This is a genomic window from Tianweitania populi (assembly GCF_014652875.1).
Taxonomy (GTDB): domain Bacteria; phylum Pseudomonadota; class Alphaproteobacteria; order Rhizobiales; family Rhizobiaceae; genus Tianweitania; species Tianweitania populi.
Genome location: NZ_BMZQ01000002.1, coordinates 1237501 through 1352843 on the forward strand (window position 1 = coordinate 1237501; position 115343 = coordinate 1352843).

A 115343-nucleotide genomic window follows, 5' to 3' on the forward strand; every position below is an offset into this window, starting at 1 on the left:
CGGATCCGTGGATAGCGCTGTTGCAAAGTTTCCATGATGCCCGGCAGGATGGCCAGTGCCATGGACGGGATCAAACCGATCCGTACGACACCTTCCATGCTTTCAGGCGGCGCGATGTCACTGACAAGACGATTGTACCGGTCGACGATGTCGCGCGCACCGGACACAAAGGAGCGGCCTTCATTGGTGAGGCGCACGTCGCGCGTGTCGCGCTCGAAAAGACGGATGCCGAGTTCCTGCTCCATGGCCGAGATCCGGTTGGAGATTGCCGCGGGCGTGATGTTCATGCGGTCGGCGGTGGCGCGGAAGCTGCGAAGTTCCGCGAGCCAAAGAACAGTTTCCAGAAAGCGAATGTTCATTGCATGATCATGTCCCCGCTCCGCCGATCGCTTCGTGCAGGGTTCATCAATTGCCGTTGCCCTTCGGGGCGGATCTCACCCGTGGCTGAGCAATCTACACCCCACCTCTAATATGGCAACGCCGTCATGTCGCCGGTGTCGTTCACCGAACCACCCGAAACCCGGCCGGTGGATCGGATTCCAGGATGGAAAGCGGTGATCAGGAAAGCTTCGCCAGTACCTTGGCACTAGCGCCTGTCATGTCGCCCAGCTTCTGGACTTGGTCGCGCACGCTGGCTTCCCGCTTCTTGCCCGTGTCCTGACGCTTGAGCGCTTCTTCGGATACGGCGCGCACCTCTTGGCGAGGAATAACAAGAACGCCGCTTTCATCGGCCAGAATGGCATCGCCCGGCATCACAACCGCTCCGCCGCAGGAAACCGGAATGTTCATGCCGCCGCCAAGGTCGTAAAGACGGGTGGTGATCGGCGCCAAACCGCGCGACCACATCGGGAAATCCGACTCCTGGATTTCCGTCAGGTCGGTGCACGGTCCATCGACGATGCCAGCGATTGCGCCTGATGCCTTTGCCGCGACCGTCACGCCGCCGCCCCAGCAGGCGTATTTGTCGTCACCAAGACGGTCGACCACGAGGATGTCGCCCGGTCGCAACAAGCCGGTTGCATGGTGCAACAGGGTCGAGTCGGGACCAGCGATCGCCAGTGTCACGGCCGTTCCGACCACCCGACGGCCCGGCAACAAAGGCTGGATCGCCCTATCCATGAAGCCGAACAGCCGCCAATGGCCGACGGTTGCCGTTTCCACTCCGCTCAACAGGTCGAGATCAGCTTGCGGGATCTGTTCCGGCATATCATTAATGACGTACATGATGGCTTCTCCAGACTCTCAAGCGCAGGCCAAGCGGCGATGCTGCGTCATCGGAATGAGCTTGCGCACTCGGCTGATCTCCTTGGGCTCGATGCGGGCGGTGACGAAGCCGACCGGATCGGATGCGCGGGCGATCGTGTGGCCCCACGGGTCGCAAACCAGGGAGTGGCCGTAACACGCGCGCTTTTCACCATTGACGGTGACGCTGCCGGTTTGGCCACAAGCGACGAAATAGGTTTGCGTTTCAATGGCGCGCGCCCGGGCAAGCACTTCCCAGTGATCCTTGCCGGTTTGCAGCGTGAAGGCTGCGGGCAGCACGATCACGTCGCAGCCGGCTTTTTCCAGTTGCAGGAACAGTTCGAAGAAGCGGATGTCGTAGCAGATAGCGCATCCGACCTTGATGCCGTCAATGACGTAGGTGACGATGTCCTCGCCCGGCTTGACCGTGGCGGACTCCTTGTAGGCCGTGCCATCCGGCGCCACGATGTCGAACATGTGGATCTTGCGGTAAGCGGCGACTTCCTTGCCGTCGCGGTCAAATACGAAGCTGGTGTTGTAGATGCGGTTTTCGCCCTCGACCTTTTCCATGATCGTGCCGGCATGGACGAATACCTTGTTTTCCCGCGCAAAATCCTGCGCCATCTTATAAGCGGTGCCGCCGACCGGCTCCGCCAAAGCGAGCTTCTCTTCCGTGGTGGTGCCATAGACCTCGAAATATTCCGGCAACACAATGAGGTCGGGCTGATCGACCTTCAAGGCTTCGGTCATGAGATCACGAGTGATCTTTAGGTTGGCGTCGCGATCCTGCTGCGGATTGGTCTGGATCAGGCTAATCTTCATGATCTTTTCTCCAAAAAGCTGTTGTCACCGACATCAGGCGACGATCTTTTCCTGCTTAAGTGCATTAACGGCCGCCATGATGCCAGCGCGCAGAGTCATGGTTTGGGTTGCGACAATGAGCATCTCGGCGCCTTCTTCCAGCGCGAAACTCCGTTCGGCCGGAGTCCAGGCCGGCATGATCCAGCTCTTGCCCGCGTCGCGCGCTGCCCCTGCCACCCGGCTGAGATCGGCACGGTCCTGATCGTTGAAGGCGTAAGCGCCACGGCCACGAGCCAACGCCAGATCGGACGGGCCAGGAAAAAGGCCGTCTACCGTATCGAGCGCGATGATCTTCTCGACGTCGGCAAGGCTTTCGGCGGTTTCGATCATCGCATAACAGCGGGTCCGCTTGTTTTCAGCTTCAAACGCTTCGCTGCCTGGACGCGCATAACCGAACACCCGGCCGCCGGCGTATGAGCGAGTCCCGAGCAACGGATATTTCGCCGCTTTAGTAACTTCCCGCGCATGCTCAACCCCTAGGATATGTGGCAGGATCACGCCGTCAGCGCCGAAATCTAAAGCTTGCTGAATGGCTTCAGTGGTGGGGGCGATGACCTTTGTCAGAGCGGGGATGCCCAGCGACCGGCTGAATGCCAGAAACTGATCAAGCGTGCCGAGATCAAACGTGCCGTGTTCCAGCTCGATCACGAGCTGCTTCACACCGCATGACTTGGCGATCTCGAGAAAGCCGAAATGCGGCTGCGACATCCACAGCGCGATGTTATCCATTCAAGAAGTCTCCCTTGCAGAAAATCAGCTCTTGCCCACGGTTTTGGACAAACCGAGCGTGCGTTCGATGAGAAAAATGATGAGCAGCGTGGCCGCTACGAGCACCACGGAAACGGCTGCTGTCATCGGGTCCGTTGTGCTTTCCACATAGTCGAAGATCTCGACCGGAAGGGTCCGCATTCGTGGTCCGGTGATGAACAAGGAGATGACGACCTCGTCGAATGACAACAGAAACGACAAAGCAGCGCTGGCAATGAAGCCGGGCATCATCAGCGGCAGCGTGACGCGTCGGAATACGGTCAGGGGCGGCGCGCCGAGCATCGTCGCGGCTTCCTCGACCGAAGGTGGAAGGGTGGAAAACGCCGTCAGCATGATGCGGATCACGTAAGGCGTGGTGACAATAAGGTGGGCGATTACCAGACCGGAATAGGTGCCGAGCAGGCGCGCTTGGACAAATACCAGCAAAATGGCGAGGCCGAGCACGATCGAAGGTAGCAGCAGCGGCGCCGTGAATAGGTTGAGGATGAAGTCGCGACCCGTGAACTCGTGGCGCCGAATAGCGAAGGCTGCGGGAACGCCGGCAAGCAGGCCGAGGATCGTCACTGTGGTGGCGATGCCGAGGCTCGTCCACAGCGCGTCGATAAGGCCCCGATGGTTGAACATCGCAGCGTACCAGCGCAGCCCCCAACTTTGCGGCGGGAAGGTCAGAAAGGTGTCATTGCTGAACGACAGCGGCAGCACGATGAGGATGGGTGCCAGCAGGAAAAGATAAAGGCATGCCACCAGGATCCGGAAAGGCAGGGTCATTCGGCCGATCATGGGGACGATCCTTTCTCAATCGAAGCGCTTGGCGACGCGGGAATAAAGCGCGAGAGCCAGGCCGAAGATGATGAGCACGATGACAGACGTCGCGGCGGCGGATGGCCATTCCAGCTGGATCACCGCCTGATCGTAGATTTCGGTTGCGAGAAGAAAGACGCGGCCGCCTCCAAGCAGCTTCGGCGTGATGAAGGAACTGATCGCCAGCACGAAGCAGAGCAGGCAGCCGAGCGCGATGCCGGGCATAGTCAACGGAAGGATCACGCGCCGGAAACGCGTCCAACCGTTGGCGCCGAGTGAGGCCGCCGCTTCCTCGTAAACGATGTCGAGACGCCCAAACCCGGCGATCAGCGACAATGCCATGTAGGGAATGAGAACCTCGACCATGCCGATGTAGACGCCGAGGAGATTGTTCACGAGGCGGATCGGCGTTTGGATGATGCCGGTCGATGTCAGGATGCCGTTGATCACGCCCTGGTCGCCGAGCAAGACCATCCAGCCGTAGGTGCGCACGACGCTGCTGACGAGGAGCGGCGACACCGTTATCACGAACAGAAGGTTGCGCCATTGCGGCGAAACGCGGTGCAGAAAAAGCGCGATGGGGTAAGAGCAAACAAGCGTCACAAGGGTGACACCGAAGCCAAGCACAAGCGAGTTGGAGATCAGTTCGAAGCTGAACCGGTCGGTGAAAAAGTCGACATAGTTCTCCAGCGTGTAAGTGTCGGTGAGCACACCGCCGCTACGGCTTTTGATGAAGGAAATCATCGCCAAGCGCACGACGGGCAGAACAAAGGCGATCAAATTGATGGCCGCCATGGGCAGTAGCATCAGGACCACAACCAGCGGGATACCGCGCAGCCACGAGGGTGACGCGGAAGGAGCAGTTGCGACACTGCTCATGGCTTGTCCCCGAATACTTGCATGTCCTGCGGCTTCCATTCGCAAAGCAGCTTTTCCCCGGTTCGGAAGCTATGGCCGGCACTGCTGGTGTGAGCCTCGGTCACCAGGATGCTGCCGCCGATATCAATTTCATATTGCACGACATCGCCGATATAGGTGACGCGCAAGACCTTGCCGTGGGCCGCGTTGGTGGCAATGCTGACCAGTGTGCGGTCGCGGCTCGGGCTCAAATGGATGCGATGGGGCCGTATCGCGGCCTTCGCCTTGCCCGATGCCATGCCCTTGGTGTCGCAGGGGTAGGTGGTGCCGCCCAGGCGAACACGGTCAACCGCTTCAATTTCACAGTCCAGCACATTCGCGCGGCCGACAAACTCGGCCACGAACAGGTTTGCAGGGCGTTCGTAGATTTCTTCCGGCGTTCCGAGTTGAGCCAGCTTGCCGCCATGCATCACGCCGACGAGATCACACATGGTCAGCGCTTCGACCTGGTCGTGGGTTACGAACACCGTGGTGATCTGCAGACGCTGCTGGATTTCACGGATTTCCACCCGCATGTCATCGCGCAGCTTGGCGTCCAGGTTGGAAAGTGGCTCGTCGAGGAGGAGAATACGCGGCCGAATAACCAAGGCCCGGGCAAGTGCCACGCGCTGTTGCTGGCCGCCTGACATTTCCTTCGGCTTGCGCTCGCCGTAGCCCGGCAACCGCACCATTTCGAGCGCTTCTTCAACCCGGCCGCGGGCGTCGGAACGCGATACGCCACGCATGTCCAGCCCGAACGCGACATTCTCAGCGACTGTCATGTGCGGAAACAGCGCATAGTTCTGGAACACCAGCCCAATGTCGCGCTTATGCGGCGGCTTGTGCGATATGTCGTCGCCTTCAATCGAGATGGTGCCTGACGTGATATCCTGCAAGCCGGCGATCATGCGTAGCGTGGTGGTCTTGCCGCAGCCGGAAGGACCAAGAAGTCCAAGCAGCTTTCCGCGAGGCAGGTCGATGTCGAGACCGTCAACCGCCAGGTAATCGCCGCCGTAGCGCTTAGTCACGCCCTTGAGCTTGAGAAAGGCCTCGCTGTCCGCGCGAATGGCTCTGGCGTGGACCGTGGCCGGCACGGCCTCGCGCAGTTCTCCAGTTTGCATGTTTTCACCGTTGTGGAATGAGACCGTGGGGTAAGAGCGTCATCCGAACGGCCGCCGGCCGCGGCTGACCGCAGTCGCCGCCGCTTTAAGTCTAGGCATTGGCGGCAAACGAGACGCGGAGGCCATGAGCGGCTGCGTCGTTCACGCTGATCGGCGACTACTTGATTTTAGCGACCGGCCGGAATGATCTGCCGGCGCCAGGGGCGAAGGATATCTTCGCGCAGATCACCGATGCTCATCCAGTCGACATCGATCAGCTTGTCGCGCTGCGCAGGATCCATCAAGGGAATGCGCTCGCGGGTGGCTTCGTCGACTTCGGCCTTTGTGTTAGTCGGCGCATAGAACATGGCGCGGGCAAACGCCGCCTGCGCTTCCGGGCTCAGCGCATAATTCATGAAGGTTTCGGTGGCTTCTCGCTCGGGCGCATTCTCGATCGCGCTGATGACGTTGATTTGCGATGCCGTTCCTTCAACTGGGCCAACCGACTGCAAGCGTCCTTCCGTATGATCGGTGTAGAACTGAGACCGCGCATTGTAGCCGATGGAAACGGATGCCGTGCCATTGGCTACCAACGTGTAAGCGTCGGGCTTCGGCTCCCAAGTCTGAACGCGCGGGGCGAGTTCAACAAGCTTGTCCACGCCCGGATCGATCGTGTCCTTGTAGTTTTCCTCGCCGGCCAGCCGGTTGGCGATGATGGTTAGAAGGATCGCCTGAATATCGCCGCCACCTTGAGCTGGAAGTGCAACCTTGCCGTCCTGCGCCTTGTCCCACAGGGCTTCCCAGCTGGTCGGGGCTGTTGCGAAAGCGTCGCGATTATAGATCAACGACAAGGTGTCGTAGGTGATCGGAACGGCGGCGCCGCCGAGATCCTTGCCGATATCGGCCACGTCCGCATAGTTCGGCAGCTTGGCCGGATCCACATCGGCGATCAGACCTTCTTCCTTCGCGATTTTCGCGACGGAAAGGTCGTAGATCACGGCATTGACCTGTGGTGCGTCGCGTTGCGCCCGCATGTTGCCAAGCGAGGTGGCTGCATTCTGCACGCCATAGAAGGTTACCTTAATATCGGGATGCGCCTTCATGAAAGGCTCGACAACGCTCTTGACGTAGTTCTCCTCGAACGGACCGCGATAGCCCATAACGGTGATGTCGGCGGCGTTGGCAATTTGGCTTCCCCACAGAATCGTTGTCGCAACAAACGCTGCCGAAAGGACTTTCTTCGAGGGTCGGTTCATCAGGATGTTCCCCTTTTTGCCTTGTTGGATTGACGATAGGCAGGGTGGAGAAACGGGTCCAACAACTAAAATCTAACTGCTGTAAGGAAACGCTTTTCAACGCTCGCACGGACCCATCCCATCTAAGCTGATGGCTGCAGGATTGGCCTACGGCGTGAAACACCGCTGCGCCAGGTTTTTGCAAGTTTACTTGCAGTGTTTTTTATATTGCAAAAATACTTGCATTAGCGTAGATTGAGAGCATGGGAGAGTCAGAGTCAGTTTTGGAGAGAGTCAAGGCGGTTGCTGAGGCGCTGACCCGCGCAGAGCAGTTGCTTGTCAAGCAGATCATTTCAAGCCCGCGTGACGTGGCATTGGGCACCGCCAGCGCATTGGCGCAGCAAATCGGTGTCCACGAAGCAACCGCGTCGCGGCTTGCGAAGAAGCTTGGTTATGCGAGCTACGCCAAGTTCAGGACTGCGATCCAAGATGAATTTCTTGTCCGTACCAATCCGGCAACGCGGGTCCGCAACACTCTTGAGAAAACGAGCGAAGCAGGCCTGATCACTGATTTGGTTGCACGCGAGATAGATGCGCTCGCCGGCCTGCAACGATACTTGGATGATGCGACGCTAATGGCCGCGGCCAGGGCTCTGTTGAACGCAGGACGCATCTATGTGTTTGCGCGCGGCAATGCGGAAGCGCTTGCTGTTCTGATCGAGCGCCGTTTGCGCCGCATGGGTTGCGCTACGATCGTGCTGGAGGGCGAGGGTCGAGATCTGGCGGAGCAGGTGCTCGCAATGGATGCAAAGGATGCAATTGTCGCCTTTGCGTTCCGTCGCCAACCTACCCACTACGCAGCTTTGCTCAACCGCGCTCGCGACGTGGGCGCGACGTCGGTCGTCATCTCGGGAAGCGTCGGCCCATCGCTGGTTCCAACGGCGGATCATCTTCTCTTTGCGCCACGGGCTGGATCGCAGGACGCTTTTCAAACCCTGACGGTGCCGATGGCAATCAGTAATGCGCTGGTGCTTGCAATGGCAAAAGAAGAACCGCAGGCATCGTTGCTCTACCTGGAAACCTTGGGTCAATTGATCGACGCGTTCGAGTAGGAGGAGACTGCAAGGCAAATTTCACGCGTACAAAATCTGCAAGTTAATATGCATGTCATATCCGCGCTGCAAAGGAGGTTGCATCGCGGAAGTCGCATTGGGCGACGTTTCTGAGGAGGGAAATTCAATGAACATGAAGCCTTTGTTGCTTTCCGCAGCCCTGGTGGCCCTGACGCTGCCGGCGCTTGCACAAAATGCGCCGGAACTCGACGTCATGAGTGCCGAGGAGCTTTTGCCGTTGGCCAAGGCCGAAGGCACGGTGACCGTTTATGCTTTCACCAGCCGGATCGCAGCCGTGGAAAAAGCGTTCGAGGCCGCTTATCCGGGCATAGACATGGTCAGCCACGACATGTCCTCAACCGAGCAGATCACACGCCTGAAAGCCGAGGCCAGTGCCGGGATCGCGAGTGCCGACGTGGTTTATATCTCGGACGCGCCGGTCGTCTTTAAGGACCTGCTCGAGCCGGGCCTGATTACGCGGTATGTCCCTCCTCGCGTCGCGTCGCTACTGGACGAGAACGAGAAAAGCCCACTTCTGGCGCAGCGCCTGTCGACAAAGGTGCTGATGTATAATGAAGAGGCCAACCCCAGCGGCGCGCCGGTCAAGAACCTCTGGGAACTGACCACCGAGCCCTGGAAGGGGCGGGTGATCATGGTCGATCCGCTTCAACGCGGAGACTACCTGGATCTGATGACGGAACTTGTAGTCCGCTCCGATGATATGGCGCAGGCCTACCAAGCGCAATTCGGCAAGGCGATCACGCTTGACGATGAGATTGAAACGGCGGGCGAGCAGTTCATCGTTGATTTGTTCAAGAATGATCTGATCCTGGTGTCTTCCACGGACGACGTGAATGCTGCGGTCGGCGCGCGCGGTCAGAAGAACCCGCCGGTCGGCTTTACCTCCTATTCCGATCGTCGCGACAATGAAGATGAGGGTTGGGCCTTACAGGTGGTCAACACGGTTGTCCCGGCAAATGGCATCATTTTTCCAGCGGTGCTGGCAATCTCTTCCACTGCCAAGAACGCGGCTGCGGCTCGTCTCGCGATCGATTTCTTGATGGGCGATGACAGTTCAACAGGCGGGGCGGGCTTCAAGCCGTTCTATGTGGCAGGCGACTATGCGACCCGCAGCGATATCGTCAGCCATCCAGACGCAGTGCCCCTGGCTGACTTGAAGGCTTGGTCGATCGACCCGTCGGCAACGGCGAAGATCCGTCAGGACGTCAGCGACCTCGTCCTTTCCCTGCAATAATCTCCCTTATCCAGCTCACGGCGAGAAGGCTGGGAGCTCATAGGACTATTCATGTCGCTGTCAGTTAGCCGCTCTTTCGCGCGGCCTTTCCCACTCAACGGGCACTTTGCGCTCAAGCTCCTGGTTCTAGCGGTTCTCGGCCTGCTGGTTGCCGGTCCGCTTGTGCGCATTCTTCTTGAAACACTTAGCCCCGATGCGATCTCTGCCTGGAGTGACGTAACGACCGGTAGGCTGTCCCGAAACCTTCTATGGGTCCCGCTAACGAACACGCTCATCCTTGGCGTCGGAGTTGCCTGTGGCTGCGTCTTGATTGGCGGCTTCTTGGCTTGGCTCGTGGTGATGACGGATGTTCCGTTCCGGCGCACCATCGGCCTCATGGCGACATTGCCCTTCATGATCCCGAGTTTTGCAACCTCGCTCGCCTGGGGATCGCTGTTTCGCAATTCGCGCGTCGGTGGACAGAGCGGGTTCCTCGAAGGCCTGGGTCTTACCATTCCAGACTGGCTCGCTTGGGGTATGATCCCCACGCTGATCGTGCTGATCGCGCACTACTATTCGCTGGCTTTCACCGTTATCGCGGCAGCCCTTGCGACGGTGAATTCCGATCTGGTTGAAGCCGCGCAGATTGCAGGAGCCAAGCGTCGCCGCATCCTGCTGGGCATCGTGCTGCCGGTCGCGATGCCAGCAGTCGTGGCCGGTGCCTCACTGACTTTTGCCGGTGCCGTTTCGAACTTTGCCGCACCGGCTTTGCTTGGTCTGCCAGTTCGCATGCAGACCATGGCGACCCGCCTTTACGGGCTGATCGAAGTTGGACAGACATCGCGAGGCTATGTCGTGGCTATCCTGCTCATCGCCGTCTCAGCACTGTTTCTGTGGCTCGGCAACAAAGTCCTTTCCGGCCGCCGCTCTTATGCAACCATCACCGGCAAGGGCGGTCGCGCAAAGCGGTTCGATCTCGGAACCGCGCGGCTGCCGTTGTTCATGGTCGCCTTGTTCATTTGCCTGGTCACCACGGTTGTTCCAGTGATCATCCTGATCGCATCGTCGCTGGCGCCATCGTCCTCCGCGCTGTTTTCCAACTGGACGTTGCATTACTGGACCGGACTGTCGAACCCGTCGATCGCGCAAGGTCAACCCGGTATCTGGGAAAGCCCGTTCATCAAGTCGGCCACGAGCCTGACGGTCGGCTTGGGCGTCGCCGTCGCGATCACCAGCAGCATCATCGGTCTTATCGTTGCGTATGTGCTGGCCCGAGATGGAAAAGGGCCCCTTGCAGGATTGATCAACCAGATAAGCTTCCTGCCGCTTCTGGTGCCAGGCATTGCATTTGGCGCCGCCTATATCGCTCTTTTCGGCGCCCCAATTGGACCGTTGCCGGCGCTTTACGGCACGTTCCCGCTGCTTCTCATTGCCGGTACAGCCTATCTGCTGCCGTTTTCGGTGCAAACGGGACGTGCCGTGATCAGCCAGGTGTCCGGCGATCTCGATGAAAGCGCACGGATGACCGGGGCGGGAATGATGCGGCGGCTGGTGGCGATCACTGTGCCACTGGCCAGTCGCGGTCTGGCTGCGGGTGGGTTGATCGTCTTCGTCAAGATCATGCGCGACCTGTCTTTGGTGGTTCTTCTCTTCACGCCAACCACACCGCTGCTTTCGGTGCTTGCTTATCGCTACGCGTCCGAAGGCTTCACCCAATTCGCGAATGCCATCACCGTGGTGATCCTCGTGATCTCGATCGCCGCGACATTGATGGCCAATCAGCTCCAGGCCAAGTCGCAGCCCTGGCTGAAATCATAGGTCCTGTCATGATCCGGATACACAATCTCACCAAATCCTTCGGCGTGTTCAAGGCCGTGGACCACATTTCCCTTGAGGTTCCGCAAGGCTCGTTCCTCGTTCTTGTCGGGCCTTCAGGCTGCGGGAAATCGACCATGCTGCGCATGCTTGCGGGCCTTGAGCGTCCGACCAGCGGCACAGTGCAGTTCGGCTCCAACATCGTGTCGGATGGCGACCGCGGCTGGGTCATCGACCCATCCAGGCGCGATACGGGGCTCGTGTTTCAGTCTTATGCGTTGTGGCCGCATATGACGGTAGCGGGCAATGTCGATTGGCCTCTCAAGGTCGCCAAGATGGGCAAGGCCGAGCGGCAGTCTCGTGTGGCCGAAGTGCTGCGCATGCTTGGTATCGAGGCTCTTTCAGCACGGTATCCCAATGAGATTTCCGGCGGGCAGCAACAGCGCGTCGCCATCGCGCGTATGATTGCGCCGCGTCCGGCTATTCTCCTGTTCGATGAGCCGCTTTCCAACCTTGATGCCAAGCTGCGGGTCGAGATGCGGACGGAACTTCTGCGTGTCCATCGCGCGACCGGAGCGACGTCGGTCTACGTGACCCATGATCAGGTCGAGGCGATGACCATGGCAACTCATGTCGCTGTCTTAAATAATGGCAGGGTCGAGCAGTTCGGATCACCAGAGGAACTGGTGGCCAACCCATCCACGGCCTTCGTTGCGACCTTTGTTGGAACGCCGCCCGCCAATCTTGTGCCCGTCAATACCTTGCCCTCGACGCGCATGGACGGACTGCCGAAGGAAGCCTTAGCAATGTACCGACCCGAGGATCTCCTCGCCGCTGGAGAGGGGTCGGACGACAGTCTCGCTTTCGACTTTGCAGAAGCCAGCCCGGTTGCTGGCCGCACCATGCTGACGGGAACGCGAGGCACGCTGCGCATGACCGCAGTAGTTGACGGCGCGCCGCGCCTGCAGGTGGGGGACAAGGTGCATTTCCGGTTGCCCAACATGCCTGCCGCGCTCTTTGCACAAAGCGGGGAGCGGCTGTCATGAAGCGCCTTCTCCTTGTCCGCCATGGTGAATCCGAGTGGAACGCCGTGCGCCGCTTACAGGGCCAGGCGGATATTCGCCTTTCATCTAAAGGCGAGACACAGGCTGCCGGCCTGGCTTCAACCATTGCTCAGCTTGCGCCGGATCAGGTAATTACGTCAGACCTTTGCCGAGCAAAAAGAACCGCCGAACTGCTAGGTTTCCCAAACGCCGTTTGCGACGCGCGGTTGCGTGAGATCGACGTGGGTGACTGGACCGGGAAGTCTATCGCCGACATCATCGCGGCCGATCCCGACGGTTACCGTGGATGGCGAGCCGGCACCTTTGCACCGCCGGGAGGAGAGGTTTGGCAGACCTTCACCGACCGTACCGCCTTGGCTGTGCGATCCTCCATGAAGACCGCGGATCGGCTTCTCGTGGTATGCCACGGCGGCGTCATTCGAGCGCTCCTGCAAACGCTGCTGCAACTCGAACCGCGCCGGATCATACCGGTCGGACCCGCGAGCCTCACAATCTTGGCGATGAAGCCGAACGAACAGGATATGCGGCTGGAAGTGTTCAACTTCGCTCCGGGCGGTCCTGTCGTGAACGCACCTGACTAGCTGTATGGTTACAGATTGAAGGGAATGCTGTCACAACCATCTAGCTCAGGACTGACTGCAGGAACTCGCGCGTTCGCTCCTCTTTGGGTGCTCCGAAGATCGCGTTAGGCTCGCCTTGCTCACAGATGCGGCCTTTATCGAAGAAGCAGACACGGTCGGACACTTCGCGGGCAAACCGCATCTCATGCGTGACGAGCAGCATGGTGAGGTCGTGTTCGTGGGCGAGGCCGCGGATAACAGAAAGCACCTCGCCGACGAGTTGAGGATCGAGCGCTGAAGTCGGTTCGTCGAACAAGAGCACGCGCGGGCGCATGGCGAGCGCACGGGCGATCGCGACGCGTTGCTGCTGACCGCCGGACAGCTGGGAAGGATAGTGATCCTTCTTATCGGCCAAACCGACCATGGCCAGCAGATCGACGGCGCGGCATTCGGCTTCGCCGCGCGGCAGGCCGAGGACGCGAACGGGTGCTTCCACCACATTACGCAGCACCGTCATATGCGGAAACAGGTTGAAGCTCTGGAACACCATTCCGATATGGCTTCGAATTTGATGTAGGTGCTTCTCCGACGCCTTGAACGGCCCTTTCCCATTCGGCTCGTGGTACGACATGCCGGCAAGTGCCAACCTGCCCTCCTGGAACGGCTCGAGCGTCATCAGGATGCGCAACACGGTCGACTTGCCCGAGCCGGACGGGCCGATCAACGTGACCTTTTCGCCCTTTGCGACCTTGAAGTTGAAGTCGTCGAGAACGGTCAGCGTCCCGAAGCGCTTAGTGACGTTTGAAAATTCGATGATCGGCTGGGAGGGTTTATCGGTCATTTGAGGGGTATCCCTGCCTTGGGAAGTGCGAGTTGCAGACGGTGGAGGGCAGCCGAGCAAACGAGCGTGAGAAGAAGAAAGATAAGGCCGACCATCGTGAGCGGAACCAGATATTCGAAGGTGCGCTCGCTGATCATGTTGGCCAAGCCCATCATCTCGAGCACGGTCACCACCGACAGCACCGGAGTTTCCTTGATCATGGCGACGAGGTAGTTGCCCATGGCGGGCAGGATGCGCGGCACGGCCTGCGGCACGACGATATCGCGGTAAGTCTGCATTCGCGTCATGTTGAGGGCCGTCGCGGCTTCCCATTGCCCGCGCGGAACGGCCTCGATGCCGCCGCGATAGACTTCGGATGTATAGGCCGCATATTGCAGGCCCAGCGCCAATGCGCCGGTCAGAAAAGCGGGAAGGACGATCCCGAAATCCGGCAGCACGTAGTAAAGGAAGAAGAGTTGGACGAGGAGCGGTGTGTCGCGCAGGAACTCGACGACGACAGCGGTTGTCCAGGATATCGCCTTGATCCGGCTGCGGCGCAGCAGCGCGAAAACAAGGCCGAGGACCAATGCGATGGCAAAGCCAGCCGCCGCTGCTTTCAAAGTCACCGTCAGGCCGATCAGGATGATGGGCAGGATCGAGGTGGCATAGGTCAGCCACGTCGTCGTATCCCACTCGTAGCCGTACATCATGGCAGGAGCCTTTTCACGAATGTGCCGCGCGCGGAAAGGCGTTGCCGCGCCTGACCATGCGCTCGATCACGCGCACCACGACCATCAGCATCAGCGACATCGCGAAATAGCAAACCAGCGTCACCGAATAGATGCTTGTGCTATCGAGTGTGATGTTGCGGATCGATTGGGCCGAGAAGGTGAGGTCGGCGATCGAGATCAGCGACACGAGCGACGACAGTTTCAGTGTCTCGATCGTCAGATTGCCGAAGGCCGGCATCATCTCCACCACAGCCTGCGGCAGCGAGATACGGAACAGGGTCTGTAAGCGGTTGAAGTTGAGCGCGCGTGCAGCCTCCATCTGCTGGACCGAGACCGAAGACAGCGCCCCGCGTACGATTTCGGCACCGTAGCCGCCCGCATGGGCTGCCAGCACGAGGATGCCGGTCGTAATCGGATCAAAGCTCAGGCCGACCAGTGGTAGTGCATAATAGAACCAGAACAGCTGCACGAAAAGCGAAGTGCCCCGGAACACTTCGGTATAGCAAAGAGCGACTTTCGAGAGGATCGGCCCGCCTTCGACGCGCAGAATGCCGAATACGAAGGCGAGGATGACGCCAAAGAGAATGGCAGACAGCGTGATCGTCATCGTCACGACCGCGCCTTGCCAAAGCATCGGCAGGTAGGCAGTCCAGTTCATCTGGAGCGCTCCCGTTCATGAGGTCGCAGGAACGCCCGGCCAGAAACCGGGCGCTCAACCGTGCTTACTTGCCTGCGCAGAGGTCGGCGACGGTCTTCTCGGCCGCAGCGGCAATGCTCTGCTCCGACAGGCCGTATTTGCCCAGGATGGTCTTGTACTCGTCCGTCTTGCGGAACGCGACCAGCGCGGCGTTGAACGCGTCGCGCAACTCCTTGTCTTCGGGGCGGAAGGCAAAGCCGCCATAGTTGCGCACCGGCGCATCCTTCACGATGGGATCGCTGAAGGGCGCAACCTGTTCGACAGCGGCCTGATCCTTGGCCAGCGACGAAACGGTCAATTCGGTGGCTGCATAAGCGTCGACGCGGCTTTGGACCGTCGGGATCGCATCGGCATTGGCAGGAATGAAGACGATCTGGTCATCCTTCACGCCAACGGCGCGCAGGAAGTCGACATTGTTCGCACCCGAAACAACTGCGACCTTCAGAGACGGGTCTTTGGCGATATCAGCATATGTCGTCAGCTTCTTCGGGTTGCCCTTCTTTACGAGCAGCCCCTCGCCATAGGACGAGTTCGGCTCGGAGAAGGCGACCTGCTTGCAACGTTCGGCCGAGATGTTCTGCTCGGCGGCAGCGAAGTCGAAGCGCTTGGCCTTGAGACCAGGAATGAGCGTACCGAATGGGGTGACCGTCCAGTTGATCTCTTCAACGCCGATCGACTTGAAGACAGCGGTCGCGACGTCAGGACCGATGCCGGCCGAAGTGCCGTCGGGCTGCATAAAGGAATAAGGGACTTCGTTGGCGGTCGCGGCGCGAATATAGCCTTGTTCCTTTACCTCATCGAGGGTCAAGGCGCTGGCGGAGGTGAGGCCGATGGCCAGTGCCAGGGCGGACAGTCCGGTTATCTTCGAGATTTGCATGTCATTCTCCTCTGGTTGATTGTTGTCGCGGTCCGTTTTCGGATCTCGCAAGGTCAGGCATCTGGGTTGTCAGGGATGCTCCGTGATCGTGGCGATGACGGATAAGCAGTCGCCGGCCTTGATAAGGCCGGGTACGTGGCGGGCTGCGAGAACACCGTCCATGGCGGCCCGGTATTCGGTTGGCGCCAGGCCCGTTCTACCGATCGGATAGACCCGCGCGATAATCTCGCCTGTTTTCACCGGCTGCCCAAGATCAAGGGCGAAGGCGATCAGTCCGTCATCTTCCGCAAAGGTGAAACATTCGCTGGACGGCATATCCAGCCAGCGCGTGTCTTGATGGTCCGGGGTGCCGGCAAGGATGCCGGCATGGCGCAGCACATTCAGTGTTCCCCGCCGGGCAATGTCGATGGAGTTGGCTGTTGCCGTTCCCGCGCCGCCAAGTTCCGTCGTCACGAAGACCTTGCCCATCTCCTCGACAGTGGTGTCGAGCATGCCGACGGCATCGATTTCCAGCATCTTCATCGAAAAGGGCGCGGCGAAGGCTTCAACCGCTGCAAAGCAGCGGGTTTCCTGATCCTTGTCCGGCAAGGCATGGGCTGCCGCATAGGGCAGGAAATCGAGCGTCCTGCCGCCGGAATGGAAGTCGAGAACAATATCGGCCAGCGGGATCAGATGGCGGGTGACATAGTCCGCGATTTTTTCAGTCACCGTGCCGTCGGGCCTGCCCGGAAAGCTGCGATTGAGATTGCCGCGATCGATCGGCGAAGTGCGCGTGCCGGCACGAAAGGCCGGATAGTTGAGCGCTGGAACGATAATGATCCGGCCGCTGACTTGGGCGAGATCGAGCGTGCGGGCCAGTTCGAACAGGGCAGCCGGCCCCTCATACTCGTCGCCGTGATTGCCGCCGGTCAAAAGGGCAGTGGGTCCGCTGCCGTTGGCGACGACGCAGATCGGGATCATGATCGAGCCCCAGGCGCTGTCGTCGCGGCTATGGGGCAGGCGCAGATGTCCATGATGCACGCCCTGCGCATCGAGATCGACGGTGGCGGTCATGGGGGAGGGACGAGGGGCGCTGGTCAGCATGACCTATCCTTTGACGAAGAGCTGGCGCGGGACGTTGGACAGGCATTCCACGCCCGCTTCGGTGATCGCGATGCTTTCCGTGATTTCCAGCCCCATGTCGTCCAGCCAAAGCCCCGTCATGAAATGGAAGGTCATGCCGGGCTTCAGTTCGGTGCGATCACCTGGCCGCAGGCTCATCGTGCGCTCGCCCCAATCCGGGGGATAGGAAAGGCCGATCGGATAACCCGTGCGGTTGTCCTTGATGATCCCGTAGGTCTTCAACACCGCAAAGAAGGCGTTTGCGATATCTTCGCAGGTGTTGCCGGGCTTGGCGGCTGCGAGGCCGGCTTCCATGCCTTCAAGCGTGGCCTTTTCGGCATCGAGAAAGGCCTGCGTCGGCTTGCCCAGGAAGACGGTGCGCGACAGCGGGCAGTGGTAGCGCTTATAGGCCCCGGCGATCTCGAAGAAGGTGCCTTCGCCGCTCCGCATCGGCTTGTCGTCCCAGGTCAAATGCGGGGCGGACGCATCGGCGCCTGAGGGCAGCAGCGGCACGATGGCAGGATAATCACCGCCGAACTCCGCTGTTCCGCGAATACCTGCATCGTAGATTTCGGCCACGAGATCGCATTTGCGCATGCCGGGCTCGATCACGTCGACGATCCGCTTGTGCATCAGCTCGACGATGCGTCCGGCCTTGCGCATATAGTCGAGCTCGGTTGCGCTCTTTACCGCGCGCTGCCAGTTCACCAGGCCTGCCGCATCCTTGAAACGCGCATTGGGAAGATGCGCTTGGAGCGAAGCATAAGCGGCTGCCGAGAAGTAGTAATTGTCCAATTCGACGCCGATGACGAGCTTGTCCCAGCCGCGCTCGCCGATGATCTGCGACAGGTAGTCCATCGGGTGACGCTCGGTGGACTGGACGTAATGGTCGGCATAGCCGACGATGTTGTCATGCGCGAGATAGGCCGTTCGCTTCGCGCCGTTGGCATCCTGCTTGCGTCCGAACCAGACCGGCTCTCCGGTCGGCGGCACCAGAACGCATTGGTGCACGTAAAAGGACCAGCCGTCATAGCCGGTCAGCCAGTGCATGTTCGAGGGGTCGGTGACGATCAAAAGCTCGATCCCCGCCTTATCCATGGCGGTCCGCGTCTTTGAAAGACGCGTCGCATATTCGTCGCGCGTAAAGTTCAGCGTAACACTCACGCTGCATCTCCCATTGTGGTGTCGTTGTCGATCATCTGTCCGCTTCCGGCGTTCTGTGCGCGGGTAAGGGCCAGATTGGCGATGGCGGTGTCCTGAACGCCGGTTCCGGTCAGGTCGGCGAAAGTGATATCGTCTGCGCGACGACGGCCCGTCGCCGTTCCGGCGATGATGGCGCCGAGTTCATCAAAGCTCCGGTCGGGCCTGACGATGCCTGCTTCGATCGCGTGATGCAGTTCGCCTAGCTTGCATGTTTGCGTCAGGCGATCGGCGACATAGATCGCGCGTTCGAAGACGGCCGGGTCGATCTCGTTCTTGTGCTCGGCATCCGACCCCATCGCGGTCAGGTGCTGGCCAGGCTCTAGCCATTCTGCCAACAAGATGGGTTTCTCGGCAGGCGTCGTGGTGACGACGATGTCGGCGCCAGCGACGGCGTCCTTCGCATCGGCCACGGCAGTGACTTCGATCCCGTGTTCCCGCGAAAACGCGTCGGCAAGCCTTTGCGCGTTTTCCGGATCGCGCGCCCAGATACGCGCTTCCTTGATCGGACGCACGAGGGTGAGTGCCTCAAGCTGCAACCGCGCCTGCATGCCGGCACCCAAGATCGCAGCACAGCGAGCGTCAGCGCGTGCGAGATGTCTGGCTGCGACCCCACCGGCGGCCGCAGTGCGCACATCGGTGAGATAACCATTGTCGAGCAGCAGCGCGTCAACAAGGCCGGTGCGGGAGTTAAACAGGATCATCAAGCCGTTCAAGCTTGGAAGGCCGAGTTTGGGATTGTCGAAGAAGCCGGGGCTGACCTTGATGGCAAAACCGTCAAATCCAGGCACATAAGCTGTTTTTACGTCCACTTCGCCACGGAATTCCGGTATGTCGAGACGCAGAACCGGCGGCATCGCGACGGGTTTGGTTGCAAGAGCTGCGAACGCCTGCTCCACGCAATCGACGGCCGAGAGATCGAGCTTGACCACGGCTCGCAGGTCTTTTTCCAGGAGGATGCGGACGCGGCTCATGCGCTGGCACCTTCCATGATCGCCTTGTGGCGAGCAGGGTCGATGTTGCGGCCCGAGACGATGATGGCGGTGGCGCCTTTGAGGCTCACTTTCTCCGAAAGGATGGCGGCGATGCCGACAGCGCCAGCTCCCTCGACAACTTCGTTCTCGGCGCGCTCGGCATGGCGGACACCAGTCGCAATCTCGTCTTCGGTCAGAAGGACGATCTCGTCGAGGAGGTCGCGGCAAAGCGCGAACGTAACGCTATTGGCAAGGCCGATCCCGCCGCCAAGCGAGTCTGCGAGCGTTTCCTCTTCGCGGACGAAAATAGGTTGCCCGGCCGCGAGGGACGCATGCATCGCGGCACCGCGCTCCATGGAAATGCCGACGATGCGGGCTCGCGGCTTGCGCGCCTTCACTGCAACTGCGACACCGCCTGCGAGACCGCCTCCGGAGAGCGGAACGAGCACCGTGTCGAGATCAGGCAGATCCTCGACAAGTTCGAGACCGATCGTGCCTTGCCCGGCTACGACATCGACTGCATCGAAGGGCGGGATCGGCACCAAACCGCGCGTTGCAACAAGTCGTTCAACTTCGTCCTGTGCGTCGTCCTGCGATGTGCCGATTATACAGACTTCAGCACCAAGTGCCTTGATCGCTTCGACCTTGTTGGCGGGAACGAGCGCCGACATGCAGATGGTGGCAGGCACGCCAAGCTCTTTCGCGGCGTAAGCAACAGCCCGCCCATGATTTCCAGTCGATGCAGTGACGAGACCGCGCTGGCGCGAGGCTTGATCGAGAGCCAGGAGCGCATTCATCGCGCCCCGGAGCTTGAAAGCACCGATCGGCTGACGAGTTTCGAGTTTCAGGTAAACTGGCTGTCCGCTCTCCTTCGAAAGGGAGGGCGATTGCACCAGCAGAGTGCGGACCACATGGCTTCTGATCATATCCGCGGCATGTTCGATCGCTGCCAAAGTAACAGGCAGGTTTGTGTTTTCAGCTATGCGGGACAGATTTTCTTGTCTCATGATTGTCATGTTGAGAGCGAAGTAAAATCATGTCAATTGATATAATTGTAATGATTCAATAAAACGTGGTTGCCTATCCTATTGAACCGATGTCGTAGATCGGAGGCAGTTGCTCAAAGGCTTGCTTCACAGTCACAAGCGCCTTCCTCAAGCTGTCCCGGCTAAGCCGGCCGCCGAGGCAGATGCGGATGCCGCCGCCGTGGTTTGGTCCCGCGATGAAGGGTTCGGATGGTGTCACGGCGATGTTTTGATTGGCGAGCGAGCGGACCAATCCGTCTTCTGTCCAGCGTGGCGGTACCTTGAGCCAGGCACAGAGTGCGAGCGGATGGGTTGACGCAATGTGGTCGCCGAGAATCTCGGTGGCGATTGTTTGGCGCGCGGACGCTTCTTCGCGCTGGATTGCAAGCAGCTGACGCGCTGTTCCGTTTTCGACCCAGCGGCTTGCGATCTCGCCCGCCAGATAGGTTCCGCTCCAGCTGGAAACGCGCAGGATGGAAGCGGCCCGTATGGAATAGGCCGGCGGCACGACGAGATAGCCAACACGCAAACCGGTCAGCACCGTTTTCGTGAAACTGGTGATAAAGAAGCCGAGCTCCGGCAGCATTTCCGTTATCGAGGGCAGGGCGTCTTCGATCAGTGCGCGGTAGACTTCGTCCTCGATAACAAAGACGCCATGGCGCTCCGCAATCGCGGCGATGGCCTGCCGCCGCGCCGCGCCCGCAACGTGGCCGGTCGGATTGTTGAGGGTGGGGATGAGCACAAGCGCGCGCACACCGCCAGCGGCACAGGCAGCTTCCAGAGCATCCGGCAACACGCCTTCCGCATCGGTAGGAAGACCCTTCAAACTAAAACCCAGAACGTTGGACAGACCGATGATGCCGTGATCGGTGAGGTTTTCGCACAGCACGACATCGCCGGAGCGGACGACACAACTAAGGGCCAGAAAAATACCGTGCGCGGCGCCATTCGTGACGAGAATACGCTCTGGGCCGGGGGTCACCCCAAGCGGATGCAGCCACGCCTGCGCGGTTTCGCGGTGGCGCATGAGACCGGCGATGGGGCGACAGGGGCGCATAAACGCCGCGACATCGCCTTCGGCCAATTCGCGGAAGATCTCGCGCGAAGCGTTTTCATGCGCGTCGAGATAGGCGGCGCGGATAATGGAAAGATCGAGCACTTCGTTGGGGCTGTGATCGAGCATCATGCGCCCGGCGCGGTCCGTCACCCGCGCCTTGACGAACGTGCCGCGCCCGATCTCGCCACTCAGATAGCCGAGACGTTCGGCTTCCTTATAGGCCAGGCTCACCGTCTGCACGGAAAGGCCAAGCGTGCGGGCAAGATCGCGATGCGTCGGCATGCGGTCCATCGGCTTGAGCACACCGGAGTCGATGTCCGCCATGATCAGTTCGGTCAAGGCCGCATGCTTCGTCCCGCCCTTCTGCTTGACGAAAGCGGGTTGCCACCTCTCCGCCTTGATGGGCGGGGTCGGCCTGGCACCCGATCGGTTAGCGGATTGACTCATGAAATTGTCTCGTTTCTCACAGACGATTTCATGACATTATCCACGCTCAAACGCCAGTTTGAAGCGTCAAATGGGCGGGATAACCGGAATTTACTGCCGGAAAACACCGGTTTGGCGCCCCGGATTCGGCATTTTAGCCGGTATTTCGACCGCTTTTTCCGAAATTTCGGGTCCGTAGACCCGCATTTTCGCCGTCGTGCCGGGCAGGCCGACCAGGTCCGCCCAGCCTCCGAGGGATCAGACTTTCTGACCTTCCTGGACCAGTTCATCCATGACCGACCGCACGGCGCTTTCCGCGATTGCGACGATTTCGTCGATCTCGGCCTTGGTCGTCACCAGCGGTGGCGCAAATCCGAGGATGTCCCCATGCGGCATGGCGCGCGCGATGAGGCCGCGATTGCGCGCGGCTTTCGACACTCGGGCGCCAACCGTCAGGCCGGGCTCAAAGCGCGTCTTCTTCTCGCGATCCGCCACGAACTCGATGGCGCCCATCAGGCCGACGCCGCGCACCTCACCGACGATCGGGAACTGTGCGAATTTGGCTCGAAGCTGCTCCTGGAAATAGCCGCCCACTACGCGAGCATTGCCCGGCAGGTCTTCCTTTTCGACAATGTCGAGGACAGCGTTGGCGGCAGCCGCACCAATTGGATGGCCGGAATAGGTATAGCCGTGTGAGAAGGATCCAACGCGATCGGCACCGTCTTCCATGACCTTGAACACCTTCTCGCCGACAATGGCGCCCGACAGCGGGAAGTAGGCGGAGGTCAGGCCTTTGGCGACCGTGATGAGGTCCGGCTCAATACCGTAATGCTGTGACCCGAACATCGAACCGGTGCGCCCAAAACCGGTAATGACCTCGTCGGCGATGAGTAGGATGTCGTACTTCTTCAGAACGGCCTGGATCTCCTCCCAATAGTTCTCAGGCGGCGGGGTGATGCCACCGGTTCCAAGCACCGGCTCGGCGATAAAGGCGCCGATCGTGTCGGGATCTTCGCGCAGGATCAACGCTTCCAGTTCCGCTGCACGACGCTTGGAAAATTCCACCTCGGTTTCGCCGGCTTCCGCGCCCCAGTAATGATGCGGTGCGCCAGTGTGCAAGATGCCGGCGCGTGGCAGGTCCATATGGTCATGATAGAAGCTCATGCCGGTCATGGAACCGGAAACGACGCTGCAGCCGTGATAGCCGCGTTCGCGCGAGATGATCTTCTTCTTGTTCGGCTTGCCGCGAAGGTTGCTGTAGTACCAGACTAGCTTGGCCTGGGTCTCGTTAGCGTCCGAACCGGACATGCCGTAGAAGACTTTGCTCATGTTGCCAGGCGCCATCTTCACAAGGCGGTCGGAAAGAATGGCAAGCTCATCCGTCGTGTGGGCGGCGTAGGAATGGTAGTAGGCGAGACGATAGGCTTGCTTGGCAATCGCTTCGGCCACTTCGGTGCGGCCATAGCCGACATTGACGCAATAGAGACCGGCGAAACCGTCGATCAGCTCTTTGCCATGCGCGTCCTGGATGCGGATGCCCTTGGCCGTTTCGACAATGGTGGGGTCGCCCATCTTGCCGGACGCGAAATCCTTGAGCTGTGTAAACGGATGCAGGACCGAGTTGCGGTCCATCTCTGCGATCCGGGTGAGGTTGATGGTCATGATCAAGGGTCCTTTCAGGCAGCGAGATTGCCGAAGCAGATGTATTTCGCTTCGAGATATTCGGAGAGGCCGTGGCGCGATCCTTCGCGGCCGAGGCCGGATTGTTTCCAGCCTCCAAAGGGGATCGGTGCGCCGGTGAATTTAGGCGTGTTGACGGCGACCATGCCGTATTCGAGCCGGTCGGTGAGGCGCATCGCGCGGCTGAGATCGTTGGTGTAGACATAGGCTGCAAGGCCCATCTCGGTGGCATTGGCGCGGGCAATGACTTCGCTTTCGTCATCGAAGGCAAGGATTGCGGCGACCGGTCCGAAGGTCTCTTCACGCGCAATCAGCATGTCTTCTGTTACGTCGGCCAGAACGGTCGGGGGAACGAAGTTGCCGCCAAGCGGGCTGTCCTGACCGCCGCAAACGACGCGCGCGCCTGCGGTTAGCGCCTGCGCAATCTGCTGCCGGCACTTTTCCGCCACCGATGGGCGTGTCATCGGGCCAATGTCGACGCCCGGTTCCAACCCGTGGCCGACGCTCAGCTGTCTAGAAGCTGCGGCGAAGGCTTCAACAAAGCCATCATAGATAGCGCGGTGCACGTAAATTCGGTTTGCTGCGAGGCAGTCCTGGCCTGAAGTCGCGAATTTAGCGCCCATGCAGCCCTTTACAGCGGCGGCGAGATCGGTGTCGTCGAAGACGATGAAAGGAGCATGGCCGCCGAGTTCCAGTGACGCTTTCTTGATGGTGGCGGCCGATTGCGTGAGCAGGATGCGGCCGACTTCCGTAGAGCCGGTAAAGGAAAAGGCGCGCACCTGTGTATGCTCAAGCAGGCGCTTGGCCAGCGGTGCGGCTTCCCCGGTCAGGACTTGAAACACGCCAGCTGGCATGCCGGCTTCCTGGCCAAGCTTGGCAAGCGCGAGCGCGGACAGCGGCGTTTCAGGCGCCGGTTTGACGATCATGGTGCAGCCGGCAGCCAATGCCGCGCCCGCCTTGCGAGTGATCATCGCGGTTGGAAAATTCCAAGGCGTGATCGCCACAGCGACCCCGAGCGGCTGCATTTGGACCGACAGACGGCTGCCGGGCAGGTGGCTAGGAATGGTTTCGCCGTAAGCGCGTTCGCCTTCGGCCGCGAACCAATCCAGGAAGTTTGCGGCATAAGAAATTTCGCCAAGCGCTTCCGACAGAGGCTTGCCTTGCTCGGCGGTCATGATGACGGCCAGGTCCTGCGCATGCTGACGCATCAGGTTCGCCCAGCCACGCAGGATCAGGCCGCGTTCGACAGGTAGCCGGTCGCGCCATTCCATGAAGGCATCTTGCGCAACCTCAACGGCTGCATCGGCATCCTCCAGCGTGCAGGCTGCCACGTCCGAAAGATGTTCGCCGTTCGCAGGATCGATCACCGCCAGGGTCTTTTCGCGCGCGACCCATGCTCCGTCCAGAAAGGCGCGGTGCTCGAGCAAATCCGGGCGGGCAAGATTTCGGAAGGCTTGGACAGCAATGCCTTGCATTGAAGGGGCTCCGTGGGTTTACAAGGAGAGTAACTGCAAGCAATCATCGATAGGCTGCGCCAATCTGCCAGTGTACGCAGGAAAACAGCTTCTTCATGCAAAATACGCAGGATATCTGCATGACCAACCTTGATCGCGCCGACCGCGCCTTGCTGGAAGCAGTTCAGAAAAACAATCGGCTAACGTCGGATGAGCTGGCCGAAGTCGCCAACCTGTCTCCGACAGCCTGCCAGAGGCGTTTGAAGCGCTTACGCGAAGAAGGCGTGATCGAAGCCGATGTCGCCATCATCTCGCCGAAGGCAGTCGGTCGCAGCGTTACGATGATCGTCCTCGTTTCACTTGAACGAGAGCGGGCAGACATCGTCGATCGTTTCAAAGCAGCGATACGATCCACAAAGGAGGTGATGGTCGGCTACTACGTGACGGGGGATGCCGACTTCATGCTCGTGGTCACGGCGAGGGACATGGAAGATTATGAAGCGTTCACCCGACGCTTTTTCTATGAGAACCACGATATCAAAGGCTTCAAGACGATGGTGGTGATGGACCGGGTCAAGGCAGGTTTCGTTTTGCCGATCGAAGAGAAATCTTGAAGTGTCGCGCCGCTTATTCGATCCGGCTTGCGGGTTCCGACTGTTTGAAGAAGGCTGCGGCCGCACTTGCTTACGATCTCAAGACATCTCTGCTATCCGTTCATGAACTCGTCCACGCACCAACGGGTTAGCCTGCCATAAATCCAGTTCGGCCGCGCTGCCAGTAACCGGCGGCAAGCGTGGAGTCGCGACCAAGGCCGCGTGCGCTACGCCAGTTTTCGCGGACGGTTCGTGCCAGCGATGTTTCCGCTGCAAACCATCCAAAGGTATCCACATCGTCTGTCCAAGGCTCTGCCTGGATAACCTCGGCCAAGCACTCCGGTTTGGAATGATCGCGCACCAGCCACTCCACCTGGAAGCTCGGTGCGTGGAGATCCTGGATCTCGTCCTTGTTCTCGACTTCCACATAGATCTTGCCCTGCGTGCTCGGCTCCATGGTTTCAAGCATGCGACCAACAGCCGGAAGACCGGTTTCATCGGCGCCGATGATAAAGCGGGATGCAGAACGCAGTGGCCGACCGACCGGACCCAAAACGCCGATCACATCACCGGGCTGACAGTTCTGCGCCCATGACGAGGCGATCCCATGATCGGCATGCATGAGGAAATCGACCTCCATCCATCCGGTGGCAACATGGAGGCGGCGGATCGTATAGGCGCGGGAAATCGGCCGCTGCCCCTCGGTCGGATAAGTCGGTAGCCCGTTGTCGCCGAGCACGGGCCAAGCCGGTGCAGGATTGTCGGCCGTCGCGAACAGCATGCGGATATGCATGCCCCCGAACATGGTGAAGCGATGGAGGTCTTCACCTTCCAGGCGAACGCGCAGCATGCGCGGTGTCACGAAATTTTTGCCGGCCACATGCATCAGGCGAAACTGCTCGACCTTGTTGTCACCGGCCAGATCGCCAGTCCATACGATGCGCGGCTGCTCCGCTTTGGCATAAAGCTCAACGGCAACCGCCATGAGATCCTTGATCCGGGCAAGGCCAGTCCGATCAGGCGCCTGACCGGTCATCACAAGTCTGGTGGAGCTGTGTTCCAGGATCGCGCGGCCAAACGGATAGATGAAGGCGACCGAACCCGGTTCGCGCTCGACCTTCGGCTGATAGCTCGCCAGCCTGTCGATGATGTTATCGAGATAGTCCGGCAGCGCGTGGAGGCTGAGCTCGGCTCGGCTGGTGAGGGTCATTGGAGATCCTTTCACGACGTTGGTTATCAACCGCCGATCCGGCCAGTCAGGGCGAATTTGAAAGATCGGCCCTTGCCCTGCTCGACATCCGATGTCGTGGACCAGGCGCTTTGCGGATCAGTGTAGGCCTTGTCGAAGATGTTATCGACGGCCACATCGAACTTCAGGTTGTCGTTGATCTCCCAGTTGGCAAAGAGATTGACGAGGTCGGCGCGGGGATAGACCGTGGTGCTGGTGCTCAGCGTCCGTGTTACCTCTCCGAGGCTGACATATTGCGCGCCGAAGGTAAGCCGGTCTTCCATTGCCCGGAAGCCGAGCGTGGCAGACACATTGTCGAGCGGCGTGTCGCTGAGTGTCTGGCCCTTATAGATGCCGTCGCGCATCTCGGCATCGACAAAGCTCGCTGCCAGGTTCAGGAAGCCCCAGCCGTAGTCATACACGCCCTCGATTTCGATGCCCTGCAGACGGGCCGAACCGACATTCTCGGATCGCGTGACGCGGCCAGTCGCCACCGTGTTGATGTAATCGTCTACATCGGTATGGAAGACGTTCGCTTTGACGCGCAGGAGATCGCCTGCCGTCACCACGTCGTCATATTGCAGGTTGACGCCCGCTTCCCAGGTTTGTGCCACTTCAGGCTTCAGCAGGAGATTGGGCTCATAGCCGGTACCATGCGCGCCGTTCTGGCGGAACACGTCCTGCATATGGGGCATCCGGTAGCCTTCCGCATAGGTGCCATAAAGCTGGAAACCTTCGATGGGTGTCACTCCGATCGTGACACGCGGCGACCAGCGATCGCCGTCCACGGTCACATCCTGCGATGGCGTCGTGTTTGTCGCCTTTGACGTACCATCGAGGCTGTAGCCATCGTAGCGAAGCGCTGCCGTAACATCGAGCCACTCGGCATAACCTGCTTCCCACTGCAGGAAACCGCCATACACATCCTGCGATCCCTTGCCGAAGTGGTCGGCATCCGAGTCGCCTTCGAGATCATAGTAGTCGAGGCCGTAAGTCAGCGCATGATCCATGCTGAGCGCCTGGAAACGCGAGGTGTTGCGAGCGGCGAAACCGGTGGTCTCGACCTCATAAAAGCGGCTATTGCCGTAGGCGGAGCGTGGCCAGACTTGGAACTGATCGGCTTCCGTGCTGGCATGATAGACATTGGCGCTGAAATCCCAGAAGTCGTTGTTTTCGGGGTTGAAGGTGTAGCTGCCGGTATAGGTGCGCACCTTCGTGTCGGCATCGTAGCGGCTGAGCGTCGCCGATGTGGAGCCGGACGAACCGGTGATGAAGTCGGAATAGTCCTGAACGGTGACGCCAAGCTTCACTTCATGGCCATCGGCCGGCCGCATCGTCACCTTGCCGAAGCCGCTGACGGCTTCTTCACCTGTCCAGCGGACCGTGTCGCCGTTGCCGTCCTTGTAGGCGTCGCTGTCGCGCCAAACGAAGTTGCCGATGACGTCGATATTGTCGTTGAACTTATAGGCACCGGTGGTGCTGGAAAGCTTGCCCTCACCATTGGTCTCGTAGCGGATCTTTTCGCTCAACGCCCAAGTCTCGCCCGAACGCAGGAAGTCGCGAGCGTCCTTGGTCTCGAAGGAGACGACGCCGCCGATCGCGCCCGATCCATAGGCGTTCGAAACCGGTCCGCGGATCACCGTGACCTGCTTTAGCAGTTCAGGCTCGATGTAAAAGGAGCCGGAACCGTGGCCGACGCGCCAATAATCCTGGCGCGCACCATCCAGCGTGACCGCGACGCGTCCATATTGCTGCAGGCCGCGAATGTTGATGGCAGTCGCCGGGTCATCGCCGTTCTGGGTGGCACCGACGCCGGGAACGTTGCGAAAAAGATCAGCCGCCGTGGTCGCTTGGGTCCGGTCGATCTCCTCGCTGGTAACAACGCTGCTGCCTGACGTGGCATCGATCACCGGCTCAAGCTTCATGTTTGCCGTCACGACAACCTGATCGAGGACGGTAACGCCGGCTTTGGGTTGCTGATCCTGCTGTTCGGCTGTTGCCGAAGCTGCAGACAGACCTGCCTGCGACGACTGCGCGAGGGCCTGCGGAGTATGGATAGCGAGCGTGATGACGGAGGCACTGAGAGCCAGACGAATGTGCAACGATGATGGCTTTCTAGCCATTTGGAGCCTCCAACAGCAGGGAAAGATGGCTAGCGGAAGGCTTGCCGGAACGATGCTACGCCCGATAGTAAACTTGACAATATGAGTCAAGTTAAGCGATGAGAATGTTTCTACACGAGGAGTTGAGGCAGATGGTTCGAAGACGAAATGGAATGATTGCGCTTGTTGAGCGGCGCGTTCGATGCGCGCTGGCGGGGGCTGCCGTCGCTGCGATGACCTTTGCCGCACAAGCGCAGGAAGCGGTTGATTATCGCCGTATCGTTTCGCTAGGGCCAGACGTCACGGAGATCGCCATGGCTCTGGAAGCAGCGGATCGGATCATCGCAGTCGATCGTTCCAGCCGTTTTCCCGACGCCGCCAACACCAAGCCCAATCTGGGTTATCGACGCACGCTATCGGCCGAAGGCGTCCTGGCCTTGTCGCCCGACCTCATCCTGGCTGCCGAAGATATTGGCCCGCCGGAAGCGGTCGACGTGCTCAAAGCCACCAACGTGCCTATCGTCTTTGTGCCCGAAGGCAATTCGGAAGCTGGCATCGCGAAGAAGATCGAAGTGATCGCAGTCACACTCGGCCAGGCAGAAGCGGGCCAAGCACTGTCGGAGCGTGTGCGGAATGAATTCAGGCAGGCAGCCGCGCTCGGTGCCGCAATCCCAACAGCCGAGCGGAAGCGCGTCGTATTCTTCCACGGCCTTGTTCGCTTGACAGGCGCCGGATCAGAAACGGCGGCAGATGCGATCATCCAGCTGTCGGGCGGCATCAATCCGCTTGCGGACTACAAGGGCTACAAAGCGGTTTCAGAAGAAAGCCTCCTGCAGGCGCGACCGGAAGTCGTCTTGATGCTGTCGGATGGTAAAGGCGGTCCGACGCCTGAAGAAGTCTTCTCCAATCCATCTCTCGCCGCAACGCCGGCGGGCAAGTCCAAAGCACTGATTACGCTTGACGGACCATACATGCTTGGCTTCGGCCCACGAACGGCGAACGCCATTCGCGGTCTTGCGCATGCGCTTTATGGAGAACGTTGAGGACTTCACTCCCCCGGTGGTGCTCGACTTCGTCAAGCGGACGAAAGAAACATCTGCCTCCGCACGCATTGTGCTGCCCGAGGGCCCGATAGCGTCGGACTGCATTTCTCCGACTTCGGCTACGTCTCTCCAATACGCTCGACGATCCGGCGCATTCGAAACACAATGCTCCGAAGCCAATCTTCGTAATGGCCTTTCACAGGCATGACCCGGATGGGTCGCGGGTGATCAACAGAGCGAGGATACAAGCGCGCTTACTTAACCCAGCCCAGGTAGCAGCTGGATTTCATTCGTTAAGGCGCCGGTTCGCTAGACCCGCCTTTAGCCTGCTGGCGCGAAACGCGAGCGATGCTTTGTGCGAGCATCATCCCCATCCTGAAAATCATGGCGAGCCATACCACGGCATTTGAGCGCGGTTGGTAGCTCCGCTGATCGTCGCGAAGACCTTAGTTTCGAAGGTCAACGGCAACCTTGACGAGGTTGCCAAATTCGAATAGCCTACAAATATCAAAACATCATTTCATTATTTGAAACACTTGGGAGGGTGGTTGATGGGGGGAGCATCGTCGAGCGAGGGCGGCAAATTGCCTGCTGGCACAGGCACGCTCGACATGGCGTTGAAGCTCGTCGAATTTCTTGCCATTCAAAGCGCACCCCAGTCTCTTGCCCAGATCGCCAAGGCGTTCGATGCCTCGAAGGCAACAGTTTATCGTCACCTTGTCACGCTCCAGCGCCACGGCTTTGTGCGGCAGGATGCAGAAACCAGTCGCTATGAGCCTGGGGTCAAGCTCCTGGTATTGGGTGAAGCCGTTCGCGGACGCTTCGACGTCGCGACGGTCGCAAGCGATGATGTCGCCGAACTCGGCAGTCTGACCGGCCAAGCCGTTACCATCTGCCGAATGATCGACGGGAAGCTCGTCGTGCTCGACCTTGTCCATGGGCGCACTGTGATCGAGTTTGGTACGCGGCCTGGAACCGAACTCTCGATTCATTCAACGGCGCACGGCAAGGTCTGGCTGTCGTTCGGCCCGGAGGATTTGCTTGAGCGGGTGGCGAGCCAGTCGATGCATCCCTGGACGCCAACGACGATTACGGATGCTCAAGCGCTTCGGAAAGAAATCGAAATCGTCAGGAAGCGCGGCTGGGCTGTTGCGCCCGACGAGTTGATCACTGCGGTTAACGCTCTGGCGGTGCCGATCTTCAATCACAAAAATCAAATTGCAGGCTCGCTGGCGATCGTGGGGGCAACCCAGTTCATCCCGATTACGCCGAAGCCCGAGCAGATCGAGGCGGTCCTTGCCGCTGGGCGCAGGATCTCCGAACGACTTGGCTGGAGGAATGATCGATGACCTATTCGCTAGCGGTCGATATCGGTGGCACCTTTACGGATATCGTTCTGCGCAATTCCGACGGAAGGCTGATCGTCGACAAGACTTTGACCACCCATGAAGACCTGCTGACCGGTTTCTTCGGCGGCGTGAACTCTGTTCTCGGCCATGCGGGAATTTCATCGCATGCCGTCGATGGCGTTGTTGTGCATGCCACCACGGTGGTGACGAACGCGCTCATCGAACGCAAGGGACCGGCAACCGCTCTCGTGGTCACGGATGGATTTCGCGATGTGCTCTCCATTCGCAACGAGCACCGCTATGATATGTACGATCCACAGATCGAGTTCCCCGAGCCGCTGGTTCCGGAACACCTGACCTTCGGTGTCATCGAGCGGACGCTGGCGGACGGCACCGTGCTTGTCTCGCCATCGAAGGAGGACATCAGCGCGCTGGCGGTACAAATTCGCGAAAGCGGCGCGAAATCAGTCGCCGTATGCTTCCTGAACAGCTTCATCAACGCGCAGAACGAAACTTTGGTCGCCAGCGAACTAGCGCGTCTGCTCAATGACATCTTCATCTGCACATCGTCGGACGTTGCGCCGCAGATCCGCGAATATCCCCGTGCGTCTACCGCAACGGTGAACGCCTACACGATGCCGATTTCGCAGCCTTACCTGCGCCGGCTTAGCGACCGTCTGCGGTCGGAAGGGTTTGCCAACACGCCGCTCATCATGCTGAGTTCAGGCGGTGTCGTCGGCGCGGAAACGGCCGGTCGCAATCCCGTGCGGATGATCGAGAGCGGTCCGGCCGCGGGCGCCTTGGCCGCCTGTCATTATGCCGAAGTGCTCGGGATCGACCGGCTGATGTCGTTTGACATGGGGGGCACCACGGCCAAGGCGTGCTTGATCGAAAACCGCACGCCGCTGATTACCGGCCTGTTCGAGGTCGATCGCCGGTATCGCTTCAAGGACGGCAGCGGATTGCCTGTGACCGTGCCGTCGATCGATCTGATCGAAATCGGTGCCGGCGGCGGCTCGATCGCGCATGTCGATGCGCTTGGGCTGCTGAAGGTGGGGCCGGAAAGCGCAGGCTCCAATCCTGGTCCGGCCTGTTACGGTCGTGGTGGCAGAGAAGCGACCGTAACGGATGCCGATCTCGTGCTTGGCCTTATCGATGCCGGCAATTTCCTCGGCGGCGACATGCAACTCGACAAGGCTGCGACCGAGCAAGCGATGTCGAAGCTCGGTGACAACCTCGGAACCTCGGGCGTGCAGGCCGCGCGTGGCATCTACCGCGTTGTGACCGAAGCGATGGCCTCGGCCGCGCGTTCGCATGCCACCGATCGCGGCGTGGATTATCGCGGCCTGCCGCTCTTTGCTTTTGGTGGCGCAGGCCCGCTGCATGCCTGCGGCGTTGCCGAGCTTCTGCAAAGCTCGTCCGTGATCGTGCCGCCGCGATCGAGCGTGCTGTCCGCCTTCGGCACGTTGGTAACGCCGCTTCGCCTCGATCTCGTTCGCAGCGATCTCGTCCGGCTCGATGATATCGACTGGGAGCGGGTGGAGACGGTAATCGGCGAGCTGGAGATGGAAGGTCGCGCCGCGCTGCTTGAAGCCGGCTGCGCCGCATCCGACATCGAAATCCACGTCGGTGCCGATATGCGCTATTTTGGCCAGCAGCACGAAGTCCCCGTCACGTTTGACGCGGACCCCCGCCAGGCACGTGACACGGCAGCTCTTTCACACCTGTTCGCCGAGGCCTACCGCACGCTCTATGGCGTCAATCCCAACCACGTCCCCGTCGAAATCGTATCCTGGCGCATCACGGTGAACGGGCCGGCGATCCGCTTTCATGCGGCTGGGCAGCCTGGCAGCGCGCCCGGCACACCGAAGACGCATCGCCCGGTCCATGCATGGCAGGACAACGAGATGGTGCCTGTGTTCGACCGCCGGGACCTTGCCGTCGGCCAAGAGGTTCAAGGCCCGCTGATTATCGAGGAACGCGAAACCACCACCGCCATCCCGCCCAACTGGGTTGCGACCATCGATCACATCGGCTGCATCGTGGCCACCCGCTTTTCGCGCGCGAACTGAGGAGGATCGGCCATGGACGGCGTTGAACTCGAAATTCTCTGGTCGAACCTGATCGGCATCGTGACCGAGCGCGCCAAGGCGCTGCAGCGCATCGCCTTTTCGCCGATCGTGCGCGAAGCAGGCGATCTGGCCTGCGCGCTATTTGACCAACGTGGGCGCATGGTGGCGCAAGCCAATACCGGCACTCCCGGTCACATCAACTCGCTCGCCTTCGCTGGCGGTCATCTTGTGAAGGAGTTTGCCGGGCGGTGCGAGCCGGGCGACGTCCTCATCACCAACGACCCCTGGCTCTCGGCCGGCCACTTCTTCGACATCACGATCCTAACGCCGATCTTCAACGGCGACCGATTGATCGCCTATATTGGCTCGACCATTCACCACACGGATATCGGCGGCTATGGCATCGGCGCCGGTGCGCGGGACGTGCATGAAGAAGGGCTGTGGATCCCGCCGCTGAAGCTCTACGAGCGCGGTGTGGCCAACCCCGTTCTTTCAGCCATGATCCGCCGCAACGTGCGCACGCCCGATGCTGTGTTCGGTGATCTCTCGGCACAGGTATCGAGCGGTCGCGCGGCGGCCGAACACCTCATCGCGTTGTGCGAACGGCAGGGTGTCGAAGACATCGAGGGTTTGTCGGACGAGATCATTGCTCGTTCCGAGGAAGCGACGCGCGCTGCCATCCGCAAGCTGAAGCCTGGCACCTATCACGGCGAGTCGAACTTCGATGTGCCCGGTGGCGAAATCATCACGTTGAAGACGGCTGTCACCGTGGATGCGGAAGCGGGCGGCATCCTTGTTGATTTCGAGGGATCGTCGAAGCAGACGTCAACCGGCATCAACGTCGTTCTCAACTACACGCACGCTTATTCGACCTTCGCGATCCGCTCGTGCCTGAATCCTGATCTGCCCAACAACTACGGCAGCCTGGCTCCGATCGAGATCAGAGCTCCAAAGGGCTCCATCATCAACTGCGAATATCCGGCGCCGGTAAATGCGCGCCATGTGGTCGGCATGTATGTGCCCATGCCGATCCTGAAGGCGCTCCACCAGGTGATCCCGAACCAGGTTCTGGCGGAAGGCTCAGGCGCGGTGTGGACGATCCAGATCCAGGGCAAGAACGAGGCTGGCCAGCCTTTCACCTCGTCCATGTTCAACTATTCCGGCGGCATGGGCGCGCGGGCCGAGAAGCCGGGCCCGAGTGCAACCTGTTACCCCACAGGTGTTGCCGCCGTTCCCATCGAGATCCTCGAAGCCTCCATGCCGATCGTCTTCGACAAGAAGGAATTGCGGCGCGGTTCGGGAGGCGACGGGCGTGTGCGCGGTGGCGATGGTCAGTCTATCGGCTTCCACATGCGCACCCAGGAGCCTTGGCTGCTGAACGCCGTGCCAAGCCGCCTTCAAGAAGGACCTGACGGCATTGGCGGCGGTAGCGCGGGTGCCGCCGGCAAATTCCTCGTTAATGGCCAGTCAGTCAGCGAGGCACGCAAACTCACGATGCAGCCGGAGGACCGAGTGCTTTTGGAAACACCGGGCGGCGGAGGCTTCGGCCCGCCCGGCTGAAGGGAAACATCGTCAATCGTCAACTGAACGTGGGAGGAGAATCATGTTCAAGACAGCATTTGGAAGGCAGTTTTTCGCATCTGTCGTTTCAGTGGTTGCGCTTTCAAGCGCAGCTCAGGCCGACGATGTCTTCAAGGTTGGCATTTCAGCCGGCCTGACCGGTTATGCCGCAACAGTCGATCGCGCCTGGAGCGATGGCGTACAGACCGCTGTCGATACCTTGAACGCCAAGGGCGGCATCATGGGTCGAAAGCTCGAAGTCGTTGTCGAAGACAACCGATCAAATCCGCAGGAAGCCGTCACCGTATACCGGAAGATGGTGAGTTCGGACGAGGTGAACCTCTTTGCCAGCGGCTGCGTGTCGGCAGGAAATGCGGCGGCCGCGCCGATGGTGGCCAAGGCTGAAATCCCGATGATCCTCTGCTCGATCCTGCCGAAGGACGCCGCATGGGCGTTTACGACCTTGCCGCCGGCAGGCTTCGAGATCGAAAAGCGGTTCGAATATCTTCGCGACAAGACGGATATCCGCAAGGTCGGCGTGCTGCATGATCCCACGCCCTACGCGCTTCTGCAGAAGGACGTCGCGCAGAAGGTTGCTGCAACATACGGCATCGAGGTCGTATCGGTAGAAGCCTATAAGCAGGACGATGCCGATCTCAGCGTTCAGCTGAGCAAGATGCAGGCGGCGGGTGCCGGCGCGGTTATGAAGATCGGGCTGGGCGGCACGACGCTCACGGCTGCCAAGAACCTGAAGCAGCTCGGCTCCCCCATGCTTCTGTTGACCAGCCTCGAAGACCTCGCCGTCTTCAAGCCGGTTGCCGAGGTTTTGGGCGACAAATTCTTCTTCGTCGCCTCGCCATCACAAGTGTACGAGGTTTATCCAGACGGCGGCCTGAAAACCGCGATCGGAGAATTTCTCGAACCATGGCGTGCCAAGTTCGGCGATCGCGATCCCAACTGGGCGTCGCGCGGCTGGGACAGCATCATGCTTGCGGCAAAGGCGATCGAGGCGGGCCAGTCGTTCGAGGGTTCAGCCATTCGCGACAACCTGGAAAAAATTACCGGTTTCCAGGGCACGACGGGCAGCTACGACATGTCTGCGGAAAAGCATCAGGGGATTTCGACCAATCCATTCGTGGTTGCGCAGATCATCGAAGGCAAAGTCAGGATTGCACAATGAACCCTGCCGCGACCTCTTCCAGCCTGCCGGAAGTGGCTCAGCCTGTTCTCGATGTGCGGAGCTTGAGCGCCTCTTACGGTCATGTGGAGGCGCTCAGGAGTGTGGATATTTCGGTTGGGCGCGGCGAACTCGTCGCCGTGCTCGGTCCAAACGGCGCGGGAAAGTCGACGCTGCTTCGTGCCATCATGGGGCTCATCCCCAATCACGGCGAGGTCCTTTTCCAGGGAAACGCCCTGACCCGCCGCAAACCCGGCGCGGCGGCGACAAAGGGCGTGGTTCTGGTTCCAGAGGGTCGGGGCATCTTCGGCCCGATGACGGTTCTCGAAAACCTCGAACTCGGCGCCTACAGCGTTGGGCGAGACAAGAAGGAAGTGGAGCGCAGGCTAACGAGCGTTTTCGGCTTGTTTCCGCGCTTGAAGGAGCGCTTCAAACAGACTGCGGGCTCGATGTCCGGCGGCGAACAGCAAATGGTGGCGGTGGGTCGCGCCATGATGGCCGATCCCAAGGTGCTGCTTCTCGACGAGCCCTCGCTCGGCCTTGCGCCCCGCGTCACGGGGGAAATCCTCGATACGCTCGGCGCGCTCAGCCAAAGCGGTCTGCCGGTGATCCTGGTTGAGCAGAAAGCGCCGCTCGCCCTTCAACTGGCCTGTCGCGCTTACCTTCTTTCCCTCGGGCGCATCGTCGCCACGATCAATCCCCGCGAGGTGAAATCCCATGACGAGCTCGCCCAGTACTACTTTGCCTGAAGCAAGGAGCGCTGTGCAAACAACGCGACTTCCGCTCGCAACTGCGGCTGTTTGGGCAGTGTCGGCTGCCATAGTCGGCTACGCGCTCATCTTTGGCGGCTATGCGGCGACGATCATTTCCTTTGCCTTGATCTACGCCGTCTTCGTGTCCGGCTTGAATGTCTTCATGGGGCTGACGGCGCAGGTCTCCTTCGGCCAGAGCGCCTTCGCGGCAATCGGCGGTTATAGTTCTGCCGTGCTGACAACGACCTATGCCTGGCCGCCCCTTGCCGGAATGAGCGCCGGGCTGGTCTTTTCGCTGCTGGCCGCCTGGGCCATCGGGTTTCCGACGCTACGGCTCAAGGGCCATTATCTTGCGATGGCGACGCTGGCGATCGGGCTCATCACCTATGAAATCGCTGTTGAATGGGAATCCGTGACGCAGGGCTATCTTGGCATCTCGGGTATCCCCCCGTTGGGGATCGGGCCATTCGAGGCGGTATCCGACCGGCAGATACTCGTCGTCCTGTCCGTTGTCGTGCTGGTGATTGCATTTGCCGTGAAGCGCATTCAGCACTCGCGCTTGGGTCGCTCTTTCGCGGCTGTGGCAGGCAGCGAGGAAGCTGCTGCCACGCTCGGCATCAACGTGGCGCGTACCAAGCTCGTGTCCTTTCTTTTGGCGGCAGGTCTGGCCTCGATTTCCGGATCGCTGTTCGTGCATGTCGTCGGCTATGTCTCACCCGAGGTTTTCGGGCTGCATATGGTCATCCTCGCCTTCTCCATGGTGTATATCGGCGGGCTCGGAACGGTAGCCGGGCCGCTGATCGGAGCCCTGATCGTCAGCATTCTGCCCGAAGTCTTTCGCGGCATGAAGGACAGCCAGGATCTCGCTTACGGCATCGCCTTGATCCTGATCCTGATCTACGCGCCAAAGGGTATTGCCGGTGTGGCCGGGGCCTTCGATGCAAGGAGAGCGGCGTGAGCGCGATCCTTGAAGTGAAGAATGCGACTCGCAGCTTCGGCGGTCTGGTTGCCGTGAACGACGTGTCGTTTTCGGTCCCATCCCGAGGCGTCACGGCAGTGATCGGGCCGAACGGCGCGGGAAAAACGACGCTGTTCAACGTCATTGCCGGTACGATTTCGGCAAATGGTGGCACGATCCTGCTGAATGGCGAGGACGTTACGGACTTCAAGCCCGAAGCCAAGGCGGCCAAAGGGCTTGTGCGGACCTTCCAGCTGGTGAAGCTGTTTCAAGACCTGACAGCCGCCGAGAACGTGAAGGTCGGTTTCCACTTAAAGACCCATGGCGGCCTGTTTGCGGCTCTGTTCCAGCCAGCTTGGGCGCGCGCGGCGGAGCGCAATTCGGAAAAGACGGCTGCTGATCTTCTTGACCTCGTCGGTCTTTCAAAGGTTGCCCAGACCTCCGCTTCCATCCTGCCTTACGGGCAACAGCGTTTGTTGGAGATCGCGCGGGCTTTGGCATGCCAGCCGAGCATCCTGTTGCTCGACGAACCGGCCGCCGGCTTGAATGCGGAGGAAAGCGAGCGGCTTGCCAGAGCCATCCGACGCATTGCCGCTGATGGGACGGCGGTCCTTTTGATCGAACACGACATGAAGCTCGTCATGGATATCGCCGATGACGTCGTCGTTCTCGATTATGGCCGGAAAATCGCCCACGGAACGCCGGATGCGGTCAGAAATGATCCTGCCGTGCTTGCTGCTTATCTCGGCTAGGAGGAACGGGAATGGACAACATCAGCCTCGTCCTGCAGAGCCTGATCAGCGGCATCAGCATCGGCTGCGTTTACGGCCTGATCGGCATAGGCTTTTGCGTCATCTACAATGCCAGCGGCATCGTGAACTTCGCGCAAGGCGCCTTCGTGATGATCGGCGGCATGGCGACCTCTGTGCTGATGACCGATTTTCAGCTGCCTTATGCGGCAGCGGCCATAGGCGCGATCATCATCGCCGGCATCGTTGGCGCGGCGGTGGAGCGTTTGGTCGTGCGGCCGCTATGGAACCGCAACGTTGCGATATTTGTGATGATCCTGGCCACGCTCGCGGCCCAGATCGTCATCGAGCGAATGGCTTACATCCTCGTCGGAGACCAGCCCAAGACTTTGCCGCCCGTCAGCGATCTGCCGCCGATGATGCTTGGCGGCGTTGCTGTGAACATTCAGTCTCTCTGGATCCTGGCAAGTTCGCTGATCATCATCGCAGCGCTGAACGTGTTCTTCAAGACGAGCCGGACGGGCAAGGCGATGCGCGCCGTATCGATCAATGCTGAAGCGGCTGTTCTTCAAGGCATCCCGGTCTCGCGCATGCTGACGCTGGCCTTTGTGATCAGCGCCATGCTGGGTGCGATAGCCGGTATTCTGCTGACGCCGACCCAGTACACCGCCTTCAACGTGGGCGTGCCCTTCGCCATATCCGGCTTCATTGCCGCGATCATCGGCGGCTTCGGCCGCCCGCTCGGTGCGTTCATCGGCGGCATCGCGCTCGGCGTGATCCAGTCCATGGCGATCCTGGAACTGGGTGCTGGCTTCAAGAACGTCGCCGCGTTGTCGCTGCTGCTCCTTTTCCTATTCTTCAGGCCGTCCGGCCTGCTTGGAAGTACGCGCTAATTTTGGGAGGATGTCATGACCATCAAGACGATCGACTGGAACAGCATTCCCTGGACGCCGGTCCGCGAAGGCGTGGATCGCAAGGCATTCGCAGGCGAGGGCGCCACTGTCACGCTGCATCGTCTCAAGCCCGGCCACGAGCCGAAGCCCCATGCGCATGAGAACGAACAGATCGCCTATATCCTGCAAGGCACGATCCGCTTCTTCGTCGGAGACGAGGAGCATCTGCTCGGCCCGGGCGGCCTGTTGGTGGTGCCCCCGAACGTCAGGCATTGGGGCGAGGTCGTCGGTGACGAGGATGTCTTGAACCTCGACGTCTTCACGCCGCGACGGCCGGAATATGCCTAAGGCATAGGTCTGCTTGGCCATTCTGCCTTCTCGTGCGGAAGGCTCGGCATCACCAAACACCGTTATCAAGGTCGGAGATACACTGATGGTATCGATAGTTGGCTGGGGTCATACTGCTTTCGGAAAACATCCGGACAAGTCGCTGGAAGAGCTTATCCGCCTCGTTGGCACAGAGGCTCTGACGCATGCCGCAATCGATCCCGCGGATGTTGACGGCATCTGGATCGGGCACTTCAACGCCGGTATGGTAGCGGATGGCTTTCCGTCATCGCTTGCTCTCGCGATCGATCCTGCGCTGCGGTTTTGCCCGGCGACGCGTGTTGAAAACGCGTGCGCCTCTGGCTCGGCCGCGGTGTTTGCGGCACGCAATGCGATCGAAGCAGGGCAAGCCAAGATCGCACTGGTAATCGGCGTTGAGAAGATGACCCATCTGCCGACGGCGGAAGTTGCGGCAGCACTCGGCCACGCGTCCTATCAGCCGGAAGAAAGCGGCTTCACCTTTCCCCAGGTCTTCGCCCGTTTTGCCCAAGCCTATAATCAACAATATGGCGACCAGACCGGGGTGCTGGCGAAGATCGCTGCAAAGAACCACCAGAACGCCATGGCCAATCCCCTGGCGCAGCTTCACAAACCGCTGACGGTGGAGTTCTGCGCTACGGTCAGCGACAGGAACCCGATCGTCGCCGCTCCCTTGAAAGTCACCGACTGCTCGCTGGTGTCCGACGGCGCAGCGGCGATCGTGCTCGTTTCGGATGACATTGCGCAAAGCATGGCGCGCTCCGTTCGCTTTCGTGCAGCAGCCCAGGTCAGCGATTACCTTCCCATGTCGCAGCGTGACCTGACGGCGTTCGAAGGCCCGCGTGAAGCCATCCGCCGCGCCAAGCTGCAGGCTGGTGTCTCCAACGTCGATCTGCATGTGGCGGAGGTCCACGACTGCTTCACGATCGCCGAGTTGATGATCTACGAGGCCATGGAACTTGCGCCGCGCGGCAGGGGCGAACAGGCGATCAAGGATGGGGTCGTTTACAAAGGTGGGGCACTGCCGGTGAACTTGTCTGGAGGGTTGAAGGCCAAGGGCCATCCGGTAGGCGCGACCGGCGTTTCCATGCATGTGATGGTGGCGCGACAGGTTCTCGGCGAGGCCGATGACATGCAGGTGCCGGATGCCTCCGTCGGGATGGTCTTCAACATGGGCGGCTCGGGCGTCGCCAACTACTGCTCTATCCTGGAAGCAGAGCGGCTCGCATGAACATCGCATCCTGGCTTCAAAGGACCGCGCGGCTGTCAGGCGATCGGCCGGCGATCCTCCTTGGAGAAACGGTGCTTGCCGATTACCGCGCCTTCTTCGACCGCGTCTCGTCTCTGGCGGCATCGCTGCGCGCCGACAACATTGAGCCGGGCGACAGGGTAGCGATCGCGGCAAAGAACTGTCCCGATTATCTGATCGCCATGTTCGCAGCGTGGATCGCCGGCGCCGTCATAGTTCCCGTCAATGCCAAGCTTCATGCCAAGGAGGTAGCCTGGATCCTCGACAATAGCGGGGCAAAGCTGGTTTTCGCCGATCCGGACATGGCAGGCGCACTGCATGGCCATTTCACGGGACCGATCCGGATCCTCGGCAGCGAGTTGGCGGAACGTCCCGGCACGGAAGCCCCGCTGCCGCTTCATTCCTGCCGCGCCGACGCCAATGCCTGGCTGTTCTACACGTCCGGTACGACAGGCCGGCCGAAAGGCGTCCAGATCACCCATGGAATGTTGGCTGCGATGTCGCTCGCTTATCTCAGCGACGTTGATGACATCAGGCCGGAAATGGCTGCTTACTATGCCGCCCCGATGTCGCACGGCGCTGGCCTCTACGCGCCTGTTCATGTGCTGCGAGGTACGCGTCATCTGCTGCCGCACGCCGGACATTTCGATCCTGATAATCTCCTAGACCTTTCGGAGCGTTGCGGACCGACCTCGCTGTTCCTGGCGCCGACCATGGTGCAGCGCCTTAAGGAACAAGCGAAGGCGACAGGGAGGCGTGGTGAGGGCATCGGTACCATCGTTTACGGCGGCGGGCCGATGTACCGAGCCGACATCGAAGACGCCCTATCCTGGTTCGGCCCGAAGTTCGTGCAGATCTTTGGCCAAGGTGAGTGCCCAATGGCTATCACAGCGTTGTCGCGCAAGGATGTTGCCGATCGCTCGCATCCACGATGGCGCGAGCGGCTTGCCAGCGTAGGTCGCGCACAATCGTTCGTGGAAGTCGCCATCGGCACGCATGATGGTGCTTTGCTGCCGACCGGCGAACTCGGTGAAATCATGGTGCGCGGCCTGCCTGTGATGCCGGGCTATTGGCGCAACCCAGAAGCCAATGCGGCTACCCTGCGCGACGGCTGGCTGATGACCGGTGATGTTGGCTATCTCGACGAAGATGGCTACCTCACGCTTCAGGACCGTTCGAAGGATGTGATCATTTCTGGCGGCACCAACATCTATCCGCGCGAAGTCGAGGAAGTCCTGCTGATGCATCCTTCTGTGAAGGAGGTATCGGTCGTAGGCCGCCCGTCGGCGGAGTGGGGCGAGGACGTCGTGGCTTTTATCGTGCTAGCAAACGGTGCCGAGTTCGACCGAGCGGCTCTGGAGCAGCAGTGCTTGGCGGAGATTGCACGCTTCAAGAAGCCGAAGGACTATGTCGTCGTTCAAGAATTGCCGAAAAACAATTATGGGAAGATTCTAAAGACAGCAATACGTGCTTCGCTGGCGAAAATGGACAAATATAGTTTTTAGTGAGCAGATCTAAAAACTCTTTCGGTATCGGTATGACTCGAAAAAATAGCACTTTGAGTAAATCTGATAGCCTGACAATCTTGCGGCATACAGTGCCTCGCTAAACCAGTCGTTGTGCTTCAGTCATCAGCCGCCTGTTGCTGCGAGGGCAATTGCCGCGGCCACGTCGTGGTATCGGTGGGAAAGCATACTTGTACCAACGCGAAGATGATTTCCTGGCAGTACCGTAAACTTCTTGCCGGGTTCAACGGCTAAACCGTGTGCCGCGAGCGTGACGATCGCGAATGGTTCGTTTTCTACCGCCACCCAAGTGCAAAGGCCGCTGCCAGCTGTGCAGACGATGCCGCGAGCTTCCAAGCGTTCACACAAAGCGTCGCGGCGTTTTTGGTAGATCGTCCGCGCCTGTTGGAGAAAAATCGCCGTGGAGGCCTCGCGCAACAGGAAAGCCGCAGCGCCTTGCAGGATGCGGCTCGTCCACGCCGCGCTGAAGCTGCGATAAGACTGGATCTGTTCAACAGTGGACTTCGGTCCTGACAGAACCGCCAATCGCAGATCAGGTCCAAGCGTCTTGGAAAAGGACAGGATGTGGATGACCCGGTCCGGCAAGTCCTTGCCCAGCGATTGCTGCGGAGCCTCCGAAATATCTGCGACACCATCGTCTTCGATGATCAGAATGTCGCTGTTTCGAACCACTTCTACCAGTTGGCCCAGCCGCTCCTTCGTAACCGTGCGACCGGTGACGGAATGCAGGCGCGGCTGGAAGATGAAGGCCACCGGCTTCTGGCGCATCGCGTCTTCGAGCGAAGCAGGAAGCGGGCCGTGTTCGTCGCATCGCACCGGGATGATCCGCGCACCTTGATGCTCGAGAATGTCGAGAAGGCGCATGGCGGTGGGGTCCTCGATCGCAACCGCCGCGCTGGGCGGCACCAGCGCGTGGATTGCCGTGTAGACTGCGTTGTAGCCACCGTTGGTCGCAAGAAAGGCTTGCGCATCATAGGGCCAACTGCGGCGGATCTCCGTTTCCAGTTCCGGCAGGATCAGGATGCGTTCATAGCTGTTGAGGTTGGTTGCCGTTGCACCATGAGCCAGAGCCCGCTCCATCGGCGGCAGCAGGGCCGGGTCGGGGACGGCTAGCCTGAGGTCGAGGACGTCCGCCCCATAGTGGCCCGAATTCGCCAGCCGTTCAGGCTTGGCGACGAAGCGCTCTTCGCTCACCCAGGTTCCGTTGCGACCGCGGCCGGTGATGATCTTCTGGCGTCGAAGCTCGCTCCATGCCTCCGAAATCGTTGCCGGACTGACACCAAGGGAAAAGGCAAGATCCCGGATCGGCGGCAGCTTGGCTCCGACCGGGAGAGCTCCCGTGCGGATCAGCGCGCTGGTTTCGAGCGCGATCCCTCGGGTTGTTCGATCGGTCAGCTTTTCAGCCAGCCATCCCGCCTCGACAGACACGATCCGACTCCCCAATGATTCTATTGTTCAGTAACGTAAATGCGTTTGATCAGTTGTAAATGAACATTTAGGTTTCGCCTCTCGAACCCTGTGACGAGAGTACCCAATATGACACTGCGCATCCGCATCGCACTGCGTGACTGGGATTACATGACGCCGATGATCCTCGGCGATGTCTCGTCCTCGAAGCTCGATATTCAGGTCGATCGCGTCGGTACGCTCGTGTCGCATCTCGGCAAGAGCCCAGAGCATGAAGCCGCCGAGATGTCGTTCAGCCGCTATACCCAGCTGCGCCACGATGGCGACGAGACTGTTGTTGGCATTCCCAACTTCATCATGCGCGGCTTCCGGCACCGCTGCGTCATCACAACCAAGAACAGCGGCCTCACCAGGCTTGGCGATTTGGCCGGCAAGCGCATTGGCGTTACCGGTTGGCGCGACTCTGGCAATACCTGGACCCGTGCAGCGCTGCGCCGCGAGGGCGTCGGGGTTGAAGATGCGATGTGGTATGCTGGCCGTCTCACCGAGGCCCATCCGATTGTCGACCGCCTCGATGGCTTCGGTCGTCCTGGCTTGATCGAGGCCTGCCCTGGCGAGCGCCCGATGGTCGAGCTTCTGCGGGAAGGCGAGCTCGATGCCATTTTCACGCCCTTCATGCCGGAGGGCTATTTCGAGCCGGACTCACCCTTCCGCCAGCTGTTGCCGAATTTCCGCGAGGATGAGCGCCGTTACTTCGATGAGGTCGGCTATGTTCCGGGCATGCACCTTATCGGCGTAAAGGCTGCGATCATTGCCGAACATCCCTGGGCGGTCGCCGAATTGAGTTCTGTGATCGACCAATCGCAACGGGTTTGGGCTGCCAAGCGGCGCAAATATGCCGAAACTACACCCTGGATGTTCGAAGAAATCCTGAATTGCGCAAGGGACTTACCCGAAGGGTGGGATGCCAGTGGCTTTGCGTTCAACCGCCCCATGATCGATGACTTTGCGCATGAACTGCATGTGCAAGGCATCATGAAACGCAGGATGACACCGGAAGAACTCTTTGCCTTCGATGTTGACGGTCAGCCTATCCAGTCGGCCTGACGGCAAGCTGGAAACTTCAATGTCGCAATCGCCAGTTGATAATAAAAGGGGAATAAAGATGTTGCACAAGACACTGATCGCTCTGGCACTGGCCGGCGCCACTTACTCCGGCGCAGCTTGGTCGCAAGACCAGGCTGCCAAGCTCGAAGTCAATCAGGCACTGCATGATAAGCTGCCGGACGAGATCAAGGCAGCAGGCAAGATGACCTCGGTCAACAACGGGTCGTTTCCGCCCTATGAAATCGTAACTGGCACCGAAATGACCGGTGCAAGTGCCGACCTGACCGATGCGCTCGGACAGATCCTCGGCGTGAAGATCGAGCATGCAACGGTGGGCGGGCTTCCCGCCTTGCTGGCAGGCGTAAACTCGGGCCGATACCAGTTCGCATTCGGTCCTGTCGGTGACTTCAAGAGCCGCGAAGAGTCCAACGACTTCGTTGATTGGGTTCAGGAGTTCGTCGTCTTCGCGGTACAGAAGGGCAATCCCAAGGGCATCGTTTCGCTCGATACAGCCTGCGGCCAGCGTGTCGCCGTGATGGCCGGCGGCTCAGCAGAACGCGTTATCCAGACGCAAACTGAAAAGTGTAAGACCGACGGCAAGGAAGCCATCGCAATCCAGTCTTACACCGACCAGCCGAGCTCGATCCTGGCTGTTCGCTCCAAGCGCGCCGATGCCTTCTTTTCCTCGCAAGCGCCGCTAACTTATTTCGTATCGCAGGCGAACGGGCAGATGGAGCTGACGGGCGTCGGCGAAAAAAACGGCTTTGAGGAGCTGTATCAGGGTGCCGTGGTGCCAAAAGGCTCGCCGTTGGGGCCTGTCCTCTTGGAGGCGATGAAGGCTTTGATCGATAACGGCACTTACGGCACCATCATGAAGAAGTGGGGCCTCGAAAACAACATGATCAGGGAGCCGGGCATCAATCTGGGCGGTCAGCTGCCAAAATGAGCGGCTCAACCATCCACAACGCATCGCCTTCGGGCGATGCGGAATTTCGCGATGTGGCACAGGCCCACGCTCCATTTCGAACAGGGCGCCTCGTTCTGTGGCTGATTATCGCGCTGATCGTCGTGAACTTCGGATGGATCGTTGCAAACAACGAAAATTTCGGCTGGCCGGTTGTCGCCCAATATTTCTTCGATCCAACGGTCATCAGCGGCCTTTACGTCAGTCTCGGCCTCACCGTCATCGCCATGGTGCTTGGTGTGATCCTCGGCCTGCTGATCGCTATCGCTCGCTTGTCCAGCGACCGGCTGGCGAGTTCGGCTGCCTCCTTGTTTATCTGGTTCTTCCGGGGCACGCCGCTGCTGGTGCAGCTCATTTTCTGGTACAACATGTCGACGCTGTTTCCGCAGCTGTCGCTTTCCATCCCGTTCGGTCCAACCCTGGCGAGCTGGGACACGAACTCCGTCATCACGCCGATGACGGCGGCCATTATCGGATTGGCGCTGAACGAAGCAGCCTATATGGCCGAGATCATTCGTGGCGGGCTGTTGTCGGTTGATCGCGGCCAGTCTGAAACGGCTGAAGCCTTCGGGATGACGCGGGCACGGGCCTTGCGCCGGATCATCATTCCCCAGGCGATGCGGTCCATCGTGCCGCCGACCGGCAACCAACTGATCAGCATGATCAAGGCAACCTCGCTTGTCAGCGTGATCGCCATGGCTGACCTGCTTTATTCCGTACAGTCGATCTACAACCGCACCTTCGAGATCATCCCGATGCTGTTGGTTGCAGTGCTATGGTACTTGCTGATCACCTCGATCCTCAATGTCGGCCAGAGCTATATCGAAGCCTATTACGGCCGGAGCGACCGGCGCAACGGTGCGGCTGCAAAGCCCATCGCCGCGGCCACAGAGGAGGCAAGCCATTGACGGCCCCTGTCATCCAGAAGCCCTTAGTCCGGGCACGCAAGGTTCATAAGGCCTTCGACAAGCTCGAAGTGCTGAAGGGCATCGATCTCGACATCATGCCGGGTGAAGTCGTGGTTGTGCTTGGGCCTTCCGGATCGGGCAAATCGACCTTCCTTCGCTGTATCAATCACCTCGAAGCCATCAACGGCGGATATATTGAGGTCGATGGCGAGCAGATCGGTTATCGCCTGCGCAACGATCGGCTGGAAAAACTCTCTGACAACGCGATTGCCCGCCAGCGGCGAAAGATCGGCATGGTGTTCCAGCAGTTCAATCTCTACCCGCACATGACCGTGCTGCAGAACATCATCGAGGCACCCGTCGGTGTTCACGGCGAAAGCCGTTCCGACGCAGTGGCGAATGCCAAGCGGCTGCTGGAGCGGGTTGGTTTGTCGGAAAAGGCAGATGCCTATCCTCGCCAACTGTCGGGCGGACAGCAACAGCGGGTGGCGATTGCGCGCGCTTTGGCGATCAAGCCGAAGCTGATGCTGTTCGACGAGCCGACTTCCGCGCTGGATCCTGAACTGGTGGGTGAAGTGCTGGCGACCATGCGCGATTTGTCCAAGCAGGGGCTCACCATGATCGTTGTCACGCACGAGATCAGCTTTGCCCGCGAAGCAGCGGACAGGGTGGTGTTCATGGATGGCGGAAAGATCGTGGAAATGGGTAAGCCGGAGGATGTCATCGGCAATCCCCAGCATCCGCGGACCCAGGCCTTCCTGTCGCGCTTCCTGTAAGCCTCGTTTGCCCGGCTGATACAGCGGGGCTCAATTGCTCCTAGTCTGGATATTCGATGCAATCGCAAGACAATCTTTATGCCCGCTTGTCCGATTTTCACGATGTGGAAGCCGACCTCGCGGAAACGCGACACTATCTGCATGCTCATCCGGAGCTTTCCTTCGAGGAAGCGGAAACTGCGCGTTACGTCGCCGACAAGCTGGAAGGCTGGGGCTATGAGGTCACCCGCAATGTCGGTGGTCATGGCGTGGTCGCCCGGCTGAGCGCCGGCACGGGCACGAAAAGCGTTGCCATTCGCGCGGACATGGATGCGCTACCGATCCAGGAAGATACCGGCGCGGCTTACGCCAGCGCGGTCCCGGGCAAGATGCATGCCTGCGGTCATGACGGCCACACGACCATGCTACTTGGCGCTGCCGAATATCTAGCTCGAACCAAGCGGTTCAACGGCACCATCACGCTGATCTTCCAGCCTGCCGAAGAAGCCGGTCATTTCAGCGGCGCACAGCGCATGATAGCCGACGGGCTGTTCGAGCGCTTCCCGATCGATGCGATCTTTGGCCTGCATAACCATCCCGGCGCGCCTGCGGGCGCCATCCTGACGCGCTCGGGGCCGATGATGGCAGCCGGAGATACGGTAACGATCACCATTACGGGCAAGGGCGGTCATGCGTCGCGCCCACATTTGACGGTGGATCCGGTTCTCGTCGCCTGCAATCTGGTCGTGACGCTGCAGTCGATCGTGTCGCGCAACATCGATCCGACCCAGACCGCCGTTGTGACGGTCAGCACGATTCACGCCGGCGAGGCCTCCAACGTGATCGCGAATACGGCGACAATTTCGATGAGCGTCCGCTCGTTCGACCCCGCCATACGGGCGTTTCTCGAACAGCGCATCCGCAAGCTCACGCAAAGCGTGGCGGATGGCCACGGCGCTACAGCGACGGTCGATTACGAAAACGGCTATCCCGTTGTCGTCAACGCTGAAAAAGAAACCGCCTTCGCCCGCCAGGTAGCCGAAGAATTGATCGGAACCGAAGGTGTCTCGACCTGCCACCTTATCCCCGGCAGCGAGGATTTTGCCTACTTCCTTGAGCACAAACCCGGCAGCTTCCTGCGCTTGGGCAACGGCGAAACTTCCCAGATCCTGCACAGCTCCAAATACGACTTCAACGACGCAAGCTTAACCACAGGTGCTGCTCTTTGGGCGCGTTTGGTAGAGCGTTACCTCGACGCGTAGCATCAGCGACATGCGTTGATCCAAGCAAAGGATGGGCGCCGGATCCGACAAAATTCGAGCATGAACAAAGAAGAGGTTTATGCCGGCATTGATTTGGTTACGGTCCAAAGGCATTAACTGATTGCTTTGAACTGGGGGGCTCCAGCCAATCATAGCGGCCATCTGCAAGCCCGAGTTTTTGAACATCCTCGGGCTTCATTCCTTGAAGTGTCTTGTTCTTGACTGCGCGGCCTTACATGGCGCGATAAGCGTCCACCACCGCCTTGCCATCATCGCCAGCCTTAGAAAGCCAATCCGCTAGCAACCGGTCGCCGACCTTCGTCAGACCTTCTTGAAGGGTAGGCGAGGGCTTCTCAACCTTCATCCCATTTTGCGTCATTTGATCGAGATAGGACTTCGTTTTTTCGGCGGCGAGTTCCCAGCCACGCGTTTCGGCGGCTTGTGCAGCCGTTTTCACGGCCTCCTGCACAGCAGGGTCGAGGGCCTCAAAGGAGGCGGTGTTCACGAAAACGACGTTGCGCGGGATCCACGCCTGCGTGTCGTAATAACGGTCCAACGACTCCCAGATCTTGGAATCGACGCCGGTCGCGCTCGAGGTCATCAGCGCATCGATTGTGCCCGTGGCCAAAGCTTGCGGCAGATCTGCCGACTGAACCGTGACGGGCTGCGCGCCGACAAGCTGGGCGATGCGCGAGGTGCCGGCATTATACGCGCGCCACTTTGTACCCCGCAGGTCCTCGACGCTGGCCAACTCCTTCTTCACGAAGATCCCCTGGGCAGGCCATGGCGTGCTGTAAAGCAGTGTAACGCCTTGTTTGGCTAGCGCTTGACCGATCTTGTCGCGGGATGCCGTCCAGAGTTTCTTCGACTGATCGAGGCTCGTTGCCAGGAATGGTACGACATCGATGCCGAACAAGGGGTTTTCGTTCTCGTGCAGCGACAGGAGCACTTCTCCGGCCTGCGCCTGGCCTGTTTGCACGGCACGCTTGATATCGGGCGCCTTGAACAGGGAGGCGTTGGGGTGGACCGTGATGGTCAGCTCTCCGCCCGACGCCTTGTTCACCTCTTCGGCGAATTGCGACAGGTTCTCGACATGGTAGTTGGACGGCGGATAGGCGGAAGGAAGCACCCACTGGTCAGCTGCGGAAGCGGCTGTGACGGCAAGGCTGAAGGCTGCCGTTGCGAAGCTCAGCTTAGACAACAAGCGATGCATATCTGCGATCCTTTCGAGTTGAGGGTCAGTTGGGGAATGCAAGGCGTGGCAGCAGCATCACGATGTCTGGAAAGACCGTGATGATCGCAACCGTCACAACAAGAAGAAAGAAGAACGGCAGCGATGCTTTCGCCACCGTCAGGCTGTCGCGCCCGCTCATTGTTTGCAGCACGAAGAGGTTAAAACCGACGGGGGGCGAAACCTCGGCCATTTCAACCACGAGAACGAGGAAGATGCCAAACCAAACGAGGTCGAAACCCGCCTGCTGAACCATGGGAAGCACGACCACCGTGGTCAGCACGATCATCGAAAGACCATCCAGGGCGGTGCCTAGCAGGATGTACATCACAAGGAGCACGGCAATCAGCGCGTAGGGCGACAGGTTCAGCCCGTCGACCCAGGTCGCCAGCGCGTTTGGAATGCCGGTATATCCCATGGCGATGGACATGAAGCCGGCGCCCGTCAGGATCAGCATGATCATCGTGGTCAACCGCATGGCACCCATGATGCTGTCATAGAAGGCGCGAGCCGTGAGATTGCGCGACCAGGCAGCGATGGCGAGCGAACCAGCCACGCCCCATGCCGCGCATTCCGTTGCCGACGCCACGCCGGAAAGAAGTGTCGCGAAGACGAGGATGATGAGGAGCGTTACGGGAATGAGGTTCGCCGACTCCTTGAGCTTTTCACGAAAGCTCATCTTCGGCGGTTTGGGCGGCATTTTCTCCGGGTGCAGAAGCGACCATACGGCAATGTAGCCGGAATAAAGCCCCATCACGATCAGGCTGGGCAAGAAGCCGGCGAGAAAGATCTGGATGATCGAGACATTCGCCGCCACCGCATACACGACCATGGTGATCGAGGGCGGGATCAGGATGCCGAGGGTTCCGGCCCCTGCCAGCGAACCGAGGCTCACCATCTCGTCGTAACCGCGCTTCTTCAGTTCGGGCAGCGCGATCTTGGCAACCATGGCGGTAGTGGCCGCCGACGAGCCGGAAATCGAGCCGAACACGCCGCAGCCGATGACATTGACATGCATGAGGCGACCGGGAAGCCAGCCAAGCCACGGGGCGAGCCCGCGAAACAGCTCCTCGGACAGCTTGGTGCGAAACAGGATTTCGCCCATCCAGACGAAGAGCGGCAGGGCTGCCAAGGTCCAGGACGCGCTGTTGCTCCATGCATTCGTGGCAAGCACCGAACCAATCGGTATGCCGCCGGACACGAACTGCATAGTGAGCCAGCCGCAGGCCAGCAGTGCCAAGCCGATCCAAAGGCCGCCGGCCAGAAGGAGAAGCATCGCAACGAGGATGAGGCCGGCGATTTCGACGAGTTGAAGCGCATCCATTCCGATTTACGCTCCGCTCTGGATCGCGCGCTCGATCGCTTCTTCTGCCGTCGCCGGTGGCGGTTTGTCGTAATGGGGAATGCCGCCGCGTGCGACATGGAGCGTTTCATCCAGAAGCGCGATGGCAAACAGGATCAGCCCGCCGCAAAAGCCGAGCTGGGGGATCCAAAGCGGCAGCGCCACGACGCCCTGCGCGAGATCGTTGAACCGCCAGGAAAAGATCGTCATTTCCGTAGCGTACCAGGCGAAATAGAATGCGATCAGCGTACCGAAGATAAGGCAGCCGAGTTCCACGATACGGCGAACGCGTCCCGTCAGCCTGTCGACGAGCAGCCCGACACGAATGATTTCGCCGGACCGGAATGTGTGGGCAATCCCAAGGAACGAGGCCGCGGCCATGCTCCAGGAGGCGAAATCATCGCCGGCCGGGATGTCCAGGCCGACCACGCGGCCAAGCGACAAGCCCATCATCAAAGCAAAGATAGCAAAGATGAACAAAGCCGCGAGCCAGCCCGCACCGAGGTAAAGACCATCAAGGACCTGTCGGACCACGCCGCGTTGGCTCGCGCGGCCATCATGCGACGAGCGCTGCCCTCGCAAGGAAGAGTCCGCCATTTTCGGTGCCCCATCGTTGATCCGCCCACCCAATGAGCAAGATGAGACTATGTCTAAAAACAAGTCAACGTCGCCCGGTGCGACTTTCCCAGCCTGTGTGTAAAGCTGATCGGCGAAGGGTCATGTAATCTGGCTGAGACGCTGTCCGCCTTGAGCATCTCCGTTGGCCCCGGAGCGCAGATCGTGTGGAGATTTTCGCGATTGGGCGGCAGCCGAGCAATTATGCTCTCAATCCGGCCGGCAGATTAGAACTTGGCTGTGTTGATGCATTTAGCTGCGAAATCTAGCTTTGTATCCAGTCGGACCGCCTTTGGGGACGATGCAGATTATCCGGGACTTCCTCAGGAGGCACCGGCTTCATCCGATTGACTTATTCCATTTAGCCGCTGGAGACTTTCATGAAGGCACTTGGCCTTTGGACATTGGGTGTGAGCTTCGCGCGTCACAAAGGGCTTGGCGCGGCGATAGGCATCGCAGCGGCTTTGCTGGCGGGACCGGCGGCTGCGGAGGGCAAGATCAGGATCGCCCAGCAGTTCGGCATTGGCTACCTGATCCTTGACGTCGTGCGCGATCAGAAGCTGATTGAAAAGCACGGCAAGGAAGCTGGCGTCGACATCGCGGTCGAATGGGCCAGCATTTCCGGCGCCACCGCGATGAACGAGGCGCTGTTGGCAGGTAATCTCGACATCGTTTCGGCAGGTGTGCCGCCTGCATTGACCATGTGGGACCGCACCAAGGGCGACGTCAAAATGGTGGCGGCGCTCGGTTCTCTGCCGAACTATGTGCTGACCACCAATCCGGACGTCCATACGCTCAAGGATTTCAGTGACAAGGACCGGATCGCGGTGCCGGCGGCCGGTGTCGGCTTCCAGTCACGGACGCTGCAAATCGAGGCGGCCAAGCTTTTCGGAGCAGAGAATTTTCAGAAGCTCGACGAAATTTCGATCAGCCTGCCGCATCCGGATGCGACCGCAGCGCTGATTTCCGGCGGCACGGAAGTGAACTCGCATTTTTCCTCTGCGCCGTTTTATTATCAGGCGCTGCAAGGCAACAAAGCCGTGCACAAAGTCATCAGCTCCTACGATATCCTGGGCGGTCCGGCGACCTTCAACGTCCTTTATTCCAGCACGGCGTTCCACGACGACAATCCCAAGACCTATGCCGCGTTCTACAGAGCCTTGGGTGAGGCGGCAAAATGGATCAACGCGAACAAGAAAGAGGCTGCGGATACTTTTATTCGCCAGCAACAATCCAAGCTTTCGCCGGAACTGGTTCTCGAAATCATCAACGATCCCGAGAACGATTTTACCATAGTCCCGCAAAACACCTTCATCTATGCGTCGGAGCTTTACAAACTCGGCGTGCTGAAAAGCCAAGCCGCTTCCTGGAAGGACTATTTCTTCTCCGAGGCGCATGGCGAGAACGGCGGCTGACACGATCCAAGTTCAAGCTTCATGATCCAGGCGACTGCTGAGGGCAGGGCGCCTGGATCGTCATATTCGACGATCTCGAAAAGGACGCTATGACTGCACCATCCCGGCACGTCGGCGGAACAAATGGCTTTCCGCTTTCCGCACCCCTTCTATCCGTCGAAAACGTCACGCTGGAATACCAGGTGCCAGGCCGCGTGGTGCGTGCCACACAAAATGTCAGCTTCGATGTCTGGGAGGCTGACCGCTTTATCCTGCTCGGCGCGTCGGGTTGCGGCAAATCCACCCTGTTGAAGGCCGTGGGTGGCTTCATCGCACCGCGTGAAGGGCGCATTCTGCTGGATGGCCATCCGGTTCATGGACCGGGACCGGATCGGGTCGTTGTTTTTCAGGAATTTGACCAACTGCCGCCGTGGAAGACCGTTCGCGAGAACGTCGCCTTTCCCGCGCGAGTGTCTGGCCACCTCGGCCGCAAGGAGGCTGCCGAGCGTGCGGAGCATTTTATCGAAAAAGTCGGCCTGACCCGTTTTGCCGATGCCTATCCCAACACGCTTTCCGGCGGCATGAAGCAGCGTGTGGCGATTGCCCGCGCGCTGGCAATGGAACCGCGTGTGCTGCTGATGGACGAACCCTTTGCGGCCCTGGACGCGCTGACCCGGCGCAAGATGCAGGAAGAGCTTCTGGCGCTCTGGGAAGAGGTGCGCTTCACCCTGCTGTTCGTGACCCATTCCATCGAGGAAGCACTGGTCGTTGGCAATCGGATCGCTCTCCTGTCGCCCCATCCGGGTCGGATGCGGGCCGAGATCAACAGCCATGAATGGGATTTGACCAGCGGCGGAAGCCCTGCGTTCCAGGCGGCCGCGAACCGCATCCACGGCCTTTTGTTTGAAGAAGCCGGAGCTGATGGAGCGAGCCATGAGTGATACTGTGAGCGTCGCTCGAGCAAGCGATACGCGCCTCTCTCCCCCGGTTCGACCCGAATATGAGCGGCCACTCGAGCCGATCGCCGAAGCCACGATAATTAAGGTTTTGCCGCTGCATCAGCGTCTTTGGCAGCACGCTTGGCTGCGCAAGGGCGTGATCCTGATTTGTCTTGCGTTGATCTGGGAGATCGGGGCGCGGATTCAGGGAAATACGCTGCTGTTGCCACCCTTCAGTGCGGCCATGAAGGCTCTCTGGGAGGATGTCTTGAACGGCGTCATTCCGGGCCGGGCAATGAATTCCTTGGAAGTTTTGATCAAGGGCTATGCGGCCGGCGTCGTTCTGGCGTTCGTTTTCACCTCGCTGGCCGTGTCCACCCAGATCGGTCGCGACCTCCTGTCGACGCTCACCTCCATGCTCAATCCGCTGCCCCCGATCGCGCTTCTGCCGCTCGCCTTGCTGTGGTTCGGTCTCGGGCAGGGAAGCCTGGTCTTCGTGCTGGTTCATTCGGTGCTGTGGCCGCTCGCACTGAACATGTATACAGGCTTCACCGGCGTGCCGGAACCATTGCGGATGGCTGGTCGCAACTATGGCCTGCGCGGACTACGTTACGTCTTCCTGATCCTGGTACCGGCCGCCTTGCCATCCATCATTGCGGGACTGAAGATCGGCTGGGCGTTCGCGTGGCGCACCCTGATTGCGGCTGAGCTCGTGTTTGGTGCCTCGTCCGGCAAGGGCGGCCTTGGCTGGTACATCTTCCAGAACCGCAACGAGCTTTACACCGACCGCGTGTTTGCAGGGCTGATCATGGTCATCCTGTTCGGCCTGCTGGTCGAAAACGTTTTGTTCCGCCAGCTGGAAAAGCGAACCGTCACGAAATGGGGCGTGACGCGCTAGCGCTGCGAGAAACGACGATCATGACACAAACAACCAAATATGTGGTCGGTATCACCGATCACATGATCGGGGTTCCCGACATCGAAGCCGACGTGCTGGGCCCTGACGTGGCGATCGACTTCTTTGCCACCACAAACGAAGCCGAGTTCGACCCGGAGCGCCTTGCACGGCTGGATGCCTTGATGGTGTGGGGCGCGAAGATCGGACCACGAAGCGTTGCCCACCTTTCGCGCTGCCGAGGCGTCGTGCGCTACGGCGTCGGCTATGAGAAGATCGATCTGGCGGCGCTGGAAAAGGCCGGCATCCCTTTTGCCAACAATCCGGACTACGGCGTCGAAGAAGTTGCCGATCATGCCATGGCGATGATCCTGTCGCTGCATCGCCGACTTTGGGAACACGATGCGCGCGCCCGCAACTATCGCACGGGATGGCAGGTTCACAGCCTCAAGCCGCTGTCGCGCTCCAATAAGGCCACGGTCGGTGTCGTCGGCGTTGGCCGCATCGGCACGGCGGTCGTCAACCGGCTGAAGCCCTTTGGCTTTCATATTCTGGGCTATGATCCCGGCCAGCCGCCGGGTCACGAAAAGGCGATCGGCTATGAGCGGACGGAAAGCCTGGAGGCTTTGCTTGCCCGGTCGGATATCGTCACGCTTCATTGCCCGGCGAACGCTAAAACCTTCGGCCTGCTGGATGCCGATGGTCTTGCGCGGCTGAAGCCGGGCGCCATTGTCGTCAACACTGCGCGCGGCGAATTGCTGGACGATTTCGATGCGCTGGAGGCGGCACTGCGCAGCGGACATCTGGCTGCCGCTGCGATCGACACGCTGGCCAAGGAACCGCCCGACGACCATCCACTTCTCACCGCATGGCGCGATCGCGAGGACTGGCTGGCCGGGCGCCTAGTTATCACGCCGCACAACGCCTTTTATTCCGATCAGGCCGCCGTGGAGATGCGCCGCAACGCTGCAAACACGGTCAGGATCCTGCTTGATGAAGGTAGGTTGCGAAATCAGGTGAGGGACGGATCATGAGCAAGCCTTCGGAATTCCTCTGGTACATTCCCAACGATACAAAAGCCGGCCATCGCGGCGATGCGTCCGATCCGGATCACAACAGCCTGGACACCTTGACCACTCAGGCGAAGGCGCTGGAAGAGCATGGCTGGAAAGGCGCCTTGATCGGCACCGGTTGGGGACGTCCCGATACGTTCACCCTGGCGACCGCGCTTGTCGCCCGCACCACCAGCTTCGAGCCATTGATTGCGGTTCGGCCCGGCTACTGGAAGCCGGCGAATTTCGCGTCATCCGCCGCAACGCTCGATCATCTGAGCGGCGGGCGCGTGCGCGTCAATGTCGTGTCGGGACCGGATGAACTTGCCGCCTATGGCGACCAGGAAGGCGATCAGGCGCAACGCTATGCGCGTACCAAGGAGTTTATGAGGCTCGTTCGCAGGCTGTGGACAGAAGAAAACGTGACCTTCAACGGCGAGCATTTTCAGGTGGCCAACTCGACCGTCGCGCCGCGGCTTGTCCCGCTGGGCGACCGTCGTCATCCCAAACTGTATTTCGGTGGTGCATCGGAGGCCGCCGAGCGAGTTTCTGCAACCGAAGCCGACGTGCAGTTGTTCTGGGGTGAGCCGCTGGATGGCGTGCGTGAACGCATCGAGCGGCTGAGAACGCTCGGCAGAGCGCTCGATCGTGACCTGCCTCCCCTGGAATTCGGGCTGCGGATCACCACCCTCGTTCGTGACACCACTGAACAGGCCTGGGCCGATGCCGAAGCCAAGGTGGTCAAGATGGCCGAGGGTGCGGCGGGGAGTTGGCAGGATCATCGTCACGGGATTGCGGTGGGACAGCAACGTCTTCTGGATCTCGCTGCCCAAGGCGACGTTCTCGACGACAATCTTTATACGGCTCCCGGCAAATTCGGCGGAGGCGGCGCCGGAACCACCTGGCTTGTTGGTTCCGCCGAAGACGTGGCGCGGTCGCTGCGCAAGTACGAAGATCTCGGCATCTCATACTTTGTGCTCTCGGACACCCCATATCTCGCCGAAATTAAACGCCAGGGGACCCAGTTGTTGCCCCTGCTGACGTAATCGTTTCAGCACATGGTGGGAACGACGCGCCCCGTGGCCTGCATAAGAATCCTTATAACCGCTCGCCCGGGAGGGATAGTCGGCAAGTAGCTTGTGGCCGACCGTCCGCTTTCGGAGATGGAGGGATGGAGTAGCCGCTCCAGACCGAATTTCTGCGTCGCTAAATGGCTTATCCTAGGTGCGCTCAGGCTCTGAGCCCGATTGCTGCGAGAGATGCCGAAGCCCGTAGTTCATTTGACGGCTGACCAGGTAGGTGTAGGCGATGCGGTCTCGCTGCCGCAATGAATCGACCAATTCGGCATGGGTTGCATGCACATCAGTTTTAACCGTCCTTACCGACTTGCCGATCCTCATTATGTCTTCGATGACCGGTCGCAGCATCCTATAGGTGGCAAGCACGGTTCGATTGCCTCCGAGTTCAACGAGAGCATCGTGGAACTCGTAATCGGCGCGCACGAGGTCATCTGGTTCACGCAGTCCAAGAATGCGGTCGTTCACCGCGTCCAGGGCAGCGAGGTCTGCGTCGGAAGCATGCATGATGATGTGCTCGCCGACGCCGGTCTCCACGATGCGTCGAAAGCCCTGTACGTCTCGGAACCCTTCCGCTGACACAAGACCCCGATGGAAAGACAGCAATCTTCGGACGGCTTCGGCGTGACCGTCCGCTACGATGGCACCGCTCTTTGGCCGTGTCTCCACCAGTCCGAACGCTCGAAGCACCACTAAGGCTTCCCGAACTGTATTTCGTGAAGCTCCCAGTGAAGCACAAAGCTCTCGTTCGGTTGGAAAGGGATCACCGACCTGCAGTCCCCGGGTTTCTACCAAGTCTCGGATATCGTCCACGAGGCGGTTAACGACCGAGCGACCATGGGGGAATTCGGGTGTCTTATGGGTAGGTTCTGCCGCATTGCTCATTGTTCAAACTCATATCTGGTTGGGCCAGATCAACGTCGCGTGGTTGGACCAACTTCAACAAGATGCGACCAAAGGCCTTGCAGAAACTCAGACATCAAGATATCTGGTTCGCATCTGGTCCAACCAGACGCGGCTGCAGACACTGGGAGGTTGTCGAGTTGTACCAAAGTTACGCAAAAACTGCTAGAACTTCGAGCCCTTGTTGGACCAAGGTATCACGGTGCTTTGTCGGTCCGTCATTCCTACGCGTCGGGCGGTAGGCGTTTTGTACACATTCAACTTCGCGCCCGTCTTCGAAAACTTCGACCAGCTGCTCATTGGCGCCGTGTTGACCATGCAGCTTACGGTTGGCGGCATCGTCTTTGGCAGCCTGATCGCAGTTCCGGTTGCTGCTGCGAAGATCTATGGCGCCGCACCCCTCCGCTGGCTGGCGAGCGCCTATATCGAAGCGATCCGCAACACGCCGTTCCTTATCCAGATTTTCTTTGTGTATTTCGCCCTGCCGTCCGTGGGCCTGAGGTTCGATCCGAACTCTGCTGCCCTTGTCGCGCTGTCGGTCAATGTCGGAGCTTACTCCGCCGAAATCGTTCGCGCCGGGCTCCTGGCCATCAACCTGGGTCAAATTGAAGCCGGGAAGGCGCTAGGCTTAGGGGGATTCCAGGTATTCCGGTATGTGATCTTCAAGCCCGCAATCCGGGCTATCTATCCGGCACTCACAAGCCAGTTCGTCTATCTGATGCTCACGTCCAGCGTCGTCTCGGTGATCTCGGCCACAGACCTCGCTGCAGCTGGAAACAACATCCAGCTTAACACCTTTGCGGCTTTCGAAGTCTATCTGGTGGTGACGGCGATCTACTTCGCGCTTTCGCTCTTTCTTTCCTTCATCTTCAGCGTGTTCGGTCGCTGGGCTTTTAACTACCCGATGGCGAGGTAGGTCGATGTTCCGCACGTTTGGTTTCGAAGAGTTCTGGTTCATCCTCTTGGCTCTCCGCTGGACGATTGCCCTGACCGCCATTGCATTTGCAGGCGGCATGGTCGGCGGCCTTGTGGTGGCATTGGCCAGAACATCCGCGTTGCCTATGCTTCGTTACCCGGCAGTCGCACTTATCCGTGTGTTCCAAGGCACGCCGCTGTTGATGCAGCTTTTTTTGGTCTTCTTCGGGCTGAACCTGTTCGGCTTCAAGATCGATCCGTGGTTTGCCGCCGCCGCAGCTTTCACGCTGCATGCCAGTGCGTTCCTCGGCGAGATCTGGCGAGGATGCATCGAGGCAGTTCCGCGCGGCCAGTTCGAGGCGAGCTGGGCCTTGGGCCTGGGTTACAAGGATCGCAATGTATCCGTCATCCTGCCCCAGGCAGCGCGCATTGCAGTGGCCCCGACCGTTGGCTTTCTGGTCCAGCTGCTGAAGGGGACCTCCCTGGCGTCGATCATAGGCTTCATCGAGATTACCCGCGCCGGCCAAGTCGTCAACAACATGACATTCCAGCCGATGGTGGTCTTTTCCGTCGTCGCCGCGATGTATTTCGCCCTTTGCTGGCCACTGTCCCTCTTCGCCAAGCGGATGGAGCGGCAGTTTTCCAAAGCATTGGCGAGGTAAACATGGATCTCAAGAGGAGGAGAGAGACTATGAACTTCAAGAAGACCTTTGCGGCCGCCGCGGCGTGCCTTGCCCTGATGATAGGTGTGCAATCCGCGGAAGCCCAAACCGTCGAGGAGCTGAAGCAGCGTGGTGTGGTCAAGATCGGCACTCCGCTGGACTTCCCGCCATTCGGCTCGATCGATCTCAATGGCGAACCTGTGGGATACGACGTCGATGTTGCCAAGGCTTTGGCCGCCAAGCTCGGCGTCAAGATCGAGATCGTCCCGGTCAGTGGTCCCAATCGCATCCCCTACCTGCAGTCCAATCAGATCGACGTCATCGTCTCCTCGATGGGCGTGACGCCGGAGCGCGCCAAGCAGGTTTCATTTACCCAGGCCTATGCCGGCATCGAGCAGGTCGTCTTCGGCGACAAGAACGTCTCAGTTAATGCCCCGGAAGACATGAGCGGAAAGTCCGTCGCGCTTGTTCGCGCCTCGACACAGGACGGCGTGCTCGTGTCCGTTGCGCCATCGGATGTGAACATCCGGCGCTTCGACGATGACGCGACCGTCGTTCAGGCTTTGCTCTCGGGGCAGACGCAGTTGGTCGCTACCTCGTCGATCCAGACCATGCAGATCGACAAACGCGACCCTGGCCGTTTCGACGTCAAGTTCAAGCTGCCGTTCGAGCAGCGTCAGGCCATCGCAATCCGGCCAGGCAACGACCAACTCCTCACCTTCATCAACGACTTGATTACGGAGATGAAAAGCAACGGGGAACTAGAAGCACTTTCCCAGAAGTGGGTCGGATCGCCACTTCCCGCCTTTGTGCTGAACGATCGCCCGTGACAGCGGTGGGAGGAAAGGAATGACTGCTGATCCCATCGTTCGGATGGTCAATGTCGAGAAGTGGTTTGGAGAGTTTCAAGCCCTCCGAAACATCAGCCTCGACGTCCACAAAGGTGAGAAGATCGTCCTTTGCGGACCTTCGGGTTCGGGAAAGTCAACGCTGATCCGGTGCATCAACCAGCTCGAGAAGATCGAACAGGGCAAGATCCGCGTCAACGGCATCGAGCTCACCGAGGGCAAGCAGAACGTAGAGACGATCCGGCAGGAAGTTGGCATGGTGTTTCAGCAGTTCAATCTTTTCCCGCATCTGACGGTACTCGAGAACTGCATGCTCGCCCCCACCAAGGTGCGCAAGGCAAGCAAAGCGGATGCCGCTGCCACCGCAATGCGCTTCTTGGAGCGTGTGAAGATACCTGAGCAGGCCGAAAAATATCCTGCGCAGTTGTCTGGCGGGCAGCAGCAGCGTGTGGCGATCGCCAGGGCGCTCTGCATGTCGCCGAAGATCATGCTGTTCGACGAGCCGACATCGGCGCTGGATCCCGAGATGGTCAACGAGGTTCTCGACACCATGACCGACTTGGCACAGGAGGGCATGACGATGGTTGTCGTCACGCACGAGATGGGCTTCGCCCGCAAGGTCGCTGACCGTGTCATCTTCATGGACCGCGGCGAAATCGTCGAAACCGCGGATCCCGAAACTTTCTTCACTAGCCCGCAGCAGGAGCGGACCAAGACATTCCTGGGTCAGGTCATGCACTAGCGTCGCCTGCACGACCACTTCGCGACTGCTTCAAGGAAACCGCTGGCTCGAGCCTCTGAGCCCGCGGACAGAACCACCACGCCTGGATTTGGATCATCATGGTCCCGGCCTCGTGATCGTAGTTGGACAGCCACCTCACCAGGCTCGCTCTTCGATCGTTCGTCATCGTCAATAAACAGGGGTCTTTGACCAATGCGCAGAAACATCCTTCGAGAAAAGCTTTCGGCAGGTTTGCCCACGGTCGGCACGCATATTCTCTCGACATGGGCGACCGTGGTCGAACTCGCCGGCCAATCCGGCCAGTACGACTACGTCGAATTTACCGGGGAATATGCCCCCTTCACCATGCATGACCTCGACAATCTCGGTCGCGCTTTCGAGCTCGCCAACATGGGCGGCATGCTGAAGATAGAGCAAACCCAATATACCCATCAGGCTATGCGTGCGATTGGCTCGGGTTTCCAAAGCGTCCTGTTCGCTGACATTCGCTCGGTTGAAGATGCCACGGCTGCCGTCGATGCCGTTCGGGCAGAGACTACGATGGCAAGCGGAGCGCGTGGCCGGGGACGTATGGGCGTTGGGATGCGGCGTGATGTCGGTACAATTCTGGAGGGCGGCAAGCCGAGCTACGTGGAAGCGCTCAACGACGTCGTCATCGCGATCATGATTGAGAAAAAGTCCTGTGTGGACGACTTGGACGCCATCTTGTCCGTGCCTGGCATCGACATGGTGCAATTCGGTCCCTCGGACTATTCCATGAGCATTGGCAAGACAGGTCAAACGACGGATCCCGAAGTTGTTGCAGCCGAACGCAAGACCATCGAGACGGCACTCGCAAAGGGGCTACATCCTCGCGTTGAGATCGGCGATGCCAGCCAGGCTGCCCGGTACATCGAGATGGGCGTCAAGCACTTCTGCGTGGGTTGGGACGTTTCCATCCTGGCCAACTACTGGACAGCACAGGGCGCAATCATGCGCGACATGCTGTCTACGGATGCGCCTGTCACGACAGCGACCGCCGCATCGTCCGCCCGGCCGTATTGAGAAACTGCCGACGACACCCCGTATCGCGCGTCCAAGCCCCGGTTTGCTGCGCGCGATCGCCCAGTCCGCACTTCGCTTGAGAGAGGCTGCACGATGAGCGCTACCAAGACGCCCGACGTCCGTCAGGGTACATTCAAGGTCATTATCATCGATCTTGTCGGCCTCAAACTGACCGATGGTTCGAGGCCGGATCATTCTGAGGTGGCCCAATTTGTCGAGCAACACGGTGGGATCTTCCACGAGGGCGGCGTTGCCGAACGCGACTTGCCGAACGATGGCAACATTCACTTTTTCTACCTTCCGCATCTGAGTGAGGCAGACGAAATCTTGGCAGAAACGGGGGCAGGACAGTATGACGCCGTAATCGCCGCCGCGACAGCAATTCCCGCAGCCTCGAAGTTCGCGCTCGGAGGCGTGCGCATCGGCACTGGGACCGGCAACATGGGGTCCGCCTCCTGGGGCGGATCGAACGGCGAAGGTGGTGAGGCGCCGTTGATGAACACGCCCGGCATCAATGCCCGTGCGACTGCCCAGATGGCGTTTAAAGCGCTGTTGCGGGTCTTGCCAGACCTTCCCGTGGAAGCCCTTCACAAACTTGTTGTCGACGGAGCTTTTGACACCGGTAAAGACCTGGTCCGATTTCCGACGGAGAAGCTCGAGGGGAAGCGGTTCGCCATTCTCGGCTTCGGGAATATCGGTCAGGAAGTAGCAGCTCTCGCCAAAGCGTTTGGCATGGATGTCGTGGTCTATGCTCGGCCTCACCACCAGGACAGGATAGGTCGTTCAGGATATCGCTATGCGGCGACACCTTCTGCGGCCGCGAGCGGCGCCGATGTTATCTCGGTGCACTTGGGACTGGGGCGCCTCGATCCGGCCACCAACACCTTCGCCAATGCTGGGCTGATAGACCGTGAGGTGTTGTCGGCGCTCAATGACGGCGCCGTCCTCATCAACTACGACCGCGGCGAGCTCGTGGACGTGCCTGCTCTCGGAAAAGCGTTCTCGGGCGGAAAACTCCGTCACGCCGCGATAGACGCCGACATATTCAAGGGTCCAGACGGCCCGAATGGGCCCATGGTGCCTTATCTGTCTCTCTTGCCGGAGCACGGCGAAAAACTGGCGCTGCTGCCGCATGCCGCCGCAGATACCGATCATCCCACTCGCGTTGCCGGTGCCGAGCAGGCCATCAACCAGATCATGGATGCCATCAGGAACCGAAAGGTTGCCAATCTCAAGGGGGATCTTCCAAACGGCTACGTGGAACAGGGTGCTCCCTCCGGCTCTGGAGATGCGCCGTTGGTTGCTCGACTGCAAGACATCAGCGCCGCGCTCGCCGGCCTTGTCCATGCACTGGCCACGCAATCAGATCCCGAACATCAATCGCGCATCGTCGAAGAGCACCGCGCTCTCATCGAATGCCTCGACTTGGAACGGTACGCAGCAGTCTCCGCGCATCCGGCCGCCTGAATCTTGCACGCCGCCCGGCAAACATGCCGGACAGGAGGAATCTATGAAGCGTTCGACTATCAACTCCGTCATCTCCGACACCGCCGCGTTTGCTGCGGCACATAAGCGCTCGCTCCCATCGTGGGCATATTGGAAACTGGAAGAGTACGAAGTAAACCGAGAAGTTTCGCGCTATTTGAACGCTCGGCAGATGGGTTGGGACGTGACTGACTTTGGCGGCGGAGACTTCGCCGCTCGAGGTCTTACCCTGTTATGTCTGCGAAACGGGATCCTGGGCGATCCCAACGAACGGACCTATGCCGAAAAGCTGCTCTTCGTCGACGAGATGCAGGAGGCGCCGTTCCATTTCCACAAATTCAAGCTTGAAGACATCATTAATGCTGGCGGCGGCAACCTTATGATCGAGTTCTTCCATCCGGAAGACGAAACGGCACCCGTCAGGGTTCAAGCGGACGGACACATAATCGACCTGCGGCCACGAGAACCGTTGAAGCTGAAACCCGGGCAAAGCGTCACTGTCGACCGAGGCGTCCACCACCGGTTCTATGGGGAAAAGGGTGCGGGCCCCTGCCTGGTCTGGGAGGTCAGTGCGGTAAACGACGATCTGACCGACAACTACTTCCTGGAGGCGCCAGACCGTTTTGCCAGTGTCGATGAAGATGTCGCGATCGCCACGCCGCTATGGAACGAAATCCCGACGCAACCCTGATCTAGGGTCGAGGTGAGCATCCTGTCATGAAGCACAAGCCGTTCCTCACCGCATTGTTCAAGCAGGCTGTGGCCGCAGCGGATCCTGGCGCAGCGATCACGGCGAGCCTGCCGCCGCTGCCAATCGGGAGGACAGTGGTAGTAGGGGCTGGCAAGGCTGTTCTTCCTATGTACCGATGCCTGCAAGAGGTGTGGCAAGGCAGCCTCGAAGGCATCCTCGTCACCGGTGAGAGCCAGGGCATGCAGCGAGACAACATCACCATCCTCAAGGGAAGCCACCCGCTCCCCGACGCCCATGGGCTCGCTGCATCAAGGCAGATCCAGGATCTGGTCGCTTCCCTTACTGACCAGGATCTGGTGATCGCGCTGGTCTCAGGCGGCGGGTCGGCCATGCTGCCCGCGCCAGCAGGCGAACTCACACTTGAGGACGAGATTGCGGTAAACCAAGCACTGTTGGCTTCGGGTGCGCCAATCTCGGCGATGAACACGGTCCGAAAACATATTTCGACGATCAAAGGTGGCCGGCTGGCCGCATCCACCCAGGCACGGGTGCACACGCTGGTTGTCTCTGACATTCCCGGCGATGTCGCCAGTCAGGTGGCATCGGGTCCCACATTGCCCGATGCATCTACCCGCCAGGACGCAATGGACATCATCGCCCGCTACAGCCTGGAACTGCCAGAGCAGGTGATGCGACACATCAAGAACCCACTTGCCGATGCGCCCATCCCCGGCGATCCGGTTTTCGAACGCAATACCTATGCACTTGTCGCGTCAGGCCGCTTGTCCCTTCAGGCCGCGCTGAGGCACGCCGAGGAACAGGGGATCAACGCGACACTCATCGCTGACGATCTGCAAGGAGAGGCATCTGAAGTCGGCCGTTCACACGCCGTGTTGACGCGTGAGATTAGAAGTAAGAGCCTGTCGGTATCAGCACCTATGGTCCTGCTGTCAGGTGGGGAAACGACCGTCACGATGCGCGGCAAGGGTAGGGGTGGGCGCAACACCGAGTTCTTGCTGTCGTGGGCGATCGGTGTAGAGGGGATGCCCTCTGTGACGGCGCTTGCAGCAGACACAGACGGTCGCGACGGATCCGAGAACAATGCAGGTGCATTCGCTGATGGAACCACTGTCCAACGCTTGCGCGGCCTAGGTTTAGATGCCGAACGGTTGCTTGATCAAAACGACAGTTATTCTGCCTTCGATGCGCTAGGGGATCTCTTCCTGACTGGACCCACGGGTACGAACGTGAACGATTTTCGTGCAGTTATTATCGAATAGATCATCAGCTGGCAGCCTCTGCAGCGAGTTTATCTTGGTTCGGCAAGCCACAGGCTTTTAAGGTGGTGGCCCGTGCGCCAGACATCAACCGCGGTCTCGTCGCAGCCCGCCTCGACGGGATCTCGAACCGCACTAAATTCCTCATCAAGAACGGCGCCGAGCAGAAAGCATTCGTCCCTGTACTCGCCACGCTCGGCACTGGCGAGCTTGACCGTCGCCCGAAGAACAATGGCTTCAAGGTTCCGGCCCTTCCAGTTCACCACGCCGTAATCCTGGATTGCCACCTGGAGATCACGCGGTTCCCAGCCGCTGGACTGCAGGTCGCTCTTCCATCCTGTAAATGAAGGAAAGACCTGTTTGACGTCGATTGCCGACGGTTCGCTGCGCTTTGCAGGCTCCTGAAGAACGACCTCTCGCAGGCCTCCCGTAAACCGGTTTATGGCAGCCGTAGCAGCGGCCCTGTTGGAAGACTGAAGTTCGAACTGCCTCGCAGTGCGTGTCTCCTGTTCCTCGCGGAGGCGTTGAGCTTCGATCCTTTGCTCTTCCTCAAGAGCTACCCGCCTAGCTTCAGCCGCGCGAACTGCTTCTTCACGCGCCAGCTTTAGAGCGCTCTCTGCTGCCGTCAATTCACTTTGCTCCAGCCAGACGGGTGCATAGGAGAACGGGATGCCGTCGCGCTCCAGCGCATCGACGACCATTTTCAGCGAGGCCCTGCTGCCGTAGAAAACCTCGCACTGGCCTTTGCGCAGGAATTCGTAGCCGACGTCGAGACTCTCGATCCTGACGCGATCCTCGAATGGAGGAGCGAGCCCAGCAAACTCGGCAAGCTCGCGGAGCTTGCCTTCGTGCAGTTCTCGCTCCTGTTCAATCACGGCGCAGATCGTATTAGCCCGCCCGTCCAAGAAAATGCTGCCATAGCCCTCCCGCGATCCTTGCTGCACATCGCGGGCAAGGCCTGCGACAAACGCGTCGTCACGGTCCAGCCGCGCCTTTAGTTCAGCAAACTGAATGGGCTCGAACGGCTTTACGACACCACGTTCAAGAGCGTCGAGAATCCCCATGGCCAGGCTTGTCTGCGCTTCGCTGAACTTCCGCTTTTGAATAAGCAGAAGGTCAGCTTCCTTGAGGGTTTCCGCGCTGCAGGCGGTACCGCTGACCGCCACCGACTTCCCACCCAAAGGCGCCACAGCGGCACGTAGCACGCGATCGAGGGAAGCTGTACGATCCATACCCAGCAGGCAGACCGCAGCTGTTCCTTTCGTAAGCGAGTAGTTTCCGGTGAGGGTCCTCAGCAGCGACGGCGCAGTCGGGCTGGCGTTGTACAGCACGGCGACATCGTCCAGGGAGCCTTCAAGGAGAACCTTGTTGGCGTTTGTGACCGTTACTGGCGCTCTTGCCGCAGAAGACGGACCCTTGTCTTCGTTCGACGGAACTCTCAGCTCGTTCAGATCTGCCTCAAGATTGCGCGATGTAATCAACGAACGCACACCATCGCGAGCTTCTGAAAGCGCATCCAGGTCGTTCGAGCCAAGCACGGCATCGACGGCCTTCAGCTCGCCGACGACATCCGGCAGCTTGGGCGACGTGAGATGGGTCGACGCCCAACGAGACAGGAGATCCTTGGTTGTTTTCAAGTCAGCAAGGATCGACAGCACCTCTGCGTTGCGCGCTTCGGCGCGCTCCTTCTTCCGCACCTCCGCAAATGGAGGAAAGCCTGGAACATCCGAAAGCAGGCTGGCAAATCGCGCAGTCGAGGCTTCGAGCGAAGCTGCGCCACCTGACTTGATCTCTGCCGAAAGGGTAGACGCCCGATCCGCTATTTCCACGATGTTGGGTATATCGCGATTAAGTTTTAAAAAGCCCTCGGCATCGGAAAGCATGACCTCAGCAGAAGCTCGCGCAGCCTTGAGCTTGGCTGCCTCCGCCTTCGCGAAGGACGCCTTGTCAGAATAGCCTCCTTGTAGAGCTGTGCGGTACTCGCCGATCGTATCAAAACCGGATGACTGGAAGCTCTCGTACTCTGCCTTGGATCGGGCTCCAATTCTTTGTGCAGCCTTCATCTGGTAGGCGGAGACAAAGCCCCCTTGTTGAGCCTGCAGGTACTCATCGTTGTTGCTGAAGCCTCCTTGGCTCGCAGCTTCGTAGTCACGCTGAGTTGAGAAGCCGAGGGTCTTTGCCTGCCGGAAGATAACTTCCGTAGGGAAGCCGCCCTTCCGTGCTTCGGTAAAGGATTGCGCATCATCGAAGCCAGATGAATTTGCCATTCGGCGTTCTTCTTCGCTTCTGAAGCCATCGCCTGCATTGCGTTCGATCTCGGCCAAGCTGACGTCTGTCAGAAGGTCGCCCGGAGGCGTTCCAAAAGCTGCCAAATACCGACGGAATGCCGTCACGGTTGAAGGGCCGATCAGTCCATCGACGGGACCGTTATAGAAAGAGAGGCGGCTCATGGAGGCCTGCAGGCGCCGCACCGAAGAGAGATAGGTTTGCTGATTCATCAGGTCGAGCGACGAATTGGGTTCGTAGCTATGCCAGACAACGTTCTGGAGGCTGTCGCCTTTCGACAGGAAAGCATCGTCCGGGATGAGGCGCAGACCAATGAGAGCTTCAAGATTCGCCTTGGCCTTGTCTGCCTTTAAAGTCCCGGCCAAGATAGCGAACACACCGTTGCGGCTTTCCACAACCAGAAGCGGACCGAGGGTTCGACCGTAGGACATTGCCAGACCGATCGCTTCACTCGCCGTGGGACGGCTGGAGATGATCAACCAGAGGGTTGAGCTTTCAGGAGGTCTAAGGGCGACCGAGTGAAGATAAGAGCGATCGATAGGCAAAGATGCCCGCGCTTGTGGTCCAACGTTTCCGCTGTAAGCATGAGAGGTACAGGTTAACGTCGCCGCTGTGACGGCGACCGTCGAAACGAGTCTTAGCCTAAGACGCACCACACAACTCCGTACAGGACAACAGCGACTACTTCAAACATCTGACTTCTGAGAAGTCTATTGTGGATCGACTTGCTTGATGCCTTTGATCAAATACCCTGAAGATGTTGCAAAATTGCATCGAGTTGGTCAGGATTGCCTTGCAGCTAAAAGCCTACAAATTTTTTGGTGAATAGATGGCCGAAGGCGGACTGGCCGCTTAGGTTAACTTCAGGGCAGCAGCGAACATGGCGAACCCGATGTCGCCTGCTAGAGAAAACGGCTCGTAAACATCTTTGGTTGTTGTAGGCTTAGTTAGCTTTATTAGTTTTGGCATATATAAGATCAGTTCGAGCCTTGCCTTCTTGGTAGCTTCACGGGTTAATCTTTAACACCGTGCCATCTTTCTCTGCCGATGCGCCGACCCTACTGCCTGTCATACTTGGCGCAGCATTCGACATTTGAGCCTACCAGCCCAGCCCAGCCGAGATCTTACGGGCGGCGTCTTTCAACAGCAGGATGAAGCGGTCGACATCGCTCCTTTGTGTGCGGAAGGCTGGAGCACCTACGTTGACAGCCGCGATCACCGACCCATCAAAAGCTAAGACGGGTACGGAGACGGAAACAAGCTGTTCGCTGACTTCCCCGTAACTGACACAAAATCCCTGATTTCGGATCTTATCCAATTCCGCGATCAGCTTAGCGCGGTCAGTGATGGTTCGCTTAGTTAACCGAGGAAGCACTTCCGGGATCATCTGCGTCTGAACTTGTGGATGTAGGAAGGCGAGCAGAACTTTATAGGAGCCCGCGCTCAAAGGCCGACGCCGTCCGATCATGGCCTGCACCCGCAAGTCCCGCATCGGTTCGAACTTTGCGATGCAGAGGGACTCGCCGTTGTCGATAATACGAAGCTGTGTCGTTTCATTTGCCTTTTGGCCAACCTCTTCCAGAATCGGGTTAGCGATGCGCACCAGATCGACCTGCGTCGATGCCGCGGTCCCGATGACAATTGCAGTCGTGCCGAGACGATAAGTCCCCTCATCGCTCTTCCTCACCAAACCGCGCCGTTCCAGTGTGCGTAACATCCGCAAAATTCTTGGCTTGGTCTCACCTAAGGAGCGAGCAATCTCCGTAAGTCGGACATCCGGAGTTTGGGCTACGCTCAACAAGACATCGAGACATACGTTAACTGATTGAAGAACATCCCTTTCCGGTGCTTTCTCAAGGGGCATGATGTTTCTCTCAGTCGACTTAGATCAGGGTCGAGAAGGTTGCTGCAAGGCGGTTACGGTGTACGTAACACTCAGGATTCTGGTTTGACAGCCTTCTTTTCAGCCGGTTACCAATTCCCCCCATGAGCGGACGGGAACCCGCTTTATCCGATCTACTGAGGTCGGAACGAACCTAGAACCGGGATGGAACCAATGACCGCCAAAGTCTTACAGCGGGCAGCGATCGCGCTGCTCGGCACGATCGCTATTCCTGCAATGGCTTCTGCACAGGAGACGCCATTGACGATCGGCATGTCGACGACACCTACGACGCTCGACCCGCATGAGGATAGTTCCGCGCCAAACAATGCCACGTCGCGCCACATCTGGGACAGCCTGATCAATCTTACGGGCAAATCCAGCAATGAGCCGGAACTCGCCACCGAGTGGAAGGCCGTCGACGATACCCATTGGGAATTCAAGCTGCGCGAGGGCGTCAAATTCCATGATGGCAGCGACTTCAATGCCGATGATGTCGTCGCCTCGCTTCTTCGTGCCCGCGACAAGCCAAGCCAAGGTTTTGCGTCCTATACCCGCAACATCACCAATGTGACGGCCAAAGATCCGCTGACGATCGTCATCGAAACCAAGGTGCCCGATCCGCTTCTGCTGAACTCCGTCAGCCGCATCCGCATCATTAGCGCAGATTGCAAGGACGCTTCGGTTCAAGACTTCGACAATGGCAAATGCGCCATCGGAACCGGCGCTTATTCTTTCGTGTCGTACCAGCCGGGCAGCAACCTGACAGTCAAGCGCAACGACAGCTACTTCGCTGGCCCATCGCATTGGTCTAACGTCACCTTGCGCTTCCTGCCGGACGACGGCGCACGTTTGGCTTCACTCTTGTCCAACGAAATCGACATTATCGAAACCCTCCCGGCAGATGGTATGGAGCGTGTTGCATCGAGCGGCAATTTGCAGATCATCAATGGACAGTCGTCCCGATTTGCGTATCTCGGCATGGATGTCAGTCGCGACGTTGCTGCTTTCGCGACCGCAGCAGATGGCTCACCGCTCGACAAGAATCCGCTCAAGGACGTGCGGGTCCGCAAGGCCCTGCTGATGTCGATCAACCGTGATGCGATCGTTGAGCGCATCATGCAAAAGAACGGCACGGTCGCCGACCAGTTCGTTGCTGAAGGTTATGCCGGGCATTCGGACAAGGTTGAGAAGGTCGCCTACGATCCTGCTGCAGCCAAGGCGCTTCTCGCAGAAGCAGGCTATCCTGAAGGGTTCAGCCTGACGCTGCATGGTCCGGCCGGACGCTACGTCAAGGATGCCGAGATTTTGCAGGCTGTCGGCCAGATGTTCACGCGGATCGGCATCAAGTCCAAGGTCGAGGTGCTGCCTTGGGCGATGTATTCCGACAAGTACTCCAGTGGCGACTTCAGCTTCTTCTTCGGTGCCTGGGGCGTCAACACTGGCGAGACAACGAACCCGACGGTCGCCCTTGTTGCCACACGCGATGAGAAGAAGGGCACTGGTCGGTACAATGGCGGTGGCATTTCCGATCCGAAGATCGATGAAGTCCTCGCCAAGGCAAGCTCCACCCTCGACGAAGCGGAACGCAAGCCATTACTGGAAGAGCTGTCCACACAGACGTTCAACAGCCTCTGGCTCCTTCCCATGCACTACGAGAACGTCGTTCTCGGTGCAAAGAAGAGCGTGTCCTACACCCCGCGCGGTGACAAATACACGCTCGCCTACGAAGTCCAGCCCGCGAAGTAAGCGTTGTGGAAGGGCTGGATTTATGCAGCCCTTCCATCTTCCCAGGAGATATTATGCAGGAACTCGGAACGGGCGAGGCGATTGCCCGCGCGAAGGCCGTCTATGACTATGGCCATACGGCAATCTTCGCGTCCAAGAGCGATCCGCGGCTTCACTTGGCCCTTTATATTCCGCCAACGGCCGCCGAAGGCCGCAAGCTCGATCTGCTGGTTGCGGTGCATGGAACCAGCCGAACGTCGGCCTTCGATTTCCTGAACGGCTTCGCCGAATTCGGCCTTTACAACGACTGCGCCATTCTAGCTCCCATTTTTCCGGTCGGAGTCTTCGGCGATGGCGCCCGCTCAGGCTACAAGTTCCTGGAAGAAGGGGACATCCGGTACGATCAGGCTGTGATCGCCATGGTCGAGGAGATGGCTGAGAAGTACGGACAAAACTGGTCGACCTTCGCCATGTTCGGCTTTTCGGGCGGTGGACATTTCACGCATCGTTTCGCGATCCTGCATCCAGAAAAGCTGTGGGCTGCCTCCGTCGGGGCACCCGGTTCGGTCACGCTGCTTGATCCGACCCGCGATTGGTGGGTGGGCGTGCGCGATCTGGAAGCCCGTTTCGGTAAACCGTTCAAGCCTGAGGAGCTGGCCAAGATCCCGGTCCAGATGGTTGTAGGGGATGCCGACCTGGAAAACTGGGAAATTACCCATAAGCCAGGAGGCCGCTACTACATGGAAGGCGCCAACGATGCAGGGCAGACTCGGCCGGAACGCCTTTCAGCGCTTGCTCAGTCATTCCGTGAGGCAGGCGTTCAGGTCACCCTAGATGTCGTGAAGGGCGTATCCCACGACCGTATCAAGGTGCTCGGTCACGTCAAAGCCTTCTTAACGAAAGTGCTGAGCGAGCGGCGCCAGAAATGAAGAACGCAACGATTGTCGCTCCCCAACCGGAGGCGGTTGAAGCCGGAGCCGAGGTTCTCGAGCGTGGAGGCAACGCCGTTGACGCAGCTCTCGCCTGTGCCTTCGTTCAAGGCGTGGTCGATCCGCAGATGGCAGGCATCGGCGGCTTTGGCTCGATGCACGTCTATATGCCCAAGAAGGGCGTACACGAGATCCTGGAGTTTTACGCCCGTGCGCCATTGAAGGCGACACCGGACATGTGGCTGGACAAGATCAAGCATCAAAGCCGAGATGGCTTTGGCTATGTCCTCGAAGACAATATTTCGGACATCGGCTATCTCGCCGTCTGCACGCCGGGATCGCTCAAGGGCTACGAGACCGCGCTGAGGGATTACGGCACGTTCGATTGGGCTGATCTGATCAACCCTGCCGTCCGGCTCGCGCGGGACGGCTTCATGATCCGCAACCACATGCATTGGTACTGGTCAAAAGATCAGTCCAACGACGGCTTCGCCAATACGCTGGACAAGCTGCGCTTTTCTGAAACGGGACGGCGCGTTTATTTCCACGAGGATGGCTCGCTTCGCGATGTCGGCGACCTGCTCGTCAACAAGGATATGGCCGACACGCTGGAGCGGATCGCCAGAAGCGGCGGATCCGACATTTTCTACCATGGCGAGCTGGCTGAACAGATCGCCGCCGACTTCAAGGCGAATGGCGGGTTGATCGGGTCGGAGGATCTGGCGAAGTACGAACTGTCCCGCGTCGCGCCGATCTGGGGCCAGTATCGCGGCAACCGGATCGCCACATCGCCGCCTCCCGGATCAGGTTTCCCGATGCTGGAGTTCCTCCACATCATGGCGGAATTCGACGTCGGCTCGATGCAGCATGGCAGCGCAGAACACCTGCGCATTCTGTTTGAAGCCATGAAACGCATGACGATCGACAAGGACGCGCATATGGGCGACCCTGCCTATGTCGATGTTCCCTACGAGACGCTGTTGTCCAGGGACCATGCGCAGGCGCATGCCAAAGCGATCAAGGCTGGAGAGATCGCCAACGTCGACCGTCTCGACCGTTCGCAGCGCGATACCACGCACATCTCGGTCATCGACAAGGACGGCAATGCCGTTGCGATGACCCATACGCTGGGCAGCCCATCCGGAGCCATCACCAACGGTCTCGGCTTCATGTATAACGGGACGATGAGCCGCTTCAATCCGGTGCCTGGAAAGGCCGGCTCGATTGCACCGGGCAAGCGGCGTCCAAGCTCCGCCGCGCCCACCATCGTCTTCAAGGACGACAAGCCATCCGTCGTCATCGGCGCGCCGGGAGGCAGCTATATCGCTCCGGCCGTGGCGCAATGCCTGATGAACATGATCGACTTCGACATGCCGGTCCTTGAAGCGGTATCGGCACCAAGGATCGTCGGCGTTTCGAACACGATGGATATCTGCAACCGTATCCGCCATTCCGTCGAAGCTGAACTGGTCGCACAAGGTTATAAGATCGCGCGGTCACCGCAGACCTACGCTTTTGCGGCGGTTCACGCCATCAAGATCGAAAACGGCCTGTCCACCGGCGCGGCCGATCCGCAGCGCGATGGAATGGCGATCTCCGTCGCCTGAGAGAGGTTCCATGGTCACATCCATCATCCGGCGGTTGATCCAGGCGCTGTTCGTCATTCTGGCGATGACGATTATCGTCTTTATCGGCGTCAACGTGATCGGCAATCCCGTCGACATTCTCATCAATCCGGATGCCAATCAGGCCGAGCGGGCGCGTGTTATCGCGCATTATGGCCTCGATCAGCCGATCTGGAAGCAGTACCTGATGTTCCTCCAGGGACTGTTGCATGGCGATTTTGGCGACAGCTTTGTTTATGGACGACCAGCGCTTGGGCTCATCCTTGAGCGCATGCCGGCAACCCTGGAATTGGCGATCACCGCCTTGGGCATCGCCCTTGTTGTCGGCCTGCCGCTGGGCCTCTACGCCGGGCTCTACCCTAAACGCGTTTCCTCGAAGCTGATCATGTCGGCCTCGATCCTGGGTTTTTCGCTCCCCACCTTCTGGGTGGGCTTGATGCTGATCATGGTGTTTTCGGTTGAGCTGGGCTGGTTGCCGACGAACGGCCGTGGCCCGACCATGGAACTGCTGGGCACGCAGTGGTCCTTCCTGACCGGAGAAGGTTTGCGGCATCTTCTGCTGCCAGCCTTCAATCTTGCCTTGTTCAAGACCTCCCTCATTCTCAGACTGACCCGCGCTGGCGTGCAGGAGGTTCTGCCGCAGGATTACATCAAGTTCGCTCGAGCAAAGGGTGTGCGCGAAGGCCGGATCATCGGGGTACATGTTTTGAAGAACCTGATGATCCCCGTGGTCACCATTATCGGTCTGGAATTCGGCTCTCTGATCGCCTTCTCGGTTGTTACCGAAAGCATCTTTGCATGGCCCGGCATGGGCAAGCTGATTATCGACTCCATCAACCTGCTCGATCGCCCGGTGATCGTCGCCTACCTCATGATGATGGTCGTGCTGTTCGTCGTCCTCAACTTCATCATCGACATCTGCTACACCATCCTGGATCCGCGGGTCCGGCTGGACGCAAAGGCCTAACCCATGTCGGAATCCAACGTACAGGATCAAACCGTCCCCGCTGCGACCCCAGAGCCGGGTCGGCTAACCAAGGGCGTCTCCGAATTCTTCAAGTCCCCGGCGGCGGTAATCGGCTTCGGCACGCTGATCGTGATCTGCGGTCTGGCGGTCTTCGCGCCCTGGATTTCGCCGCAGAACCCATACGACCTGATGCAACTCGACATCATGGATGGACGGTTGGCCCCGGGGTCGGAATCGATGACCGGGATGGTGTATTATCTGGGCACCGACAGTCAGGGTCGCGATATCCTTTCCGGCATGCTTTACGGCTTGCGGACATCGCTGATGGTTGGTGTTCTGTCTGCCTTTGCAGCCGCCATCATCGGCACGACCGCGGGCTTGTTCGCGGCCTATATGGGCCGACGCACCGAAACCGTGATCATGCGGCTCGTCGACCTGCAGTTGTCCTTTCCCACTATCCTGATGGCGCTGATGATGCTGGCTATTCTCGGCAAGGGCGTGATCAACGTGGTCATCGCGCTCATCATCGCGGAATGGGCGACCTATGCCCGCACCGTTCGAAGCACGGCCCTTGTCGAGCGTGAGAAGGAATATGTCGAAGCCGCGCGCATGCTGCGCCTTCCAGGCTGGCGCATTCTCTTCAAGCATCTTCTGCCGAATTGTCTGGCGCCGGTGATCGTCATCGCGACGATGCAGGTGGCTCGCGCGATCGGTCTGGAAGCAACGCTGTCGTTCCTCGGTCTCGGCGCGTCGGTGACCGAGCCGTCGCTCGGCATGCTGATCTCCACCGGATATCAGTATCTCCTGACCGGCCTCTACTGGATCAGTTTCTTTCCAGGCATCGCACTGCTGGTCACAATTGTGTCGATCAACCTTGTCGGTGACCGTCTCCGCGATGTTCTGAACCCAAGGAACGCTTCATGAGTGCGTTGCTGCAGGTAAGCAATTTGGTCACAGAGTTCGGAGGGGGCGGTGGTCATCCTGGCCTGAAAGCCGTCAACGACGTTTCCTTCACGGTGTCACGCGGCAAGGTTCTCGGCCTGGTTGGTGAATCGGGATCCGGCAAAACCGTGACGGGCTTCTCCATTCTGCGCCTTCTCGAAAGGCCCGGCCGCATTGCAGGGGGACGCATCCTCTTCGACGGAACGGACATCGCGAGCTGTTCTGAAGAAGAGATGCGGCAGCTGCGCGGCAAGCGCATTGCGATGGTGTTTCAGGACCCGATGATGACGCTGAACCCGGTTCTCACCATCGGCACGCAGATGGTTGAAGCCGTTCAGGCGCATGACAAGGTTTCCAAGGAAGTTGCGCGTCAACGATCACGCGACGCCCTAGGGCTGGTCGGCATTCCGAGCCCGGAAGAACGGCTGTCGTCTTATCCGCACCAGTTTTCCGGTGGCATGCGGCAGCGTGTGGCAATTGCGATCGCGCTGCTGCACCAGCCAGACCTGATCATCGCGGACGAGCCGACAACAGCGCTGGACGTAACGATCCAGAGCCAGATCATCTACGAGTTTCAGAGGCTCGCGGAAGAGTCCAACACCGCCGTAGTCTGGATCACGCATGATCTGGCCATCGTGTCCCGCCTGGCCGATGACATCGCCGTCATGTATGCCGGCCGCCTCGTCGAAACCGGCCCAGTGGGCAAGGTGCTGACCGATCCTCGTCACCCCTATACGGCCGGACTGATCGCATCCGTTCCGTCGCAAAACCGGCGTGGCGAACCGCTGCATCAAATCAGGGGCATGACGCCGCCGATCAACCGTCTGCCGGAAGGCTGCAGTTTTCGGACCCGATGCGATCGGGCAACTGAAGCGTGCCGGATCATGCCGGGCCTCATTCCCGAAGAGGATCGCTCGTTCCGCTGCATCCATCCCGTTATGAAAGAGGTCGCATGATGCCGGCGACGCAGACGCCCCTGATCGAGGCGCGCAACATCTCGCAGCGCTTCGGCCCTAAGCCAGATCTGGCCGCCAAGATTGCGCTCAAGCTAAAGCTTGCGAAACCGGCGCCGGTGGTCCACGCGCTCGATGATGTCAGCTTGACCATCCGCAGCGGCGAGGTCGTGGGTCTGGTTGGCGAAAGCGGCTGCGGAAAGTCGACCTTGGGTCGTGTCATTGCGGGCATCACGTCACCCACCGAAGGCGACGTCTTGTGGAAGGGCGTCAAGCAAGACGCCATGTCGGCCTCCCAACGGCGCGACTTCGGCCTTGCCACGCAAATGATTTTCCAGAACCCAATGGCCGCGCTGAACCCGCGCATGACGGTCGAGGAACTCATCTGGGAAGCGCCGAAAACGCACCGGCTCGCACGCTCGGGCGAGCGCAACACCTACGTCGACAAGTATTTGACATTGGCGGGCTTCAACCCGGAAACGAAGAAGCGATATCCGCACCAGTTTTCAGGCGGTCAGCGCCAACGCGTCAACATCGCGCGGGCCCTTGCCGTGCAGCCGAAGTTCCTCGTCTGCGACGAAAGCGTTGCTGCGCTCGACGTGTCGATCCAGGCGCAGGTCATCAACCTGTTCATGGAACTGCGTGATAAGCTCGACCTGACCTATCTCTTCGTCAGCCACGATCTAGGCGTCGTGGAACATATCTCCGACCGCGTCGCGATCATGTATCTGGGCCGTATCGTGGAAGAAGCTCCTGTTGATGAGATCTTTCGACGTCCCAACCACCCCTATACGAAGGCGCTTTTGGCTGAAATTCCGCGCATCGAGCCGGGAAAGCATCGCTTCAAGCCCGTGAAAGGCGAATTGCCAAGCCCGCTCAATCCACCGAGCGGCTGCCACTTCCATCCCCGATGCCCGTTTGCCATGGAGCGTTGCCGAGCGGAAGTTCCGTTGAAACAGGAAGTGGCGCCGGGGCATCTATCGGCTTGTCACCTCAACGACGCATAACGCACCTTGGCCGCAAGCCAGTGGAAGAGGCTACGTGAGTGCCTTGCAACCATGCTCGGCTGACGGTCCAGCATCATGCGATGCGGTCGCTGAATCGTATCTGGATTTTGTCGACAGCGGACAGGCAGGTTTTGGTTTGCATTGGCGAATAGCAGCCGCTCCGTTACGCTACCCCACGACAGCCGCTTAATCGAAGGCGCCCGTTTGTGGGCTGGAGCAAGTTGAATACATCGCCGTCACAGAGCTCCCTCGTTATGGGTGAGAATTAGACATCCCTCCTAATTGCAGCGCAGACTTACGCTTGCGCAACCATCTCTGGGTACTGCTTCACAGAAATCGGGCTTCAAGTGACGGTGATCACTCTACGAAAGCGAGGCTCTCTGAAGAAGGCCGATCCGCGCCGGCTGCTCTCCCTATCGACGAAATTACGTCCAGCGCGGACAGGATGTTCTGCTCGAAGGTTAGCGACCTTCACGCAGAGCCTTGCTTGTCTCTGGGCTGGCATGCACTTACAAAATGCTAGCAAGCGGCGTGGCTTTCAGGCTGTTGGATCTTCCTGTCGCGATGCTTGAAGCACGGCGCACGGTCAGGAAGGCGAGGGTTGCCGTCCACTGGGCCAACGCGGCGTATAGCCTGCGTGATCGCAACGTTCTCCCACCGCGAGGCAAGCCGGGCTACGAACGTTCCGATCGCTGGGCCTGGCTTGGTTGTCGGCGTTTATACGTCATTGCAGGCAAGCAAGTATGGCGATGCGCGGCCGCAGGGCGTCATTCAAGTAAATGCGGAACGGGCATCGCGAACAGGAAACCATAGTCCGTTCTTCATCGCTGCAAGTTTGCGCGTTGAACGTTGAGCCGCCGCAGCCGTCGCAGCCGCCGTAGATTTACTCCGCACCTACGCTGGCCTACGGCTGATACGTTGCTGACCGAGCTGCATTTAGTGGCCCGGAGTGAGCGGAATGAGCCTCCGACGGACAGCATCTGGAAACCAGCATCGCACCATAGTTCAGGATACGCGTCCCCTCGCGGTAATCGGCCAAGTTTCGTATGCACCGTCAGGCATGCGTACGCATAGCTCGTCCAGCATGTTGGACACGACGCATGCGTGGTTGGGAATGATTTCCACCTCGTCTCCGATACAGAGCGACATTGTCCCTTCGCTCACCAATCGCCCGTGTTCTTCGGACAGCTGGTCTATCTTGATGCCGGGATGGCCGACTACGGTGCCGTGTCCGTCCATCCCGAGGAGGTCCGAGGTAAGAACCTTGCTCCCAGCATCGATGATCGCACGCCGCGGCGTCGGTCTCGACACCACTGTCGCAATTACGCGGAGCGCGCAGTCCTGTTCGGTTGCAACTCCCCGTGAGACAAGTGAACGGTCGTTGTACACGTACGTCCCGGGGCGGTATTCGGTAATGGTGCCACCGCTTGCGGCATTCCAGAGATCGGGCGTTCCACCGGAACTCACGACAGGAACGCTCAGCCCCGTCTCTTCGATGAACGCCTTCGCAGTGGCAAGAAATTCCGTTGCGCGAGCAGCTTGCCCGGCTGCCGGATATGTCATTAACCCTCCGAACGACAGGCCGGGCGAGTTTGCGATCCCGAGGGCGAGGTCTCTGGCGCTGTCCGGGGACTGAACGCCGCAGCGGCAGGCTCCGGTGTCACATTCAACAAGTACGGCAAGCCTATCCGGCTCAGCCGCGAACGCTGACGAAAGCCCGCGCACGACGGCGATGTCATCGGCAACCGTCGACAGCCGAATCCTTCGCGCCAGACGGCGCAGCCGCTCCAGCTTGGCAGGACCTACCGCAGGATAAGACAGGAACACGTCCGTGACGGCGGCGCCGGCATCGAGCAAGGCCTCGACCTCGCCGATCTTCTGGCAGGTGATGCCGACTGCTCCGGCCTCCATTTGTGCGGATGCCAGACGACCGAGTTTATGGGTCTTGATGTGCGGGCGAACAGCCAGGCCCTTTGATTGCAGATGGGCCTGAGCACGCTCGATGTTGCGCTGCGCAACCGCAAGGTCGAGCAACGCGTACGGCGTTTCTATTGGTGCCTTCACGCTGCCCCGCACAATCTTGTTGACATCGACGTCTCCAGGCATCCAGATAGCGCAATCCGTTATTGCGGTCAAATGTCCAATATAATGGACAATGGGAACATGGAGAGCGGGAATGGGAATGAAGCAGATCATCGTTGGCCTGATGGCCGCTGTGTCGGTCGCGTCTGCCGTTGAGCAAGCCTCGGCGGCGAAGCTCGAAGACGTGCTTGCACGAGGGAAGCTCGTCGTCGGCACCGGGTCGACCAACGCGCCGTGGCACTTCAAGGATGCGAGCGACACGCTCCAGGGCTTTGACGTAGACGTAGCCAAGATCGTCGCGAAGGCGCTCTTCGGCGACGTAGAGAAAGTGGAGTTCGTAAATCAGTCCTCTGACGCGCGCATTCCGAACATTACGACGGGCAAGGTGGACATGACATGCCAGTTCATGACCGTCACCGGCGAGCGCGCGCAGCAGGTGAACTTCACCATTCCTTACTACCGCGAAGGCGTTGGACTGATGCTGAAGGAGGGTGGCCAGTACGCTGACTACGCCGCCCTGAAGGCGGCTGGCTCGTCGGTTACCATCGCGGTCCTGCAGAACGTCTACGCCGAGGAACTTGTCCATAAGGCTCTGCCCGAGGCGACGGTTGACCAGTACGATGCACAGGATCTGCTTTATCAGGCCCTGCAGTCCGGCCGCGCGGATGCAGCCGCGACAGACCAGAGCTCGATCGCGTGGTACGTGACGCAGAACCCGGGACAGTACAAGGACGGCGGATACGGCTGGAGCCCTCAGAGCTATGCCTGCGCCGTGGCGAAGGGTGATCAGGACTGGCTGAACTTCGTCAATACGGCGTTGCATGAGGCGATGACGGGCGTGGAGTTCGATGCCTACGCCGCGTCATACAAGAAGTGGTTCGGCAAGGACCTCGCTCCGCCTGCGATCGGTTTCCCGGTCGAGTTCAAGTAAGCGACGAGCACTCCGTCAAGGCGCCGGAAGACCGACAGCGTCCCGGCGCCTCCGCCAGCAGTCCCGCACTGTCGCGCACCAGGATCCGCAATGGGTTATACCCTTAATTTTGCCGCCGTGTGGCGCAACTTCGACGACCTGCTTTGGGGTCTCGGCTTGAGCCTCTTGCTGGCCGCCGTAGCCATTGGACTGGGCTGTGTTCTCGGGCTGGTTCTAGCCTTCGGCCGCGTCAGCCGCTCGCGCCTGCTTTCTGGCTTGGCAGGGCTCTATGTGACGGTCTTCCGCAACCTGCCGCTGCTCGTACTTGTGCTGTTCTCCTTCTTCGCCCTGCCGCAGATGGGGCTGAGGCTCTCCAAGCAGTCATCCTTCGTGCTCGCGCTAGCGCTTTATTCTGCCGCCTACCTCGCAGAAGTCTTCCGCGGCGGTTTGCTCGGAGTGCCGCAGGGATTGCGCGAAGCCGGGCTTGCCATAGGCCTCACGCAAACGCAGATCAGGCGGAGCATTGTCTTGCCGATCATGCTGCGCTCCGTGTTGCCTGGGCTCGGCAGCACGTTCATCGGATTGTTCAAGGACACTTCGCTTGCTGCGGCGATCGCAGTGCCGGAGCTTACGTTCGAAGCGAGGAAGATCAACGTCGAGACGTTCCGGGTCATCGAAACGTGGATTGTCGCAAGCGGCCTCTATGTCGTCACGTGCTCGATCCTTGCTGCTCTTCTTCGTCAAGTCGAAGCCAAGCTCGCTATATCGAGGTAGCCGTGAATCCACCCGCCACCTTTTCCGAACTCGTGTGGCTCGCGCGCTGGCCTTTGCTTTATGGGCTGGGCACGACCGTGGCCATTTCCCTGCTCGCCATCATCGGCGGGACGGTGCTTGGCACGCTTCTCGGGCTCGTACTGACCTACGGCAGTCGGGCATCCCGATTCGGCGCGCGCCTTTACACCGATTTCGTCCGCGGCACCCCGGTGCTGGTGCTGGTGCTGGCCAGCTTCTACATTCTTGGTGTCGCCGGCCTAGACCTCTCAGCGTTCCAGGCGGGCGTTCTGGCGCTTACCGTGTTCTGTTCCTCCCATGTGGGCGAGGTGACGCGCGGCGCCCTGCAGTCGATCCACAAGGGCCAGGGCGAAGCTGCGAAGGCCATTGGCCTGACCTTCTCTCAGTCCTTCCGCCATGTACTGGGACCCCAGGCCCTCAGGCTGGCTCTTCCGGCCTTGATCAACACCGCCGTGGAGATGGTGAAGGCTTCGACGCTGCTGTCGGTCATAGGCGTGGCGGAACTGTTGCTGCGCACTCAAGAAGTGATCTCACGGACGTTCCAGAGCCTCGAGTTCTACCTGCTCGCCGGGTTTCTGTACTTTGCCGTCAATTATGCCATCGAACGCCTCGGCCGCTATGTCGAGCGTCGAACGAGCCTCGCCTGAAGGATCGCCCGTTCATGCACGGAAATCTGCTGGAAATCCATGGTCTGCACAAGCGCTACGGCTCTGTCGAGGTTCTTAAAGGCGTCGACTGCAACGTGGCGCATGGTGAGGTCATTTCGATCATCGGGTCGTCGGGATCGGGCAAGACGACCATGCTCAGATGCGTGAACATGCTCGAGGAGTTCGAGGGAGGAACGATCCGCATCGATGGAGAGGAGATCGGATACGCGACAGCAGGCGGGGAACGCCGGCGCAAGCCCGAGAAGGAGATAGCGCGTCAGCGCGCGTTGACCGGAATGGCCTTCCAGCAGTTCAACCTGTTCCCGCATATGACAGCATTGCAGAACGTCACGCTGGGCCTGCGACTGGTCAAGAAAATGAGCAGGGAAGAGTCGCAGGCGCTCGGAGAGACCTGGCTTGACCGCGTTGGCCTGCTGTCGCGCAAGGACCACTATCCCTCGGGCCTGTCGGGCGGGCAGCAGCAGCGCGTGGCGATCGCGCGGGCTATTGCGATGAGCCCGCGGCTGATGCTGTTCGACGAGGTGACTTCGGCCCTTGATCCCGAGCTTGTAGCCGAGGTCCTGCAAGTGGTGCGCAGCCTCGCGGACGACGGGATGACAATGCTCCTTGTCACCCACGAGATGCGTTTCGCTTACGAGGTGTCAAGCCGCGTCATCTTCATGAACCAAGGAAGGATTGGCGAGGAAGGCAACCCCAAGATGATGTTTGCGTCTCCCAAGACCGAGCGCCTCGCCGAGTTCCTCAAATCTTCCCGCTTCGACTGACTTCAACAGGAAAATACAGCATGTCCCTTACCCGATACGGCGCCGGTGAATCCGGAGCTGGAAAACAAGCCCTTCCATTCGCCCGGGCAGTCGAGGCCGATGGCTGGCTCTTCGTATCCGGCCAGGTGGCGATGGAGAAAGGGGAGATCGTGGACGGTGGCATCGTCGCCCAAACGCATAAGACGATGGAGAACCTGATCGCGATCCTGCACGAGGCCGGATACGGCATTGAAGATGTGGTTCGTGTCGGCGTATGGCTGGACGATCCGCGTGACTTCTGGAGCTTTAACGGCGTTTATGCCGAATACTTCAACGGACATCCCCCGGCTCGTGCCTGCGTTCAGTCATCCATGATGGTCGACTGCAAGGTCGAGATCGACTGCGTCGCCTACAAGAAGAAGTAACGAGAAACGCCGCGCCATGGACAAGCTGGTCGGGAACAACGGCAAGGCGCCGGGGGCTACGCGTTCGCGCGGTCTCGAACGCGCCTTCGACATCATGGACGCGCTGGCCAGCGCCCGGCGACCTCTTCGTGCCAATGAAATAGCGACGTTTCTCGGCGCGCCGCGGTCTTCGGTCTACGAACTGACGTCGCTTCTGCTGGGTCGCGGCATTCTGGAGGATGCCGGTGACGGACGGCTTTTCCTTGGCGAGAAGCTCTATCTGCTCGGATCGGCCTATGCCGCCGTTTCGGGCCGGGGCGCGGCCGTGGAGGCGGCGCTTAAGCGTGTGGTAAGCGAAACCAGCGAGACCGCGCAGTTCTGTCGCCTCGACGGCAACCGCTATTATGTCGGTGCTATGCGCGAGGGATCGCGTCCCTTCCGGATCTCCACCACGATCGGCGAACGCGTGCCGCTGACCTGGACCGCCTCGGGACGGCTTCTGGTCGACCATCTGACAGCGGACGAAATCCTGGCATTCCTCGACAAGGGTGACTTCGCGCTGCCGGACGAAACGCCGATCGACCGGAAGCGCTTCTTGTCGGAGGTGGAGGGCGCACGTGTCGCCGGCCATTTCACGTTCGACAGCGCCCTCGACAGTTACACGCACTGCTTTGCCGTGCCCGTCCGAAGACAGGACGGCCAAACCATGGCAACGCTCTGCATCGTTGCGCCGCGCGAAGATGCACGGCGCAATCATGCGGCCTATCTCGAAACCTTGAAGGGCGCAGCGGCCGCCCTTGTTCCTCACTTCACTGACGCTGTTTGATTTGGCACGCGAATCTCCAGCGCTTCGCCTGCTCCGGAAACCGATACCTTCTTTCCATACAAGGGAAGTCGCGGGGCGATGACGTTGTTGCCGCCCTACGGGCGGTATAATCCGACAGGTCTGCGACATTGCTCTTACCGGAAGTGGCGGCAAAGCTCTTGCATTAATGCATCGAAATTTCGGCGTACTAATTGTCGGGCTTGAACATGGTGGCGGGCCGCAACCCGCCTGATCGAACCGGTCGAGGCTGGCAAGAACGACAGCGCCTTGGCTGGTGCGGTGCTGCAAAATACTCGGTTGCGAGATCTAATTCTAAGTCATTAAGGCTACGCTGGCTGGTGTACTGGCCAAGCAGCTTCTGCCGCGCCCGCGAAGCGTATGATACCGCGATCGCGGTCCCGCAAAGGCGGATCGCAAAGATGGCGGAAGTCCACCGCCGGTCGCTCGACGCACGCTTCCCTGAACTCGCGGGCGTGCCTTTCGAATACAGCTGGACCGGCCGAATCTGCCTCAGCCGCAACCATGTGCCGGCCTTCGGCGAAATCGAGGAAGGCCTCTACTCGGCCTGTTGCGAGAACGGGCTTGGAACCGTCAAGAGCACGCTTGCCGGCGTGATGGCGGCCGAGCTCGCGACGAACAGACGGACCCAGCAACTTATAGAATTCATGGATCACCCCGAGCCTTCACGGCTCCCGCCAGAGCCATTCGCTACGGTTGGTATCAATTCGGTGATCCGCATGCAGGAATTGCGCGCAGGCCGCGAAGGATGATCGGGCTAAGCGCAATTTGAAGGACATACCGCGTCCGTCCTTCAAACATAAAAGGGAACAAAAACAGGAGCGTGGAATGAAAACTTTTTGGAAGTCGCTTTGTGCGGCGGCAATGGTCGGTATGGCGATCCTGCCCGTACAGGCACAGGAAAAGTCGGTCACGATGGGGACCCTGTCCTGGGAAGATCTGACGCCGATCACCGGCATCACCAAGAAGGTTCTGGAAGACAAGGGCTACAGTGTTAAGGTCGTCGAATTCGCCGAATGGGGCATCGCTTATGCCGCACTGAGCAAGGGCGACATCCAGATCCTTGCATCCCAGACCGACTATGTCGCGCAGGACTACTGGAACAAGAACAAGAACCGGCTGGAAAAGATCTCCCCGGTGTCACACGGCCTGTTCCAGGGCGTGGCTGTCCCGAAATATGTGACCATCGACTCGATGGATCAGTTGAACGACAATGCCGACAAGCTCGGCGGCAAGATTGTCGGCATCGAGCCGGGTTCGGGCCTCATGCGTGACACAACAAACGCAGTCAAGGACTACGACCTCAAGCTGCAGCTCGTGGAAGGCAGCACCGCGGCGATGACAGCGGCTCTGAAGTCGGCGATCGATCGTCAGGAGTGGATCGCGGTTACGATCTGGGAGCCATCCTGGATGATGCAGAAATTCGACGTAAAGTTCCTGAACGATCCGAAGGGCGTTTTCCCGCCCCCACAGAGCTACTACTGGATCGGCCAGAAGGGCTTTTCGGCGGAAAATCCGGGTGCGCGTGAAGCGATCGCCAGCGTTTACGTGCCGCTTGCCGACATCACGGCCATCAACGGTGAGGTCAGTGACGGCAAGACCATGGACCAAGCCGTAGCAAGCTGGATCGAAGCCCATGCCGACCTGATTAAGCGTTGGGAGAACATCAAGAGCGAATAAGTTTTTAACGGGCCGCTGGTCGGCGGCCCGTTTTCTTAAGCGATCGAAAATGAAGCCGGCATCAAGCCAGCCTGGGGGACCGCGATGAACACAGTAACTGATCCATCAAACGAAATTCTGGTCGACTGCAAGTCGGTCTGGAAGATCTTTGGTTCCCGCGCGCCCGCTGCCGTGAAAGCCATTTCCGAGCGCGGACTTTCCAAGAAGCAGGTGCTGGACGAATTCAACTGCGTGGTCGGCGTTGCCGATGCCAGCCTGCAGGTCCGTCGCGGCGAGATCTTCTGCGTCATGGGTCTTTCCGGGAGTGGAAAGTCGACGCTGATCCGCCTGCTCAATCGCCTGATCGAGCCAAGCATGGGCGGAATTGTCGTCAAGGGCCGTGACATCGCCAAGCTGAACGCAGCCCAACTCAGGGATATGCGCGCGCGCCATATCGGCATGGTCTTCCAGAGCGTCGCCCTTCTGCCGCATCGTACCGTACTGGAAAACGCTGCCTTCGGTCTCGAAGTCCGTGGTGTCGGCAAGGAAGAACGCCACCAGACTGCGCGTGCTGCGCTCGACAAGGTCGGCTTGACCGACTGGACGTCACGCTACCCATCCGAACTATCGGGCGGCATGCAGCAGCGCGTCGGTCTTGCTCGCGCACTCGCTGCCGATCCCGAGATCATCCTGATGGACGAGCCCTTCAGCGCGCTCGACCCTTTGATCCGTCGCCAGCTTCAGGATGAATTCCGGCAGCTCACCAAGTCGCTAGGCAAGTCAGCCGTCTTCATCACGCATGATCTCGAAGAGGCCATCCGCATCGGTGATCGGATCGTCATCATGAAAGACGGCGTCATCGTTCAGGTCGGCACGGCGGAGGATATTGTGACCAATCCGGCCGACGACTATGTGTCCGACTTCGTCGCCGGCATTTCGCGCATTCATCTCGTCAAGGCGCATACCGTGATGCGGCCAGTCGCCGAGTATAGCGCGGCGCATCCCCACGTGGATGTTGGCAGCCTTCTGCGCGCGTCTCCGGAAGCGGATATTGGAAATCTGATCGACCTGACCATGCAGTCGGACCGCGATGCGATCGCGGTTGTCGATAACGACGCGATCGTTGGGGTCGTGACGACGCGCGGGCTCTTGCGCAGCGTGGCCGGACATCCGGCAAGCCAAGCAACTGCAGCTTAGGCGAGGGCGGGCATGGACATCTCGGTCATAGCCGACACCTTCGACGTTTGGACGGATGACGCGCTGAGTTGGATCAGCGACCATGGAGAATGGCTGTTCGAGTTCGTGCGCATGGTGCTCGAGACCACCTATGACGGTGTTCTCTGGCTGCTGCAGGTTCCGCCGTTCTATGTCATCGCGGTCCTTGCCGCTCTGATCGCATGGCGGCAGATCAACCTTCTAGCGGGCGTTGCAATCGGCGTTGCGCTGGCTTTCTGCAGTTTCATGGGTCTTTGGGAAGAGACCATGAGCACGCTGGCTCTCGTCATCACAGCCACGGTGCTTGCTCTGCTGGTTGGAATTCCGGTTGGCATTGTGGCGGGCTTCGTCAGGACCTTCGACCGGTTTCTCGATGCAGTACTCGACCTGGTTCAAACCCTTCCGCCTTATATCTATTTGCTTCCGGCGATCGCCCTTCTTGGATACAGTCCGGCAACCGCTTTGGTCGCGACCTTCATCGTTGCCGTGCCGCCAGCGGTTCGTTTGACATCGCTTGGTATTCGCATGACACCCAACGAATTCATCGAGTTGGGGCAGGCAAGCGGCCTCACACCTTGGCAGATGTTCACGAAGATCAGGATGCCTTTTGCTGTTCCCAGCGTCATGGCGGGCATCAACCAGAGCCTGATGATGGCGTTCGGTATGGTGGTCATTGCTGGCATCGTAGGCTCGGGCGGACTGGGCGCCACGATCTACGGTGCAATCCGTACCCTCGATATCGCCGTGTCGATCAATGCCGCGATCGCCATCGTCATCTTGACGATGATCCTCGACCGCTTGACGCAAAGCGCTGGTAGGCGGGAAAGGGAGACCGGCCGATGAACCTGGAAGATCTGCGCTTTTCGCCGGGCACCTATCTTGCTCCTGCGGTTGATTGGCTTAACACTAACTTGCATCCGCTTTTTCGCGGTATCTCGACGGTTGTTGAGGCTGTCCTGTCCGGCATCGAAGCAGCCTTGGTTCTGTTGCCACCCTACGGCGTGATCCTGATCGTGCTCGTGCTGGTTTACTTCGCCGTCAACATCCGGGTGGCTCTTGTTGCCGGCGTAGCCTTGGCATTCTGTTACCTTTCGGGTTTGTGGGTTGCGTCGATGCAGACGCTGGCGCTTGTGACCGTTGCGGTCGCGATATCCGTCCTGATCGCTTTTCCGCTGGGCATCCTGGCCTCGCGCTACCGCAAGGTAGAACAAGCCATTCGGCCGGTTCTCGACGTCATGCAGACGGTGCCACCTTGGGTCTATCTGATACCGGCTGTGATGATCTTCAGCCTGGGCCGCGTTCCCGCGATCATCGCGACCATTGTGTACGGTGTGCCTCCCATGTTGCGGCTAACCACGCTCGCCTTCAACCAGGTGCCAAAGGACCTGCTTGAACTCGGACGCGCGACCGGTGCATCGCCGCGCTCGATCCTGTTCAAGATCGAGATACCGTCGGCCACGCCGACGCTGACCGTTGGCTTGAACCAGTGCATTCTTTTGTCGCTTGCGATGGTTGTTCTGGCGGGCTTGGTTGGTGCCGGCGGTCTCGGTGCCGAAGTGACCCGTGGTCTCACCCGGATGGAGATGGGGCTGGGACTGCGTGCCGGTCTGGCAATCGTTGCCGTCGCTATTTTGTTGGACGGGGTATCGCGCGGCGCTCTTCAGGGACGATCAAGCAAAGTCGTTCGTAACGCGTAAGCTCTCAACAAGGCTGACCCTTCCTATGCGCCGTAGCTTTTTCTGCATCGACTCGCACACTTGCGGCAATCCGGTCCGGTTGATTGCGGGCGGGGGGCCGATCCTGCCTCATCTTCCCATCGCAGAACGCCGCGAACTGTTTATCCGCGACCATGATTGGATCCGTCGCGCCCTTATGTTCGAACCGCGCGGGCATGACATCATGTCCGGTGCGATCATCTATCCCGCTCATCGGGAGGATTGCGATTTCGCGGTGATCTTCGTGGAAGTCAGCGGCTGTTTGCCGATGTGCGGCGCCGGCACGATCGGCCTGGTGACTGCCGCGATCGAGGAGGGGCTCGTGACGCCGCGTGTTCCTGGACAGCTATCCATCGAAACGCCGGCGGGCCGTGTCGATATCCGGTACGAGAAGCCCGGCGAGTTCGTGGACTCCGTGCGCATGTTCAATGTCGACAGCTACCTGCACGCTGCCGACGTGCGCGTCGATGTTCCCGGCGTTGGCCCCCTCGTGGTCGACATTGCTTATGGCGGCAATTTCTACGCCGTCATCGAACCGCAGGAAAACTGGAAGGGTCTCGATGCCGGTTCGGCCAGCGACATCGTCGAACTGAGCCGCGCCCTTCGTGACGCGCTGGAGCCCATCTGCAATCCCGTTCACCCCGACGATGACCGTATCATCGGCGTTCACCATGCCATCTGGTGTGACGCACCGAAAAGCGGCGATGCGGATGGCCGCGGTGCTGTGTTCTACGGCGACAAGGCCATCGATCGCTCGCCCGGCGGCACCGGCACCTCCGCGCGCATGGCGCAACTGCACGGAAAAGGGCGCTTGAAGGTCGGGGACACGTGGCGGCAGGAAAGCCTGATCGGCACGATCTTCGAAGGCAGGGTCGAGGCCGACGCGCAGATTGGCCCGTTCCAGGGCATCAAGCCGAGTGTGAGTGGCTGGGCCCGCATCATCGGACACAACACCATCTTCGTCGATGACCGGGATCCGCTCGCACATGGATTCCAGATCACTTAGGCGGGACAAGAAGGTGAAAGTAACGCGCTTGGGCCGTTCGAAGTTTCGGTGACTTCGAACATCGCAAAACGCGTCCCTTGAAGGCATTGAGCGCCATTCTGCGAGACGACGAGGTTATGCAGCAGGGCACAAGCCAGAACATCCTGATGCGTCCGTTCAACAATTTCAGCGCTCGCTTCGTGGAAATGGTCAAATACTGCCGCGTTATCCTCGTTGTACCGATCCTCTCTGCTTTGGCTGAGACTGTCGGCAGCCTGTTTCCGGACCTCGCAGGAGACGCGGCCCTGGAGGAAGAAAGCCTCGTTTTGCGAGACAAGGGCGCTAGCTGCCGGGCCGTCACGCTACGCGGCGCCATGGCCGTGATGACTGGACAGTGCCGGACAGAATGCTGGACAAGAATGGAACAAGCCAATCTATCGAGCTACGCGCCTTGATCTGAGCGAGAAACCTGAAGACTTATGAAGAGTCGTGGCCGCGAGTGAAAATGACGATACGCTTCGCCTTCATCCTGATCCACGAATTTACGATGTCTCCGTTCTCGCTCTTTGTCGACACGCTGCGGCTTGCAGGCGACGAGGCGGATCGGAGCAGGCGCATCGCGTTTGACTGGCAGATCCTTGGCACGCGGGGACTGCCCATCCGGTCAAGCTGCGGCTTCGACATCCTGCCAACGGTTGAATCGTCTCATGCCGGCAACTTCGACTATATTGTCGTAGTGGGAGGTTTGCTGGGAAGAGCCAAGTCGCTCGGTCGGGAGCAGATCGCGTTCCTCCAGCAAGCAGCTGGTGCAGGAAAGCCGATCATCGGGCTTTGCACGGCATCTTTCGCACTCGCAGAGCACGGCTTTCTGGATGGGTACAGGGCTTGCGTCAGCTGGCTTCACCTTGCCGAGTTTCAGGCAGCCTATCCCGCGGTCCAGGCAACGGCCGATCGGCTGTTTCTGGCCGACAGGGATCGGACGACCTGTGCAGGAGGAGCAGGAGCCGCGGACCTCGCCGCAGCGCTCGTCGTCAAGACGCTGGGAGAACGCAACGCTGAAAAGGCAGCCGATATCCTGCTTCTTGACCGCATCCGGACACATCGAGACCTGCAGCCAAGCAAGAACCTTTTTGGAGAGGTTGCGAACTTCAAGGTCCGCCAAGCACTCTTGCTCATGCAGAATTCGTGTTCTGAGCCTCTGCCGGTCAGCGAGATAGCGTCGCGCACGAACTGTTCGCCCCGTCAGCTGGAGCGCCTTTTTTCAGCGCACCTGAAGATCAGTCCCGGCCACGCCTATATGACCCTGCGCGTAGAACGCGCCAAGGCTCTGCTCGCTAAGACGGAAATGCCGATTTCGGAAATTGCCTATCAATGCGGCTTCGTGAACTCAGGCCATTTTGCGCGTGCGTTTCGGGAGCATGCAGGAACACCCCCGTCCAAGTTTGCGTCGCGCTGGACGGGACACAGTAGATAGGCCGACACCCGTCAGGATCGGCTTCTCAAGTGTCGCGGCCAGGTTTAGGCATTACCAGGCATTCTGATGGTACCCGGATGGACACCCACCATACAGACCGACCCGCAGGACGCTTAGCCATGGATCAGGAAGTCACCCTTGGCGAAGTCATCATGGTTGTGAGAGTGTGACGGGTCAGGTCGGGCTCAGGATTCAAGCGCCGCGTCATGGATCACGGCAGAGCGATCGCGGGGCTTCTAACGGAGTAGCCGCCTGTTTGGTGGCTGCTCGCGCTGACATCAATCCTCCCCGTCGCGAGACCCGTCAATCTGAAGCCCATGCAACGATGCATTTGATCTCGACAAAGAGGTCCCGGTCTTTTCAATCAACGTCTCGGGCCTCCTGCCCGGATCTGTCAGGACCATGTTCATGCTTCACAAGCTTGATGCTACCAGGCGTCCCCTTCAGCATAAATGAACGCCAGTCCAGTTCACCCCGCAAAGACCTTGGAACAAGTTGCCGCTGCCGCATCATTGTCACCCGCCAAGCAACAGAAGCCGCCTCGCCAGCATAGGCACGCTATGGACCGATGTCTCCGCCATCCTGAAACCGTCTCCAATCCATTCGCATGCAGGGTCGGCTACAGCGCTGTTGAAGGCGTGCTGCCCCCACATGCTGCCCTCTTGGGTAGCCGACGTGACGCTGTGCTTTTAGAAAGCCTTGTTTTGTGCGGATTTGCCGGAGGACGGTTGTCTGACTTAGGCTACAAAAACGTGTAGGGGAGAGAAGGCTTCGACACGAAGGCAGTGCGGCAGATCATACGCCTGCGTAAGCAGGACCAGGCCGAGCGCGAGGAAGCCGAGGCTCTGCTTGATCTTTATATGAATGCACTTGGGATGGCCTAGCTTTCGCTGCCTAGGAGTTCTTCAGCCCCGCAGGCTCAAGCCTCGCGGGGCTTCTTGTTTTCATGCGTTGGCTTCGTCGGAGCATAAAAAGCTCACGGCGCGGCGGAAGCCGTTTCAGGATTGGTAACCATGTTCAGGCACACCTGCCTTCATGGCCCAAATCATGTCCTTTCCTCTTTATCGCCGTGAGGCACTCGTTCGCGAGATTGCCGATCGCCTGCAAACACTTCATGGCCCGCATGCCAATGCTTATTGGCGTGAAAGGGTCGCAATGGTCGCTGCCGCGCTCAGGGAAGCGGGTGTCGGACAGGACAAGGTTCGTGCGGAAATCCTGGGCCTCCAAGACGCAGTTCAGATCCGTATCCGCGGCGAGGCCGCTTCCTATTACGGCGAATAGCGATAGCGCTGGTCGTTTCAGGCGAACGGCACAGGGTGCGGATATTGGCGGCTGCACCATTCGCAAGAAATCAGGCTTGTCGGGCTGAAGTCGCTCGAAGATGAGCAGGCCGGGCCATCGACGGATGCGTGCTTCGCGCATCGTGTCGATCACCCGGCCCAGACCTGTGCAGGTCAACACAGCAGCGTCTTGCGCTACTCCGCTAATGCTTCTTTTCGCTTCCTCAGCACCGCTGGCGACAGCATCGCGATCAGCATCAATGCGACCACGCCCAGCAACACAGCGCTGATCGGACGCGTCAGGAAAACGGATGGGTCGCCATCTGACAGTTGCATGGCGCGGCGGAAGTTTTCTTCCAACTGCGGGCCGAGCACGAGCCCGAGAAGAAGCGGGGCGGGTTCAACGCCGACCTTGATGAAGAAGTAGCCGAGCACCGCGCATCCCAACATGAGCCAGACATTGAAGGCGCTGTTTGAGATGCCGTAGGTGCCGATGCAGCAGAACAGGACGATCGCCGGGAACAACAGGCGATAGGGGATCTTCAGCATCGATACCCAAAGGCCGACCAGCGGCAGGTTGATGACGAGAAGCATCAGGTTGCCGGTCCACATGCTGGCGATGACGCCCCATACCAGTTCCGGCTGCTCGGTCATGACCTGAGGACCGGGCTGGATGCCCTGCATCATCAGCGCGCCGATCATCAAAGCCATCAGCGCATTGGCGGGGATGCCGAGCGTCAGCAGCGGAATGAAGCTGGTTTGCGCACCGGCATTGTTGGCCGCTTCCGGCCCCGCCACGCCTTCGATCGCACCTTTGCCGAAGCGCGAGGGATCCTTCGCCAGCTTCTTTTCGAGCGCGTAAGAGCTGAAGGGAGGCAAAGCGGCACCTCCGCCCGGCAGAACGCCGAGAGCCGAGCCGAGGAAGGTGCCCCGAACCATGGCCGGGAAAGCTGCCTTCAGGTCTGCTCTCGAGGGGATGAGGTCGTGCAGCTTCTGGCTGACCACGCGCTGCACGCTTGGCCGCTCCAGATTGGCGATGATCTCGGCCAGACCGAACATGCCCATGGCAACCGGAACGAAGTCGAGCCCGTCGGCCAGGGATGGAACGCCAAAGGTCATCCGCGCGGCACCGGAATTCACGTCGATGCCGATGACGCCGAGAAGCAGGCCGAGGAAGACCATGGCGAGCGACTTCATCACCGACCCATGGGCGAGCACCACGGCTGCGATTAGCCCGAGAACCAGGAGGCTGAAATATTCGACGGCCGTGAAGCGCATCGCGAGATCGGCCAGGGGCAGGCTGAGCACGGCGATAATGATGGTGGCCACGGTGCCGGCGAAAAACGATGAAATGGCGGCGATCGCCAGCGCTGGACCGGCGCGGCCCTGCTTGGCCATTTCATGGCCGTCGAGACAGGTCACGACCGACGAGGTTTCGCCCGGCACGTTGACGAGAATGGCGGTCGTGGAGCCGCCATACTGCGCACCGTAAAAGATGCCGGCCAGCATGATCAGCGAGGAGGCAGGCTCAAGCCCGAAGGTGAACGGCAGGAGCAGGGCGATGGTGGGGATCGGGCCGATGCCCGGCAAGACGCCGATGGCCGTGCCGATCACGACGCCGATCAGGCAGTAAAGGAGGTTGTTGAACTGCAGGGCCGTCGACAGGCCGAGCAGGAGATTGTCGAACAATTCCATGACAGACTACCAGGGCCAAAGCGGCACCGGCAGCGCCAGTACCTTGATGAAGAGAAGGATCGCCGCCGCGCTCATGAACAGCGCAAACACGATTACCTCGAAGAACCTGCTTTCTCGGCTCGCCCATGCTGCGACGATGATGGTGGCAAGCGAAGCAAGGCCCAGACCAAGCCCTTCCACCACCAGCGCGAACAAAGCGACCGCGATCCCGATCAGCGTGATCGGGCGCCACTGCATCGGTTCAATGCCCGCATGCGATCGCGTCAGACCCTTGACCGTGAAGAACAGGCCAAAGGCCAGAAGGATCAGCGCGATGGCCCAAGGGAAATATCCTGGGCCCATTTCAGCGGCCGTTCCGATGGGGAGGTTCCATGTCGCGGCGAAGGTGCCGGCCGCGACAAGAACCAGGAAGGCGCCGAAACCAAGATCGGGCCCGCCTAAACGCAGGTTTGTCAAAGGCTGAGGCCTCAGTTCGGCTTGATACCCGAGGCGGTCACGATGCCACCCCAGTTCTTGATGTTGGTATCGAGCCAAGCTTTGACATCATCCGGCGCGCCGGGACGAACCATGCCGCCTTGTTCCGCGATCTTTTCCTGGATTTCCGGCATGGCCAGGATCTTGTTCAATTCGGAGTTCAGGCGTGCGACGGTCTCAGGCGGCGTGTTGCCGGTGGTGAGAAGACCCTGCCAGGTTCCTGCGTCGTTCAGCGGCAGCTTGGCTTCCTTGAAGGTCTCGACCTCAGGCAGCGCCTGCATGCGCTTTTCACCGGTCACTGCGATGCCCGTCAGCTGCTTGTTGTTGACGAAGGGAAGCGTCGCAGTTGAGCCGTTGATGATGACGTTGCTTTCTCCGGACACGACCGCGCGGGACGCTGCTGCACCGCCCTTATAGGGCACGTTCTTCCATTCGATGCCGAGATCGCGGGCAAGGGCGACGGCGGTTATGTGGTTGAGCGCGCCGACGCCTGAGTTGGCGACGGCAAGCTTACCGGGATTGGCCTTTGCATAGGCGACGAGTTCCGGCACGGTCTTGGCAGGCACCGAAGGGTTCACCGCCAGCACGTAAGGGCCGAACATGACCATGCCGACGGGCGCAAGGTCCTTCTGCACGTCATAGGTCAGGTCGGTGAAGAGGCTTGGTGCCACCGCCAGCGAGCCGATATCCATGAGCAGGAGCGTGTGTCCGTCCGCTTTGGCTTTGGCGACGGAATCCGCACCGATATTGCCGGCAGCACCCGGCTTGTTTTCGACAACCACGGGCTGGCCGATAGCTTCAGAAAGCTTCGGGCTGATCAGGCGCGCCAGGATGTCGGACGTGCCGCCGGGAGCGAAAGGCACCACGATACGGACGGGCCGTTCGAATTCCTGTGCCCGGACAACGGATGGAACGGATACAGCAGCGAGCGCAGCAACGGCGGCGATCGCCTTCATCAGACGAAAGTTCATTGGGGTCTCCTCCACAAGACGGAAAGGTTGCGCCCTCCGCGCAATGTCTTTCCGGCGCGTACCTTCACGCGCTTGGTAAGCAACTTAAGGATATTTCTTCCTGTAGCGAGTTGTTTTCTGGATGGATCAATGCAAATTCAGCATCGATGTTCGAGCTGTCCCAACTCCGCTGCTTCGTGGCTGTTGCCGAAGAACTTCACTTCGGGCGCGCTGCGGAGCGTTTGAACCTGACGCAGCCGCCGCTCAGCCGACAGATCCAGGCGCTGGAAACGAGCCTGGGTGTCAAGCTGTTCGATCGCACCAGCCGGTCGGTTCGGTTGACGCGGACGGGGCAGAGTTTTCTATCGGAAGCGCGCGATCTTCTGCGGCAGGCCGAGGGCGCGGCGCTCGCTGCGCGTCGTACTGCCTGTGGAGACGCCGGCACGTTGACGCTCGGCTTTACCGCGGCGTCCGGCTACGAGTTCCTGCCGCGCTTGATCCAGCGCTTTCGCGCCGAAGCACCGGATATCGACCTGATCCTGAAGGAAATGGTGTCGGCACAACAGATCGACTCGCTGGTGGCTGGGCGCATCGATGTCGGCCTTGTTCGGCCCGGATTCAACCGGCGCGAGTTCGGATCGATCTGCATCGTCAGGGAAGCGCTGCTGCTCGCTGTTCCCGTCGGCCATCCCCTTGCCAGCGCCCCGGAGATCAGCATCCAGGATCTGGATGGTCAGCCCTTCGTGACCTATTCGCCCTACGAGGCCCGTTATTTCTACGATCTTGTTGCGGCGGTGTTCGCTAAGGCAGGCATCAACCCGTTTTATGTCCAGCATATCAGCCAGATCCACTCGATCATGGGCTTGGTGAAGGCTGGGATTGGTTTGGCGCTTGTGCCTCAAGCGGCCGCAAACCTGCGCTTCGAAGGCGTCACCCTGCTTCCCGTTCCCATTGACCCACCCAGACCCGTGGAACTGCATGCCATCTGGCGCGCGTCAAACACGGACATGGCGCTGGAAACACTGCGGCGAACGTTGAAGCAGATGAACGGCTGAGCACGACTGCAAGCGGTCAGCTTATGCAGGCTCGCATGTCGCTTCAAAGGAGAAGCCCGATCGCATGATTAGGTGGCTGCGACCGGGCTGGAGCTGGGCAAAAACGCTACGCTGTCCAGCAGCATCAATGTGCCTGAACAGGGTGAAGGCTTTGTGAACAAAGGCGATGTCGGCACGATAATCCGATGGGGAAAGCGGCCGACATGCAAGAAAGGCCTCGATCGGCAGAACGATCGAGGCCTCATAGGCGGCTAAATCTTGCCCGAGGTTCTCAGGCGGCCTGTTTGCGCTGATATTTGCCGATCAGTGCCTGCAACATCGCTTCTTCCTCGGATGTCAGATCCGAAAGCGGCGCACGCACCTTGCCGGCCTTGAAGCCCTGCAAACGGACACCCGCCTTGATAGCGGCGACGGCATAGCCCTTGCGGCGGTTGCGGATCGCCATGAAGGGATAAAAGAAGTCGTTGAGAATGCGCTCGCAATCGGCGCGCTCGCCAGCGCGAAGGTGTTTGTAGAACTCAACCGCGAGGCCTGGCACGAAGTTGAAGACCGCCGACGAATAGGTGGTGAAACCTGCACCAAGATAGGCTTCGGCGAACAGCTCGGCCGTCGGCATGCCGCCGAGATAGGTCAGGCGATCGCCCATTTTCGCGGTAACCTGGCGAACAAGACCGATATCTCCCGAACCATCCTTGAAGCCGACAAGGTTGGGGCAGGTGTCGCACAGCCTTGCCAGCGTGTCGGCTTGTAGGATGGAGTTGTCGCGGTTGTAGACCATGACGCCAATCCCGACCGACTGGCAGACGCGCTTCACATGTTCGAAGAGCCCTTCCTGCGGCGCGTCGATGAGGTAATGCGGCAAAAGGAGGATGCCGTCTGCGCCAGCCTTTTCGGCCGACTGCGCGATCTGAATGGCGAGTTCCGTGCCGTAGCCGCAGCCCGACACGATGGCGGTGTCGCCTGCTGCTTCCTTGGCAGCGGACACAATCGCCGGAATCTCGTCAGGACGAAGCGAGAAGAACTCCCCCGTTCCGCCGGCTGCGAAGAGCACAGGGGCGTCGAAGCCGGAAAGCCATTCAACATGCTGCTTGTAGCTGTCGGCAGCGAAACGGCCTTCGGCATCGAAATGCGTGACGGGAAAGGAAAGAAGTCCCGATCCGAGCTTCTGCTTGATCTCTTGAGGTTCCATGACACTGCCTCTTGTTGATGTCGAGCCGCAGATAGCCCAGTCACATGATAGGTGTCAACAACTTGTATTATAAGTTTGCGCGACTGCGTCGAAGCATGGCGCGGTAACGTGCCTGGCTTCCTTTCAGATGGCGGTGCATGGCGTCCCGCGCGCCAGCTTCGTCGCCGGTCAGGATCGCTTCGATGATCTGGCTGTGCTCGTTGTGGAGGTGGGCGATGTAGTCGCCGCCGGCCGTATCCGTTGCCTGAAGGGCGGCGCGGGGAATGACACCGCTGCCGACCATCGATAGGAACTCGCGGAAGCGGGGATTGTTGGTGGCGTCCGCAATCGCCAGATGCAGAGCAAAGTCGGCTTCAGACGTTGCCTCGCCAGCTTCGAGCTGCGCCAACACCCGATTGTGGCATCCGATAATGGCTTCTTCCTGCTGCGGAGATCGGCGCACGGCCGCCAATCCTGCGGCTTCCACTTCCACTCCGGTCCTCAATTCGAGCACCTCGACCACGGACGATATGCGCTCATAATCGAGGTTCTGAAACGGCAGCGTATCAGGCACGGGTATTTCCCGCACGAACACGCCGGCGCCTTGCCGCGCTTCCACGAGACCGTCCGCCCGAAGGGCTGCGATCGCTTCACGGATAACCGTGCGACTGACGCCGAACGCTTCCGTCAGCTTGGCTTCGCTCGGCAGCTTTTCACCGGTGGCGAAGTTCCCGGCCTGGATGGATTGCCTGAGCTCCGAGCTGACTTTCGCGACGAGATTGCCTGCAGAGCGCTGCTTGCTTTTGTCGGGCTCCATGGATGCGTCTTTCTCATTGTCTTGCCGCGCGTATGCGCCAAGAGAAAGCAGAGCCGGAAGTTATAAGTCAAGTTTGGCTATGGGATCGAAGGTCAGCTTGAACATGTCGGATGGCTTCTCGCCGCATGGGTTGAAGCCCAGCGATCTACGCCACTGTTTCCGCCTGGATCACCACCACCTGCGTACCGACATCGACGCGGTTGTAGAGGTCGATCACGTCGTGGTTGAGCATGCGGATGCAGCCGCTCGACATGGCGTGGCCGATCGATTTCGGCTGGTTGGTGCCGTGGATGCGGAACATCGTGTCGCGGCCCTGGCGATAAAGATACATCGCGCGGGCGCCGAGCGGGTTGTTGGGGCCACCCGGCATGCCGCCGGCATATTGCTTATAGCGCTCTTCGCGGCGGATCATGTTGGCCGTTGGGGTCCAACTGGGCCACTTCGCCTTGCGTCCGACCGTTGCACCACCGCTCAAGGCGAGGCCGGCGCGGCCGACGCTGATGGCGTAGCGGATGGCGCGGCCTTCACCCAGGATGAAGTAGAGGCGGCGTGCGGGCGTATCGACGACAACGGAGCCGGGCTTCAGCTTGGTGGGATAGTCGACGTCCTGCCGATGCAGTTCGGCCGGAAACACGTCGAGCGGCATCGCCGCCAGTGGGAATTCCTCGTCGGGAACGGCCGCATAGCTCAGGACTGGCGGCGGCACCTGCGATGTCGCACAGCCCGCGAGCAAGGAAGAGACTCCCAGAAGGAAGCTGCGGCGGGAAAGGGACATCGTGGCGCTCCGCGGATTGTCAAAGACACAATCCGCGATAGACGCTTTATGGTTAATGAAGCCTTAGCAGGCCTCGCAGGCCTCTGAGTTGGCGGGCACGAAGTTCAGGGCTACGCCGTTGATGCAGTAGCGCAGATAGGTTGGCGGCGGACCGTCTTCGAAGACGTGTCCAAGATGGCTGCCGCAGCGCGCGCAATGGCATTCGGTTCGCACCATGCCGTATGAGCGATCGACCGTGGTTTCGACGGAGCCTTCGACCGGATCGTTGAAGCTCGGCCAGCCGGTGCCGCTTTCAAACTTGAGCTTGGATTCAAACAGCGGCTGGTCGCAGCCGGCACATTCGAAGGTGCCGGAGCGCTTCTCGTAAAGCAGCGCGCAGCTGCCGGGACGCTCCGTGCCGTGGCCGCGCATGACGGCATATTGTTCAGGCGTCAGCCGCTCGCGCCATTCGGCATCGGTGCGGGTGACGGGGTAGGCGGTTGTTGCGGTGTCCATGATCGGGATCCCTTGTTCGGGACCTTATGTAGGAAGCCGCGCCGCAGGGGGCCAGAGGTCGGTCCCTGCTCAATGCTTGCGCGACAACGCCTTTGTGGCTGCTTCCAGCCCGGTCAGGGTCAGCGGAAACATACGATCGCCGAAGATCTCGCGGATCATGCTGATCGAGTGCGTGTAGGGCCAAAGCCGCTCGGCACCGGGGTTGAGCCAGATCGTGCTTGGCCATTGCTGCAGCGCGCGTTGCAGCCAGACAGCGCCGGCTTCCGTGTTCCAGTGCTCCACCGAGCCGCCGGGATGCGCGATCTCGTAGGGGCTCATGGAGGCATCGCCGACAAAGATCGCTTTATAGTCGGGACCATAGCGATGCAGCACGTCGAACGTCGGGATGACCTCCGCATGACGGCGGCGATTGTCCTTCCACACGCCCTCATAAAGGCAGTTGTGGAAGTAGAAATATTCCAGCTGGCGGAACTCGGCGCGAGCGGCGGAAAACAGCTCCTCGACGATTCTGATGTGACCGTCCATCGATCCGCCGACATCGAAAAACATCAGCAGCTTCACGGCATTGCGGCGTTCGGGACGGGTTTGCACGTCGAGATAGCCGTGTTCGGCCGTGGCATGGATCGTGCCGGGCAGGTCGAGTTCTTCGGCCGCCCCTTCTCGCACCCAGCGGCGCAAACGCTTCAGAGCGACCTTGATGTTGCGGGTGCCGAGTTCGACGGAATCATCGAAGTTGCGAAACTCGCGCTTGTCCCAGACCTTCACGGCGCGGCGATGCCGGCTTTCATCCTGGCCGATCCGCACGCCTTCAGGGTTGTAGCCATAGGCGCCGAAGGGCGACGTGCCGGCCGTGCCGATCCACTTCGAGCCGCCCTGATGCCGGCCTTTCTGTTCCTCAAGACGCTGTTTCAGCGTTTCCATCAGCTTGTCAAAGCCACCTAGGGCCTCGACCAGCTTCTTTTCCTCGTCGGTCAGATGCTTTTCAGCCAGGCGCCGCAGCCATTCCTCGGGAAGGCTGGCGGCATCAATCCCGCCTTCGCCGGTGACGGCATCCAGGCCTTTGAAGACATGGGCAAAGACTTGGTCGAAGCGGTCGATGTGGCGTTCGTCTTTCACCAGCGCTGCGCGGGCGAGATAATAAAAACCCTCGACGTCATACTCGACGAGACCGGCCTCCAACCCTTCGAGCAGGCTCAGATATTCGCGAAGCGAAACCGGAACGCGCGCGGCCTTGAGCTCGAGGAAGAAGGGGATGAACATCGCTTGCCGCCGTTATTCGATCCGGTAGCGAAGGAAGCCGGTATTCTTGGCGACGCGGTCGTAGAGCTGCCGTGCCGTGGCATTGGACTCGTGAGTGAGCCAGTACACGTTCGTCACGCCATCTTCGGCTGCAATGCGCTTCACGGCCTCGATCAGCACGCGCCCCAAGCCCGTGCCGCGGCGTTCGGGATCGACATAGAGGTCTTGCAGATAGCAGTTATTGGCGACCGCCCAGGTGGTGCGGTGGTACATGAAATGCACCAGCCCCATCGGCTTGGTGTGGGTCACCGCAAGCAAACACTTCGGCTCGAACTCGCCCGGCGTGTGCAACCGTTTCCATGTCTCGACATACACCTCTTCCGGCACCTTCGCCTCGTAGAAGTCGAGATAGTCAGTCCAGAGCCGGCGCCAGTCCGCTTCGTCATCCAGCGTGGGCGGGCGAACTTCCATACCTTCCATAGCCGAAACTCCTCAGCCTTGCCGCCGGGCCATGAAGGCCAGGCGTTCAAACAGATGCACGTCCTGCTCGTTCTTCAACAAGGCGCCATGCAGTTTCGGCAGTGCGTGTCTGGGATCGGCGCGCAGGTCTTCGGGTTCGATATCGTCCGCCACTAGCAGGCGGATCCAGTCGAGCGCTTCGGACGTCGACGGCTTCTTCTTCAGACCGGGTACGTCGCGAATTTCGTAAAAGCGGGTCAGCGCGGCGCGGACCAGATTCTGCTTGATGCCGGGGTAATGGACATCAACAATCTTCTGCAGCGTTTCGGCTTCCGGAAAGCGGATGTAGTGGAAGAAGCAGCGGCGGAGAAAGGCGTCCGGCAGCTCCTTTTCGTTGTTCGATGTGATGATGACGATCGGGCGGATGGCAGCGCGGATCGTTTCGCCGGTCTCATAGACATAGAACTCGTTTCGATCGAGCTCCTGCAGGAGATCGTTGGGAAACTCGATGTCGGCCTTGTCGATCTCGTCGATCAGGAGCACGACCTTCTTACCGGCCGCAAACGCATCCCACAGCTTGCCGCGACGGATGTAGTTGGCGATGTCGTTGAAGCGCGGATTGCCCAACTGGCTGTCGCGCAGCCGCGACACGGCGTCATATTCATAAAGGCCCTGCTGCGCCTTGGTGGTGGATTTCACGTTCCATTCGATGAAGTCCAGCCCCAGCGCCGCAGCCACCTGCCGGGCCAGTTCGGTCTTGCCGGTGCCAGGCTCGCCTTTCACCAGAAGCGGGCGCTCCAAAGCGATGGCGGCGTTGACTGCGACCATCAGATCCTTGTCGGCAACATAGGCCGCGGTGCCTTCAAAACGCATGAAGCTTGGTTCTCCCGACAGGGTGCGGTCAGACCGCGTTCTCCTGGCATATGTGCCTGCGCAAAGACCGACGGCAAGGCGCTTCCTGGCTGAACCTGTTGCGCCAGTGTTCGTTTGTTCATGTCAACAGGACCAAACCGACATGACCGATCCGCAGCAACGCCGCCTTTTCAGCATCCTCGTCGCGATCTTTGCCCTGATTCCGGTTGCGGCCGGCTTGGCGGGTCTTCTGCTCGGACCGCGCTTTCTGGGGGTACAGGCGCCGTGGCCGGCCGACCTTGGCAGTCATTTCCGCTTTCTATCCGGCATTTTCCTGGCCATGGGCGTCGTCTGGTGGAGCTGCCTGGCTGATCTCCAGAACACGAGGGGACGCTTCCGTTTGCTGGCTTTGCTGACGATCTGCGGCGGGCTTGCGCGGCTTGTTTCGCTGTTTGTCGACGGCCAGCCTTCGCTCGGTCATCTCGGCGGGCTTGTCATGGAGCTCAGCGTCGTTCCCTTGCTGACGCTGTGGCACTTCAGGCTTTTCGGACGCTGAGGCCTCTGGTCAAGCGCGGTTTGCAGGACTATCTGTGGTGTCGGCGTTCTGGGCTTCCCGACAGAAGTAACATATTCTCGGGGCCTTATTGATCTCTAGGGAGCTGTCCCTGTTTAGACCCGTGGGTTTGGACACACGGCGCCCACCTACTATGTAGGTTCCCGGGATCGATCTCTTCATCGGTCGTTCTGGATCGCCACTTTCATCGGAATTTTTCGGAAAAACTCTCCGGTTTCTCGCCGAAACAGGCCGATTTCTTCCGCTATTTTGATCGCTTTTTCCGGTTTTCCTCGCCATAACCGGTCGATGGACACGGCTGTCTTCAAGAAAACCCTCCGCTCGGAAACGCTCAGACGTCGCGACGCCCTGTCGCCGGATTTCCGGGCCAAGGCTGCTCATGAGATGGCTGAACGCGTCGACGAGTTCGGCATTGCCAAAGGCACGGTGGTGTCCGGCTTCTGGCCGATGCGCACCGAGGTCGACGTGCATCCGTTGATGGCTGCTTTGGCGGAAAGTGGCGCACGGATTTGTCTCCCGGCGATCCTCGACAAGACCACCATCGTGTTTCGCGAGTATTTTCCCGATGGCGAAATGATCGACATGGGCTTCGGCACGATGGGGCCATCGGAAACGGCCGCAGTGCTCGACCCGACCGTGATGCTGGTGCCCCTGGTTGCCTTCGACGGGCGAGGGCACCGCATCGGCTATGGCGCGGGCTATTATGATCGCGCGATCGCCGGCCTGCATGCCAAGGGTATTCTGCCGCGCTTGATCGGGGTGGCGTTCGACTGCCAGCAGGTGGAGTTCGTGCCGGATGAGCCGCATGATGTGCGGCTAGCGGAAATGCTGACAGAGAGCGGCTTGCGCCCATTCGAGCCGGGCTGATAGGACACGTCTCAAAGCTGGCTGATCAATGCGCCGGCGGAGGTTTGTGGTGCGACTTCTCTTCCTCGGCGACATGGTAGGCAAATCCGGACGGACGGCAGTGTGGGAGCGGTTGCCGGGCCTGATTGCCGACCTCAAGCTCGACTTCACCATCGTCAATGGCGAGAACGCGGCCGGCGGCTTCGGCATCACCGAAGATATTTTCCACGAGACGATCAAGGCCGGCGCCGATGTGGTGACCACCGGCAACCATGTCTGGGATCAGCGCGAGGCACTTGGCTTTGCCGCGCGCGAAGACCGCTTCCTGCGCCCGGCCAACTTTCCCAAAGGCACGCCGGGCAAGGGCGCCGGGCTCTACATCGCCAAGAATGGCGCACGCGTCATGGTGTCGAACATCATGGGCCGCATCTTCATGCATCCCGAGTTGGACGATCCGTTTCAGGCCGGCGAGCGCGAGTTGGCGGCTTGTCCACTGGGCGAACAGGCGGATGCGGTGGTGTTCGACTTTCATGCCGAGGCGACCAGCGAGAAGGTCTGCTTCGGCCACTTCGTGGACGGCCGCGCCAGCCTGGTTATCGGCACGCATACGCATCAGCCGACGGGTGACCATCAGATCCTGAATGGCGGCACGGGCTATATGTCGGATGCCGGCATGTGCGGCGATTATGACTCATCGCTTGGAATGGACAAGGAAGAGCCGTTGAACCGCTTTCTATCCAAAGTGCCGAAGGGCCGCATGGAAGCCGCTAGTGGACCGGCGACGATCTGCGGCGTCGGCGTGCAGATTTCCGACCGCACCGGACTGGCGGAAAAGATCGCGCCGCTGCGGCTTGGACCGCGCCTGGAAGAAACGATCCCGGCCTTCTGGCAATAGCGCGCGCAGCGATGACAGGCCTGTGATAACGGGAATGTCAGAAGTGATCGTGTTGTAGAAGCCGAAATTGACCCTACGTCTTGCCGACTTTTACCGGCAAAGAGAGGGATTTTCAGGCCGTGGCCGAGTATTTCGGGTTTATCAACGATCCAACAGCATGGGTCGCGCTGGCGACGCTGGTCGTCATGGAGATCGTGCTGGGGATCGACAATCTGATCTTCATCTCGATCCTCACCAACAAGCTCCCGCCTGAAAAGCAGCAGTTTGCGCGCCGCCTCGGCATCGGTGCAGCGCTGGTGCTGCGTCTCGGCCTGCTTTTCACCATCTCCATCATCGTTCAGCTGACCGAGCCGGTTTTCACCGCCTTCGATATCGCCTTCTCCTGGAAGGACCTCATCCTGATCGCCGGTGGCCTGTTCCTTGTCTGGAAGGCGACCAAGGAAATCCACCATACGGTGGATGTCGAAGACGATAAGGGCAACATGGTCGGCAACACCGTTCAGTTGACGGTGGGCTCGGCGATCGTTCAGATCCTCGTGCTGGATCTCGTGTTTTCGGTCGACTCGATCATCACGGCCGTCGGCATGACCGACCACATCGCGATCATGTTCATCGCCGTCATCGCGGCCGTGACCGTGATGCTTGTGGCAGCCGAGCCGCTGTCGCGCTTCATCGCCAAGAACCCGACCATCGTCATGCTGGCGCTGTCGTTCCTCCTGATGATCGGCATGACGCTGATCGCCGAAGGTTTCCACTTCCATGTGCCCAAGGGCTACATCTATGCCGCTATGGGCTTCTCGGCGGCGGTGGAAGCGCTCAACATGTTTGCGCGGCGACGCAAGACGCGGGTCAAGACGACCAGCCTGCACTAAGCTGTATCTATCAAAAAAGGCCCGCTTCGGCGGGCCTTTTTCTTATTCGGCGGCCTGGAAGGCGTCCGCTCCGCGTTCGAACTGGAGGCGTGCGAGCTTGGCATAAACGCCGTTCTTCTGCACCAGCGTGTGATGCGTGCCTTCCTCGACGATGCGGCCGCCATCCAGCACCAGAATGCGATCGGCCTTGAGGATGGTCGCCAGGCGATGCGCGATCACCAGCGTGGTACGGCCCTTCATCAGGCGTTCCAGTGCCGTCTGCACCAGCGTTTCGCTTTCGGCATCGAGCGCGGAGGTGGCTTCGTCGAGCAGCAGGATCGGCGCGTCGCGCAGAATGGCGCGGGCAATGCCGATGCGCTGACGCTGGCCGCCCGACAGCATGATGCCCCGTTCGCCGACCTGCGTATCGTAACCGTGTTCGAGATTGCCGATGAAGGTGTCGGCCAGGGCATCCCGCGCGGCTGCTTCGATCGCTTCGCGGCTGGCGCCCGGTTTGCCGAAGGCGATGTTGTCACCGGCCGTATCGGCGAAGATCGCGACATCTTGCGGCACCACGGCCATGCGGGCGCGTAGATCGAGCGGATCGGCTCTGATCAACGGAACGCCGTCGATGGTGATCGACCCTTCCAGCGGATCGTAGAAGCGCATCAGCAGCGAGAAGATCGTGCTTTTGCCGGAGCCCGAAGGGCCGACGATCGCGACCGTTTCACCCGGCCGGACCGCAAAGGACAGGTCGGTCAGGGTCGGCATGTCGGGGCGCGCCGGATAGGCAAAGGACACCTGCCGGAACTCGATGGCGCCGAGCGGCTTGGCGGGCAGGGCCTGCGGCTGGGCCGGCGTGGTGACTTGCGGCACTTCGTCGAGGATGTCGCTCATGCGCTCGGCGGCACCGGCGGCCTGGCTGATCTCGCCCCAGACTTCAGACAGCGAGCCGAGCGCGCCGGCGGCAAGCACCGCATAAAGCAGGAACTGGCTCAGCGTGCCGGCGGTCATCGCGCCGGTCAGCACATCGCGCGAGCCGAACCAGAGAACGGCGACGACGGACGAGAAAATGAAGAAAATCGCGAAAAAGGTCAGGATCGAGCGCGCCAGGATCGACGAGCGCGCCGCCTCAAAAGCGCGATCCACCGCAGCACCGAAGCGGCCGACGACCATGCCCTCATTGGTGAAGGCCTGCAGCGTGCGCACGGCCGAGATCTGCTCGCCGGCATAGGCGCTGGCCTCCGCGAGCATGTCTTGCGCATGACGCGACTTGGCGCGCACATTGCGGCCAAAGCCCACCAGGATCAGCACGATCACCGGAATGGCGCCAAGCACCATCAAGGATAGTTTCGGGCTGGTGACTACCATCATCACCACGCCGCCGATTGCCATGATGGCGTTGCGCAGGGCCTGCGAGGCGGTGGAGCCGACCACGGACTTGATCTGCGTGGCATCGGCCGTCAGCCGCGACACGATTTCGCCGGATCGGGCCGTGTCGAAGAAAGCGGAAGACAGCGTCGTGACATGGGCAAACACATCGCGGCGCAGATCGGCCACGACGCGCTCGCCGATCGTGATGACGAAATAATAACGCAGCGCGGAAGCGGCCGCGAGCACGGCCGCGATGCCGATCAGCATGCCGAAGTAGCCCTGGATCATGCCGGCTTCCACGCCGTTGAAGCCGTGATCGATCATGCGGCGCACCGCGATTGGCAGGGTCAGCGTTGTGACCGCCGCGATGATCAACGAGACGATGGCGCCCCCCACCAGGCCGCGGTAACGCTTCAGATAGGGAAGCAGGCGCGACAGGGGAGCAAGTGAGCGGCGGCGAGCGTCGTGCGACGGCTCTTGAGCGGCCATTTTCAACTCCTGGCTTAACCGACTGAGCGCATGCGGGCCGGCCTTGTGCTTGGTCGGAGGCTGATGTATAGGCTCGCCGACCCTTTATGAAGCCGTAGCGGTCATTCGCTGCGGCTTCAAGTTTTCCAGACCGGGTGACATCGCCGCAGGGCCGAAGCGAGCTTCTCGCATCAGGCTCGGCGCAAGCCCAGTAGAACCAGGACAAGCGCCATGAAAGACAGCATTCACCCCGATTACCACACGATCAAGGTCGTGATGACAGACGGCACCGAGTACCAGACCAAGTCGACCTGGGGCGCAGCCGGCGACACGATGAACCTCGACATCGACCCGACCACCCATCCGGCCTGGACGGGGGGCACGCAGACCCTGCTCGATCGCGGTGGCCGTTTGTCGAAGTTCAAGAAGCGCTACGAAGGCCTCGGCATCTAATCTGCCGGCCTGCTTGGACGTTGAGAACGCCGTTGCTCACGCAGCGGCGTTTTTGTTTGTGGGCATGTGGTGCTCCCTTCGAGGCTCGCCTGGATGTGGCGGAGCTTCGTTCTGGATGCTTGTGCGGGCTCGCACCTCAGGATGAGGACGGTCGGCGCGAGGATTGTCTGGCTGGGTGGGCTCGACGGTGGCTTGAGCGATTGGGACGAGGCGTCGCTTGGCAGAATCGGTCTGCTGTCGCGCTAAGCTCCTGCCTGTCGAGCGGCGCAAAGCCTCATCCTGATGTGCCAGCAGGCAGGTGAGGGCGGCACCACCGGTTCTCATCCTGAGGCGCGACCGCAGGGAGCCTCGAAGGACGCACTTCGTTCCATGCAGGCACGTTCGCGCCTGCCCCTGCCGCTTCGTCATCCTCGGGCTTGACCCGAGGATCCATGCCGCAATCGTGGAAGGTATACAGGTCCTATACAGGCAAAGCGGACCTGCAAGGGCATGGATCCTCGGGTCTGCGCCTCCGCTTGCGCTCCGGCTCCGCCCAAGGATGACGAAGCGGGATGGTGGTGCGCCCTTCGAGGCTCGCCTGGATGTGGCGGAGGTTCGTTCTGGACACTTGTGCGGGCTCGCACCTCAGGATGAGGACGGTCGGTGGAGCGCTGGCTGAGGTCGAGCCTCCGACTGGATGCCGCCTACGCCTCAAGCGCGCGCTGCACGATTGCCGTGTCCGTATGCTGGATGAAGCGCGCCAGCTTGTTGTCGCGGACCGTCCAGACATGGACGAAAGGCGCGCGGAAGCTCTTGCCGGTGTTGCTGTAGCGGCCGCTGTAGTGGCCGAGCGCAACCACCGTGTCGCCTTCGGCGACAGTGCTGTCGGGCACCGCCTGGTAGCCTTCCCACTCGGTCATGAGCTTGGCGAAGACGGACTGGACCACCGCATCATGCCCGACAAAGGTGCCGGCATAGGGATAGCCTTCGGCTTCGGTCCACTCGATGTCGGAGGCCATGGTGGAAAGAACCGCAGGCAGGTCTCCCGCCGCGAAGCCGGCATAGAGTTTCTGCACCAGAGCGCGGTTCTGCTCGATATTGCTCATTGAACGTCCTCCCCCAAGGGAACCACCATGACAGCGCCGTGGCAGGACCGCAACGGGTTTGCAGCCGCATGAGCAAAGATCAAGCTGGCGATGGCACTCAGGAAGGAGGCTCTACCGGTCTGAGTGCCCCAGCCCACGCTCCGGCCAGACGATATCGCGCACGCGCTGCTTCAGCACCTTGGCTTCGGGGAAGCCGGCGTCGCGTTTGCGCTCCCAGATCAGTTCGGGCTCGGTGCCATGGGTCTGGCAGTGGATTTCGAAGATGCCGCCGGTGCCGGGTACGAGCGCGACTTCGCCGAGATCTGCGCCGAAGGTGGAGAGCAGTTCCTGGGCAAGCCAGGCTGCACGCAGGAGCCATTGGCACTGCGTGCAGTAGGTGATGGTGATGCGGGGCAGGGTGGCCACGCTTGAACCTCAGGCCGCGCTGAGCTTGGCCATGGTGGCCTCGTCGACTTCGAAGTTGACGTAAACATTCTGCACGTCGTCGTCGTCTTCGAGCGTGTTGACGAGCTTCAGGATCGACTGGGCGCGATCCTCGTCCACCGGCACGTTGTTCTGCGGCTTCCAGATGGTCTTGACGGATTCCGCCTCGCCGAGCGTGCTTTCCAGCGCCGACGAGACTTCGCCCAGATCGCCGAAGGCGCACAGGATGGTGTGGCCTTCCTCGTCGCTCGTGACATCTTCCGCGCCGGCTTCGATGGCGGCTTCCATGACCTTGTCGGCGTCGCCGACCTTGGCGGGATAGGTGATCTCGCCGGTGCGGTCCCACATGAAGGACACGGAATTGGTTTCGCCTAGAGCGCCGCCCGCCTTGGTGAAGGCTGCGCGGACGTTTGCCGCGGTGCGGTTGCGGTTGTCGGTGAGCGCTTCCACGATCAGCGCCACGCCGCCCGGGCCGTAGCCCTCGTAGCGCACTTCTTCGTAGTTCTCGGCATCGCCGCCCGACGCCTTGGCGATGGCGCGGGCGATATTGTCCTTGGGCATGGACACGGCCTTGGCGTTCTGGATGGCCAGACGCAGGCGCGGGTTCATGTCGGGATCAGGCAAGCCAGCCTTTGCGGCCACCGTGATTTCGCGGGCGAGCTTCGAGAACATCTTGGATCGAACCGCGTCCTGGCGGCCCTTGCGATGCATGATGTTCTTGAATTGTGAATGGCCGGCCATAGTACCCCTGTCGCGTCGATGATCAGAATTGGCGGTTAATGGAATTAAACCGGTCTATAGAAGGGTTTGCCGACAAAATCCAGCGCGCGAACTAGCCGTAGCGCTGTTCCAGATGGCGCTTGAAGTGGGTGGCGTCGAGGGCTGAGCCGGTGGCGCGCTGCATCAGCTCGGGCGTCGACCAGCGCGAGCCTTGGCTCCAGATGTTCTCGCGGCGCCAGTCGTTGACGCGCTCGAAGCGGCCTGCGGCGAGATCGTTTTCGATGTCGGGCATGGCTATCGCGATCGTCGCCCATTGCTGCGCCGCCGTCATGGCGCCGAGGGAATAGGACGGGAAATAGCCGAGCATGCCGGCCGGCCAATGCACGTCCTGCATCGGGCCGTCGCCGGGTGAATCGATGGTGGACAGGCCGAGCGTGTCTTGCATCCGGGCGTCCCAGGCTTCCGGGATGTCCCGGGTTTGCAGGCGGCCGGCAACGAGATCCTGCTCCATCTCGAAGCGCAGGATGATATGCAGGGGATAGGTGACCTCGTCGGCATCGACGCGGATCAAACCGCGCTCGACATGGTGGACATGGGGCAGGATGTCGTCGATCGACCAGTCTTCGCCGAGGTGCTTTTCCACCACCGGCAGCGCCCAGTGCCAGAAAGCGGGATTGCGGCCAAGCTGCTTTTCCACGAAGAGGCTCTGGCTTTCATGCACGGCCATGCCGCGCGCCTTTCCAAGCGGCCAGTGCGCCCAGGCTTTCGGCAGGTTCTGCTCGTAAAGCGCGTGTCCGGTTTCGTGCAGCACGCCCATCAGGGACGACAGAAATTCGGTGGTCTTGTAGCGCGTGGTGATGCGCACATCGGTCGGCACGCCGCCGCAGAAGGGGTGGTGCGAGACCGACAGGCTGCCATGGGTGAGGTCGAAGCCGACCGCCTGCATCATGGCCAGCCCAAGTTCGCGCTGGCGTTCGATGGGGTAGGAGCCGGACAGCGCCTTCAACGGGTGCTTGGCGCGCTTCTCTTCCTGTACTGACAAGGCGCGCGGCACGAAGTCGACGAGGAAGGTTTTCAGATCGTCGAACACGGGCGCGATTGTCGCGGCGCGGGTGCCGGGGTCATATTGCTCCAGCAGCGCATCGTAAGGATCGAGCTTGAGGACGTCGGCGCGCATGGCGGCTTCCTCGCGCACCAGCTGGATCACGCCATCCAGTGCCGGCTCGAACGACTTCCAGTCGTTCTTGGCGCGCAGATCGCGCCACAGCTGCTCGGAGCGCATGCGGGTGCGCATCTGCTTTTCCACGAACTCGGCGGGCAAACAGGTGAGGTTGATATATTGCCGCTTGAACTCGCGGACGGCGGCCTTTTGCTCGTCGTCGAGGTCTTCGCGTTCGGCGGCGTCGATCCAGTCGGCGATTTCGGGAGCGGAAGCCTGGCGATGCTGCATGCCGGCAAGGGCTGCCATGCTTTCGGCCCGCGCTTCACCGCCGCCGACCGCCATCGACACGGCCTCATCGACGCCGAGGATCGAAAGGGCGTGGCTGAAAGCTTCGAGGCGGCGGTTGAGGTCGTCGAGTTTGTGGAAGGACATGTGGTGATACCATCCTCGGGCTGTGTGATGATCTGCTGTAGCGCACAACACGGCGTGATTGAACCGGCCTCGTCTTTCGTCGCACTTGCCGTCAGGGGAGGTGGCGTTCATGCTGTGTTTCTTAACAACTGAAAAGGGAGGAGTTTCAGTGGTGGGATTGAACAGACGCAGTGCGCTTGGCTTGGCGCTGGCGGCCGGCCTGGCTTTCTGTAGCCTCGCGCAGGCGCAGGAGTTTCCGTCGCAGACGATCACGCTGGTGGTGCCGTTTGCGGCCGGCGGCTCGACCGATCTGGTTGCGCGCGTGATCGCCGAGAAGATGTCGGGCGAACTCGGGCAAAACGTCATCGTGGAAAATGTCGGCGGCGCCGGCGGCAATCTCGGTGCCGACCGTGTCGCGCGCGCGGAACCCGACGGCTACACGATCCTGATGGGCACGGTGGCGACGCATGCGCTGAACCCGCTGATCCTGAAAACCAAGCCCTATGATCCCGTGACCGACTTCACGCCGGTTTCGCTGCTGGTGCTGGTGCCCAACGTGCTGGCGGTGAACCCGCAGCTGCCGGTCAACACGGTGCAAGAGCTGATCGACCTCCTGAAATCGAAACCCGGCGAGTATTCCTATGCTTCATCGGGCAACGGCACGCCGCTGCATCTGTCGGGCGAGCTGTTCAAGAGCATGACTGGCGTGGATATGCAGCACGTGCCCTACAAGGGCTCCGGCCCGGCGCTGACCGATGTGCTGGCCAATCAGGTGCCGATCATCTTCGACAACCTGCCATCGTCATCCGGCCATATGAAGAGCGGCACGCTGAAGGCGCTGGGCGTCACCACGGTGGAGCGCGCGGCCTCCTTCCCCGACGTGCCGACCATCGCCGAAACCGTGCCGGGCTACGAGACCTATTCGTGGAACGCGCTGTTTGCGCCTAAGGACACGCCGCCGGACGTCGTCGCCAAGCTCAACGCCGCCGCCAACAAGGCGCTGACCGACGAGACCGTCAAAGCTCGCATGAAAGACTTCAGCGCCACCATCGTCGGGTCAACGCCGGAAGAATTGGGCGCGCATGTGAAGGCGGAACTGGCGAAGTGGGAGCCGATTGTGAAGGCGGCGAACGTGTCGCTGGATTGAGGATGAGGGAGGGGCGGGCTGCCGCGGAGGTGGCCCGCTGGTTGGGCTTGAAACGACCTTAACTGTCGATCAGCCAAAAATGTGGAGGTATCGGCAAGCGATAGTGTCTACAAGCAGCTAAGAACAACACAACAAGTCCGGATTTTACCGCGCTAATCTCGTTTATGTCTGTGCAGTTCTGAATGGCGGCGTTGATGGTTTCAGCTACCTCTTCAAAGCCTTGCTGAGGTGACAAATCCGTAACGCACACGCCATGATAGGTCTCTCCCCGCCATATGTGTACGTCGGTTTCTTCGTCTGGAAGCCAAGCTTGATGTGTGCAGTTTGGTAAAAACTTGCCGAGGCGCTCTACGAATGCCTTCTTCTCGTCAACGGTTGCCACACGCTCCAGCCAAACGAACAGATAGGGATAGAGTACGCTCCCACTACACGCTTCTGCGCGGTAGGAACCTTCAGCGCTAATAGGATGATTCAGAAGGTCCGAGTAGTCGCGGAAGCAAGTAGGATAGTGTGAGTTGATAACCAAAGCTAGGGTCGTCTGCTGCGCGATCGATCCGAGCCATGGTAAGAAGCGTGGCGTTGAGCCTGTAATTTGAGCAAGATACATAACCAACGCTATTTCGATCATATGATCGTCTTTAAAGGGTGAGTTCAGTGTTGGATTCGAGTTGACCAGCTGAACTATTGTGTCGAGTACCCGATGGGTACTATCCGTTAATGCATTAGCGAACTCCGGCTCTTCAACGGTAAAGGTTTGGGAGAGCATCGCTGTCCAGCAGCCACGAATAGCCAAGCGCCCAAGAAGTTCGAACAAAGCCAGATTTACATCTACCGCTTCTCGCGAACGAACAGATGTGGAAAGAGCATGAAGAGAGTTGCTGTGTCCGAAAGCTGTTTTTGTTAAATACCGTTCTGAACATGCCAGATATAATTTGATAAATTGATCAAAAAGGACACTTAAGTCTTGGTCATGTTTATTTGGTCGGCGTCTGCGCGGCTGAGCGCGTACCATGTTCCAGCATAACAGCACTCCCAACTCAGATACCGTGTAGATGCTCTCGAGATTGTCTGCCTCGATGGCCCAGGTGGTAACGGCATTAAGGCAAATGTAGGCCTGTCTTAGGCGAAAAAGTTGAATGCTGGGCTCTAGACCATCTTCCAAGATTTCGCTCAAAAATGCGCGAGAGTAATCGTAGCAAGCGCTTGGCTCGTTTACCATTGCAATCGCTTTTTGGAAGTTTCTTCGCGGAGCTTCTTCCAGCAACTCGCGCGCAAGCAAGCTGCGCATCATGAGATCTGCCAAGCGATCTCCGTTCCATTCCTGATACTTGACCCTGTCACTTTCGTTCTGAGTTGAGTAACCGGCCCAATTCATGAGGACGGTCTCATCAAGCTCGCCGCCGCAACATAAAATTATTCGAACGGGGAGTCCTGCATGTTCGGCCGCCACATTCGTCCGGAGGTAGACATCACGTATCTCGTTAAGTTCCGGACGTACTGCCTGTACCCCGCTGTCCCAATCGCGCCTTGTGATGTTCCCCGCCTTTATACAGAAAAGGTATAGGCAGCGCTCGTCGTCCTCGCCTCTAATTTTACCGACAGCGGCAATGTCCACCCCGTTCTGGCGCGTACCAATCATGGGCGTATTCAGTACCCGCAGTCCGATTTCCGCCAGCAGATTTGGAAGTACGGACTTGTCCAAGTCACCCCGCTCTTTGAGCGATGCGAGGTACTCTTTAAGAATTATCCTCATGACGGCTTCCGTGTCTTCGCACGGAACATGAAGATCATTGCGTTGAATCCCACAGGATCCACAACCATCAGACGAGGCAACTCAATGCTATGTGAAAACTCCGAAAGCGGAGATATATTCGGATGCTTTTTACCTTCTGCGCCGTGGATGATCGAGAAGCTCTTTCGCCCATAAAGCAACGTTTGGCGGGTCGCTAGTCGTGCAAAAATGGACTGTTCATGCGCATGCTTCTGAATATCGCGATTGCGATC

At 59.8% G+C, this 115343-nt stretch carries 110 protein-coding genes, 1 other RNA gene and 2 pseudogenes (2 of these 113 only partly in view); 67 read left to right on the forward strand and 46 right to left on the reverse strand.

The annotated features are described in order from the left end of the window. The 8 genes from IE166_RS15280 to IE166_RS15315 all read right to left on the reverse strand — a co-directional run. Window positions 1–359, reverse strand: partial view of a LysR family transcriptional regulator gene (locus IE166_RS15280; protein ID WP_189505326.1) — the 5' portion only. The gene continues 559 nt to the left of window position 1, outside the view; the window shows 359 of its 918 coding nt (coding positions 1–359); the start codon lies at window positions 357–359; its stop codon lies off the left edge, out of view. 199 nt (window positions 360–558) lie between these two features. Next, window positions 559–1224: an RraA family protein gene (locus tag IE166_RS15285; protein WP_189505327.1), complete on the reverse strand. Its 666-nt coding sequence runs from the start codon at window positions 1222–1224 to the stop codon at window positions 559–561. Between the two features lie 18 nt (window positions 1225–1242). Continuing rightward, window positions 1243–2064 (reverse strand): carbon-nitrogen hydrolase family protein, encoded by an 822-nt coding sequence (locus tag IE166_RS15290; protein ID WP_189505329.1) that lies wholly within the window; start codon window positions 2062–2064, stop codon window positions 1243–1245. Between the two features lie 33 nt (window positions 2065–2097). After that, window positions 2098–2832: an HpcH/HpaI aldolase family protein gene (locus IE166_RS15295; protein ID WP_189505331.1), complete on the reverse strand. Its 735-nt coding sequence runs from the start codon at window positions 2830–2832 to the stop codon at window positions 2098–2100. Between the two features lie 24 nt (window positions 2833–2856). Continuing rightward, window positions 2857–3651 (reverse strand): ABC transporter permease, encoded by a 795-nt coding sequence (locus IE166_RS15300; protein ID WP_189505333.1) that lies wholly within the window; start codon window positions 3649–3651, stop codon window positions 2857–2859. Window positions 3652–3666: 15 nt separating this feature from the next. Continuing rightward, complete coding sequence (locus tag IE166_RS15305) at window positions 3667–4551, reverse strand: ABC transporter permease (protein ID WP_189505335.1); 885 nt, start codon at window positions 4549–4551, stop codon at window positions 3667–3669. Beyond that, window positions 4548–5690 (reverse strand): ABC transporter ATP-binding protein, encoded by a 1143-nt coding sequence (locus IE166_RS15310; protein ID WP_189505337.1) that lies wholly within the window; start codon window positions 5688–5690, stop codon window positions 4548–4550. The genes IE166_RS15305 and IE166_RS15310 overlap by 4 nt, the downstream gene beginning before the upstream one ends. Window positions 5691–5857: 167 nt before the next feature. Continuing rightward, on the reverse strand, window positions 5858–6925 hold the full coding sequence (locus IE166_RS15315) for an extracellular solute-binding protein (protein ID WP_189505339.1): 1068 nt from the start codon (window positions 6923–6925) through the stop codon (window positions 5858–5860). A gap of 263 nt (window positions 6926–7188) precedes the next feature. Here IE166_RS15315 and IE166_RS15320 point away from each other — a divergent pair, with 263 nt between their 5' ends. The 5 genes from IE166_RS15320 (at window position 7189) to IE166_RS15340 (ending at window position 12710) form a co-directional block, all read left to right on the forward strand. Beyond that, window positions 7189–8016 carry a MurR/RpiR family transcriptional regulator gene (locus IE166_RS15320; protein ID WP_244641488.1) on the forward strand — a complete coding sequence of 276 codons (828 nt, stop codon included), beginning with the start codon at window positions 7189–7191 and terminating at the stop codon, window positions 8014–8016. A gap of 133 nt (window positions 8017–8149) precedes the next feature. After that, the gene (locus IE166_RS15325; protein ID WP_385966146.1) at window positions 8150–9271 is read left to right on the forward strand and encodes an ABC transporter substrate-binding protein; all 1122 of its coding nucleotides are present in this window, start codon (window positions 8150–8152) and stop codon (window positions 9269–9271) included. Between the two features lie 51 nt (window positions 9272–9322). Continuing rightward, window positions 9323–11068 carry an ABC transporter permease gene (locus tag IE166_RS15330; protein ID WP_189505345.1) on the forward strand — a complete coding sequence of 582 codons (1746 nt, stop codon included), beginning with the start codon at window positions 9323–9325 and terminating at the stop codon, window positions 11066–11068. A gap of 8 nt (window positions 11069–11076) precedes the next feature. After that, complete coding sequence (locus IE166_RS15335; RefSeq protein WP_189505347.1) at window positions 11077–12111, forward strand: ABC transporter ATP-binding protein; 1035 nt, start codon at window positions 11077–11079, stop codon at window positions 12109–12111. After that, the gene (locus tag IE166_RS15340; protein ID WP_189505349.1) at window positions 12108–12710 is read left to right on the forward strand and encodes a histidine phosphatase family protein; all 603 of its coding nucleotides are present in this window, start codon (window positions 12108–12110) and stop codon (window positions 12708–12710) included. Before IE166_RS15335 ends, IE166_RS15340 begins: the two co-directional genes overlap by 4 nt. A gap of 40 nt (window positions 12711–12750) precedes the next feature. Here the strand turns inward: IE166_RS15340 and ehuA are convergent, their stop codons facing one another. From ehuA to IE166_RS15395, 11 genes are all read right to left on the reverse strand, one after another. Further along, a complete protein-coding gene (ehuA, locus tag IE166_RS15345; protein WP_189505351.1) occupies window positions 12751–13530 on the reverse strand; it encodes an ectoine/hydroxyectoine ABC transporter ATP-binding protein EhuA in 780 nt (259 codons plus the stop codon). Further along, window positions 13527–14219, reverse strand: a complete 693-nt coding sequence (ehuD, locus tag IE166_RS15350; RefSeq protein ID WP_189505353.1) for an ectoine/hydroxyectoine ABC transporter permease subunit EhuD — start codon at window positions 14217–14219, stop codon at window positions 13527–13529. Before ehuD ends, ehuA begins: the two co-directional genes overlap by 4 nt. A 13-nt stretch (window positions 14220–14232) precedes the next feature. Next, window positions 14233–14898 (reverse strand): ectoine/hydroxyectoine ABC transporter permease subunit EhuC, encoded by a 666-nt coding sequence (gene ehuC, locus IE166_RS15355; RefSeq protein ID WP_189505355.1) that lies wholly within the window; start codon window positions 14896–14898, stop codon window positions 14233–14235. Window positions 14899–14962: 64 nt separating this feature from the next. Next, the gene (gene ehuB, locus IE166_RS15360) at window positions 14963–15814 is read right to left on the reverse strand and encodes an ectoine/hydroxyectoine ABC transporter substrate-binding protein EhuB (protein WP_189505357.1); all 852 of its coding nucleotides are present in this window, start codon (window positions 15812–15814) and stop codon (window positions 14963–14965) included. A gap of 69 nt (window positions 15815–15883) precedes the next feature. After that, the gene (gene doeB, locus IE166_RS15365; RefSeq protein WP_189505359.1) at window positions 15884–16897 is read right to left on the reverse strand and encodes a N(2)-acetyl-L-2,4-diaminobutanoate deacetylase DoeB; all 1014 of its coding nucleotides are present in this window, start codon (window positions 16895–16897) and stop codon (window positions 15884–15886) included. Window positions 16898–16900: 3 nt separating this feature from the next. Beyond that, complete coding sequence (gene doeA, locus IE166_RS15370) at window positions 16901–18079, reverse strand: ectoine hydrolase DoeA (RefSeq protein WP_189505361.1); 1179 nt, start codon at window positions 18077–18079, stop codon at window positions 16901–16903. After that, a complete protein-coding gene (eutC, locus tag IE166_RS15375) occupies window positions 18076–19089 on the reverse strand; it encodes an ectoine utilization protein EutC (protein ID WP_189505363.1) in 1014 nt (337 codons plus the stop codon). The genes doeA and eutC overlap by 4 nt, the downstream gene beginning before the upstream one ends. Continuing rightward, window positions 19086–20105: a hydroxyectoine utilization dehydratase EutB gene (eutB, locus tag IE166_RS15380; protein WP_189505365.1), complete on the reverse strand. Its 1020-nt coding sequence runs from the start codon at window positions 20103–20105 to the stop codon at window positions 19086–19088. The genes eutC and eutB overlap by 4 nt, the downstream gene beginning before the upstream one ends. A 64-nt stretch (window positions 20106–20169) precedes the next feature. Then, window positions 20170–21618, reverse strand: coding sequence for a MocR-like ectoine utilization transcription factor EhuR (gene ehuR / locus IE166_RS15385; protein WP_189505367.1), 1449 nt, complete (start codon window positions 21616–21618; stop codon window positions 20170–20172). Between the two features lie 237 nt (window positions 21619–21855). Further along, window positions 21856–23259, reverse strand: coding sequence for an aspartate aminotransferase family protein (locus IE166_RS15390; protein ID WP_189505369.1), 1404 nt, complete (start codon window positions 23257–23259; stop codon window positions 21856–21858). Between the two features lie 14 nt (window positions 23260–23273). Further along, window positions 23274–24752, reverse strand: coding sequence for an NAD-dependent succinate-semialdehyde dehydrogenase (locus IE166_RS15395; RefSeq protein WP_189505371.1), 1479 nt, complete (start codon window positions 24750–24752; stop codon window positions 23274–23276). Between the two features lie 119 nt (window positions 24753–24871). Here IE166_RS15395 and IE166_RS15400 point away from each other — a divergent pair, with 119 nt between their 5' ends. After that, window positions 24872–25345 (forward strand): Lrp/AsnC family transcriptional regulator, encoded by a 474-nt coding sequence (locus IE166_RS15400; RefSeq protein WP_189505373.1) that lies wholly within the window; start codon window positions 24872–24874, stop codon window positions 25343–25345. Window positions 25346–25472: 127 nt separating this feature from the next. Here IE166_RS15400 and IE166_RS15405 read toward each other — a convergent pair whose 3' ends face one another. Beyond that, the gene (locus tag IE166_RS15405) at window positions 25473–26534 is read right to left on the reverse strand and encodes a siderophore-interacting protein (RefSeq protein WP_189505375.1); all 1062 of its coding nucleotides are present in this window, start codon (window positions 26532–26534) and stop codon (window positions 25473–25475) included. A 26-nt stretch (window positions 26535–26560) separates the two neighbouring features. Further along, window positions 26561–28675 carry a TonB-dependent hemoglobin/transferrin/lactoferrin family receptor gene (locus IE166_RS15410; protein WP_189505376.1) on the reverse strand — a complete coding sequence of 705 codons (2115 nt, stop codon included), beginning with the start codon at window positions 28673–28675 and terminating at the stop codon, window positions 26561–26563. Window positions 28676–28827: 152 nt separating this feature from the next. Here IE166_RS15410 and IE166_RS15415 point away from each other — a divergent pair, with 152 nt between their 5' ends. The 12 genes from IE166_RS15415 to IE166_RS15470 all read left to right on the forward strand — a co-directional run bounded on the left by IE166_RS15415 (window position 28828) and on the right by IE166_RS15470 (window position 42327). Continuing rightward, complete coding sequence (locus IE166_RS15415) at window positions 28828–29697, forward strand: heme/hemin ABC transporter substrate-binding protein (RefSeq protein ID WP_189505378.1); 870 nt, start codon at window positions 28828–28830, stop codon at window positions 29695–29697. Window positions 29698–30248: 551 nt separating this feature from the next. After that, window positions 30249–31046 (forward strand): IclR family transcriptional regulator, encoded by a 798-nt coding sequence (locus tag IE166_RS15420; protein WP_189505380.1) that lies wholly within the window; start codon window positions 30249–30251, stop codon window positions 31044–31046. Continuing rightward, window positions 31043–33118 carry a hydantoinase/oxoprolinase family protein gene (locus IE166_RS15425; RefSeq protein WP_189505382.1) on the forward strand — a complete coding sequence of 692 codons (2076 nt, stop codon included), beginning with the start codon at window positions 31043–31045 and terminating at the stop codon, window positions 33116–33118. The genes IE166_RS15420 and IE166_RS15425 overlap by 4 nt, the downstream gene beginning before the upstream one ends. Before the next feature lie 12 nt (window positions 33119–33130). Continuing rightward, entirely contained in the window at window positions 33131–34678 is a 1548-nt protein-coding gene (locus IE166_RS15430; protein ID WP_189505384.1) for a hydantoinase B/oxoprolinase family protein, read from the forward strand. A 43-nt stretch (window positions 34679–34721) separates the two neighbouring features. Then, the gene (locus IE166_RS15435) at window positions 34722–35858 is read left to right on the forward strand and encodes an ABC transporter substrate-binding protein (RefSeq protein WP_189505386.1); all 1137 of its coding nucleotides are present in this window, start codon (window positions 34722–34724) and stop codon (window positions 35856–35858) included. Next, window positions 35855–36604 carry an ABC transporter ATP-binding protein gene (locus IE166_RS15440; protein WP_189505388.1) on the forward strand — a complete coding sequence of 250 codons (750 nt, stop codon included), beginning with the start codon at window positions 35855–35857 and terminating at the stop codon, window positions 36602–36604. Before IE166_RS15435 ends, IE166_RS15440 begins: the two co-directional genes overlap by 4 nt. Window positions 36605–36662: 58 nt before the next feature. Further along, window positions 36663–37565 carry a branched-chain amino acid ABC transporter permease gene (locus IE166_RS15445; protein ID WP_189505390.1) on the forward strand — a complete coding sequence of 301 codons (903 nt, stop codon included), beginning with the start codon at window positions 36663–36665 and terminating at the stop codon, window positions 37563–37565. Continuing rightward, on the forward strand, window positions 37562–38317 hold the full coding sequence (locus IE166_RS15450) for an ABC transporter ATP-binding protein (RefSeq protein ID WP_210312973.1): 756 nt from the start codon (window positions 37562–37564) through the stop codon (window positions 38315–38317). The genes IE166_RS15445 and IE166_RS15450 overlap by 4 nt, the downstream gene beginning before the upstream one ends. Before the next feature lie 11 nt (window positions 38318–38328). Next, a complete protein-coding gene (locus IE166_RS15455) occupies window positions 38329–39207 on the forward strand; it encodes a branched-chain amino acid ABC transporter permease (protein WP_189505392.1) in 879 nt (292 codons plus the stop codon). A 15-nt stretch (window positions 39208–39222) separates the two neighbouring features. Continuing rightward, a complete protein-coding gene (locus tag IE166_RS15460; protein ID WP_189505394.1) occupies window positions 39223–39555 on the forward strand; it encodes a cupin domain-containing protein in 333 nt (110 codons plus the stop codon). A gap of 82 nt (window positions 39556–39637) precedes the next feature. After that, a complete protein-coding gene (locus tag IE166_RS15465; protein WP_210312981.1) occupies window positions 39638–40804 on the forward strand; it encodes an acetyl-CoA acetyltransferase in 1167 nt (388 codons plus the stop codon). Continuing rightward, on the forward strand, window positions 40801–42327 hold the full coding sequence (locus IE166_RS15470; RefSeq protein ID WP_189505398.1) for an AMP-binding protein: 1527 nt from the start codon (window positions 40801–40803) through the stop codon (window positions 42325–42327). Before IE166_RS15465 ends, IE166_RS15470 begins: the two co-directional genes overlap by 4 nt. 126 nt (window positions 42328–42453) lie before the next feature. Here the strand turns inward: IE166_RS15470 and IE166_RS15475 are convergent, their stop codons facing one another. Continuing rightward, window positions 42454–43776, reverse strand: coding sequence for an aminotransferase-like domain-containing protein (locus IE166_RS15475; RefSeq protein WP_189505400.1), 1323 nt, complete (start codon window positions 43774–43776; stop codon window positions 42454–42456). A gap of 108 nt (window positions 43777–43884) precedes the next feature. Between IE166_RS15475 and IE166_RS15480 the strand changes: the two genes are divergently transcribed. The 5 genes from IE166_RS15480 to IE166_RS15500 are packed head-to-tail and all read left to right on the forward strand — an operon-like array spanning window position 43885 to window position 48751. Continuing rightward, entirely contained in the window at window positions 43885–44862 is a 978-nt protein-coding gene (locus IE166_RS15480) for an ABC transporter substrate-binding protein (protein ID WP_189505402.1), read from the forward strand. A gap of 58 nt (window positions 44863–44920) precedes the next feature. After that, window positions 44921–45808 (forward strand): ABC transporter substrate-binding protein, encoded by an 888-nt coding sequence (locus tag IE166_RS15485; RefSeq protein ID WP_189505404.1) that lies wholly within the window; start codon window positions 44921–44923, stop codon window positions 45806–45808. After that, a complete protein-coding gene (locus IE166_RS15490) occupies window positions 45805–46734 on the forward strand; it encodes an amino acid ABC transporter permease (protein ID WP_189505406.1) in 930 nt (309 codons plus the stop codon). Before IE166_RS15485 ends, IE166_RS15490 begins: the two co-directional genes overlap by 4 nt. After that, window positions 46731–47510 (forward strand): amino acid ABC transporter ATP-binding protein, encoded by a 780-nt coding sequence (locus IE166_RS15495; RefSeq protein WP_280514878.1) that lies wholly within the window; start codon window positions 46731–46733, stop codon window positions 47508–47510. Before IE166_RS15490 ends, IE166_RS15495 begins: the two co-directional genes overlap by 4 nt. 56 nt (window positions 47511–47566) lie before the next feature. Then, a complete protein-coding gene (locus tag IE166_RS15500; protein ID WP_189505408.1) occupies window positions 47567–48751 on the forward strand; it encodes a M20 aminoacylase family protein in 1185 nt (394 codons plus the stop codon). Between the two features lie 232 nt (window positions 48752–48983). Here IE166_RS15500 and IE166_RS15505 read toward each other — a convergent pair whose 3' ends face one another. From IE166_RS15505 to IE166_RS15515, 3 genes are read right to left on the reverse strand one after another with little or no spacing between them, the layout of a single operon-like run. After that, on the reverse strand, window positions 48984–49964 hold the full coding sequence (locus tag IE166_RS15505) for a TRAP transporter substrate-binding protein (RefSeq protein WP_210312974.1): 981 nt from the start codon (window positions 49962–49964) through the stop codon (window positions 48984–48986). Between the two features lie 25 nt (window positions 49965–49989). Continuing rightward, complete coding sequence (locus tag IE166_RS15510; RefSeq protein ID WP_189505410.1) at window positions 49990–51306, reverse strand: TRAP transporter large permease; 1317 nt, start codon at window positions 51304–51306, stop codon at window positions 49990–49992. Between the two features lie 6 nt (window positions 51307–51312). After that, a complete protein-coding gene (locus IE166_RS15515) occupies window positions 51313–51921 on the reverse strand; it encodes a TRAP transporter small permease (protein ID WP_189505411.1) in 609 nt (202 codons plus the stop codon). A 398-nt stretch (window positions 51922–52319) separates the two neighbouring features. On the opposite strand from IE166_RS15515, the gene IE166_RS15520 reads away from it, so the two are divergent. From IE166_RS15520 to IE166_RS15540, 5 genes are all read left to right on the forward strand, one after another. Further along, window positions 52320–53354, forward strand: coding sequence for an ABC transporter substrate-binding protein (locus tag IE166_RS15520; RefSeq protein ID WP_189505413.1), 1035 nt, complete (start codon window positions 52320–52322; stop codon window positions 53352–53354). A gap of 89 nt (window positions 53355–53443) precedes the next feature. Then, on the forward strand, window positions 53444–54274 hold the full coding sequence (locus IE166_RS15525) for an ABC transporter ATP-binding protein (RefSeq protein ID WP_189505414.1): 831 nt from the start codon (window positions 53444–53446) through the stop codon (window positions 54272–54274). Further along, window positions 54267–55169 (forward strand): ABC transporter permease, encoded by a 903-nt coding sequence (locus IE166_RS15530; protein WP_189505416.1) that lies wholly within the window; start codon window positions 54267–54269, stop codon window positions 55167–55169. The genes IE166_RS15525 and IE166_RS15530 overlap by 8 nt, the downstream gene beginning before the upstream one ends. Window positions 55170–55189: 20 nt before the next feature. Continuing rightward, a complete protein-coding gene (locus IE166_RS15535) occupies window positions 55190–56200 on the forward strand; it encodes a C-terminal binding protein (RefSeq protein WP_189505419.1) in 1011 nt (336 codons plus the stop codon). Continuing rightward, window positions 56197–57264 (forward strand): LLM class flavin-dependent oxidoreductase, encoded by a 1068-nt coding sequence (locus IE166_RS15540; RefSeq protein WP_189505421.1) that lies wholly within the window; start codon window positions 56197–56199, stop codon window positions 57262–57264. Before IE166_RS15535 ends, IE166_RS15540 begins: the two co-directional genes overlap by 4 nt. 174 nt (window positions 57265–57438) lie before the next feature. Here the strand turns inward: IE166_RS15540 and IE166_RS15545 are convergent, their stop codons facing one another. Continuing rightward, window positions 57439–58179: a FadR/GntR family transcriptional regulator gene (locus tag IE166_RS15545; RefSeq protein ID WP_189505422.1), complete on the reverse strand. Its 741-nt coding sequence runs from the start codon at window positions 58177–58179 to the stop codon at window positions 57439–57441. Window positions 58180–58444: 265 nt separating this feature from the next. Here IE166_RS15545 and IE166_RS15550 point away from each other — a divergent pair, with 265 nt between their 5' ends. The 8 genes from IE166_RS15550 to IE166_RS15585 all read left to right on the forward strand — a co-directional run bounded on the left by IE166_RS15550 (window position 58445) and on the right by IE166_RS15585 (window position 65864). Beyond that, on the forward strand, window positions 58445–59113 hold the full coding sequence (locus tag IE166_RS15550) for an amino acid ABC transporter permease (RefSeq protein ID WP_189505424.1): 669 nt from the start codon (window positions 58445–58447) through the stop codon (window positions 59111–59113). 4 nt (window positions 59114–59117) lie between these two features. Continuing rightward, complete coding sequence (locus IE166_RS15555) at window positions 59118–59774, forward strand: amino acid ABC transporter permease (protein ID WP_189505426.1); 657 nt, start codon at window positions 59118–59120, stop codon at window positions 59772–59774. Between the two features lie 29 nt (window positions 59775–59803). Next, window positions 59804–60604: a transporter substrate-binding domain-containing protein gene (locus IE166_RS15560; protein WP_189505428.1), complete on the forward strand. Its 801-nt coding sequence runs from the start codon at window positions 59804–59806 to the stop codon at window positions 60602–60604. A gap of 19 nt (window positions 60605–60623) precedes the next feature. After that, window positions 60624–61364 carry an amino acid ABC transporter ATP-binding protein gene (locus tag IE166_RS15565; RefSeq protein ID WP_189505430.1) on the forward strand — a complete coding sequence of 247 codons (741 nt, stop codon included), beginning with the start codon at window positions 60624–60626 and terminating at the stop codon, window positions 61362–61364. Window positions 61365–61556: 192 nt separating this feature from the next. After that, window positions 61557–62408, forward strand: coding sequence for an HpcH/HpaI aldolase family protein (locus IE166_RS15570; protein WP_189505432.1), 852 nt, complete (start codon window positions 61557–61559; stop codon window positions 62406–62408). A gap of 93 nt (window positions 62409–62501) precedes the next feature. Then, complete coding sequence (locus IE166_RS15575; RefSeq protein WP_189505434.1) at window positions 62502–63875, forward strand: NAD(P)-dependent oxidoreductase; 1374 nt, start codon at window positions 62502–62504, stop codon at window positions 63873–63875. 43 nt (window positions 63876–63918) lie between these two features. Further along, window positions 63919–64584 (forward strand): D-lyxose/D-mannose family sugar isomerase, encoded by a 666-nt coding sequence (locus tag IE166_RS15580; protein WP_189505436.1) that lies wholly within the window; start codon window positions 63919–63921, stop codon window positions 64582–64584. A 26-nt stretch (window positions 64585–64610) separates the two neighbouring features. Next, window positions 64611–65864 carry a glycerate kinase type-2 family protein gene (locus IE166_RS15585; protein WP_189505438.1) on the forward strand — a complete coding sequence of 418 codons (1254 nt, stop codon included), beginning with the start codon at window positions 64611–64613 and terminating at the stop codon, window positions 65862–65864. Window positions 65865–65893: 29 nt separating this feature from the next. Here IE166_RS15585 and IE166_RS15590 read toward each other — a convergent pair whose 3' ends face one another. Both IE166_RS15590 and IE166_RS15595 read right to left on the reverse strand, forming a co-directional pair. Then, window positions 65894–68626, reverse strand: coding sequence for a peptidoglycan-binding domain-containing protein (locus IE166_RS15590; RefSeq protein WP_189505440.1), 2733 nt, complete (start codon window positions 68624–68626; stop codon window positions 65894–65896). Between the two features lie 620 nt (window positions 68627–69246). Further along, window positions 69247–70011, reverse strand: coding sequence for an IclR family transcriptional regulator (locus tag IE166_RS15595; protein ID WP_189505442.1), 765 nt, complete (start codon window positions 70009–70011; stop codon window positions 69247–69249). A 192-nt stretch (window positions 70012–70203) separates the two neighbouring features. Between IE166_RS15595 and IE166_RS15600 the strand changes: the two genes are divergently transcribed. Genes IE166_RS15600 through IE166_RS15630 form a run of 7 tightly spaced genes read left to right on the forward strand, consistent with a single transcriptional unit; the run spans window position 70204 to window position 78180 of the window. Next, window positions 70204–71778: an ABC transporter substrate-binding protein gene (locus IE166_RS15600; protein ID WP_189505444.1), complete on the forward strand. Its 1575-nt coding sequence runs from the start codon at window positions 70204–70206 to the stop codon at window positions 71776–71778. Window positions 71779–71831: 53 nt separating this feature from the next. Continuing rightward, complete coding sequence (locus IE166_RS15605) at window positions 71832–72686, forward strand: alpha/beta hydrolase (RefSeq protein WP_189505446.1); 855 nt, start codon at window positions 71832–71834, stop codon at window positions 72684–72686. Further along, window positions 72683–74293 (forward strand): gamma-glutamyltransferase, encoded by a 1611-nt coding sequence (gene ggt, locus IE166_RS15610; RefSeq protein ID WP_189505447.1) that lies wholly within the window; start codon window positions 72683–72685, stop codon window positions 74291–74293. Before IE166_RS15605 ends, ggt begins: the two co-directional genes overlap by 4 nt. Window positions 74294–74303: 10 nt before the next feature. Then, window positions 74304–75278, forward strand: a complete 975-nt coding sequence (locus IE166_RS15615; protein WP_189505449.1) for an ABC transporter permease — start codon at window positions 74304–74306, stop codon at window positions 75276–75278. A gap of 3 nt (window positions 75279–75281) precedes the next feature. Beyond that, window positions 75282–76202 (forward strand): ABC transporter permease, encoded by a 921-nt coding sequence (locus IE166_RS15620; RefSeq protein WP_189505452.1) that lies wholly within the window; start codon window positions 75282–75284, stop codon window positions 76200–76202. Then, window positions 76199–77176, forward strand: coding sequence for an ABC transporter ATP-binding protein (locus tag IE166_RS15625; RefSeq protein ID WP_189505454.1), 978 nt, complete (start codon window positions 76199–76201; stop codon window positions 77174–77176). Before IE166_RS15620 ends, IE166_RS15625 begins: the two co-directional genes overlap by 4 nt. Further along, window positions 77176–78180 (forward strand): ABC transporter ATP-binding protein, encoded by a 1005-nt coding sequence (locus IE166_RS15630; RefSeq protein WP_189506047.1) that lies wholly within the window; start codon window positions 77176–77178, stop codon window positions 78178–78180. The genes IE166_RS15625 and IE166_RS15630 overlap by 1 nt, the downstream gene beginning before the upstream one ends. 1005 nt (window positions 78181–79185) lie before the next feature. On the opposite strand, the gene IE166_RS15635 is transcribed toward IE166_RS15630, so the two are convergent. Next, entirely contained in the window at window positions 79186–80244 is a 1059-nt protein-coding gene (locus IE166_RS15635; protein ID WP_189506049.1) for an alanine racemase, read from the reverse strand. Window positions 80245–80386: 142 nt separating this feature from the next. Between IE166_RS15635 and IE166_RS15640 the strand changes: the two genes are divergently transcribed. The 16 genes and pseudogenes from IE166_RS15640 (at window position 80387) to IE166_RS15715 (ending at window position 92952) form a co-directional block, all read left to right on the forward strand. Next, entirely contained in the window at window positions 80387–81193 is an 807-nt protein-coding gene (locus IE166_RS15640; protein ID WP_244641534.1) for a transporter substrate-binding domain-containing protein, read from the forward strand. Between the two features lie 90 nt (window positions 81194–81283). Further along, window positions 81284–81946 carry an amino acid ABC transporter permease gene (locus IE166_RS15645; RefSeq protein WP_189505458.1) on the forward strand — a complete coding sequence of 221 codons (663 nt, stop codon included), beginning with the start codon at window positions 81284–81286 and terminating at the stop codon, window positions 81944–81946. Between the two features lie 2 nt (window positions 81947–81948). Further along, on the forward strand, window positions 81949–82611 hold the full coding sequence (locus IE166_RS15650; RefSeq protein WP_189505460.1) for an amino acid ABC transporter permease: 663 nt from the start codon (window positions 81949–81951) through the stop codon (window positions 82609–82611). A 14-nt stretch (window positions 82612–82625) separates the two neighbouring features. Continuing rightward, entirely contained in the window at window positions 82626–83396 is a 771-nt protein-coding gene (locus tag IE166_RS15655; protein WP_189505462.1) for an amino acid ABC transporter ATP-binding protein, read from the forward strand. Between the two features lie 20 nt (window positions 83397–83416). Beyond that, window positions 83417–83800, forward strand: coding sequence for a RidA family protein (locus tag IE166_RS15660; RefSeq protein ID WP_189505464.1), 384 nt, complete (start codon window positions 83417–83419; stop codon window positions 83798–83800). 16 nt (window positions 83801–83816) lie between these two features. Then, window positions 83817–84605: an IclR family transcriptional regulator gene (locus IE166_RS15665; protein ID WP_189505466.1), complete on the forward strand. Its 789-nt coding sequence runs from the start codon at window positions 83817–83819 to the stop codon at window positions 84603–84605. A gap of 407 nt (window positions 84606–85012) precedes the next feature. Continuing rightward, a pseudogene (locus IE166_RS15670) lies at window positions 85013–85375 on the forward strand (FAD-dependent oxidoreductase); the annotation flags it as partial. A 76-nt stretch (window positions 85376–85451) separates the two neighbouring features. Beyond that, entirely contained in the window at window positions 85452–86303 is an 852-nt protein-coding gene (locus tag IE166_RS15675) for a glycine betaine ABC transporter substrate-binding protein (RefSeq protein ID WP_189505467.1), read from the forward strand. Between the two features lie 84 nt (window positions 86304–86387). Beyond that, on the forward strand, window positions 86388–87479 hold the full coding sequence (locus IE166_RS15680; RefSeq protein ID WP_189505469.1) for a quaternary amine ABC transporter ATP-binding protein: 1092 nt from the start codon (window positions 86388–86390) through the stop codon (window positions 87477–87479). Window positions 87480–87491: 12 nt separating this feature from the next. After that, window positions 87492–88340, forward strand: a complete 849-nt coding sequence (locus IE166_RS15685; protein ID WP_189505471.1) for an ABC transporter permease — start codon at window positions 87492–87494, stop codon at window positions 88338–88340. Further along, window positions 88337–89194 carry an ABC transporter permease gene (locus tag IE166_RS15690; protein WP_189505473.1) on the forward strand — a complete coding sequence of 286 codons (858 nt, stop codon included), beginning with the start codon at window positions 88337–88339 and terminating at the stop codon, window positions 89192–89194. The genes IE166_RS15685 and IE166_RS15690 overlap by 4 nt, the downstream gene beginning before the upstream one ends. 25 nt (window positions 89195–89219) lie before the next feature. Continuing rightward, a complete protein-coding gene (locus tag IE166_RS15695; RefSeq protein ID WP_189505475.1) occupies window positions 89220–90218 on the forward strand; it encodes a 4-hydroxyproline epimerase in 999 nt (332 codons plus the stop codon). An 86-nt stretch (window positions 90219–90304) separates the two neighbouring features. After that, a complete protein-coding gene (locus IE166_RS15700; RefSeq protein WP_189505477.1) occupies window positions 90305–90652 on the forward strand; it encodes a hypothetical protein in 348 nt (115 codons plus the stop codon). A gap of 50 nt (window positions 90653–90702) precedes the next feature. Then, complete coding sequence (locus IE166_RS15705) at window positions 90703–91671, forward strand: GlxA family transcriptional regulator (RefSeq protein ID WP_189505479.1); 969 nt, start codon at window positions 90703–90705, stop codon at window positions 91669–91671. Window positions 91672–92438: 767 nt separating this feature from the next. Further along, window positions 92439–92555, forward strand: a pseudogene (locus IE166_RS15710) (DUF2312 domain-containing protein); the annotation flags it as partial. 163 nt (window positions 92556–92718) lie between these two features. Further along, window positions 92719–92952 carry a DUF6074 family protein gene (locus IE166_RS15715; protein WP_189505483.1) on the forward strand — a complete coding sequence of 78 codons (234 nt, stop codon included), beginning with the start codon at window positions 92719–92721 and terminating at the stop codon, window positions 92950–92952. A 194-nt stretch (window positions 92953–93146) separates the two neighbouring features. Here the strand turns inward: IE166_RS15715 and IE166_RS15720 are convergent, their stop codons facing one another. From IE166_RS15720 to IE166_RS15730, 3 genes are read right to left on the reverse strand one after another with little or no spacing between them, the layout of a single operon-like run. Next, window positions 93147–94646 carry a tripartite tricarboxylate transporter permease gene (locus IE166_RS15720; protein ID WP_189505485.1) on the reverse strand — a complete coding sequence of 500 codons (1500 nt, stop codon included), beginning with the start codon at window positions 94644–94646 and terminating at the stop codon, window positions 93147–93149. A gap of 6 nt (window positions 94647–94652) precedes the next feature. Continuing rightward, window positions 94653–95102 (reverse strand): tripartite tricarboxylate transporter TctB family protein, encoded by a 450-nt coding sequence (locus IE166_RS15725; RefSeq protein WP_244641490.1) that lies wholly within the window; start codon window positions 95100–95102, stop codon window positions 94653–94655. An 11-nt stretch (window positions 95103–95113) separates the two neighbouring features. Then, a complete protein-coding gene (locus tag IE166_RS15730; protein WP_189505487.1) occupies window positions 95114–96091 on the reverse strand; it encodes a Bug family tripartite tricarboxylate transporter substrate binding protein in 978 nt (325 codons plus the stop codon). A gap of 146 nt (window positions 96092–96237) precedes the next feature. Between IE166_RS15730 and IE166_RS15735 the strand changes: the two genes are divergently transcribed. Continuing rightward, window positions 96238–97125, forward strand: a complete 888-nt coding sequence (locus IE166_RS15735; protein WP_189505490.1) for a LysR substrate-binding domain-containing protein — start codon at window positions 96238–96240, stop codon at window positions 97123–97125. A 271-nt stretch (window positions 97126–97396) separates the two neighbouring features. Here IE166_RS15735 and kdgD read toward each other — a convergent pair whose 3' ends face one another. The 7 genes from kdgD to IE166_RS15770 all read right to left on the reverse strand — a co-directional run bounded on the left by kdgD (window position 97397) and on the right by IE166_RS15770 (window position 102951). Further along, entirely contained in the window at window positions 97397–98314 is a 918-nt protein-coding gene (gene kdgD, locus IE166_RS15740; protein WP_189505491.1) for a 5-dehydro-4-deoxyglucarate dehydratase, read from the reverse strand. Between the two features lie 67 nt (window positions 98315–98381). Continuing rightward, a complete protein-coding gene (locus tag IE166_RS15745; RefSeq protein ID WP_189505493.1) occupies window positions 98382–99110 on the reverse strand; it encodes a FadR/GntR family transcriptional regulator in 729 nt (242 codons plus the stop codon). Between the two features lie 145 nt (window positions 99111–99255). Further along, entirely contained in the window at window positions 99256–99885 is a 630-nt protein-coding gene (locus IE166_RS15750; protein ID WP_189505494.1) for a L,D-transpeptidase, read from the reverse strand. A 63-nt stretch (window positions 99886–99948) separates the two neighbouring features. After that, a complete protein-coding gene (msrB, locus tag IE166_RS15755) occupies window positions 99949–100380 on the reverse strand; it encodes a peptide-methionine (R)-S-oxide reductase MsrB (RefSeq protein WP_189505495.1) in 432 nt (143 codons plus the stop codon). Window positions 100381–100449: 69 nt separating this feature from the next. Next, window positions 100450–101640, reverse strand: a complete 1191-nt coding sequence (locus IE166_RS15760; protein ID WP_189505496.1) for a vWA domain-containing protein — start codon at window positions 101638–101640, stop codon at window positions 100450–100452. Window positions 101641–101652: 12 nt separating this feature from the next. Beyond that, a complete protein-coding gene (locus tag IE166_RS15765; protein WP_189505497.1) occupies window positions 101653–102099 on the reverse strand; it encodes a GNAT family N-acetyltransferase in 447 nt (148 codons plus the stop codon). 12 nt (window positions 102100–102111) lie between these two features. After that, a complete protein-coding gene (locus IE166_RS15770) occupies window positions 102112–102951 on the reverse strand; it encodes an AAA family ATPase (protein ID WP_189505498.1) in 840 nt (279 codons plus the stop codon). A gap of 142 nt (window positions 102952–103093) precedes the next feature. Between IE166_RS15770 and IE166_RS15775 the strand changes: the two genes are divergently transcribed. From IE166_RS15775 to IE166_RS15795, 5 genes are all read left to right on the forward strand, one after another. After that, window positions 103094–103486 (forward strand): DUF4345 domain-containing protein, encoded by a 393-nt coding sequence (locus IE166_RS15775; RefSeq protein ID WP_189505499.1) that lies wholly within the window; start codon window positions 103094–103096, stop codon window positions 103484–103486. Window positions 103487–103528: 42 nt separating this feature from the next. After that, window positions 103529–103685: non-coding RNA, 6S RNA (ssrS, locus tag IE166_RS15780), on the forward strand. A 107-nt stretch (window positions 103686–103792) separates the two neighbouring features. After that, on the forward strand, window positions 103793–104371 hold the full coding sequence (locus tag IE166_RS15785; protein WP_189505501.1) for a 5-formyltetrahydrofolate cyclo-ligase: 579 nt from the start codon (window positions 103793–103795) through the stop codon (window positions 104369–104371). Between the two features lie 49 nt (window positions 104372–104420). Beyond that, window positions 104421–105245 (forward strand): TIGR00282 family metallophosphoesterase, encoded by an 825-nt coding sequence (locus IE166_RS15790; RefSeq protein ID WP_189505503.1) that lies wholly within the window; start codon window positions 104421–104423, stop codon window positions 105243–105245. A gap of 119 nt (window positions 105246–105364) precedes the next feature. Next, window positions 105365–106117 carry a TerC family protein gene (locus tag IE166_RS15795; protein ID WP_385966141.1) on the forward strand — a complete coding sequence of 251 codons (753 nt, stop codon included), beginning with the start codon at window positions 105365–105367 and terminating at the stop codon, window positions 106115–106117. Between the two features lie 42 nt (window positions 106118–106159). Here the strand turns inward: IE166_RS15795 and IE166_RS15800 are convergent, their stop codons facing one another. Next, on the reverse strand, window positions 106160–107959 hold the full coding sequence (locus IE166_RS15800; RefSeq protein WP_189505514.1) for an ABC transporter transmembrane domain-containing protein: 1800 nt from the start codon (window positions 107957–107959) through the stop codon (window positions 106160–106162). 210 nt (window positions 107960–108169) lie between these two features. Between IE166_RS15800 and rpmE the strand changes: the two genes are divergently transcribed. Next, window positions 108170–108391: a 50S ribosomal protein L31 gene (gene rpmE / locus IE166_RS15805; RefSeq protein WP_189505516.1), complete on the forward strand. Its 222-nt coding sequence runs from the start codon at window positions 108170–108172 to the stop codon at window positions 108389–108391. 683 nt (window positions 108392–109074) lie between these two features. Here the strand turns inward: rpmE and IE166_RS15810 are convergent. From IE166_RS15810 to IE166_RS15825, 4 genes are all read right to left on the reverse strand, one after another. After that, window positions 109075–109476, reverse strand: coding sequence for a nuclear transport factor 2 family protein (locus IE166_RS15810; RefSeq protein ID WP_189505518.1), 402 nt, complete (start codon window positions 109474–109476; stop codon window positions 109075–109077). 111 nt (window positions 109477–109587) lie between these two features. Next, complete coding sequence (locus IE166_RS15815) at window positions 109588–109881, reverse strand: SelT/SelW/SelH family protein (protein WP_189505520.1); 294 nt, start codon at window positions 109879–109881, stop codon at window positions 109588–109590. 9 nt (window positions 109882–109890) lie between these two features. Next, window positions 109891–110640 (reverse strand): YebC/PmpR family DNA-binding transcriptional regulator, encoded by a 750-nt coding sequence (locus IE166_RS15820; RefSeq protein ID WP_189505522.1) that lies wholly within the window; start codon window positions 110638–110640, stop codon window positions 109891–109893. 91 nt (window positions 110641–110731) lie between these two features. Next, complete coding sequence (locus IE166_RS15825) at window positions 110732–112213, reverse strand: carboxypeptidase M32 (protein WP_189505524.1); 1482 nt, start codon at window positions 112211–112213, stop codon at window positions 110732–110734. Window positions 112214–112322: 109 nt separating this feature from the next. On the opposite strand from IE166_RS15825, the gene IE166_RS15830 reads away from it, so the two are divergent. Next, entirely contained in the window at window positions 112323–113339 is a 1017-nt protein-coding gene (locus tag IE166_RS15830; protein WP_189505526.1) for a Bug family tripartite tricarboxylate transporter substrate binding protein, read from the forward strand. A gap of 58 nt (window positions 113340–113397) precedes the next feature. Here IE166_RS15830 and IE166_RS15835 read toward each other — a convergent pair whose 3' ends face one another. Both IE166_RS15835 and IE166_RS15840 read right to left on the reverse strand, forming a co-directional pair. Further along, window positions 113398–115092, reverse strand: coding sequence for a hypothetical protein (locus IE166_RS15835; RefSeq protein WP_189505528.1), 1695 nt, complete (start codon window positions 115090–115092; stop codon window positions 113398–113400). Next, window positions 115089–115343 carry the final stretch of a hypothetical protein gene (locus IE166_RS15840; RefSeq protein ID WP_189505530.1) on the reverse strand. The gene runs 1467 nt beyond the window's last position, so the window shows 255 of its 1722 coding nt (coding positions 1468–1722); the start codon falls outside the window, past its right edge; the stop codon is at window positions 115089–115091. Before IE166_RS15840 ends, IE166_RS15835 begins: the two co-directional genes overlap by 4 nt.

Coding starts and splice junctions, on each gene's coding strand:
- IE166_RS15735 (WP_189505490.1), top strand. CDS start 96,238: ATGTTCGAGCTGTCCCAACTCCGCTGCTTCGTGGCTGTTGCCGAAGAA.
- IE166_RS15410 (WP_189505376.1), bottom strand. CDS start 28,675: ATGGCTAGAAAGCCATCATCGTTGCACATTCGTCTGGCTCTCAGTGCC.
- IE166_RS15395 (WP_189505371.1), bottom strand. CDS start 24,752: ATGCAAGGCATTGCTGTCCAAGCCTTCCGAAATCTTGCCCGCCCGGAT.
- IE166_RS15335 (WP_189505347.1), top strand. CDS start 11,077: ATGATCCGGATACACAATCTCACCAAATCCTTCGGCGTGTTCAAGGCC.
- IE166_RS15765 (WP_189505497.1), bottom strand. CDS start 102,099: ATGGAAGGTATGGAAGTTCGCCCGCCCACGCTGGATGACGAAGCGGAC.
- IE166_RS15625 (WP_189505454.1), top strand. CDS start 76,199: ATGAGTGCGTTGCTGCAGGTAAGCAATTTGGTCACAGAGTTCGGAGGG.
- IE166_RS15690 (WP_189505473.1), top strand. CDS start 88,337: ATGAACCTGGAAGATCTGCGCTTTTCGCCGGGCACCTATCTTGCTCCT.
- IE166_RS15435 (WP_189505386.1), top strand. CDS start 34,722: ATGTTCAAGACAGCATTTGGAAGGCAGTTTTTCGCATCTGTCGTTTCA.
- ehuD (WP_189505353.1), bottom strand. CDS start 14,219: ATGATGTACGGCTACGAGTGGGATACGACGACGTGGCTGACCTATGCC.
- IE166_RS15460 (WP_189505394.1), top strand. CDS start 39,223: ATGACCATCAAGACGATCGACTGGAACAGCATTCCCTGGACGCCGGTC.
- IE166_RS15425 (WP_189505382.1), top strand. CDS start 31,043: ATGACCTATTCGCTAGCGGTCGATATCGGTGGCACCTTTACGGATATC.
- IE166_RS15660 (WP_189505464.1), top strand. CDS start 83,417: ATGTCCCTTACCCGATACGGCGCCGGTGAATCCGGAGCTGGAAAACAA.
- msrB (WP_189505495.1), bottom strand. CDS start 100,380: ATGGACACCGCAACAACCGCCTACCCCGTCACCCGCACCGATGCCGAA.
- IE166_RS15545 (WP_189505422.1), bottom strand. CDS start 58,179: ATGAGCAATGCGGCAGAACCTACCCATAAGACACCCGAATTCCCCCAT.
- IE166_RS15630 (WP_189506047.1), top strand. CDS start 77,176: ATGCCGGCGACGCAGACGCCCCTGATCGAGGCGCGCAACATCTCGCAG.
- IE166_RS15490 (WP_189505406.1), top strand. CDS start 45,805: ATGAGCGGCTCAACCATCCACAACGCATCGCCTTCGGGCGATGCGGAA.
- IE166_RS15750 (WP_189505494.1), bottom strand. CDS start 99,885: ATGTCCCTTTCCCGCCGCAGCTTCCTTCTGGGAGTCTCTTCCTTGCTC.
- IE166_RS15720 (WP_189505485.1), bottom strand. CDS start 94,646: ATGGAATTGTTCGACAATCTCCTGCTCGGCCTGTCGACGGCCCTGCAG.
- ehuB (WP_189505357.1), bottom strand. CDS start 15,814: ATGCAAATCTCGAAGATAACCGGACTGTCCGCCCTGGCACTGGCCATC.
- IE166_RS15595 (WP_189505442.1), bottom strand. CDS start 70,011: ATGCCCCTTGAGAAAGCACCGGAAAGGGATGTTCTTCAATCAGTTAAC.
- IE166_RS15405 (WP_189505375.1), bottom strand. CDS start 26,534: ATGACCCTCACCAGCCGAGCCGAGCTCAGCCTCCACGCGCTGCCGGAC.
- eutB (WP_189505365.1), bottom strand. CDS start 20,105: ATGACAATCATGAGACAAGAAAATCTGTCCCGCATAGCTGAAAACACA.
- IE166_RS15285 (WP_189505327.1), bottom strand. CDS start 1,224: ATGTACGTCATTAATGATATGCCGGAACAGATCCCGCAAGCTGATCTC.
- IE166_RS15580 (WP_189505436.1), top strand. CDS start 63,919: ATGAAGCGTTCGACTATCAACTCCGTCATCTCCGACACCGCCGCGTTT.
- IE166_RS15600 (WP_189505444.1), top strand. CDS start 70,204: ATGACCGCCAAAGTCTTACAGCGGGCAGCGATCGCGCTGCTCGGCACG.
- IE166_RS15810 (WP_189505518.1), bottom strand. CDS start 109,476: ATGAGCAATATCGAGCAGAACCGCGCTCTGGTGCAGAAACTCTATGCC.
- IE166_RS15310 (WP_189505337.1), bottom strand. CDS start 5,690: ATGCAAACTGGAGAACTGCGCGAGGCCGTGCCGGCCACGGTCCACGCC.
- IE166_RS15535 (WP_189505419.1), top strand. CDS start 55,190: ATGACACAAACAACCAAATATGTGGTCGGTATCACCGATCACATGATC.
- kdgD (WP_189505491.1), bottom strand. CDS start 98,314: ATGGAACCTCAAGAGATCAAGCAGAAGCTCGGATCGGGACTTCTTTCC.
- IE166_RS15415 (WP_189505378.1), top strand. CDS start 28,828: ATGATTGCGCTTGTTGAGCGGCGCGTTCGATGCGCGCTGGCGGGGGCT.
- IE166_RS15575 (WP_189505434.1), top strand. CDS start 62,502: ATGAGCGCTACCAAGACGCCCGACGTCCGTCAGGGTACATTCAAGGTC.
- IE166_RS15560 (WP_189505428.1), top strand. CDS start 59,804: ATGAACTTCAAGAAGACCTTTGCGGCCGCCGCGGCGTGCCTTGCCCTG.
- IE166_RS15705 (WP_189505479.1), top strand. CDS start 90,703: ATGACGATACGCTTCGCCTTCATCCTGATCCACGAATTTACGATGTCT.
- IE166_RS15685 (WP_189505471.1), top strand. CDS start 87,492: ATGGACATCTCGGTCATAGCCGACACCTTCGACGTTTGGACGGATGAC.
- IE166_RS15615 (WP_189505449.1), top strand. CDS start 74,304: ATGGTCACATCCATCATCCGGCGGTTGATCCAGGCGCTGTTCGTCATT.
- IE166_RS15555 (WP_189505426.1), top strand. CDS start 59,118: ATGTTCCGCACGTTTGGTTTCGAAGAGTTCTGGTTCATCCTCTTGGCT.
- IE166_RS15570 (WP_189505432.1), top strand. CDS start 61,557: ATGCGCAGAAACATCCTTCGAGAAAAGCTTTCGGCAGGTTTGCCCACG.
- IE166_RS15505 (WP_210312974.1), bottom strand. CDS start 49,964: ATGCATCGCTTGTTGTCTAAGCTGAGCTTCGCAACGGCAGCCTTCAGC.
- IE166_RS15675 (WP_189505467.1), top strand. CDS start 85,452: ATGAAAACTTTTTGGAAGTCGCTTTGTGCGGCGGCAATGGTCGGTATG.
- IE166_RS15760 (WP_189505496.1), bottom strand. CDS start 101,640: ATGTTCATCCCCTTCTTCCTCGAGCTCAAGGCCGCGCGCGTTCCGGTT.
- IE166_RS15485 (WP_189505404.1), top strand. CDS start 44,921: ATGTTGCACAAGACACTGATCGCTCTGGCACTGGCCGGCGCCACTTAC.
- IE166_RS15800 (WP_189505514.1), bottom strand. CDS start 107,959: ATGGCCGCTCAAGAGCCGTCGCACGACGCTCGCCGCCGCTCACTTGCT.
- IE166_RS15300 (WP_189505333.1), bottom strand. CDS start 3,651: ATGATCGGCCGAATGACCCTGCCTTTCCGGATCCTGGTGGCATGCCTT.
- IE166_RS15715 (WP_189505483.1), top strand. CDS start 92,719: ATGTCCTTTCCTCTTTATCGCCGTGAGGCACTCGTTCGCGAGATTGCC.
- IE166_RS15605 (WP_189505446.1), top strand. CDS start 71,832: ATGCAGGAACTCGGAACGGGCGAGGCGATTGCCCGCGCGAAGGCCGTC.
- IE166_RS15540 (WP_189505421.1), top strand. CDS start 56,197: ATGAGCAAGCCTTCGGAATTCCTCTGGTACATTCCCAACGATACAAAA.
- IE166_RS15520 (WP_189505413.1), top strand. CDS start 52,320: ATGAAGGCACTTGGCCTTTGGACATTGGGTGTGAGCTTCGCGCGTCAC.
- IE166_RS15620 (WP_189505452.1), top strand. CDS start 75,282: ATGTCGGAATCCAACGTACAGGATCAAACCGTCCCCGCTGCGACCCCA.
- IE166_RS15680 (WP_189505469.1), top strand. CDS start 86,388: ATGAACACAGTAACTGATCCATCAAACGAAATTCTGGTCGACTGCAAG.
- IE166_RS15305 (WP_189505335.1), bottom strand. CDS start 4,551: ATGAGCAGTGTCGCAACTGCTCCTTCCGCGTCACCCTCGTGGCTGCGC.
- IE166_RS15315 (WP_189505339.1), bottom strand. CDS start 6,925: ATGAACCGACCCTCGAAGAAAGTCCTTTCGGCAGCGTTTGTTGCGACA.
- IE166_RS15330 (WP_189505345.1), top strand. CDS start 9,323: ATGTCGCTGTCAGTTAGCCGCTCTTTCGCGCGGCCTTTCCCACTCAAC.
- IE166_RS15480 (WP_189505402.1), top strand. CDS start 43,885: ATGACACTGCGCATCCGCATCGCACTGCGTGACTGGGATTACATGACG.
- IE166_RS15775 (WP_189505499.1), top strand. CDS start 103,094: ATGACCGATCCGCAGCAACGCCGCCTTTTCAGCATCCTCGTCGCGATC.
- IE166_RS15655 (WP_189505462.1), top strand. CDS start 82,626: ATGCACGGAAATCTGCTGGAAATCCATGGTCTGCACAAGCGCTACGGC.
- ehuR (WP_189505367.1), bottom strand. CDS start 21,618: ATGAGTCAATCCGCTAACCGATCGGGTGCCAGGCCGACCCCGCCCATC.
- IE166_RS15400 (WP_189505373.1), top strand. CDS start 24,872: ATGACCAACCTTGATCGCGCCGACCGCGCCTTGCTGGAAGCAGTTCAG.
- IE166_RS15695 (WP_189505475.1), top strand. CDS start 89,220: ATGCGCCGTAGCTTTTTCTGCATCGACTCGCACACTTGCGGCAATCCG.
- IE166_RS15295 (WP_189505331.1), bottom strand. CDS start 2,832: ATGGATAACATCGCGCTGTGGATGTCGCAGCCGCATTTCGGCTTTCTC.
- IE166_RS15440 (WP_189505388.1), top strand. CDS start 35,855: ATGAACCCTGCCGCGACCTCTTCCAGCCTGCCGGAAGTGGCTCAGCCT.
- IE166_RS15785 (WP_189505501.1), top strand. CDS start 103,793: ATGGACACGGCTGTCTTCAAGAAAACCCTCCGCTCGGAAACGCTCAGA.
- IE166_RS15645 (WP_189505458.1), top strand. CDS start 81,284: ATGGGTTATACCCTTAATTTTGCCGCCGTGTGGCGCAACTTCGACGAC.
- IE166_RS15340 (WP_189505349.1), top strand. CDS start 12,108: ATGAAGCGCCTTCTCCTTGTCCGCCATGGTGAATCCGAGTGGAACGCC.
- IE166_RS15770 (WP_189505498.1), bottom strand. CDS start 102,951: ATGCGTTTTGAAGGCACCGCGGCCTATGTTGCCGACAAGGATCTGATG.
- IE166_RS15745 (WP_189505493.1), bottom strand. CDS start 99,110: ATGGAGCCCGACAAAAGCAAGCAGCGCTCTGCAGGCAATCTCGTCGCG.
- IE166_RS15290 (WP_189505329.1), bottom strand. CDS start 2,064: ATGAAGATTAGCCTGATCCAGACCAATCCGCAGCAGGATCGCGACGCC.
- IE166_RS15640 (WP_244641534.1), top strand. CDS start 80,387: ATGGCCGCTGTGTCGGTCGCGTCTGCCGTTGAGCAAGCCTCGGCGGCG.
- eutC (WP_189505363.1), bottom strand. CDS start 19,089: ATGAGCCGCGTCCGCATCCTCCTGGAAAAAGACCTGCGAGCCGTGGTC.
- IE166_RS15430 (WP_189505384.1), top strand. CDS start 33,131: ATGGACGGCGTTGAACTCGAAATTCTCTGGTCGAACCTGATCGGCATC.
- IE166_RS15420 (WP_189505380.1), top strand. CDS start 30,249: ATGGGGGGAGCATCGTCGAGCGAGGGCGGCAAATTGCCTGCTGGCACA.
- IE166_RS15510 (WP_189505410.1), bottom strand. CDS start 51,306: ATGGATGCGCTTCAACTCGTCGAAATCGCCGGCCTCATCCTCGTTGCG.
- IE166_RS15515 (WP_189505411.1), bottom strand. CDS start 51,921: ATGGCGGACTCTTCCTTGCGAGGGCAGCGCTCGTCGCATGATGGCCGC.
- IE166_RS15455 (WP_189505392.1), top strand. CDS start 38,329: ATGGACAACATCAGCCTCGTCCTGCAGAGCCTGATCAGCGGCATCAGC.
- IE166_RS15585 (WP_189505438.1), top strand. CDS start 64,611: ATGAAGCACAAGCCGTTCCTCACCGCATTGTTCAAGCAGGCTGTGGCC.
- doeB (WP_189505359.1), bottom strand. CDS start 16,897: ATGCTGACCAGCGCCCCTCGTCCCTCCCCCATGACCGCCACCGTCGAT.
- rpmE (WP_189505516.1), top strand. CDS start 108,170: ATGAAAGACAGCATTCACCCCGATTACCACACGATCAAGGTCGTGATG.
- IE166_RS15470 (WP_189505398.1), top strand. CDS start 40,801: ATGAACATCGCATCCTGGCTTCAAAGGACCGCGCGGCTGTCAGGCGAT.
- IE166_RS15390 (WP_189505369.1), bottom strand. CDS start 23,259: ATGACCATCAACCTCACCCGGATCGCAGAGATGGACCGCAACTCGGTC.
- IE166_RS15830 (WP_189505526.1), top strand. CDS start 112,323: ATGCTGTGTTTCTTAACAACTGAAAAGGGAGGAGTTTCAGTGGTGGGA.
- ehuC (WP_189505355.1), bottom strand. CDS start 14,898: ATGAACTGGACTGCCTACCTGCCGATGCTTTGGCAAGGCGCGGTCGTG.
- IE166_RS15530 (WP_189505416.1), top strand. CDS start 54,267: ATGAGTGATACTGTGAGCGTCGCTCGAGCAAGCGATACGCGCCTCTCT.
- IE166_RS15825 (WP_189505524.1), bottom strand. CDS start 112,213: ATGTCCTTCCACAAACTCGACGACCTCAACCGCCGCCTCGAAGCTTTC.
- ggt (WP_189505447.1), top strand. CDS start 72,683: ATGAAGAACGCAACGATTGTCGCTCCCCAACCGGAGGCGGTTGAAGCC.
- ehuA (WP_189505351.1), bottom strand. CDS start 13,530: ATGACCGATAAACCCTCCCAGCCGATCATCGAATTTTCAAACGTCACT.
- IE166_RS15565 (WP_189505430.1), top strand. CDS start 60,624: ATGACTGCTGATCCCATCGTTCGGATGGTCAATGTCGAGAAGTGGTTT.
- IE166_RS15325 (WP_385966146.1), top strand. CDS start 8,150: ATGAAGCCTTTGTTGCTTTCCGCAGCCCTGGTGGCCCTGACGCTGCCG.
- IE166_RS15525 (WP_189505414.1), top strand. CDS start 53,444: ATGACTGCACCATCCCGGCACGTCGGCGGAACAAATGGCTTTCCGCTT.
- IE166_RS15730 (WP_189505487.1), bottom strand. CDS start 96,091: ATGAACTTTCGTCTGATGAAGGCGATCGCCGCCGTTGCTGCGCTCGCT.
- IE166_RS15835 (WP_189505528.1), bottom strand. CDS start 115,092: ATGAGGATAATTCTTAAAGAGTACCTCGCATCGCTCAAAGAGCGGGGT.
- IE166_RS15500 (WP_189505408.1), top strand. CDS start 47,567: ATGCAATCGCAAGACAATCTTTATGCCCGCTTGTCCGATTTTCACGAT.
- IE166_RS15665 (WP_189505466.1), top strand. CDS start 83,817: ATGGACAAGCTGGTCGGGAACAACGGCAAGGCGCCGGGGGCTACGCGT.
- IE166_RS15820 (WP_189505522.1), bottom strand. CDS start 110,640: ATGGCCGGCCATTCACAATTCAAGAACATCATGCATCGCAAGGGCCGC.